General features: G+C 53.3%; 89 protein-coding genes and 3 pseudogenes (1 of these 92 only partly in view). 52 read left to right on the forward strand and 40 right to left on the reverse strand.

What is annotated here, in order from left to right; translation table 11 throughout:
- The 4 genes from AC6T8Q_RS14185 to AC6T8Q_RS14200 form a co-directional block, all read right to left on the reverse strand.
- Positions 1–633 carry the 5' end (the start) of a carboxy terminal-processing peptidase gene (locus tag AC6T8Q_RS14185; RefSeq protein WP_500679699.1) on the reverse strand. It extends 1,575 nt beyond the left edge of the window, so only the first 633 of its 2,208 coding nucleotides appear in the window; it begins with the start codon at positions 631–633; the stop codon falls past the left edge of the window.
- 201 nt (positions 634–834) lie between these two features.
- Entirely contained in the window at positions 835–1,836 is a 1,002-nt protein-coding gene (locus AC6T8Q_RS14190) for a hypothetical protein (RefSeq protein WP_500679700.1), read from the reverse strand.
- 56 nt (positions 1,837–1,892) lie between these two features.
- Positions 1,893–2,981 carry a hypothetical protein gene (locus tag AC6T8Q_RS14195; protein ID WP_500679701.1) on the reverse strand — a complete coding sequence of 363 codons (1,089 nt, stop codon included), beginning with the start codon at positions 2,979–2,981 and terminating at the stop codon, positions 1,893–1,895.
- A 381-nt stretch (positions 2,982–3,362) separates the two neighbouring features.
- Entirely contained in the window at positions 3,363–3,830 is a 468-nt protein-coding gene (locus AC6T8Q_RS14200) for a hypothetical protein (RefSeq protein WP_500679702.1), read from the reverse strand.
- 209 nt (positions 3,831–4,039) lie between these two features.
- Between AC6T8Q_RS14200 and proC the strand changes: the two genes are divergently transcribed.
- From proC to AC6T8Q_RS14225, 5 genes are all read left to right on the forward strand, one after another.
- Complete coding sequence (gene proC / locus AC6T8Q_RS14205) at positions 4,040–4,861, forward strand: pyrroline-5-carboxylate reductase (RefSeq protein ID WP_500679703.1); 822 nt, start codon at positions 4,040–4,042, stop codon at positions 4,859–4,861.
- A gap of 11 nt (positions 4,862–4,872) precedes the next feature.
- Complete coding sequence (locus AC6T8Q_RS14210) at positions 4,873–5,121, forward strand: hypothetical protein (protein WP_496922591.1); 249 nt, start codon at positions 4,873–4,875, stop codon at positions 5,119–5,121.
- Positions 5,122–5,166: 45 nt separating this feature from the next.
- Positions 5,167–5,331, forward strand: coding sequence for a hypothetical protein (locus tag AC6T8Q_RS14215; protein ID WP_500679704.1), 165 nt, complete (start codon positions 5,167–5,169; stop codon positions 5,329–5,331).
- A 63-nt stretch (positions 5,332–5,394) separates the two neighbouring features.
- Positions 5,395–5,910, forward strand: coding sequence for a hypothetical protein (locus AC6T8Q_RS14220; protein WP_500679705.1), 516 nt, complete (start codon positions 5,395–5,397; stop codon positions 5,908–5,910).
- Positions 5,911–6,024: 114 nt separating this feature from the next.
- Positions 6,025–6,588, forward strand: coding sequence for an elongation factor P (locus tag AC6T8Q_RS14225; protein WP_500679706.1), 564 nt, complete (start codon positions 6,025–6,027; stop codon positions 6,586–6,588).
- Between the two features lie 45 nt (positions 6,589–6,633).
- Here the strand turns inward: AC6T8Q_RS14225 and AC6T8Q_RS14230 are convergent, their stop codons facing one another.
- The 3 genes from AC6T8Q_RS14230 to guaA form a co-directional block, all read right to left on the reverse strand.
- A complete protein-coding gene (locus AC6T8Q_RS14230) occupies positions 6,634–6,834 on the reverse strand; it encodes a hypothetical protein (RefSeq protein ID WP_500679707.1) in 201 nt (66 codons plus the stop codon).
- A gap of 239 nt (positions 6,835–7,073) precedes the next feature.
- On the reverse strand, positions 7,074–8,753 hold the full coding sequence (gene ettA, locus AC6T8Q_RS14235) for an energy-dependent translational throttle protein EttA (RefSeq protein ID WP_500679708.1): 1,680 nt from the start codon (positions 8,751–8,753) through the stop codon (positions 7,074–7,076).
- 121 nt (positions 8,754–8,874) lie between these two features.
- Positions 8,875–10,479, reverse strand: a complete 1,605-nt coding sequence (guaA, locus tag AC6T8Q_RS14240; RefSeq protein ID WP_500679709.1) for a glutamine-hydrolyzing GMP synthase — start codon at positions 10,477–10,479, stop codon at positions 8,875–8,877.
- Between the two features lie 239 nt (positions 10,480–10,718).
- On the opposite strand from guaA, the gene surE reads away from it, so the two are divergent.
- From surE to AC6T8Q_RS14255, 3 genes are all read left to right on the forward strand, one after another.
- A complete protein-coding gene (surE, locus tag AC6T8Q_RS14245) occupies positions 10,719–11,489 on the forward strand; it encodes a 5'/3'-nucleotidase SurE (RefSeq protein ID WP_500679710.1) in 771 nt (256 codons plus the stop codon).
- 121 nt (positions 11,490–11,610) lie between these two features.
- Positions 11,611–12,672, forward strand: a complete 1,062-nt coding sequence (locus tag AC6T8Q_RS14250; RefSeq protein ID WP_500679711.1) for a hypothetical protein — start codon at positions 11,611–11,613, stop codon at positions 12,670–12,672.
- Positions 12,673–12,957: 285 nt separating this feature from the next.
- Positions 12,958–13,707: a hypothetical protein gene (locus AC6T8Q_RS14255; RefSeq protein ID WP_500679712.1), complete on the forward strand. Its 750-nt coding sequence runs from the start codon at positions 12,958–12,960 to the stop codon at positions 13,705–13,707.
- Here AC6T8Q_RS14255 and AC6T8Q_RS14260 read toward each other — a convergent pair.
- From AC6T8Q_RS14260 to AC6T8Q_RS14275, 4 genes are all read right to left on the reverse strand, one after another.
- Positions 13,704–14,264 (reverse strand): hypothetical protein, encoded by a 561-nt coding sequence (locus AC6T8Q_RS14260; RefSeq protein ID WP_500679713.1) that lies wholly within the window; start codon positions 14,262–14,264, stop codon positions 13,704–13,706. The genes AC6T8Q_RS14255 and AC6T8Q_RS14260 overlap by 4 nt on opposite strands.
- 61 nt (positions 14,265–14,325) lie before the next feature.
- Complete coding sequence (locus AC6T8Q_RS14265) at positions 14,326–14,679, reverse strand: hypothetical protein (RefSeq protein WP_500679714.1); 354 nt, start codon at positions 14,677–14,679, stop codon at positions 14,326–14,328.
- Positions 14,680–14,876: 197 nt separating this feature from the next.
- On the reverse strand, positions 14,877–16,154 hold the full coding sequence (gene eno, locus AC6T8Q_RS14270; RefSeq protein ID WP_500679715.1) for a phosphopyruvate hydratase: 1,278 nt from the start codon (positions 16,152–16,154) through the stop codon (positions 14,877–14,879).
- Positions 16,155–16,331: 177 nt separating this feature from the next.
- On the reverse strand, positions 16,332–17,447 hold the full coding sequence (locus AC6T8Q_RS14275) for an NHL repeat-containing protein (RefSeq protein ID WP_500679716.1): 1,116 nt from the start codon (positions 17,445–17,447) through the stop codon (positions 16,332–16,334).
- 254 nt (positions 17,448–17,701) lie between these two features.
- On the opposite strand from AC6T8Q_RS14275, the gene AC6T8Q_RS14280 reads away from it, so the two are divergent.
- The gene (locus AC6T8Q_RS14280) at positions 17,702–18,391 is read left to right on the forward strand and encodes a hypothetical protein (protein WP_500679717.1); all 690 of its coding nucleotides are present in this window, start codon (positions 17,702–17,704) and stop codon (positions 18,389–18,391) included.
- Between the two features lie 76 nt (positions 18,392–18,467).
- Here the strand turns inward: AC6T8Q_RS14280 and AC6T8Q_RS14285 are convergent.
- From AC6T8Q_RS14285 to AC6T8Q_RS14310, 6 genes and pseudogenes are all read right to left on the reverse strand, one after another.
- Positions 18,468–18,560 (reverse strand): annotated as a pseudogene (locus tag AC6T8Q_RS14285) (transposase); the annotation flags it as partial.
- A 38-nt stretch (positions 18,561–18,598) separates the two neighbouring features.
- Positions 18,599–22,513 (reverse strand): FtsK/SpoIIIE domain-containing protein, encoded by a 3,915-nt coding sequence (locus AC6T8Q_RS14290; RefSeq protein WP_500679718.1) that lies wholly within the window; start codon positions 22,511–22,513, stop codon positions 18,599–18,601.
- A gap of 28 nt (positions 22,514–22,541) precedes the next feature.
- Positions 22,542–22,766 (reverse strand): hypothetical protein, encoded by a 225-nt coding sequence (locus tag AC6T8Q_RS14295; RefSeq protein ID WP_496922605.1) that lies wholly within the window; start codon positions 22,764–22,766, stop codon positions 22,542–22,544.
- Between the two features lie 5 nt (positions 22,767–22,771).
- The gene (locus tag AC6T8Q_RS14300; protein ID WP_500679719.1) at positions 22,772–23,308 is read right to left on the reverse strand and encodes a hypothetical protein; all 537 of its coding nucleotides are present in this window, start codon (positions 23,306–23,308) and stop codon (positions 22,772–22,774) included.
- A 37-nt stretch (positions 23,309–23,345) separates the two neighbouring features.
- Positions 23,346–23,618 (reverse strand): WXG100 family type VII secretion target, encoded by a 273-nt coding sequence (locus AC6T8Q_RS14305; protein WP_496922607.1) that lies wholly within the window; start codon positions 23,616–23,618, stop codon positions 23,346–23,348.
- Between the two features lie 261 nt (positions 23,619–23,879).
- A complete protein-coding gene (locus AC6T8Q_RS14310) occupies positions 23,880–27,350 on the reverse strand; it encodes an aminotransferase class I/II-fold pyridoxal phosphate-dependent enzyme (protein ID WP_500679720.1) in 3,471 nt (1,156 codons plus the stop codon).
- A gap of 723 nt (positions 27,351–28,073) precedes the next feature.
- On the opposite strand from AC6T8Q_RS14310, the gene AC6T8Q_RS14315 reads away from it, so the two are divergent.
- On the forward strand, positions 28,074–28,259 hold the full coding sequence (locus AC6T8Q_RS14315) for a hypothetical protein (protein ID WP_500679721.1): 186 nt from the start codon (positions 28,074–28,076) through the stop codon (positions 28,257–28,259).
- Between the two features lie 146 nt (positions 28,260–28,405).
- Here the strand turns inward: AC6T8Q_RS14315 and AC6T8Q_RS14320 are convergent, their stop codons facing one another.
- Positions 28,406–29,845, reverse strand: a complete 1,440-nt coding sequence (locus tag AC6T8Q_RS14320) for a BBP7 family outer membrane beta-barrel protein (protein WP_500679722.1) — start codon at positions 29,843–29,845, stop codon at positions 28,406–28,408.
- A 336-nt stretch (positions 29,846–30,181) separates the two neighbouring features.
- On the opposite strand from AC6T8Q_RS14320, the gene AC6T8Q_RS14325 reads away from it, so the two are divergent.
- From AC6T8Q_RS14325 to trmB, 4 genes are all read left to right on the forward strand, one after another.
- Entirely contained in the window at positions 30,182–31,057 is an 876-nt protein-coding gene (locus AC6T8Q_RS14325; protein ID WP_500679723.1) for a hypothetical protein, read from the forward strand.
- Positions 31,058–31,152: 95 nt separating this feature from the next.
- Positions 31,153–31,251 (forward strand): 50S ribosomal protein bL37, encoded by a 99-nt coding sequence (locus AC6T8Q_RS14330; protein ID WP_390622054.1) that lies wholly within the window; start codon positions 31,153–31,155, stop codon positions 31,249–31,251.
- Between the two features lie 48 nt (positions 31,252–31,299).
- Entirely contained in the window at positions 31,300–31,821 is a 522-nt protein-coding gene (locus AC6T8Q_RS14335; RefSeq protein WP_500679724.1) for a 3-hydroxyacyl-ACP dehydratase FabZ family protein, read from the forward strand.
- Between the two features lie 2 nt (positions 31,822–31,823).
- A complete protein-coding gene (gene trmB, locus AC6T8Q_RS14340) occupies positions 31,824–32,462 on the forward strand; it encodes a tRNA (guanosine(46)-N7)-methyltransferase TrmB (protein ID WP_500679725.1) in 639 nt (212 codons plus the stop codon).
- Between the two features lie 14 nt (positions 32,463–32,476).
- On the opposite strand, the gene AC6T8Q_RS14345 is transcribed toward trmB, so the two are convergent.
- The 5 genes from AC6T8Q_RS14345 to AC6T8Q_RS14365 form a co-directional block, all read right to left on the reverse strand.
- A complete protein-coding gene (locus AC6T8Q_RS14345) occupies positions 32,477–34,054 on the reverse strand; it encodes an amidophosphoribosyltransferase (protein ID WP_500679726.1) in 1,578 nt (525 codons plus the stop codon).
- Between the two features lie 138 nt (positions 34,055–34,192).
- Positions 34,193–36,481: a PVC-type heme-binding CxxCH protein gene (locus tag AC6T8Q_RS14350; RefSeq protein WP_500679727.1), complete on the reverse strand. Its 2,289-nt coding sequence runs from the start codon at positions 36,479–36,481 to the stop codon at positions 34,193–34,195.
- Complete coding sequence (locus tag AC6T8Q_RS14355) at positions 36,478–37,344, reverse strand: serine hydrolase (protein WP_500679728.1); 867 nt, start codon at positions 37,342–37,344, stop codon at positions 36,478–36,480. The genes AC6T8Q_RS14350 and AC6T8Q_RS14355 overlap by 4 nt, the downstream gene beginning before the upstream one ends.
- Entirely contained in the window at positions 37,331–38,086 is a 756-nt protein-coding gene (locus AC6T8Q_RS14360; RefSeq protein ID WP_500679729.1) for a M14 family zinc carboxypeptidase, read from the reverse strand. Before AC6T8Q_RS14360 ends, AC6T8Q_RS14355 begins: the two co-directional genes overlap by 14 nt.
- A 32-nt stretch (positions 38,087–38,118) precedes the next feature.
- Positions 38,119–38,493 carry a DUF2237 family protein gene (locus tag AC6T8Q_RS14365; protein WP_500679730.1) on the reverse strand — a complete coding sequence of 125 codons (375 nt, stop codon included), beginning with the start codon at positions 38,491–38,493 and terminating at the stop codon, positions 38,119–38,121.
- 162 nt (positions 38,494–38,655) lie between these two features.
- On the opposite strand from AC6T8Q_RS14365, the gene AC6T8Q_RS14370 reads away from it, so the two are divergent.
- The 4 genes from AC6T8Q_RS14370 (at position 38,656) to ppnP (ending at position 42,145) form a co-directional block, all read left to right on the forward strand.
- On the forward strand, positions 38,656–39,678 hold the full coding sequence (locus tag AC6T8Q_RS14370) for a class I SAM-dependent methyltransferase (RefSeq protein ID WP_500679731.1): 1,023 nt from the start codon (positions 38,656–38,658) through the stop codon (positions 39,676–39,678).
- 90 nt (positions 39,679–39,768) lie between these two features.
- Positions 39,769–41,007, forward strand: coding sequence for a hypothetical protein (locus AC6T8Q_RS14375; protein ID WP_500679732.1), 1,239 nt, complete (start codon positions 39,769–39,771; stop codon positions 41,005–41,007).
- Between the two features lie 23 nt (positions 41,008–41,030).
- Positions 41,031–41,777, forward strand: a complete 747-nt coding sequence (locus AC6T8Q_RS14380) for a hypothetical protein (RefSeq protein WP_500679733.1) — start codon at positions 41,031–41,033, stop codon at positions 41,775–41,777.
- A gap of 86 nt (positions 41,778–41,863) precedes the next feature.
- Positions 41,864–42,145 carry a pyrimidine/purine nucleoside phosphorylase gene (ppnP, locus tag AC6T8Q_RS14385; RefSeq protein ID WP_500679734.1) on the forward strand — a complete coding sequence of 94 codons (282 nt, stop codon included), beginning with the start codon at positions 41,864–41,866 and terminating at the stop codon, positions 42,143–42,145.
- Here the strand turns inward: ppnP and AC6T8Q_RS14390 are convergent.
- Positions 42,136–42,864 carry a YqjF family protein gene (locus AC6T8Q_RS14390; RefSeq protein WP_500679735.1) on the reverse strand — a complete coding sequence of 243 codons (729 nt, stop codon included), beginning with the start codon at positions 42,862–42,864 and terminating at the stop codon, positions 42,136–42,138. The genes ppnP and AC6T8Q_RS14390 overlap by 10 nt on opposite strands.
- A gap of 86 nt (positions 42,865–42,950) precedes the next feature.
- Between AC6T8Q_RS14390 and AC6T8Q_RS14395 the strand changes: the two genes are divergently transcribed.
- Entirely contained in the window at positions 42,951–43,229 is a 279-nt protein-coding gene (locus AC6T8Q_RS14395; RefSeq protein ID WP_500679736.1) for an Rdx family protein, read from the forward strand.
- Positions 43,230–43,691: 462 nt separating this feature from the next.
- Positions 43,692–44,060, forward strand: a complete 369-nt coding sequence (locus AC6T8Q_RS14400) for a hypothetical protein (protein ID WP_500679737.1) — start codon at positions 43,692–43,694, stop codon at positions 44,058–44,060.
- Positions 44,061–44,111: 51 nt separating this feature from the next.
- Here the strand turns inward: AC6T8Q_RS14400 and AC6T8Q_RS14405 are convergent, their stop codons facing one another.
- Complete coding sequence (locus AC6T8Q_RS14405; RefSeq protein ID WP_500679738.1) at positions 44,112–46,010, reverse strand: sigma 54-interacting transcriptional regulator; 1,899 nt, start codon at positions 46,008–46,010, stop codon at positions 44,112–44,114.
- Positions 46,011–46,310: 300 nt separating this feature from the next.
- On the opposite strand from AC6T8Q_RS14405, the gene AC6T8Q_RS14410 reads away from it, so the two are divergent.
- Both AC6T8Q_RS14410 and AC6T8Q_RS14415 read left to right on the forward strand, forming a co-directional pair.
- Complete coding sequence (locus AC6T8Q_RS14410) at positions 46,311–47,141, forward strand: enoyl-ACP reductase FabI (RefSeq protein ID WP_500679739.1); 831 nt, start codon at positions 46,311–46,313, stop codon at positions 47,139–47,141.
- Positions 47,142–47,435: 294 nt separating this feature from the next.
- A complete protein-coding gene (locus tag AC6T8Q_RS14415; RefSeq protein WP_500679740.1) occupies positions 47,436–48,452 on the forward strand; it encodes a hypothetical protein in 1,017 nt (338 codons plus the stop codon).
- Here AC6T8Q_RS14415 and AC6T8Q_RS14420 read toward each other — a convergent pair whose 3' ends face one another.
- Positions 48,453–50,204, reverse strand: a complete 1,752-nt coding sequence (locus tag AC6T8Q_RS14420; protein ID WP_500679741.1) for an AAA family ATPase — start codon at positions 50,202–50,204, stop codon at positions 48,453–48,455.
- A 50-nt stretch (positions 50,205–50,254) separates the two neighbouring features.
- Positions 50,255–50,887, reverse strand: a complete 633-nt coding sequence (locus AC6T8Q_RS14425) for a response regulator (RefSeq protein WP_500679742.1) — start codon at positions 50,885–50,887, stop codon at positions 50,255–50,257.
- A 645-nt stretch (positions 50,888–51,532) separates the two neighbouring features.
- Here AC6T8Q_RS14425 and AC6T8Q_RS14430 point away from each other — a divergent pair.
- From AC6T8Q_RS14430 to AC6T8Q_RS14450, 5 genes are all read left to right on the forward strand, one after another.
- Positions 51,533–52,381: a sugar phosphate isomerase/epimerase family protein gene (locus AC6T8Q_RS14430; protein ID WP_500679743.1), complete on the forward strand. Its 849-nt coding sequence runs from the start codon at positions 51,533–51,535 to the stop codon at positions 52,379–52,381.
- 33 nt (positions 52,382–52,414) lie between these two features.
- Positions 52,415–52,849: an alternative ribosome rescue aminoacyl-tRNA hydrolase ArfB gene (gene arfB / locus AC6T8Q_RS14435; RefSeq protein WP_500679744.1), complete on the forward strand. Its 435-nt coding sequence runs from the start codon at positions 52,415–52,417 to the stop codon at positions 52,847–52,849.
- Between the two features lie 340 nt (positions 52,850–53,189).
- Positions 53,190–53,654 carry a hemerythrin domain-containing protein gene (locus AC6T8Q_RS14440; RefSeq protein WP_500679745.1) on the forward strand — a complete coding sequence of 155 codons (465 nt, stop codon included), beginning with the start codon at positions 53,190–53,192 and terminating at the stop codon, positions 53,652–53,654.
- 124 nt (positions 53,655–53,778) lie between these two features.
- Complete coding sequence (locus tag AC6T8Q_RS14445; protein ID WP_500679746.1) at positions 53,779–54,519, forward strand: UvrB/UvrC motif-containing protein; 741 nt, start codon at positions 53,779–53,781, stop codon at positions 54,517–54,519.
- Positions 54,520–54,791: 272 nt separating this feature from the next.
- Positions 54,792–55,109: a carbon storage regulator gene (locus tag AC6T8Q_RS14450; RefSeq protein ID WP_500679747.1), complete on the forward strand. Its 318-nt coding sequence runs from the start codon at positions 54,792–54,794 to the stop codon at positions 55,107–55,109.
- A 5-nt stretch (positions 55,110–55,114) separates the two neighbouring features.
- Here AC6T8Q_RS14450 and AC6T8Q_RS14455 read toward each other — a convergent pair whose 3' ends face one another.
- Entirely contained in the window at positions 55,115–57,223 is a 2,109-nt protein-coding gene (locus AC6T8Q_RS14455; protein ID WP_500679748.1) for an esterase/lipase family protein, read from the reverse strand.
- Between the two features lie 376 nt (positions 57,224–57,599).
- Positions 57,600–57,905: a carbon storage regulator gene (locus AC6T8Q_RS14460; protein ID WP_500679749.1), complete on the reverse strand. Its 306-nt coding sequence runs from the start codon at positions 57,903–57,905 to the stop codon at positions 57,600–57,602.
- Between the two features lie 723 nt (positions 57,906–58,628).
- Between AC6T8Q_RS14460 and AC6T8Q_RS14465 the strand changes: the two genes are divergently transcribed.
- The 7 genes and pseudogenes from AC6T8Q_RS14465 (at position 58,629) to AC6T8Q_RS14495 (ending at position 64,343) form a co-directional block, all read left to right on the forward strand.
- The gene (locus AC6T8Q_RS14465; protein WP_500679750.1) at positions 58,629–59,309 is read left to right on the forward strand and encodes a hypothetical protein; all 681 of its coding nucleotides are present in this window, start codon (positions 58,629–58,631) and stop codon (positions 59,307–59,309) included.
- Positions 59,310–59,342: 33 nt separating this feature from the next.
- A pseudogene (locus tag AC6T8Q_RS14470) lies at positions 59,343–59,417 on the forward strand (hypothetical protein); the annotation flags it as partial.
- 555 nt (positions 59,418–59,972) lie between these two features.
- Complete coding sequence (locus tag AC6T8Q_RS14475; protein ID WP_500679751.1) at positions 59,973–61,082, forward strand: M24 family metallopeptidase; 1,110 nt, start codon at positions 59,973–59,975, stop codon at positions 61,080–61,082.
- 89 nt (positions 61,083–61,171) lie between these two features.
- Entirely contained in the window at positions 61,172–61,966 is a 795-nt protein-coding gene (locus AC6T8Q_RS14480) for a tyrosine-protein phosphatase (protein WP_500679752.1), read from the forward strand.
- The gene (locus AC6T8Q_RS14485) at positions 61,966–62,763 is read left to right on the forward strand and encodes a hypothetical protein (protein WP_500679753.1); all 798 of its coding nucleotides are present in this window, start codon (positions 61,966–61,968) and stop codon (positions 62,761–62,763) included. The genes AC6T8Q_RS14480 and AC6T8Q_RS14485 overlap by 1 nt, the downstream gene beginning before the upstream one ends.
- Before the next feature lie 288 nt (positions 62,764–63,051).
- A complete protein-coding gene (locus tag AC6T8Q_RS14490) occupies positions 63,052–63,600 on the forward strand; it encodes a hypothetical protein (RefSeq protein ID WP_500679754.1) in 549 nt (182 codons plus the stop codon).
- Positions 63,601–63,770: 170 nt separating this feature from the next.
- Entirely contained in the window at positions 63,771–64,343 is a 573-nt protein-coding gene (locus tag AC6T8Q_RS14495) for a carboxypeptidase-like regulatory domain-containing protein (RefSeq protein WP_500679755.1), read from the forward strand.
- 722 nt (positions 64,344–65,065) lie between these two features.
- Here the strand turns inward: AC6T8Q_RS14495 and AC6T8Q_RS14500 are convergent.
- Positions 65,066–65,665, reverse strand: a complete 600-nt coding sequence (locus AC6T8Q_RS14500) for a hypothetical protein (protein WP_500679756.1) — start codon at positions 65,663–65,665, stop codon at positions 65,066–65,068.
- A gap of 196 nt (positions 65,666–65,861) precedes the next feature.
- Here AC6T8Q_RS14500 and AC6T8Q_RS14505 point away from each other — a divergent pair, with 196 nt between their 5' ends.
- On the forward strand, positions 65,862–66,911 hold the full coding sequence (locus tag AC6T8Q_RS14505) for a FemAB family XrtA/PEP-CTERM system-associated protein (RefSeq protein WP_500679757.1): 1,050 nt from the start codon (positions 65,862–65,864) through the stop codon (positions 66,909–66,911).
- 165 nt (positions 66,912–67,076) lie between these two features.
- A complete protein-coding gene (locus tag AC6T8Q_RS14510; RefSeq protein ID WP_500679758.1) occupies positions 67,077–68,735 on the forward strand; it encodes a phosphodiester glycosidase family protein in 1,659 nt (552 codons plus the stop codon).
- Here the strand turns inward: AC6T8Q_RS14510 and AC6T8Q_RS14515 are convergent.
- Positions 68,685–69,932, reverse strand: a complete 1,248-nt coding sequence (locus AC6T8Q_RS14515) for an alpha/beta hydrolase fold domain-containing protein (RefSeq protein ID WP_500679759.1) — start codon at positions 69,930–69,932, stop codon at positions 68,685–68,687. The genes AC6T8Q_RS14510 and AC6T8Q_RS14515 overlap by 51 nt on opposite strands.
- Positions 69,933–70,079: 147 nt before the next feature.
- On the opposite strand from AC6T8Q_RS14515, the gene AC6T8Q_RS14520 reads away from it, so the two are divergent.
- The gene (locus AC6T8Q_RS14520) at positions 70,080–70,280 is read left to right on the forward strand and encodes a hypothetical protein (RefSeq protein ID WP_500679760.1); all 201 of its coding nucleotides are present in this window, start codon (positions 70,080–70,082) and stop codon (positions 70,278–70,280) included.
- A gap of 12 nt (positions 70,281–70,292) precedes the next feature.
- Here AC6T8Q_RS14520 and AC6T8Q_RS14525 read toward each other — a convergent pair whose 3' ends face one another.
- The 6 genes from AC6T8Q_RS14525 to AC6T8Q_RS14550 all read right to left on the reverse strand — a co-directional run bounded on the left by AC6T8Q_RS14525 (position 70,293) and on the right by AC6T8Q_RS14550 (position 79,886).
- Positions 70,293–71,063 carry a 3-keto-disaccharide hydrolase gene (locus AC6T8Q_RS14525; RefSeq protein ID WP_500679761.1) on the reverse strand — a complete coding sequence of 257 codons (771 nt, stop codon included), beginning with the start codon at positions 71,061–71,063 and terminating at the stop codon, positions 70,293–70,295.
- Positions 71,064–71,213: 150 nt separating this feature from the next.
- Positions 71,214–71,696: a PA2169 family four-helix-bundle protein gene (locus tag AC6T8Q_RS14530; protein ID WP_500679762.1), complete on the reverse strand. Its 483-nt coding sequence runs from the start codon at positions 71,694–71,696 to the stop codon at positions 71,214–71,216.
- A 236-nt stretch (positions 71,697–71,932) separates the two neighbouring features.
- Positions 71,933–73,798 carry a polysaccharide biosynthesis protein gene (locus AC6T8Q_RS14535; RefSeq protein WP_500679763.1) on the reverse strand — a complete coding sequence of 622 codons (1,866 nt, stop codon included), beginning with the start codon at positions 73,796–73,798 and terminating at the stop codon, positions 71,933–71,935.
- 6 nt (positions 73,799–73,804) lie between these two features.
- On the reverse strand, positions 73,805–76,066 hold the full coding sequence (locus AC6T8Q_RS14540; protein WP_500679764.1) for an O-antigen ligase family protein: 2,262 nt from the start codon (positions 76,064–76,066) through the stop codon (positions 73,805–73,807).
- A 478-nt stretch (positions 76,067–76,544) separates the two neighbouring features.
- The gene (locus tag AC6T8Q_RS14545; RefSeq protein ID WP_500679765.1) at positions 76,545–78,884 is read right to left on the reverse strand and encodes a GumC family protein; all 2,340 of its coding nucleotides are present in this window, start codon (positions 78,882–78,884) and stop codon (positions 76,545–76,547) included.
- Between the two features lie 6 nt (positions 78,885–78,890).
- Positions 78,891–79,886, reverse strand: a complete 996-nt coding sequence (locus tag AC6T8Q_RS14550) for a polysaccharide biosynthesis/export family protein (RefSeq protein ID WP_500679766.1) — start codon at positions 79,884–79,886, stop codon at positions 78,891–78,893.
- Between the two features lie 618 nt (positions 79,887–80,504).
- On the opposite strand from AC6T8Q_RS14550, the gene AC6T8Q_RS14555 reads away from it, so the two are divergent.
- Genes AC6T8Q_RS14555 through AC6T8Q_RS14580 form a run of 6 tightly spaced genes read left to right on the forward strand, consistent with a single transcriptional unit; the run spans position 80,505 to position 87,569 of the window.
- Positions 80,505–81,551 (forward strand): polysaccharide biosynthesis protein, encoded by a 1,047-nt coding sequence (locus AC6T8Q_RS14555; protein ID WP_500679767.1) that lies wholly within the window; start codon positions 80,505–80,507, stop codon positions 81,549–81,551.
- On the forward strand, positions 81,548–82,684 hold the full coding sequence (locus AC6T8Q_RS14560) for a polysaccharide biosynthesis C-terminal domain-containing protein (RefSeq protein ID WP_500679768.1): 1,137 nt from the start codon (positions 81,548–81,550) through the stop codon (positions 82,682–82,684). The genes AC6T8Q_RS14555 and AC6T8Q_RS14560 overlap by 4 nt, the downstream gene beginning before the upstream one ends.
- Before the next feature lie 2 nt (positions 82,685–82,686).
- Positions 82,687–83,820 (forward strand): non-hydrolyzing UDP-N-acetylglucosamine 2-epimerase, encoded by a 1,134-nt coding sequence (gene wecB, locus AC6T8Q_RS14565; protein WP_500679769.1) that lies wholly within the window; start codon positions 82,687–82,689, stop codon positions 83,818–83,820.
- Positions 83,821–83,850: 30 nt separating this feature from the next.
- Positions 83,851–85,194: a NeuD/PglB/VioB family sugar acetyltransferase gene (locus AC6T8Q_RS14570; RefSeq protein ID WP_500679770.1), complete on the forward strand. Its 1,344-nt coding sequence runs from the start codon at positions 83,851–83,853 to the stop codon at positions 85,192–85,194.
- 24 nt (positions 85,195–85,218) lie between these two features.
- Positions 85,219–86,505, forward strand: a complete 1,287-nt coding sequence (locus tag AC6T8Q_RS14575) for a glycosyltransferase family 4 protein (protein ID WP_500679771.1) — start codon at positions 85,219–85,221, stop codon at positions 86,503–86,505.
- 17 nt (positions 86,506–86,522) lie between these two features.
- Positions 86,523–87,569 (forward strand): GNAT family N-acetyltransferase, encoded by a 1,047-nt coding sequence (locus AC6T8Q_RS14580; RefSeq protein ID WP_500679772.1) that lies wholly within the window; start codon positions 86,523–86,525, stop codon positions 87,567–87,569.
- 26 nt (positions 87,570–87,595) lie between these two features.
- Here AC6T8Q_RS14580 and AC6T8Q_RS14585 read toward each other — a convergent pair whose 3' ends face one another.
- Together AC6T8Q_RS14585 and AC6T8Q_RS14590 are read right to left on the reverse strand one after the other, a co-directional pair.
- Complete coding sequence (locus AC6T8Q_RS14585) at positions 87,596–88,576, reverse strand: sulfotransferase (RefSeq protein ID WP_500679773.1); 981 nt, start codon at positions 88,574–88,576, stop codon at positions 87,596–87,598.
- A 4-nt stretch (positions 88,577–88,580) separates the two neighbouring features.
- Positions 88,581–89,222 carry a sugar transferase gene (locus AC6T8Q_RS14590; protein WP_500679774.1) on the reverse strand — a complete coding sequence of 214 codons (642 nt, stop codon included), beginning with the start codon at positions 89,220–89,222 and terminating at the stop codon, positions 88,581–88,583.
- Positions 89,223–89,411: 189 nt separating this feature from the next.
- On the opposite strand from AC6T8Q_RS14590, the gene AC6T8Q_RS14595 reads away from it, so the two are divergent.
- The 4 genes from AC6T8Q_RS14595 (at position 89,412) to AC6T8Q_RS14610 (ending at position 95,061) form a co-directional block, all read left to right on the forward strand.
- Positions 89,412–90,617 carry a DegT/DnrJ/EryC1/StrS family aminotransferase gene (locus tag AC6T8Q_RS14595; protein WP_500679775.1) on the forward strand — a complete coding sequence of 402 codons (1,206 nt, stop codon included), beginning with the start codon at positions 89,412–89,414 and terminating at the stop codon, positions 90,615–90,617.
- A gap of 87 nt (positions 90,618–90,704) precedes the next feature.
- Complete coding sequence (locus tag AC6T8Q_RS14600; RefSeq protein WP_500679776.1) at positions 90,705–92,258, forward strand: lipopolysaccharide biosynthesis protein; 1,554 nt, start codon at positions 90,705–90,707, stop codon at positions 92,256–92,258.
- Positions 92,255–93,712: a hypothetical protein gene (locus AC6T8Q_RS14605; protein WP_500679777.1), complete on the forward strand. Its 1,458-nt coding sequence runs from the start codon at positions 92,255–92,257 to the stop codon at positions 93,710–93,712. The genes AC6T8Q_RS14600 and AC6T8Q_RS14605 overlap by 4 nt, the downstream gene beginning before the upstream one ends.
- Positions 93,713–93,786: 74 nt before the next feature.
- On the forward strand, positions 93,787–95,061 hold the full coding sequence (locus tag AC6T8Q_RS14610; RefSeq protein ID WP_500679778.1) for a glycosyltransferase: 1,275 nt from the start codon (positions 93,787–93,789) through the stop codon (positions 95,059–95,061).
- Here AC6T8Q_RS14610 and AC6T8Q_RS14615 read toward each other — a convergent pair whose 3' ends face one another.
- On the reverse strand, positions 95,062–97,986 hold the full coding sequence (locus AC6T8Q_RS14615; protein WP_500679779.1) for a S8 family serine peptidase: 2,925 nt from the start codon (positions 97,984–97,986) through the stop codon (positions 95,062–95,064).
- A 951-nt stretch (positions 97,987–98,937) separates the two neighbouring features.
- Between AC6T8Q_RS14615 and AC6T8Q_RS14620 the strand changes: the two genes are divergently transcribed.
- The 5 genes and pseudogenes from AC6T8Q_RS14620 (at position 98,938) to AC6T8Q_RS14640 (ending at position 104,238) form a co-directional block, all read left to right on the forward strand.
- Entirely contained in the window at positions 98,938–100,647 is a 1,710-nt protein-coding gene (locus AC6T8Q_RS14620) for a serine/threonine protein kinase (RefSeq protein ID WP_500679780.1), read from the forward strand.
- 181 nt (positions 100,648–100,828) lie between these two features.
- Positions 100,829–102,226: pseudogene (gene leuC / locus AC6T8Q_RS14625) on the forward strand (3-isopropylmalate dehydratase large subunit).
- Positions 102,227–102,232: 6 nt separating this feature from the next.
- Positions 102,233–102,820 carry a 3-isopropylmalate dehydratase small subunit gene (gene leuD / locus AC6T8Q_RS14630; RefSeq protein ID WP_500679781.1) on the forward strand — a complete coding sequence of 196 codons (588 nt, stop codon included), beginning with the start codon at positions 102,233–102,235 and terminating at the stop codon, positions 102,818–102,820.
- A gap of 24 nt (positions 102,821–102,844) precedes the next feature.
- A complete protein-coding gene (locus AC6T8Q_RS14635) occupies positions 102,845–103,909 on the forward strand; it encodes a hypothetical protein (RefSeq protein WP_500679782.1) in 1,065 nt (354 codons plus the stop codon).
- Between the two features lie 5 nt (positions 103,910–103,914).
- The gene (locus tag AC6T8Q_RS14640) at positions 103,915–104,238 is read left to right on the forward strand and encodes a hypothetical protein (protein WP_500679783.1); all 324 of its coding nucleotides are present in this window, start codon (positions 103,915–103,917) and stop codon (positions 104,236–104,238) included.
- The last annotated feature ends 53 nt before the right edge of the window (positions 104,239–104,291 follow it).

Genomic DNA, 104,291 nt, shown 5'->3' on the forward strand with positions numbered 1-104,291 from the left:
CTGCTCCCAGTTGCGTTCAATGCCGCGATAGCGTTTGTGCAGCTTATCGATCACATCTTTTTCATCGGCGTCTTCTTCGACCAATTCCAACAACAAGTCGTATTTCACGCGCTTACGCCAGCGCTCGTCGAGTTCTTCGCTGGTTTTGGCATATTCCATCTTTTTGGGATCGCGAACCATGTCCTCGTCGACGGTGAAGTCATGCTTGGTGTCGATCAACTTTTGCGCGACGGCAACACGCTCAGAAACTCGCTGCAAAAAGCGGTCGAACACGCGCTTGGCAAAACGAACGTCTCCTTCTTTGACGTAATCGTCGATCTTGTCCTGATCGGCCATGAATTCATCGACGTCGCTTTGCAGGAAGAACAGCTTCATGCGATCGAGATTTTCCAGAAACGCCTTGATCGTGCGCTGCGAAATCTCGTCGTTGACCTGCATCTCCGAGAGATGCTTGCGGTCCATGAGAGCCGAAACCATCAATGCGATGTTGCGATCTTCGCGCGTGGGATCGGTAGGTTTGGCTTGGGCCAAGGGAGCAAGAAAAGTGGTTCCCAAACAGGCGGCCGTCAACAGAGCAACCATCACCGATCGGCGGCTCCGCGAACGTAAATACCTCTCTCCGTCGAGACTCATAACATTCCCTCTCTGATGAAAATTCGGGCAAGAGCAGCGGCGATGCGCTGTCGTGGTTGGCTCAGAAAAAGCTGCTGTCATAGTACAGAGCAGCCATTCTGCGGACAAGATCGAACGGTGTTCCGGTAGATTGCTTACGCTGGCACTTCCGCGATGGTTCGTAGCCGGCGAGAATCGCGGCAAATACCGAAGAAAATACCGTTATTGGGGCACACTTGGTGTCGATGTTTGCGACGCCTCTTGGGTCGTGGCGACAGTTGGCGTGTCGCTTGATTGACCATGATTCAGAAGCTTCTGGACGCTCCAGCGTATGCGCCGGCCAGAGGAATCGAAATCGGTCGATTGGGCATCAATCTCCGCTCCAGGGACTTCGCTGGAGAGCAGCACCATCGTTTGCGAATTCCCTTTTTCGCGGCGTTTCACCGTTTGTTGACTCACGCAGTCGAGAATCTTTCCTTCAAGAGAATAAGGAACTGAGCGCGCAACGGTCGTAACGGAATCAAGTGGCGCCGCTTCGACCGGTGAGGCTTCGGTTTGCTCGATCACGTTGCGAGCCAACACATGAGGAAAGATTTCGGAAGAGTAATAAATCCGGTCGACGAGCGTTCGATTCTCGTCGTTATATTCGACTTCCCAGACCTGACAACTCACGGTGCCAATTGACAACGCCATCGAGTGATCGGCCTGGCGGGTGGTGGAGAAAATCGCACCAGCCCGATCCGTCGACAATCGCAAGACTCGCGTATTCCAGGGGCCTTCAATTCTTTTGCCCGAAACGTCGACCGTGGCTTGTACGTCGATAACGTAATTGTCCTCGGTCACGGCTTTGAGGATTTCTTTTTGCGTGGTGACGCTGCGACCGAAGAGCTTTCCGCTCTCGTCAAACGTTTCGGTGGTGATTTCAATTTCACGCCAGGCACCGATGGGGAATCGAGCCCAGGGATGATTCTCCGCGGGGAGATTCCAGTCCACCTTGGGAGCCGTTGACTGGGGGCTGGCCGAGGCTGTTTGAACCTGGGCAGTTGTGGGCTTCTTCGCAACGGAATCGGCCTGGGCGTGGAGGGACGAAAACTGCGAACCTCCAGCCAACAGCACGATCATCATGCCGAAGCGAATAGCAGCAAAATGAAAATTCTTCACGTAACGTGGCCCGCTGGTGAGAATCGTCAAAAAATCGAGAGGTAGGTTGGCTGAATCGGACAAGCTAGCATTTTACCGCATTACGGCGCGGCGATACTAGGGCGAATTGCGGCCATTGCCTACTCAAAAGCCGCCACAAGCTGCTGGTCCCAGCGGGGAAAAACGCCGCGTAAATCGAGCCAAATTTCCTCTTGTTGCATTTGGGCGAGGATTTGTGGGCTAGATTCTTGCAAAGCATTGACCACGGCATCAAACGCCGCAGGTTGGGGCTTCACGACAATTGCCCAGCTGGGAGCTGTGAGTTTGGCATCGGTGGCGTCGCACCACAGGCCATCATAGTGCGTGGGTGTGGCTGTGATGATCTGTTCGTTAGCACCGATCAACATCGCCAAGCGATTGGCCCGCTGTTCAAGATTCTCCAGCGGTGCGGTCAGCAATTGCCAAACGGGAATTTGATACACAGCCTGCGCCTTGTTTTGATAAAGCGACAGCGTGGCCATGAGCGCGGCAAACGTCAGGTCATGCGGCGTGGCGAGTTGAGCCAGCGTGCTGTACGAGAGTTGGTCCACTAAATATTGCTTGCCGACGATAATTCCACACGGCGGTCCTCCCAACAGCCCTGCCCCATCGAGCACGATCAATTCCGTTCCCCATTCCAGACGTTCGTTGATCGTCGCGTAACCCCCTAGTCCATACTGTTGAGGGTTGATCAAACCCGCCAGGCGGGATTGGTCGAACACCAGATTAGCCGCTCGTGCGAGTTCACAGGCCGTATGAAAACTATTGACGACAAACACGGCTTCGGCGCCGGTGAGTTCTTTGAGCGTGATCGACACACGATCTCTTAAGGCTGTCCCGCCCGAGTGATATTCGGTGGCCAGACGCACAACTTCATCAACCGCGGGTTCGGCCAGCGGCAACGCGGGCCAGCGATCACCAATCACCGTGCCCGAGGCGTTCACCGCGGGGAGCGAAGTTTGTGCAGGCCCTAGCAACCGTCGCGCGAGGCGCTCGGCCAATTGCCCTAAGGAAGGAACATTGCCTTGATCGATCCGCTGCCGCAGATTGGTCTGCAATTCTTCCAGAAATCCGGTCGCCCGTTGGGCAATCGTGGTTTGATTCACTCGCTTCACAACTTGGGCGACCGTGGGATGGCCGAGCAATTCCGAAAGCGAGGGTAACTTCGAGAATGGGGATTCGGGTTTCATACACCCGATTATCCCGCTTTATTGCGAAGCGTCTACTAGAGCGAGCTGGAAATCAACGCAAAGAACCGGACGCTAGCGCGTGACGGCTGATTGAATTAGCCGCAGGGCGCCAGCCCACGGTTTCTTAAACTACTATTTTAAGCCCACTTGTTGCGGAGTGGGGAACGGATCGTTCTTCACTTTTTTCAAAATGTTCCGTTCTTCGTTCCAGGTGCTCAATCCCGGCAGACTTCCCGAAGATTGCCACGTTGTACAGCCCACGCTGATCACAAGCAGAGCACTGCAAACCACACACTGCCAGCGTCGACAACTTTTCAGCAAACTTTGCATCGATATTCTGCTGGTTGAGTGAGGGCGACAAACGAAACGAGGGGCAGCGACTTACGGATCGAGCCGCGGTTGCGACATCCATTCGCCCACAGTTTGGGGCCCATCATTTTTCGGTGGGTCCGGTGCGGTGAGTCGTTCCCACAAGCCTGGCTTGGGTTGTGAATTGTTGGCTTGCTGGGCATTGGATCCCCCGCCAAACGAAAACATTTCTTTCGTCCCTTCCCAGGCGCTCTTCGTGCCGGCGGAGACTTTGTTGTAACCCGATTTGAACGGCGCGGTGACTGACGACATGTCGGGCATCGTGAGTTTCGGCATTGTGAGCTTGGGCATGGGAATGCCTGCAAAGCCCGTTTGCTTCACGTCGGAATCTTCACGCATTTGAGGGGTGCCGCCCACAGTCTTGTGAGATTCTGTTTTCTCTTCCTGGCCGCCGAACAGCTGGGCCGAGCAAGGTACCGCAGCAATGAACATGTAAGTAAGGATCAGTGACGAAAGAAAGGTTTGGCGTGCAATCGTCATACAAATGGCCTCCTGAAGATGGCCTGATAGGTTAAGACAGGGGTGTGCAGCCGCAAATTGCGGATTCAACTGGGGCGGAGTGTTTCAAATCCCCCGTTTTTCGTCCAGAGAACTTTGCCGAGGCAACGTGCCGCGATTGTCGAACCGTACAGCTTGGCGTACTATAGCCGCCAGTCATTCGCACACTAGCAACGCTGGCGGACATTTTCGTGGCTGAATTCGCTCCAACAATCGGTTTTATTGGCTCGGGCCGGATGGCCACCGCACTCGCGCGGGGCTGCCTGCAAAGTGGCTTGGTCTCGGCCAAGCAAGTGCTAGCAGCCGATCCCCATGCCGACGCGCGCAAAGGATTCAGCGAACAAGTCCCCGGCGTCGAAGTCTTCGATGCCAACGGGCCAATTCTTGCCCGCGCCGATTTGATCGTGTTGGCTGTGAAGCCGCAGGTGATGTCGACCGTACTCGCGGAAATCAAACCGCAAGTCACCACGCATCAATTGTTCGTGTCGATTGCGGCGGGGATCACAATCGCGCGATTGGCCGAGGGTTTGCCCGCAGGTACGCGATTAATTCGAGTGATGCCGAATACCCCCTGCCTTGTCGGCTTGGGGGCGTCGTGTTTCAGTCGCGGCCCAACCGCCACGGCTGCTGATGCCGATCACGTGCGTCAGATACTCGCCAGTGTTGGCCATGCCTTTGAAGTGCCCGAAGAATCGCTCGACGCCGTGACGGGGCTCTCGGGTTCGGGTCCCGCGTTTATCTATCGCGTGATAGAATCGCTCGCGGCTGGGGGAACGGCCATGGGCTTGCCGGAAGAGTTGGCACTGCAACTTGCCGCGCAAACCGCCAAAGGAGCCGCCGAAATGGTGCTCACCACGGGACGTTCACCCGCGGAACTGCGCGAGCAGGTTACGAGCCCTGGTGGCACGACACTCGCGGGGTTGAATAAACTGGGAGAACTCAAAGGGGCCGAAGCGTTTGGCGAAGCCGTGATCGCGGCGACCAAGCGCTCGCAAGAATTGGGTCGTGCTTAGGAATTCGAATCGTGTCAATTTTATGTCGTGTTGATGACAAGTATGTGCCGCTCTACCGCGTGATGTGGGTCGCGGCGACGCCTCACTTTTGTGGTGAGGAAGATTGCACGCGCGAGGGCTTTTACGAGATTCGCCTCGAACAAGGAGAATCCGTGTGGGCCAACGTCAAGGAATGCGAAGAAATGAATAAGCGGCTCGATCAATGGCAAGGGGGCCTCGGGCCACCCGACGATGAGCCAGGGGAAAGTCCGCAGTGGTAAGTAATTTAATCTACTTTTCTTGCGATGATTTTGTGGGAGTATTCCATGGTCGATATGCTCATAGTTGCTAGTGTGCAGGGTGGGCTAGGCGGAGCAGCTTTTGCCATAGCGATTGGTGCGTTCTCAATGGCAGTCCGCAATCATTATCGGATTGAAAAATTGCAAAAAGCTCTATCTGGTTTGGACCATATTGCAAAGGGTCATGATTGAGCCTATTGATGTTCCAATCACTGTGTGGGTTCTCGCTATAACAGAAATACGGAGATTACGAACATGGCCGATAGCGATGAACTCTACTGGCGGGAAACGTACTTTATTTTGTTCCCGCAGAAACGCCGGCCGACGCTCAAGGAAGTTTCGGCCGCGCTCGCCAATGCCAATAAACGCTTTCAATTGGAAAATCCCGCCGCTGACGACAAGGGATTGATCGAATCGCTCTTTGTGGAATCGCCCGAGGATCACGCCGCGGTCGAGATCAGCTACGAAGTGGGCGACGCCATCATCGAGCAAAACCTGGCCTGGGCCAAGGAACTGCAAAAACAATTGTCGGCCGCGCAGTTGCAGGAACTGATCAAATCTGATGCCCGCTTGGACGTGGCGCATTTCGAGCGCATGCCCTCCGGCGGCGGAGCGGAATACGCCACCGACAATTTCGCCGATGAATTCGACGACGAGGAAGCGGGCCTCGAAATGCTAGATCCAACCTGCTTGCTAACCGTCGTGGAAACCTTGGCCGATTTGACGGGCGGCTTGACGTTCGACCCCGCGGCTGGTGAAATTTTGAGCTAAAGGGGAAAGTCGAATTCGGAAAGGGGAATCCTGGGTTGCTCTTTTCTTGGGATTGAGCGACATTCTCCGCTTCGACATTTCCCCTTTCCACTTTCGTATTTCGACTTTGATACTATGCTCGCTAAAGACGCCAAACCGGGTGCCATCGTTTTGTACAACGAATCTCCGCACATCATCGAAACGGTTCACGTACAATCTCCCTCAGCCCGCGGTGGAACGACGCTCTATAAGTTCCGCGCCCGAGATATTGTGTCGCAGCAAAAGACCGATTTTGCTTGCAAGGGAACCGACATGCTCCCCGAGGCCGATTTTCAGCGGCGTGAAGTGACACTCATGTATTCCGACGGCGATCAGGTTCACTTTCTCGATTCGGCCGATTACAACCAGTACACGCTTCCCGCGGCCGACATTGCCGAGCAAATGCAATACATTAGCGAGAGCCTCACGGGCATCCTCGCGATGGTCTACAACGATGAATGCGTCGGCCTTCAATTGCCGCCATCGGTCGAGTTGAAGATCGTGCAGTGCGACCCCGGCGTGAAAGGCAACTCGGCCACGTCGCGAACCAAGCCCGCGGTGACGGAAACTGGCGCGATCATTCAGGTACCCGAATACATGAAAGAGGGCGAGGTTATCAAAGTCGACACCCGCACGGGTGATTTCACGGGCCGGGCGTAGTGCTCCGTGCCAAACACGGCAGTGGGACACTGCCGGCTAACGGCATTAGAAGAGTTCTTTCTGCAGCAGGACGGGCCCGGATTTCTTTTTGGCCCGGGCCGAAGTCTTTTTCTTGGGCGATTTTTTCTTAACCGCCGCCTTCTTCACCGCTTGCGGTTTCGCAGCTTTGGCGGCTTTCTTTTTAGGCGCAGTCTTTTTCGGCGCAACCTTGGCCTTCGCTGCTTTTTTCACAGCAGCTTTCTTCACCGACTTTTTCTTCGCCGATTTCTTGGTCGGCTTGGCTTTCGGACCTCCGCCGAAGATACCATCCCAACCATCCGAAAACTTCTTTGTCGATCCAACCCGCACGACGCTCATCGATAACTCTCACCTAAATATTGGAATAGAACGCGGATGAACACAGATCGAACGGATTGACGCAGATTTTAGAAATAGAAATCCGTGGTAATCTGCCCGATCCGCGTTCCTCTGTGGCCACTCTGGAATTAGTTCTGCTGCAATTTTTTATACCGGAATCGATGCGGCGCGTCAGCCTCTTCGCCGAGCCGTTCTTTCCGTTCGCGCTCGTAGGCGTCGAAATTTCCATCGCACCAATGCACGTAGCCATCCCCTTCAAACGCCAGAATATGCGTTGCCAAGCGGTCGAGGAACCAACGATCATGGCTCACCACTACCGCGCAACCGGCAAAGTTCGCCACCGCTTCTTCGAGTGCTCGGAGCGTATCGACGTCGAGGTCGTTGGTCGGTTCGTCCAACAGCAACACATTGGAACCACGCCGTAGCAGCTTGGCCAAGTGAACGCGGTTACGTTCACCACCCGACAAAACGCCGACCTTCTTCTGCTGGTCGGTCCCCGTGAAATTGAACCGTGCCACATACGCGCGGCTGTTCATCACACGTTTGCCCATTTCGAGGTTGTCGAGTCCGCCGGAGATTTCTTGATACACCGTGTTATCGGCGCCGAGGGCATCACGGGACTGATCCACATAACCCAGATTGACCGTGGGACCCATCTTCAGACTTCCGACATCAGGTTCTTCCATGCCCATCAGCATCTTAAGCAGAGTTGTCTTGCCCGCACCGTTCGGGCCAATGATGCCCACGATACCCCCCGGCGGCAGACGGAAATTAACGTTCTCGAAAATGACGCGATCGCCATACGATTTGCCGAGATTCGTGGCTTCGATCACCATGTCGCCCAAGCGGGGGCCGGGCGGTATTTGGATTTCCAGTTCGTCAGGCTTGTCGTTGTACTCTTCAGAAGCCATTTGCTCGTAAGCCTTGACGCGAGCTTTGTTCTTAGCCTGCCGAGCCCGCGGAGCCATGCGAATCCAGTCGAGCTCCTTGGCCAGCGCCCGCTGACGAGCAGATTCCTTCTTCTCTTCGGTGGCCAACCGCTTGCCCTTTTGTTCCAACCACGATGTGTAGTTGCCCTCGAAGGGCCAGCCTTTGCCGTATTCGAGTTCCAAGATCCAACTCGCCACGTTGTCGAGAAAGTAACGATCGTGGGTAACCGCCACGATAGTCCCGGTGTATTCCGCCAGATGGCGTTCGAGCCAGGCAATACTTTCCGCATCCAAATGGTTGGTCGGTTCGTCGAGTAGCAGCATGTCGGGCCGTTCGAGCAACAACTTGCACAGAGCAACGCGGCGTTTTTCACCACCGGAAAGTATCGACACGTCGGCATCACTCGGCGGCAAATTCATCGCGTCCATCGCGATCTCGATTTGCCGATCGAGTTCCCAAGCATTCGCCGCGTCGATCTTGTCTTGCAGAACCGACTGGCGATTCATCAGCTTTTCCATGGCATCGGGATCGTCGGCCACCTCGCCATATTTTTCACCGATCTCCTCAAATTCCTTGAGGAGCGCCCGTGTTTCCGCGACTGCTTCTTCGATGTTGCCGCGCACGTCCTTGTCAGGATTCAGATGCGGCTCTTGCTCCAACAGACCAACCGTGTAGCCCTCGGCGATCTTGGCCTCACCGTCGAACTCCTTATCACGGCCCGCCATGATTTTCAGGAGTGTGCTCTTTCCCGAGCCATTGCGCCCCAGGACGCCAATCTTCGCGCCAGGATAGAAGGCCAAGTTGATGTCCTTCAAGACCTCGCGCTGCCCGATCTTCTTGGTGAGGTTGTCGATTTGGTAGATGTATTTTAATGCCATAGGTCTGTTCTAATGTGAAATGTTGAATTGCTATCTCAGATGCTTATCACGCAGAGGCGCTGAGAGCGCCGAGTTATTAATTGATTGTTCTCAGCGTCCTCTGCGCCTCTGCGTGAATATTTTATTCCCATTCAATCGTCGCCGGCGGTTTGGAACTGATATCGTACACCACCCGGTTGACCCCTTTGACTTCGTTAATGATTCGCGTCGAAATCCGGGCGAGCAAATCGTAGGGCAAGTGGCTCCAATCGGCGGTCATGAAATCGTCGGTGTTCACGCATCGTACGGCTAGCGCATTATCATACGTGCGGCTATCGCCCATCACGCCGACACTTTGCACCGGCAGCAACACGGCGAAAGCTTGCGAAGTCTCGCGATACAGCCCTGCGGCTTTGATTTCACCCACCACAATCGCATCCGCAGCCCGTAACACGTCGAGCCGTTCGCGGGTCACTTCGCCCAAGCATCGCACGGCCAGACCCGGTCCCGGGAACGGATGCCGCCACACGATTTCTTCCGGCAGGCCCAATTGCAGCCCTAGCCGGCGAACTTCATCTTTAAACAAATCACGCAGCGGTTCGATTAACTCGAATCCCAGTTCCTCGGGGAGCCCCCCCACGTTGTGATGCAATTTAATCGTATCGGCAGGGCCATCCACGGCCGCGCCGCTTTCAATCACGTCGGGATAAAGCGTCCCTTGGGCGAGATACTTCGCTCCCGAAATTTTCTGCGCTTCTTCGGCAAAGCAATCAATAAATGTGTGCCCAATCCGGCGACGTTTTTCCTGCGGATCGACAATCCCAGCTAGTTCGCTCAAAAATCGATCTTCGGCCTTCACCACGTGCAGATCGGTTTTGAAGTGCTTGGTGAACTCCTCGATCACGGCCTTTTCTTCATCAAGCCGCAGCAGGCCGTTGTCGACCAGAATACACGAAAGCTGTGGGCCAATGGCTTCGGCCAATAACGCCGCGACGACCGAAGAATCCACGCCCCCCGACAGTCCACAGATCACACGATCGGAACCAACGCGCTCACGAATTTGGGAAATCGTTTGGTCGGCAAAGTCACCCAGCTTCCAAGTTCCCGTCGTCTTACACGCATGGTGCAAGAAGTTGGCAAGCATCTTGCCACCTTCGGGGGTGTGCGTCACCTCGGGATGAAACTGCAATCCATAAATTGGTAAGCTGCGATGCTTCACCGCGGCATAGGGGCAGGTATGCGTGTGGGCGAGCGGTTCGAAGATTTCAGCGATGTTCGAAACCTGATCGCCGTGGCTCATCCAAACTTGCGTCTGCCGCGCCACGCCATCGAATAAATTGTCTTGCGCCGTGATCTCGCATTCGGCGCGACCATATTCCCGCGCGGGAAAGCTTTCGACCTTGCCCCCCAAGGCCTGACACGCGAGCTGCATTCCGTAGCAAATTCCTAGAATTGGAATGCCCAGCTCAAACAGCTTGGGATCGCACTTGGGGGCGCCGTCGGCATACACGCTGGCCGGCCCGCCCGACAGGATCAGACCCATCGGCGCGAGCTCTTTCACGCGCTCGGCCGTGATGCTGTGCCGCACGATTTCGCAATACACGTGCTGCTCGCGGACGCGGCGGGCGATCAGTTGGGCAAACTGCGAACCGAAGTCCAGCACCAACACTCGCTCGGCGGCGGTACTGCGTTCAGCTACTGGCGGGGTGACCGTCATGGTTCTTTCAGCGGGAGCGAGTCGGGTCATCCTCGACCCTGACAATTCACTGTCCTCGTTCCCAATCGGGTGGGAAACTCGCCATTATAAGGGTGGGGTGGGGAGTTGCTAGTGGCGTGTGACGCCCGTGAAAGCCGCGATTCGACGAATCGCCGGGGCCGACCGATGTTGCATTTTCACACCATCGCGTTGAATTTCAGCACAAAGACCCGCTATGATGTGGAATTCTAAGTATCGACGGAACTCCTAGCCACACGGATATTTACGGCATGCGAATCTTGCTCACCAACGATGACGGCATCTATGCACCGGGCCTGGCGGCCATGGAACGTGAGGTGCGGAAACTGGGTGACGTGACCGTAGCTGCCCCCCTCACCGAACAAAGCGGCGTGGGGCACGCGATCACGTACCTGACCCCCCTGATGGCCCGGGAAGTGTTCGCCGAGGACGGCAAGCGGCGTGGCTGGGCCGTCGAGGGAAGTCCCGCCGACTGCGTGAAGCTGGCCGTTTGTGCGTTGCTGCCGGAACGGCCCGATTTGGTCGTCAGTGGGATCAACAGTGGCATGAACGCCGGCATCAACGTGCTGTACTCCGGCACGGTGGCGGCGGCCATTGAAGGAGCTTTTTTTGGAATCACCAGCATCGCGGTGTCGCTCGAATATCACGACGCCCCGCGTTACGACATAGCCGCGGAAAAGGCGGCGGGCATCATTAAGCAAATGCTCGCCCAAAAAGATGCGGCCGGACATTTGTATAATTTGAACATCCCCATGCGGGCGTTGACCAATCCGGCGGAAGTGAAATTCGTGCCGATGGCGACCGCACCCTGGGGCGAAGATTTTCAGGCACGAATGGACCCCCGCGGGCGGCCCTACTTTTGGGCCAACGGTTTGCAACCCGACCCACCGCCGGGGGCAGACACCGATTTGTTGGAACTGCGTTCAGGCAACATTACGGTGACGCCGTTGAAGTTCGACATGACGCATACTGCGATGCTCAGCGAAATGCGTGACTGGAAGTTTGAAAAAGTGAAAGCTTAAGACAACGGGCGGAACACTAATCATCACTAATAACCACTGATCTCATTTGCGAAGATCAGGGATTTATGAGTGTTCAAAAAGATCAAACTTGGAAAACATAAAACAGAACGGAATTCTTATCATGAAGGCCATTCCCTATTTCCTATGCGTGATCACAATGATTTCCGGCTGTGAAGTTCCGGAACTGGAACCTCCCCAAGCCGCTGCGCCGGCTCAGCCGGCAAACACGGCCGCAACTCCTGGGGATACGGCTGCTGCTCCGGCAGACACAACCGCTGCTACGACCACTCCCGCAGCCGAGCCTTCGGCTTACGACCGAGCGGCCCATGTCGACCCCGAAGCGTTCCTGCCCGATGGCCGCGTTGATATGTCGGGCGTCGAAGGCGAACCGCCGATGACCAGTGGCGTCCCCCGCGAGATTCACCCCAAGGATCCCAAGCAAGGCAAACTCTCCCGCCGCGCGGGTGGCACCTTAGGCAGCACGATGCAATCGATGCCGTGGGTTAAGAATGAAACCACTTTTAATCTCGTGATCAAGCCGGCCCTGCTACAGTACGAAATCATTCATTCCCATTACCCGAAGGACCACAAAGAATTCATGGAGAAGTTCATTCCGGAAATGTGCCCGCAAGTGCTGCCGCTTCCGGAACTCGAACCCGGCGACGAATACCTTTACGATCCCGACGATCACTTGCTGAAGATTTGGCGCCCTGCCGAGGCGACGCCTGAACTTCGTGCCAAGTATCTCGGCGAAGAAGCGGCAGCAACGTCAACCGATCCAGCGGCAGCTACGTCGGCCAACCCGGGTTCCCCCAATCCCAACGAACCACCGGCCGTCACGGACGAGCCGCGCGAAGTCTCGGATCTCGACCCCGCGAAGGGGAAGAAGTCCCGAGCCGCGGGTGGCTACTTGGGTGCGGTGGCGGGGGCTCGGTTTTATGCCGAGCACTCGATGATTTTCAACAACATGAAGCACTCGCTCGACTTATTTAACGCCTCCGAAGGGCGTTATCCTAATTCCCACGAAGAGTTCATGACCGCGATCATCCAGGCCAACCAAATCGCCCTCCCCGAGCTCGATCCGGGAGTGGAATACATCTACGACCCCGAAGATCACAAACTGAAGATTTGGCAACCCGAAGACACAGAAACCGCCCCCGTTGCGATTGAAGAAGAGTCATAACAAGTATCGAAACTGTCATCCTGAGGGAGGCTCGCCGACCGAAGGATCTGGTTTGCATACGATGACGTTTTCCGGCTCCGAAAAGGATGGAACGTAGATTCTTCCGGTCGTAGGACTCCCCTCAGAATGACTTTTTTCGCGTAAATACATAGATTTTCAATTTTGTAATTACAATGAAATAAGACCCTGCGATTCGTTGAATCGCGGCTAATAAACCCCCTTTTCAAAATTCCCCTCCTCCTCGCTTCTCTCCCCTGCCCTCTCCTCCCTCCTCCGATGATCAACATGAATACTCGCATCCCCTCGCTCATTTGGCGGTTGGTGTTTGCCGCCGCTTTGGTTGCCATCTTCTTCGCCACGCGCTCCCGCGCTAGTGAATGTTGTGGTGCCTACCCGCTCGCCACGGCCGCGCCTTATGTTTCGAGGCCCGATAGCTGGGTCTTCGCGCGGAGTCGTTACACGCACGATCCCGAAACCAATGCGCGAGTCGCGCAGTACGATCGGATTGAACCTGTCGAGCCTTTGGACGATCCACGTTTGGTCACCAGTGGTTACAGCCGCAATCGCACGGTGCTGCGTGGTGCCGATGGTTCGGCCAGCACCAACTACCAAGTCACCAGCTACGGCAATGGCCGCGGCGGTCTCGATGCCGAGTGGGAACGATTCCACGACGCCTGGCGCGGTTCGACCGTATCGGGTGGTTCCTTTGGCGGCGGCTTCGGTGGTGGTTTTGGCTTGCCCGGTTACGGCGGAGGTTATGGTGGCGGCTACGCCGGTGGCGGTGGTGGGGGCGGTTACGGTCCTGGTTGGGGTGGCGGTGGCCATCACGGCAATGGTCCTGGTTATCCGCCGCCCTGGGATGTGACCTCGCCCAGCTACGGCTACGGTTCCGCAGGCCCCGATCCTCGTCGCCTCGATCCCGATGCCGCCGACGGCTACCGCGATGGCGTGCAGCGGCGAGAGTCGACCCGCGAGTTCTTCCAACCGATTCCGCCCCCACGCGAAGATCTGTGGAATAACCAGCCGAATGATTAGCGAATTCCGCGCAGTCCCTCGGAGGCCTTCACCGGCTTGCCGCGGAAGCTGGCACGGTAGTCGGTGATCAGCCACTTGTCAGACGGTTTGTGCCAATCGAGTTCGACCTGATCGAAGTAGAACAGACGCACGCCGTTGCGAGTATTCGTACCGTCGATGCGTCCGCGAAAGAATGTCGTTGCTTTGACTGGGGCCGCGTTGCCGTCGATCTCTACCCGCACGGCCGTGGCCCCTGTTTCTTTGACTTTCACCTGCGGCATCAGCGTTTCCGCGTCGTGGCGGACATGCGCAGCTTGCGGATCGATCTGCGCCAGCACGCCGTTGAGGTCATTCGCCTCGATGGCGGCCATCACGGTTGCGACCGCTTGTTCGAGTTCTTCCGTGGGCGTAACGACCGCACTTTCAATGAACAACAGCAGCACAGTGATTCCAATCACTGCCGCCACGCCGAGCATCGAACCAAGCGACCTCTTAGCAAGAAACACAATGACACTGATCGTAAGTGCAACGGCGCCGAGGGCCCAAATCGGCAGCGGATTTTCAAGAAAGAGATTCACGATTCAATTTTCACCACAAAGGCACGAAGGACACAAAGTATTGAATTAACCGATTCATTGATCAAGTCTCTTTCTTCGTGTCCTTTGTCTCTTCGTGGTTAGTCAATCTTTCTCTCGCTAACATCGCCAGCGAACCAGCGCAAATCAGCCCCAACACCGTCGCCAACGGCACGAGTCGAATCTGTGTCTCCCCCGGCGCGGAATACTTGGGAACGCCCGTCGCCAATTTCTTGCCGCTCGCGTCTTGTTTCACGTCGAGCCCTTCCGCCACCGCCGCGCGGGCTTGAGCCTTGCGTTCAATGTTCGCTTGCCGGGCCCCGAACTTCCCCCCCGTGGCCACGAGCGCGGTCAGCCCCACCGCAGTGAACAACGCGAACCAAAGCCAGGGCGAATCGGTGATCGGAGGTTTAGGCATACATCCATTCTAGCGGATACAGAATTTTGTCCCAAGGTTCCAACCAAGTTATTCTGTACGTTAGCCGCGAAGCAACGCGGAGCGCGGAATACGCGAGCGCACCCCAAACAAAACGCCCAGGGAATGCAATCCCTGGGCGTCGAAAGTTTTTCACCATTTCTGACCGAAGCCGGAAGCTGACGCATCCGGCTCGCCAGTTATTTGTATTTGAAAAGTGGTCCCGCGTATTGAGCCGCGTCACCCAATTGCTCTTCGATGCGGAGCAACTGGTTGTATTTGGCCATGCGGTCGCTGCGTGAAGCCGAGCCGGTTTTGATTTGGCCGGTGGAGCAAGCCACCGCGAGATCGGCAATCGTCGCGTCTTCGGTTTCGGCGCTGCGATGGCTCGAAATGCTCGTGTAGCCATTCCGATGGGCCAGATTGATCGCGTCGATGGTCTCGGTGAGGGTACCGATTTGATTGACTTTAATCAGAATGCTGTTGCCGATCCCTTGGTCGATGCCCCGTTGTAGACGTTCGACGTTGGTGACGAACAAGTCGTCCCCCACGAGCTGGCACTTGCTGCCCATCCGGTCGGTGAGCAGCTTCCAACCTTCCCAGTCGTCTTCGCTGCAGCCGTCTTCAATCGAGCAGATCGGATACTTATCGACCCACGAGGCCAACAGGTCGACCATCGCGCCGCTGTCGAGTTCCTTGCCGTCGATCGTGTAAACCTTCTTTTTGGAATCGAAGAACTCGGTGCTGGCCACGTCCATGGCGAACCAGACCTGCTCTCCCGGCTTGTAACCAGCCTTTTCGATGGCGGTGAGGATCACGTCGAACGCCTCGGCGTTGGCCTTCAGGTCGGGAGCAAAACCCCCTTCATCGCCGACGGCCGTGTTGAGCTTTTTGTCGTGCAAGACCTTCTTGAGGTTGTGGAAGATTTCGCAACCGCAACGCAAGGCGTCGCTGAACGAGTCAAACCCCAGCGGCATGACCATGAATTCCTGCACGTCAACATTGTTGTCGGCATGCTGACCGCCGTTGAGGATGTTCATCATCGGGGCGGGCAACAATCGGGCATTGGAACCGCCGAGATAGCGATAGAGCGGCAATTCGCAATACCGAGCGGCCGCGTGGGCTGTGGCCAGCGATATGCCCAGGATCGCGTTGGCACCCAGGCTCTTTTTGTTAGGCGTGCCATCCAGGTCGAGCATCAGGCCATCGACGGCCATTTGATCGAGCGCGTCCATGCCGATGAGCTCGTCGGCGAGCTTGGTGTTGATGTTCTCAACGGCCTGCTTGACCCCTTTGCCCATGTAAACGGCTTTGTCGCCATCGCGGAGTTCCCAAGCTTCGTGGGCGCCGGTGCTCGCTCCGCTAGGAACCGCGGCCGTGCCCACGGTACCATCAGCGAGCGTGACATCGACTTCGACGGTGGGATTACCGCGGCTATCGAGAATTTGGCGGCCATGGATATCGACGATCGTGCTCATGCGGAGGGTTCCTTCTAATCTTAAACAGATGCAATGCGGAATATAGAAATGCGATAGTTGTCAGTTGAGAAACCACCCATTTTAAGGCGATAAGAAGGAATGTCGAGGCGTACAAAAAGCCCGAATTTAGCGGCGGAACTTGTTCCGCGTTGAGAATCGCCATATAAGTTCGCGCGACTAGACCCGCCGCAGCTTCGTAACCCGCCCCGTGGCAACCCACTCCGCCACAAAGATATTGCCATCGGCATCGAAACAGGCGTCGTGCGGATGGACAAACTTGCCATCCTGCCACTGTGATTCATCGGTGCGGATATTGAATCCACCGGTGTCTGCTTTGTTCTTTTGAATCCGCTCGGAATCGGTCCCCAAGTGGGCAATGACTTTGTTGTTCTTATCCAGCAAAGTCGTGCGAGCCACAAGCTCGGGAACGACCATCACATCGCCATGGATGTCGACATTCGCCGGCCAGAGAAAACCATCGAGCGTTTCGCGATGCTTGCCGTCGAGCGAGAACCATTGCAGCCGATCAAATTCCCGATCGGCCACGACGATCAATGGTTCCTCACCGCGACTATCGATCCAAATCCCGTGCGGCAACTTGAATGTGCCGTCTTTGCGTTCGGCGAGTTGGCCCACCGAGCCAAACGTGCTTTGCCATTTCGCGTCGGCATCGTAGCGGTGAACACAGTAAGCCCCGTAGCCATCAATCACGAAGAAGCCACCATCGGGGAGAAACGCGATATTCGTGGGGATGAACCGATTCCGCTCCCAGGGATTGTCATCTTTCGCTCGCGGAAATTTGTCTTCGCCCTCGGCATACAAGCCGCTTTCCATCGGCGCTCCTTTCCGCCACACTTGCTCGCCTTTAGTGTCGAGCTTGGCGAAGGAACGCTGCTGCTGATAGGCACAGACGTAGAGAAAGTCTTGCCCTCCTTCGTTACGAATTTCCAGACCGTGCCCGCCGCCGTTGAATTGCTCGCCGAAAGCACGAATGAATTTGCCGGATGGATCAAACACAAAGATCGTCGGATGGTCCGTGAGATCGATCTTGCCTTCGTGAATGACGTAGAGGTTGCCTTCGCTATCGAATGCGACATTGTGCGTCGTCATCCAGAGGTATTTGTCGGGAAGTTGAGGGAAGCGGTGGAGCACTTCGTATTGATGCTCGCCCGACCCGATGATCATGTTTTTATCCGTCTTGGCTGCCGTCAGGATTGCCGGCGCGGCGAGTGTTGCGGCCGTGGTGGTGAGAGCCGCTTTAACAAACTGCCGCCGCGAATGATGTGTGTCCATGAAAAGGCTCCGAAGAAAAGAGAGTTTATCCGCTCTGTTAGGATGACACGAAAAGCGGAACATTGCCAGCGGTGTATCAATGTTCTTACCGCGCACACAGCACGTTAGCCGGCATAGTCCCGATGCCGAGCAGACCCCGGAGCGGCATTTTCCCTATGGCCAAAAGTGAATATGTACAAATGTTCACATCGTATGCTTGACACAGGTGTGTATATTGCGGACTTTTGGGCACCTTACCCCAGGAGTGCGCTGCGATGGATTGGAGTTTGGTTACTGCTTGGAAAGTTTTTGCATCTTTAATCGCAATTATCCTTGCCGTCATTGGGCTGTCTGGCGTCCCCGGGGACATAAAGCAATGGCAGGATTGGATAAGTTTGGGGGTTGGTAAGTTGGACCAAAACAACATGAGATGGCTGCTTGTGTTAGCTGCTGTTATGTTATTGTTATTAGCGTGGCTTCCGTGGGGGCGATGGTTCGGACTTGGGGAACGCCAAGTCGCAGAGTCGTACCAAGGACTTGCTCCGATACCTGGAGCAAGTCGGCCACGCGCAACACCAGAGGAGCTTAAGGAAAAGAAAATTGAGGGGCGGTCGTTTTATGCTTACGAATTATCCCGCGACGAGACAGTATCCGGGATGGTTCGTGGGAGAGAAATCGTAAGTTGCGAAATTTACGGTCCAGCCGTCCTGGCACCAATCCTGCCAACAGAGTTCCTTTCATGCCAGTTCAATTTCCAATACACGCACAGTCTAGGTGATGACAAAGAGAAAATGGCGTTGTACTGGCCAAAAGGCGTCAATGAATGGCAACTTGGAGCGATACAATTGCAGCACTGTACGTTTAGTAAATGCGATTTTTGGGGAATTGGGTTAGCCGCTGCACCTTCTGAAATAGAGGCAATGAAAAAACAGATCGAATACAGGGATATGGGGCAAGCTAGGTAGCCACTAAATCCTTGTATTCCAAATTCCTACAAGTAACTAACTCACGCATGGCATCCCTGAAAATGTAAGGATTATTGCGATTATTGAAACGAAACTCGAATTCGTCCAAATAGCGGTCTAAATGCTTTTTACTGATATGGTGGAAGGAACCAATAAGGGAACGCTTCGCTGGCCGCTTCGAGAAAATCCGCAGTATAGCGCGTTTTTTCAGCCCAAGTCGACGTTGATACGCGTGTTCTCGCCCAAATGCTCGGTGAGCAACGCGAGCCACTGGGGAGAAGGCCGGCCATAGGGGCGAAACTTGGTTTGCGAACCGGTGTCGTCGCGATAGAAGATGGCACGATGCTCGCCAAGCCGACCTGCGGCGGGGGAATCGATGAGGCTCGTGGAATCCACGGGACTCATTTGCAGGGCCACGCGGAAATCGATTTCACGCATGGTGAGGCGATCGACAAATCGCATCAGGCTGTTGTGCGAGTCACACCAGATGAGTACATGCACGCCAGTCGCGGGGCCTTCGCGCAAGATTTCGCGGAAGCGTTTGTCGGCGGAGGTGGCATTGCCGTTGGTCGTTCGGGAGAAACTGAAATCTTCTTCGGTGAGTCGTAAGTCACGAATTTGCGCGAGATCGTGAATCACCAAAATACGAGGTTCAAAACTTGTATCCGGACTTTCCTGGCGGCGTTTCACTTCCTGGGCGAGCTCCGTAATGATTCGTGAAGCATCGCGCGGGGCATGGACGGAAACCTTGGCTGGTAAATTGGCGGCGAATTTTTGCCAAGCGCCATGATTGGGAGATTCGGGCCGTGTGCCGTCGAGAATTTCGATGTGGGAGGCGTCACCACTAAGTTGCGCAGCCAATGCTGCCACGGCAGTGGTCAATATGCCGAGTGCCAATGGTTCGTCTTGGCCAACGATCAAGAGGTTGTTACCTCCTTGTCGGCGAAACGTCATCTGTGTTGGTGGTTCGATCCGCACTGCCGAGCCGAGCCAAATCTTTGGCTCGCTGACGGTTTGTTCGCCGTCGGCAGTAAGTAGAGTAATGAGTTGGTCATTCTGCAACGGATCGGCGGGAACATTTCCCTCAAACACGATGGCCGTTTGCGCAGGCAATTCCTCAGCTTGCTGTTTTGCACGGATCTCCGCCAGATATTCTTGGCGCTGCTGATCGGACAGCCAAACCACTTGAAACAGATGATTGCCTTCGACCGTGCCATTCTGATCGTTGTAAATCGCTTCGCCTGGTCGTGAAAGCAATCGAGCCGCCGGGTTGTCATCACTTAAGATCAGATGGGCATCGGCTTCACTGCATTCCAACGCGATCCGCACCGCCATTTGTCCCAAGGTGCTACGAGCAAGCGAATACGCGCCTGACAAGGTTTGTGAACCTAACAGCACGTGCACACCGAAAGCACGGCCTTGCCGCACCAGACGGTCTAATAAGAGCGCCGCATCCTGGGCCAGCTTGTCGTCGGCGACAAAGAGTTCCTGAAACTCATCGATAATCAACAAGACGCGTGGCAAGATTTGTTTTGTCTTCTGTCGAAAGCTCGCCAAATCTTGTACGCCGAGTTCGCGGAACATTTCGCCCCGCTTTTGCAGCTCCGCATCAAGCCGTTCCAACACGCTCACGCCAAATTCACGTTCGCTTTCGATGGCAATCACGCGGGCGTGTGGCAATTCGTGGGTGGCGTAGGTTTTGAATTCCACGCCTTTCTTGAAGTCGACCAGATAAAACTCGACTTCCTGGGGCCTATAGCGGAGCGCAAGATTCGTGACGAGCGCATGGAGCAACGTACTCTTGCCGGAACCCGTTTTGCCCGAAATTAACGCATGCTGGGCCGTGCCGCGTCCGAGTCGCAAGGATTGCAATTCGTTCGCGCCGGCGCGACCAACGGGGACGATCAATTCATTATCACAAGTTTCCGACCAAATTTTGTCGACCGGAGGTGCGACCACGGCAAACGGCACCTCCACGCGACTGGCGGCTCGTGATTCTTGGCCAGCATGGCGTAGCAATTCGTTAAGCTTGTCTTTCGCGGGCAATGATTCAAGCTGCAGCGGAAGTTTCTCAAACAGCGGATACTTCCACTTCAACCGATCCTCGGACCAATCTAAGTGGACCGAACCATTCAAGATGTCCGCGATGCTGAAATCCATCGGCAATTTGACGGAAGTGTCGATATGCATCAATGTGAACACGCCGCACTTCGGGCCAGTCGTGGCAATGGTCTTGAGTTTGCGAATCGCGGCGTCGCTCAATCCGCCGGGGAAGTTCGCAACCACGAGGACATGATAAGGCTCGGACACTTCGCCAGCTTGGGCATTGTATTCATCGATCGTGGCGAATTCGTTGCGCAGATATTTTTGGACGACCCGTTCCATGTGATCGGACAACAATGCGAGCCGCTCTTCGATTTGTCGCGGGTCGGTCCAAATCCGTTTGCCGACAAGTTGTTCATCGTGATCGGCCAGATGCATAAAGCCTGCGAAATTTTGCCCTAAGGCCATGGGGTCGATGATGGTGAAACGCAATTTCCCCGCAGGGACGGCCGTTAAGAAGCGAAACATCATGAGCTTCAACAACTCGGCGGCTACGGCGCGTCCTGGTCCATCGGCCGTGATCACCATGCGCGGATGCTCATGGAGCGACATCCACGTGGGAAGGGCGAGCTGAGTTTGTGCGGGAACGAGTTGCGGATCTTGGGAAACGCCATTTTTGACGGCTTGCAGAGGCAACTGGCAGCGACCGAATTGAATCACGGGAGGAATCGATTTTGGTCGTGGCCATTCTTGCCAGTCGGCATCGTTCCAATCAGGGAAAAATCGATCGCAGGCCGTTTGCATGGCAGCAAGCTCACCGGCAACCTCTTGAAAGCCAGCATGCCAGCGATTTGCCATCTGCTCCCATTCGGTAGCATGCTGTGCTTTGGCTGTGGTCGTGCGGTTTGAATATCGAGTTTCATTCGCTTGCCAGGCTGCTTGCCGATCGGTGGCGAGTTGATCTAACAATGGTGGATACTTTTCATCGACAGCCGTCAAAACGGATAGATGCCGAGCTTGGGCTTCGGCCAGCCGCGCGTCGAAACGCTGTTGTGTTTGAGCGAGCAGTTCAGCTTTTTTAACGTCGGCTTCGGCGAGGGTTTTGTCTCGCTCGTCCTGTGCGGCTACCAGATCGTGTTGCTTGCGCTGATGAATTGCTTCGGCTTCAAGTCGACTGCGATTTTGTGCTCCCTGCCAGGCTGAGGTCTCCAAACGCCTGGCAATCGCCAAGTTCTGTTTGATCCGAGAAAATTGATCGAGAGACTGCTTAACCGCCCGCGGCTTGAGCAACAAATAACCGCCGCCAGCGAGTAGTGTTCCCGCCACGATGGCTCCCAAGGACGTACTAACTAGTGAAAGCCCTGAGAAGAATACCATTGGCAAAAATATCGCGATGATTGCCAGAGCCAACCAGATAAAGACACGATTCCCTTCGAGCAGCAATGCAGGCAATGTCTGCGCTTGAAGATCGATGACCGAGCGTTGTAACTCGCTGACCGACGCCTGAAGTTGTTCCTCGGCGTTCTCTACCTTGGTGGATTCTTGAGTGGGAATCTCACTTGAAACTGCGTCAGCAAATTTGCTGAGATTGCGCATCGCAAGCAATGTGAGAGCGTCGCGTTCGAGTGCGTCGACTTGCAGCTTGCGTGTGTGGATCCGCTTACCGGCTTGATCCAACGCTTGTTGTGGCGCGTCTTTGGAGGCGTCGAAGACGGCCATCGCTTCCCACTGTTTTTCCTTGTGTTTGCGTTCCTGCATCAACGCATGCTGGCTGTGGTCGGCCGCGATTTGATTTTGCTCGGCCTCGAGCTTGGCCGTGTATTCCGTCTTGGCATCACGCAGCTCCTGTCCCGCCGCGAGCTTGGCATTTGCGAAGTCGTTCTCCAAACTGCGACGTTTTTCCGTAAAGTCCTTGGTTAGCTTGTTGAGTGTGGTTTGATGTTCTTTTTCCGCCGCGACTAGTTCTGTAGTCAGGGTCGTTGCCAAACGTGATTCTTCTGCGGCGCGCGCATCAGCCAACTGCTGCAAGTATTGCATCAGCTCCAATTCGCGGCGGGTGGAAAGTTGCACGTCAGTCACGCTGGTTGGTAGTCCTTCAATAGTTCTTCTATTCGTTACATTCACGTTCAATGCGGCCCAGCAGGTCGCGCATCCGATTGACCGCGTCGATGGTCATGCGGCCTGACGGAATCAGTGGATCGAGATGTTGCTCGGCAAACTGGCGGCTCACGCCGTCGTTCCACGATTCGCAAGTGACGTGCCAGGCAAGCTGCAAATCCTTCAGAGCGCTGTGCAATTGAGCGGCACTGGTATCAAGATCGATGCGTCGCATGATATTTACTCGGGTTGGTTCGGTATCGGTAGGATTGGGCTCGGCTCATACGATTCGGGGGGGCGTTCGATCGTGTAACCTTCAATTCTCCTGATAATCAAACTTAACTTAGCTCGGGCGGCTGGTAGATCAGTCTCCAGTAGCCTGCGTAAATGGCCAAGGCGGCCTTCATACTCATATTGCTCATGTTGCAACACGCCTCGCCAGTGACGGACTAAGTCGCGTTTTTCACGGCAATATTCCCAACGTTGCTGGGCGGTTTTCAAGACGGCTCTCTCTTCTCGGCAGGATGGTTTTTCCCCCGCGATGGGGAAAATCAAACAGCGCTCCAAATCAAGCTTGGCTTGATGCACGGCATCGGCTGCGTCTTTTTCTTGTTGTTGCCAATAGCGAGGGCAAGCGTGATCAAGCCAATCGGTCGCACGATTGAGTTCGCTTGATAGCGTGTCGAGGGCGCTACGCACGCGCTGCTCAAATTCGGCGAGCGACGCGCGAAAGCGTTCAATCGCTGCCACCGAACGGACTTGAGCGGGTCCCGACATGCTTGTTCTCAATTGGGGAATGATAACTGGAGGAGGCTTATTTTTGCTGCAAATATTCTTCGATGCGTTCGGCCTTTCGGAGCAGAAACGGCGCATATTCGCGCGAGGCTTCAATCGACCGCGCGATGAGCTTAAGGTGGTGCTCAAACTCTTCGGCGAATTTGTGGTGTTCTTGATCCCGCCAACTGCTGTTGAGTCCGTGCAATTGGCTGGCGAGCGTGTTCACGCGATCTTCGAGTTCGTTGCTGAACTGGGAGAGCTGATGAGCAAACCGCCGCAACTCGGCGGGATCGACAATGGCTTGGGACATGGGGAGCCCTCCAGCGGTTAAGACAGTTGACAAGGATTTTCAAACACCAAGCCGATGCGACAAGTTTCGACAGCACAAGCTGTCGGCGACCGTGGTTGGAATCCTTGAGCGTGGTTTCCTGATCGCTGTGCGCGCACGACGACCAACATTCTCCCCATCACTATTCAGTTTAGTCGGCTGGGTAGGAGCGGTAAAGCAAACGCAAATCAGGAGTTAGGATGGGCGTGAGCAGACGGTATAGTCGGCACAGGACGAATAATCCTAATGAAAAACGGCCGAATCCCCCGCCGTGACTGCCGAGTTTTCGAGCCGTCGTTTGTAATTGGGATCGATCTTCGCCAATTCCTCGGAGGTAGCCCCCACGGTTGCGTGAATCTGTTCGTCGGTGTGGAGGCTTGTAATGAAGAAACGCAATCGGGCTGCGCTCTCTTCGACGGCCGGATACATAATTGGCTGCACGTTGATACCGCGCTCGAAGAGCGCGTGCGCCAGCCGGAGCGCATTCTGCGAGTTGCCAGTAATCACAGGTACGACGGGCGTATTGTTACCAAGGCCGGTGTCGAGCCGCGCATCCTTAGCAAGCTGCAGGAACAGGCGCGAGTTGTGCCCGAGTTTGTGAACGCGCTCGGGCTCTTTTTGCAGCAGTCGTAGCGACGCGAGTGCTGCCGCGGTGCTTGGCGGCGGAAGTCCCACGCTATACACAAAGCCCGGCGCCGTGTATTTGAGATATTGAACAAGTTCCTTGGATGCGGCGATATACCCGCCCGCACTACCGAAGGATTTGCTCAAAGTGCCCATCCACATATCGACATCGCGGGGATTGATGTCGAAGTATTCGGACATACCCTTACCGTGCAGACCCATTGTTCCCATCGAGTGGGCTTCGTCGACCATCAAGAAAGTTTTATGACGCTTCTTAAGTTCAACGAACTTGGGGAGGTCGGGGTAATCGCCGTCCATGCTGTACACGCCTTCGAGGACGATCAGCACTTTGCGATATTCGTGGCGAAGCTCGGTGAGTATCTCGTCGCAAGCTTGCCAATCATTATGCGGGAAGGGCCGACGACGTGCACCGGAGCTCATGGCACCATGCAAGATACTGTTGTGTGACAGTGCGTCATGCAAAATCATGTCACCGGGGCCAAACAAGTGACTAATCGTCGTTTCGTTGGTCGAATAGCCGCCGATGTAGACAATTGAGTCGTCCGTGCCAATAAATTCGGCCAGTGCCCGCTCAAGCTCAACATGGATTGTCTTCTGACCCGAGACCAATCTGCTCGCCGAGACGCTCGTGCCGAACTTGGCGGTGGCTTCCTGAACAGCGTTGATAACCACGGGGTCGCCAGACATGCCGATGTAGTTATAGCTGCTGAAGTTGATGTACTCTTTGCCACCAATTTGCGCTCGGTCGTTGGTGATGCCCTGATGCACGTTGAAAAAGGGAATGGGCAGACCGGTGCTTTGGGCCATGCGGAAGTTTTCCTGAAGTCGCATATATTCAGGCGACTTAGGAAAGTCATAATCCTCATCGGGAACGACGTAGTCAGAGGGTTTTGGTGCCCGCCGTTTCGTCCCGCCCCCCATATATTGCTGGATCGCTTCGACGACCTCCCCGCAGGTTTCCATTGAGGGGAGCACCGATTCGGGGAAACGTCCTCCGAAGGCCTCTTCGAGCGAAGCGACGATTTCCATCCGTTCGAGTGAATCGAGACCCAACTCAAGAATGTTGGAATCCCAATCCAAACCGCCGACTCGCTCGCGACCAATTTGGCGGACCTTGGCATAAACGATTTCTGCGATTTCGGCCGTTTGTCCGACGGGAATCTTCCCCGCAGGTTTAGACGGTGTGGGTTTCTCGGTAACAGCCGAGCCATTAAGTGCAGCGGGCTTCTCGTGTTCGAGTCGCTTTTCACGAACATCGCCCTCTTCAACCCAATCCGATTCTTCCCCGCGTTCACGGCGCACTGAAGGAGCGACCACCACGTCTCCCGACTCCACTGACCAAGTAGCTACCGCGGCGAGGGTGCCGGCGAGATAGCCATCGCGGCAGGCGTGACGTTGAATTTTGCCGCTGGAAGTCTTGGGAATGCTGCTTACCTTAATTAGCACAACGGCCGAGACGGGAATATCGTGTGTGAGTGAGACTCGCTTGCGAATCGCCTGGGTGATTTCAGCAAAATCGAGATCGCGGCGGCGCACCGTTTCTTGGACGATCACCAGTTGTTCGTTGCCTTCATCACCCACGACAATCGCAGCGCCTCCGCTGGGAACCACGTCGGGATGAGCCGCCTGAACAGTGTCTTCAATATCTTGGGGATAGTGATTCACGCCGCGGATGATGATCAAGTCTTTCAAACGGCCCGTGACGAATAGCTCGCCATCGAGCAGAAAGCCCAAGTCACCCGTTCGTAAGAACGGCCCACGACCATCGTCGAGACGTGCCTGGAAGACTTGCTTGGTGAGATCATCGCGTTTCCAATATCCTTGCGCGACGCTGGGGCCAGAAACCCAGATCTCTCCCACGCGGCCATTGCCCAGATTGGCAAAGGTTTCGGGATCGGCAATCACGATCTGTTGATCGAGCAGATTGCCGCCGCTGCCAACCAGCATGCGCGAACCTTCGGCACCAGGCTTGGTTTCGACAACCAAATTCTTTTCGAGGTTGGCGACATCAAACGAGTGAATTTCCGGCGGCGATTGCTTGTAGCCACCCGTGACGATCAGCGTTGCTTCGGCCAAACCATAGCACGGATAAAACGCTTCGCGACGGAAACCGCATTCCGCGAAGGCGGCGCTGAAGCGTTCGATGGTTTCCGCACGAACAGGTTCGGCTCCATTGAAAGCCAGCGTCCAGCGGCTTAAATCGAGCGTTTTCTTTTGTTCGGCTGTGACTTTCTCTGCACAGAGGTCATACGCGAAATTTGGCCCGCCGGAGATAGTGGCGCCCGTTTGCGAGAGGATTTGTAGCCATCTCACTGGTTTCTGCAAGAAGTGGGTCGGCGAGAACAGAGTGTTGGCTTTGCCCATGTAGAGTGGCTGGAGAATACCACCGATGAGCCCCATGTCGTGATAAAGCGGCAACCAGAAGCAGCCGTTACCCGAGCGTGTGTGCTCGAAGGCATAGGCAATCATTGCCGAATTGTGCATCAGGTTGGCATGCGACAGCATGACCCCCTTGGGCGTGCCAGTCGAACCCGACGTGTATTGCAGGAAGGCGAGTGTCTCGCCATGCACATCGGGGCGTCGCCAATTATTGGCCAAGTCTTCGTTCCATTGGTCCGTCGCCCGCCAACGAAGTTGCTGAAGCGCGGGCGTATCGCCAATCATCGTTTGTACGCGTTCAAGCACGTCGACCGTTGTCAGTGCGATCTTGGCTTCGGCGTCGTTGGCAATCGAATCGATTCGCGCCATGTTGCGATTGCGACGCGGGGGATAGGCGGGGACCGCCGTCACGCCAGCGTAGAGGCAACCAAAAAACGCGGCGACAAAATCCAGCCCAGAAGGATACAGCAGCAGTGCGCGTTCACCTTCCAGATCAAGCGATTGCAACGAGGCAGCGATGGCTCGTGCTTTGCGGTCGAGGTCGGCATAAGTCCATTCAACGGTTTCCCGCTCACCGTCGACGACAAATCGGAAACCGACGTCATCCCCTTGATGGAGTGCGCGGTGCTGGAGGAGCTCCAGCAGATTCGCGGGACCAAAAAACGAACCGGGAAGATGATCGAGGTGCACGGTTGCTACCAATTTCTTGAACTTACCAGACAGCGTGTCAGCAGGCCATTAAGCTTGTTACCAGCATAGTGGCCACCCACAATGTGCTGAGCGGAACTTGAACCGAGTTGTTACCGATGCCTGTTGTCTCCAGACCTCGCCAAAGCGGTTGATGCGGGCTGCGGGGAGTAAGGCGGGTGCCATACGCAGTGCATGGCGGCAATCCGTAAACTGCAACCACGCCAATAACCGCTGTACCGGCGAGAAAACCAAACCACTATTGTAAAGGGCCTGCATGGTCTACGCACCCCCTGCCGGGGGTAAATCCGAAGTGCCGTATTTACAAGGTTTTTTGGACAATCATGACCTTTCAATCGGCACTGTTCGCCTGTAGTAGCAAGCCAATCCTAGCTATGTTGTCGGATTGCCATGATCCCCACCGGATATTCCATAAGGCCAGCTCGCCATGGATATCGTGATCCGGTTGCCTCACATGTCGAGCTTACGGGAATGACAAAATCGTCAGGTTCGCCAGAGGTTAACACCGCCGTCCCCCAATGCAAGTTGATCGGTAACCGGTAACTTTGACAAGCCTTAACGTATTTACAGCCAAGTTCTGCGATTTTTCCGCACGACTTTTTCGCGGGAAATAGCAGAAGACTTGCTGGTTATCGCAGCAGCAATGATAATGAAGAAGAAGTTAATGATCTTGATCTCACGCTTGATCGTATAAGGAACACAATTTTGCTTACTGAAAACGAAGTCTCCCGAAGCTGGGGCCGGCTCTTCAAGAATGGCCTTTCACCAGAGGTCTTTGAGAATGCCGAAGTCTTGCTCAACGAATTACGGCCCGAAAGTCCTTTGCGCCATCGTTTGGAAGGCGAGCTTGGCGAGCTGCGTAAATTGCATACTGCGCAGATCAAGGCCTAGATTTTTGTAGGGCGATTAAACGCTTAATGCTGGCGATTTCGCGAGTCGAAATCTACCAGCATTTTTATTGCGCGTAATCTTTGGTGCGCAATAAAAAACCCCGGGCTTGCGCCCGGGGCTATTGTATTTGCAAATCAAATATTTGGTTAGTAAACCACGTCGAAGCCAAAGTTCACGCCGTTGATGAAGATTTCTTGCGTATCAGCACCCTCTCGAAATCCCATGTTTGGCAGTTCGTATTTCACCTGTTGGGCAGCACGGCGAATGTTGTCGACAAATATCGCCGTGTACCCCAAGTTGAGTGAAAGGGCACGGCTAATTTGATAGCTGCCAGTGACACGCATTTCAGCGGTTGGCGAAAAGTCATTATCTTGTTGTCCGTGCGAGGCAACCGTAGGCCCATAATAAAGAGCGCGATTGTATTGACCAGGAACCAAGTCTTGGCCCAAGGCAGCGTCTTGCTCCATGTTCATGATATTATAAGCAAACATGAAACGTCCGCTCCAATCGAGTTGGAAGCGATTTTTCTGATGCATCCATTTCAGAGAAAGTTGGGGTCCTACCAGATTATTGTCGATTTGTGTGTCCCAGAAACTTTGGCCCATTGTTCCGCCGAAGCCGGTCACGTCATACTTGTCGCGAAGCCTTAAGTATCTCACGCCATAACCGAACTCAACAACGTTGTTTTGGTTCTTGACCATGCGGTGGCGATTGTCCAAACGGTGAGATTTCATCAATTCAATACCGTCAGACTTTGTGCTATTTCTAACGTTTAAGAATTGGAAGCTCGTTGGCAAAGTAACGATGTCATCGAAGTCACCGCGTAGGTCACCTAGGAAAAAAGTGTCTGGTTCACGGCCTGGATCATCTAGGTCGTAACCGTCCGGACCAAATTGCCCGTCGGCGTCAATATCATCAGCAAGGCCATCAGGAGCAAATGGCCCTCCGATAGGTCCCACAACATCGATAAAGCCTCGAAACAAGTTTTGAGGATCATCAAACACAACTAGCACGGATCCATAGATTTCATCCTGTGTTTCAAGCCCATAGGACTGTCCTGCGTTGGCCTCAGGGCCATCAAGAATACCTACTGACCATGTGGTTTCATCTTGATAAACACCGAACTCATAACGCTCGCCCCAGGCAAATTCAGCGCGAGGAGGGCCGCTATTGATACCACTACTAAACAGTGGAACAGGAATGCTTACGGGCGTTAGAACCGATGTTGGCGGCAAAGCACCTCCCCAAAATCCCGTCAAGAAATTACGGAACGGAGCTAACGATCCCCCACCAGTAGTTCCAGGGCCTGTATTTTCGCTGCCGACGGTGACCCGTTCGCCAGTCGTGGCCCAGCTCAACTTATCAAAGTTGAAGAAGTACCCATTGGGTTGCTGAATGGGCAGATTCTCGAAATCGAAATCCACCGGCGAGAAGAACTGCAAGTCGTGGTCTGTATTATCCACGTACACGCTTGTGTCCTTCATGTCATAGTATTCGTCGGCGAGCAGCCGGTCGGTTCCCGCAGCCATCAGCAAGCCGGCGGCCAAACACTTCGAGAACCATTTCGAGATTGATGGAGCGGTCATACTTCCCACTACCCTTGTCGCAGGCACCCTGTTAGAGGTGCAGTTTCGTTGGTCCTGGTCCTACCTCGAGGACCCAAACGGACGATCTGTGCTGGTAGTATCGGAAACGCGGGTCGTGAGGGTTGAGTAAGTTCGGTAAAGTCTGACGAAAATAACGATTCTTCTGCTGCTTTCTGCTAGCGGTATTTGTTTGCCCGTGGCGTGGCGGATATACTTCCTCGATACTCGGCGCCCGGTTTCGGCAGCTTATTAACTAAGGATGTTGCGTTGATAAAGCCATTCATCTGCTTAAAACTTGTTGGTTTTCTCTTGCTAGCGACTCTTATGAACAGGTCGGTGGCAAAAGAGCCAATTTCAGAAACAAAGTCTGATCTTGGTACTGAGTGGGTCCGGTTTACCAAAGATAAAGACGGCAACCCGCAGGCTTTGGAAATCGCTATCGTCCGCTACGTGCCAGCACGGGTCGCAGCACAATTCGCAGGTAAGACCAAAGAAGGGACTTTGCCCAACGCACGGCAGTATGTTGACTTAATCGGAGCCGTCCATGTGGGAGACAAAGACTACTACGAAGGGCTAAACCGCCATTTCCGCCAGTATCAGGCCCTACTTTACGAGTTGGTCGCACCCGAAGGAACCCGGGTTGAACGAGGGCGAGGCACTTCAAATCTCCATCCCGTGGGAGCCATGCAAAACGGCATTAAGTCAATGCTTGAGCTTGAGCATCAACTAGAAATGGTGGATTACACGCGACCCAACTTCGTTCATGCCGACATGTCACCCGAGGAATTTGGCGAATCGATGACTGCCCGCGACGAAAGTTTCATGCAGATGTACATGCGGATGGCGGGGCAAGCGATTGCCGAACAGTCGGGCGATCCGAGCCAAGGCTTCATGATGAATTTAGATTTGCTCTCCGCGATGGCTTCCGAGAACAAAGCTTTGAAGCTCAAAACCACCATTGCCAAACAGTTTGCCTCGATGGAATCGATGCTGTCAGGAATGTCCGGCCCTGAGGGGTCCACGTTGATCACCGAGCGTAATAAAACAGCCCTCGACGTCCTACGCAAGCAGCAAAAGGCTGGCAAACGTAAGATCGGCATCTTCTATGGAGCAGGACATCTCAACGACATGCACGAGCGTTTGATTAAAGATTTTGGCATGCAGCCCGTGGGGATCACCTGGGTCGAGGCGTGGGATTTGCGGGAAAAGTAAGACTTTTGTAACCCCACCCGCACTTTCGGGCCCCCCCGTTCTTTGCTAAACTCAGGGGCTATTTCGCATGCAATCACGCCAAAAGGGAGATCACAATGGCCAAACCTGGTCGTAAAGTCAAAAAAGCCAATCACGGCAAGCGCCCCGCCTGCAGCCGGCCACGCAAGAGCCGTCGTCAAAAGGTCCGCACCTAAGCCACTGCTGGTAGCCTCTGAGTCTCTGCAGCTAAGGAACGATCAATCGTGGCTGGCAAAGAGTGGATCGTTGACCCCGACGTGCTCGATTATTCCCACATCGTGGCGGATATCGATGCCATTCGGCAGATCAATTCGCAGCGCGGCGATATGGAGCATTTGACCGCTATCGTCTACGACGATGGTGAGAATAACGTCTGCGCCGGCTACTTAGACGTCTCGGACAAGGAATTCTGGATTCCAGGCCACATGCCGGGCGCTCCGTTGATGCCAGGCGTCATTATCTGTGAGGCCGCTGCCCAGGTTTGCTCCTATCACGCGCTGAAGCACGATTTGTTGGGGTGCGACATCATGGGATTCGGTGGCCTCAGCGACGTAAAATTTCGCGGGGCAGTTCTCCCCGGGGATCGTCTGACCGTTTCCTGCATGCTCACCAAGATGCGGCGCGGCAGCATCGTGGTCAGCCGCTTTCAAGCGTTTGTCGGCAAGTCGGTCGTGTGCGACGGTGAGATTCGTGGCATCCCGCTTTGGAAAGAAGACATTCGCAAACTCGCCCAGCGTGAAGTTTAGACATGGGCCGGCGCGCATTACCCAAAGTTGATCCGCAGCTAGACTACTCGCGTAATTTCCGCACGCTCGAAGAGTTGCCGCAGCCGTGGAATCCCGTGGAACTTTTTGGCCGTGAGGCCCCACTTGAAGTGGAAGTCGGCAGCGGGAAAGGTCTGTTTCTACAAACAGCGGCGGCCCATTGTCCCGAGCACAACTTTTTGGGGATTGAAGTCGCCCATAAGTATGCTCGCTTCATCGCGGCTCGATTGGCCAAGCGAGATCTACATAACGCCATCGCCGTGCAAGGGGATGGGTTGCGTTTGTTTCGCGAAATGATTCCCAGCGATTCCCTCGCCGCGGTGCATGTTTATTTCCCCGATCCTTGGTGGAAGAAGCGCCATCACAAACGCCGCGTTCTTAATGAAGAATTTTTGCGCGATGTTCATCGAACATTAAAACCCGGTGGCCGATTTCATTTTTGGACCGACGTGAAAGATTATTTCGATGCCACGCTGGAACTGATGACTGAAATGGGGCAGTTCGGCGCTCCACTCGACGTGGCTGAAAAACCGCCTGAACATGCACTCGACTACCGCACGCATTTCGAGCGTCGCACGCGCTTGAAGGATGAACCCGTTTACCGCTCTGAATTTGTGAAGTAACAATCACAAATTATCTAACCAGTCGCGACTTCGTAGGTCCGCACGGGATCAGGACCACCTGCGGCGGAGCTTGCCAGCGCGATACTATAGAGCTTTTGTCCGCAAGGTGTGGGATAGTCTCCGGTAATGCACGCTCGACATAACTGGTTAGCGGGCTTGGCCACGGCGCGAGCGATGGATTCCACGGGCAGAAATCGCAGTGAGTTTGCTCCCAAATCGTTGGCCATGGCCGTGAACATTTCTTCGTCGCTGCGGCCTGTTTGCATAAATGCAGGTGCGAAGAGCTCGCCGATGGTCGACATATCGATGCCGTAGAAACAAGGGGCAATAATCGGTGGGCAGGCAACCCGGACATGAATCTCACGCGCACGTCCGACTTCACGAATTTTTGTGATAAGGACACGCATTGTTGTTGAGCGGACAATCGAATCTTCGACTAAGATCACCCGTTTTCCCGCCAGAACTTCAGGAAGCGGCGTGTATTTGACCGAAGCCTTGGCCACGCGGTCGCCGCTGCCTTCGATAAATGTGCGGCCCGAATAGCGATTCCGAATCAAGCCTTCGATACTCGGCACACCCAACTGAAATGCCATCGAATCCGCGGCTGCCTTGCTGGTGTCGGGGACTGGCACGACGATCGTGTCTTCATCAATCGTCAAATCTTCCATACGGGCGAGCTCTTCACCCAAGGCTTTGCGAGCTAAATAGACACTGCGGTCGTCAAGTGTACTCGCGACATTCGAGAAATAAATCCATTCAAAGAAACAGTGGGCGCGCTGAGTTTCATCCGAAAAGCGTTCGATTTCGATGCCGCGTTCGCTGACGGTGATCGCTTCGCCAGGTTCCAGAGGGCGGACCGACTTGGATTGAAAACCCAGATTCACAAGGGCTACGCTTTCGCTGGCCGCGGCGAATAGCGGACCCTCGATGGCATAGCACATTGGCTTCACGCCCAAGGGATCGCGGGCAATAAGCATTTCACCTTGAGCATTCAGAATCGCCAAGCTGTAGGCCCCGTCGAAACGGGTGGCGATGTTCCGCATCACTTCAATGAGAGGCAAGCGACTGTCACCCGACAGTTCGCGACTGATCTCGTGCATGATAATTTCGGTGTCGGTCGTTCGCGCGAGATGATGATCATCTTCGGCGAGCAATTTGTCGCGAAGTTGGGCGTAGTTGGCAAGCTGACCGTTAAAAGCAAAGGCAAACCATTTATGCTTTTGGAGGTGATGCCGTTCAAACGGTTGGGCATAGCTGCAATCTTCGCCGCCACAGGTGGCATAGCGCACATGTCCAATGGCCGCGCGCCCCGCATATTCCCGCATCAAGCTCTCAGCCTTGCCGCGATGGTTCAGCCGAAACGCTTCGTTGACCGTTCCCAGCTTGCGGTACGTGTCGATTAACTGATTGCGATGCGGAGAGAATGTCGTCATTCCTGCCGAAAGCTGACCGCGATTTTGAATGTCGAGTAGCATTCGTGGCATAAGCCGAGAAGCTTCCTCGGGCCCTTGGGAAGGGCATAACGGGCTCACTTCACGACCGGGGAGGTGATAAATGGCCGCGACGCCGCACTCGTGGTGTAATTCGCTCATGAAGAAGGCCTGGGGCCGATTGGGTGAGGGAGAATCCGTTCGTAGCCCTAAATTTTACGTTGCGGCGGGCAAACACTCAACGGCCCAGTGCTTTGCCACTTTACCGCCCGTTTAGCGTTCTTCACATCATGCGCAAATCTATTGCATAAGAAAAGTGAGCAAGTTGCGCAGATCCTCAACCGTTAAGCTCTTCTCTAATCCCGCGGGCATAATCGACGATTTTGAAGGTTCGCGATGGGTGATCGCTTCGCTTTCTAACTCGAATTCCTTGCCAGCCGTATCGGCGTAAGGTTCTACGCCATCGTCGCCCCCCTTGGGCAATCTTTGCCCAACATGAGTTTTGCCGTCGTCGGTGACGAGAATCCAAGTCTCATAATGCGGTGCAACTTCGCGACTCGGATCGAGAATCGATGTGATAACCCGCTCCCGCGAATTGGAAGCGGCGAGATTTGTTAGATCCGGGCCAATGTTGCCCCCCCGACCACTGTGACGATGGCACGCACTGCATCTTGGTCCTACGTCACTAAAAAAGAGTCGGCGGCCTGAATCGACATTACCTGGGGCAGCGAGGAGCTTGACCCATGCGTCAACGTCCCCAGCGTCGGGCTGCTCATCGAATTTGGCTGGACTAAGACCGCTCAGCCGCAGAATTCGCTGGGCTTCTTTGGCACGGCTGTTAGTCCCTGCGGCATACGTTTCCAACAGCTTTCGATGCTCTTCAGCCACCGAAGCCAAGCCTGCCAAGGCTTCGACTCTCACGGCATCACTCAAATTGGGATCTTCGGCGATCTTGACGAGCGAAGGAAATCGTTCCGAATTGGTCTGTTGGGCCAGCGTGCGAGCTGCGGCGATTTGCAATGGTTCGTAAGTGTTCTGCACCAACTCTGCTAGCGTATCTAGCGTCAGATCTTTGTAATCTGGTGACATAAGATTCAAAGCTAAGGTTTTAACTTCAGAACTCCGCTTGGAGTTACGTAACTCACGAGCCAGCAATCCGTCGGAAATTCCGGTATGACGCTGCTCCTGTTCGCGGCTGAGCCAATCAATCGTTGCCAACACGGCGAGGAAATAACGCTCGCTCGGCTGAGGCGTGTCCAGAAGCTTTTCCACATCAGGCAACAACTCGGTGAGATGTTCCTCGGCGACCCAACGAAGCGCAAAGAGCCGCACATTGGGGTCAGGGTTATTCAGTTGCTTGCGAAGAAGTTCAACCAACTCAGCATGGGGAGTCACTTTGTTCCAGCGAGTCTCGTGCAATTCCGCCAGCGCGGCTATTCGGGCCGCCGGAGGTTTAGCTGTAAGCGGTTTGAAGTCAGTCTTCATGGCTGGCGGCAATTCTAAACGCCAAATTCGCCCTTTCCCGTGAACCGGGTAACTGCGATCGACCCAATCTGCAAACCACAATGAACCATCCGGTGCGACTGCCATACCCGTGGGACGAAAGTCAGCATCGCCTTGTACGACGATTGTCCGCTCGGCTGAATAAGTGCCATTCAATTGCGGCGTTAATTTGTAGCGCTCGATGCGATAGTCGCCCCAACTTGTGACCCATAGGTAACCACGATGAAAAACAACCGCCGTGGGTGCTTCTCCAGTTCCGCAAATCATGGGGAACGTGCCAGGCAGTTCTCCATTCCAAGCTTGCAGAGGATGCACCCCTGCCCTGCCATATTCAAAACGGAAACCATAATCCCCTTGGGCTACCACGTCGATCAACCGGCATGGTGGACTCGCGTCGGGGTCGTTATCGACGCAAAATAGTTCTCCTTTGGCGAGGCACAATGAAAAAGGATTCCAGAATCCTTCGGCATATCGTTGGAGATTCGAACCGTCCAGCTGGCAAGTGTAGATCGTGCCGACACCGCCCACGTTTTTGATCGATTTCCCATCACTGCCGACAAGGTCATATTCGACGCCAAAGTTTTCACCCACGCCGAGAAAGAGCTTGTCGCCGGCAACACTGATTCCGCTCAGCGCGTTATGAGGATAGTCGACAGTTGTTTCTAATTGAACGATTTTCTCATTGACATCAGCAACACCATCATCATTTGTATCCCGCAGCAAATGCACGTCGCTGCGTGTTACCAAATAAACATCACCGTTGGGCAGTACGGAGACGTTCATCGCATGGCGAAATCCTTCGGCGAATGTTGTCCAGTGGTCGAGTTGGCCATCGCCATTGGAATCGCTGAACATTCGCAGCCGGTCACCGCTGGGGCCTTCGTAGCTCTCCGTCCGCTGATGCGTGTGTGATTCGACGACTAAAAGTCGCCCCTTCGCATCAAAGGCCATCCCCACCGGCGTGACAATTTCCGGTTCGCGGGCGATTTGCTCAAGCTGACAACCCTCAATAAGAACACGAGGTGGTGCAGCCACAGAAGCCAATGCTGAGAAACCAAACAGAAACGTCAAAACGTAGCGAATCATGGCTTCGAGGCCACCGCTTGATGCACGCACTTAGCGATCTCGGTAAAGGTTTCCAAGAATCGGGCTTCTTCGCCATCTTTACCCATCAGAGTGATGATGTACGGTCTGTCCGCATATTCGACGAGTGCCCATTCGGTGGCCACGCCTGGGATGCCACCCGGTTTGTTGGCGATGGGAATTTCGGCGGGTATCGCTTTGCGAACGGCCGTCGACTTGGGCTTACGCAGGATTGCCAGGACTTCATCGCTCGCGTTAGGGCTGAGAAATTTTCGCTGTGCCAAAGTCTGCATGATCTTGGCGGCCTCGGCGGGCGTGGAAACATTCTCTTCACCCCGCTCGGCAGCAGCCGTGTCCATCATGACGCGGCGCAATCGTGTTCGCGGGCAGCCTAGGGAATCTAGACGTTGATTCACGTTTTCCATGCCGACCAAATCGATAAGCAGATTCGTGGCCGTATTATCACTCAGCACAATCATCATGATGGCCAAATCGCCCGTGCTGATTTGGGAGCCACCGTCGGAGAGTTGCGAAAGGATGCCACTACCACTCACCTGATTACTCTTTGTGATTGGATAGTGCTTGGACCAATCGATCTTGCCGGCTTCCCGTTGGGCGATTGCTTCGAGCAGAATAGGGATTTTGATCGCGCTGGCCTGGGTGAATAGCCGGTCTTCGTTGCGGCTGAACAGCGTCTCGCCATCGACGGTCATAACGTAATATCCGACAAGCCCAGGCACGCCGTCGGCAATTTGTTCTAATTTCTTAGCCGCATCACTCATGCGTGCATTCTCCGCAGTGTGGGCCGGCTTTGTCGAGAGCAAGAAGAACGCCGCGAATATCATCCAGACTTTACGGCTTGGCATTTTCTTTGGCCTTCTCGTCCTGTTTAAAACGCAAGGCCGCCACGAGCGATTCGCCGTAAACTTCCCAGAGTTCTTGCGGATCGCGGCTCGTCTTGCGAGGAAGTTCGAGCGTGATAATCGGCTTCTGCAAAGTTTCGCCGACAAATGATCCCAGCGAACCCGGTAGGCCACCAAGTTTCTTGACCGGAAGTGGACTGACTTTCCCCATCGCCTCGGCCAACGCTTTGGCCGGACCATCGTAATCAATGCACTCCAGCGGTTGGTGGATGCTCACAAGGCGATTCGGAAAGTAACGCATGATCGCTTGTAAGATGGCCCGCGATTCGGGCTCGGACAGCGGCGTGTCGCCGTGCAACTTCACATCGCCTTCTTTCCAGTTGCCGGCGGGAAAGTTGCGGTTGAGATCGATTCCACGAGGATTGAATCGCACGTCTGCCGCCATGCCATCGGGATTGGCCACGGGTATGATCACGACCTGTTTGCCGTCTAATTCTTCAGGGTGAGCTGATAGCCATTCACCAAATGCTGCGACCAATGGCGTACCGGCTGATTCATTGCCGTGGATCGTGGCAATCACCATCAGAATGTCAGAACCCGTTCCATAGACTTGGCACTCGATGTCGCGCCCTTCGGCCGAACGTCCGATGATCGATTTTTCGACTTTAAGTTCCACGGCTTCGCAGCAGACCAAGAAACTCGAATTGACGAACGCAGAAAAAAAGAGGAGTCGGGTCAACGCCATCAAGAAAAGTCCCTTCCAAGTTATTGGGGAAGCTAAGCCGAGGCTTCCACCGCGTGCTCCTGCAAGTCTTCAAGGTCGACGAATTCCAAAGTCGACATGTGCGTCGATTCGAGAACCACGGGCGGGGCCATTCCCGCCTCAAGGGCTTCTTTCCAGCGTGGGGCGCATAAACACCAGCGATCACCTGGTAGCAAGCCGGGGAACTCATACATTGCGTTGGGGGTGCTGAGATCGTTCCCTACTGCTTTGGAAAAGGCCAGAAATTCTTCATTCACTTGGACGCACACGGTGTGCAGTCCCAAATCGTCGCGGCCCGTGCGGCAGCAGCCGTCGCGATAAAAACCCGTAAGTGGGTCAAGGGAACAAGATTGGAGCTCGGTGCCGAGAACGTTCTTGGGCTGATGCATAGTGAAACCTTGGCTGCGAAAAATCGCGATTGATAACTAGTTACTTCCGCCAATTTAATCACCGGTTACAAGCAAAGCCAGTCGCCCCATTCCTTTTAGGGCTCAGATGATTATTATGAGGCTCCTGGCGGCGTTTTATCGTGATCTTCTGAGAGCGTGATTATGGCACTCCGTAAATTGAAAACCGTCGCCGAAGCCATTCCCTACGGGGTTTCCTACGCTTGGTTAAAATACCAGATCCGCTCGCCCGAGCCGCTCCATGAGGAGGCCATCTGGCAAGAAATTACCCGGCCCCTGCCCCCTGCGATTCAATTTGTCCGAGATCATTGGCCCTTGCGGCCACTCCGTTGGGCCCTGCTGCATGCCAAAATGAAGCAGGATCACGTGCTTGGCATCTCCGAGCATTACGACGTTTCGAATGAGTTTTACAAACTCTTCTTGGATAAAAAGTACATGTTCTACACATGTGCCGATTTTCTGCGCGGCGGAGATGAGACCATCGAAGAGGCCCAACAGAATAAAGCCGACTACATTTTAAGATTAATCGATCCCAAGCCGGGCGAGAAAATTCTGGAACTCGGTTGCGGTTGGGGGGCTATGCTCAAACGCATCTACGAGCATACCGGCGACAAGCAGAATCTTTATGGGTTGACGCTATCGAAGGAACAAGTGGCCTATAACATCGATAATAATGGCTTTAATGTGAAGTTCGACGACTTTATCACTTGCGATTATGAGCCGAATTCCTACGACGCGATTTACTCGATTGGTTCTTTTGAGCACGTAAGGCCAAATGAACTAGCACCACTCTCAAAGAAAATTTACGCTGCCCTAAAACCCGGCGGCCGCGCGGTCCACCATTTTTTCTGCCGCGTTCCGCCCCATTTGTTCGCGACGGCGATTTGCTCTCAGATCTATTTCCCTGGATCAATCGGCAGCACCTATAAGGAGCATCTAGACGCATTTGAAGGTGCGGGCTTCAGGGTCGCGCATCGTTCGATTCACGACTATCGCCCGACCCTGCGGGCTTGGTTCGACAATCTGGTTGCCAACCGCGAGCGAGCCCTGCAACTGGTCGATGTCGAAACTTATAATCGCTATGTGACGTTCTTCCCGTCGTCGTGGCGGTATTTTAACGACGGTTATGGAATGCTCGTCCGCTGGGTTTTAAGAAAACCCGCGTGACAGCATCCGCAAATTTCGGCCTAGATGGATAATCTTCAATTTAAGCGGTAAACTGCTTCTCCTAGGGCTAAAATTCAGGGGTTAAACCCGATGCCGAAAGTAATCTGCGCAATTCTATTCGCTATAGGTTCGCTCGCAATCTCAACCGGTCGTGCGACCGATTTCAGTTTGACGGCAACGATTGGCGGGGCCTTCGATCTCGATTTTAACCCTATATCGATCGAGACGGCACTTTCGACCGGTGTTCCGGTCATTTGGCAAGTTGACTTCGCAGTCGCCACGCAGAACCTTTCCTCCGGCGAAGCCGGTTTCGGCAATTTAGGTTTCAGCGTCAGTTTTCAGAATGCTTCCGACGCCTTTGATTTAGGCTGGCAACCAAGAGATGCGAGCAATTCCCTAGATCCGTGGGGCAGCAATGGCTCGCTCTTTGCCTTCAATCTCGATGCAGGGCCTTCCAGTGCCGACGAACATGGGATTTTGGTATCCATCGCGCCGGGCGTTACCAATCCCAGCGATCCACGCTACCAGATTGGGCAGACACTTGGCAGCCCCGATCGTGTCGGCTCATTATTTGTTCGCGACGACTTTTTGGAAAATGCTTCGTTATCCATCGACTTAGCAATGTTCGCCTCGAATACCGTCGAAGGTAAGTTTGCCAACGTGCAAACAGCCTACGGCCAAAACACATTTGTGCTGCCTCGCTTGAATGCGCAGCCATCGCAGTTAGATTTTTCTACGGCGAATGCTCCTCCTGCTCCCGAACTGCCGCCAACACCTGTCTTCGAGCCGCCGGTTGAAGTTCCCACATCTCCAGAACCAATTACACCAACGACTCCTGAAATCGTCGATCCCTTCGTGCCCGACGTTCCGCTGGATCAACCTACAGAAGAACCTGCTCAAGATCCAGAAACCACAAATCCTCCCGAGCAGGGTGCGAATGAAGAAGTTGAATCGGTTCCCGATATCACCTTACCCATTGATGAGACAGAACAAATTATTGACGAGATCGTTATGAGGCCATTCCCAATGCCGATCTTAACGTGGCCTTGGCTGGATTACCCTCTTACAGACTGCTGTACGCTTAGTTTGATCGACTACGTCAATGACTACAGCCCAATCGACATCGCGGAAATTGCTCTTTTCGATGATTTGTCAGAGCTGTCTTTCTTCAACAACGACATTAGTATCGGCGATTTGGCGTATACGTTTAGTTCGACTGCTTATGATCGTTTGCATACAAATTTGCAGATCAATGTTCCTGAGCCAGCATCAATTGTCTTTGTCTTTGCTTTTTTGCTTGGTGCGGGTAGACTGCCTAAGAGATCCTAGCAATCTCTGTGGGAGTTGATGCTATGCGAAACTTGGTTGTGCTAAGCTTGGCAATACTGATATGCCAAGCAACGCTTGTGGATGCTACCGACTTTTCGCTTTTCGCCGAGACAACCTCGGCCTACATCTTACCGGAATATGAGCCAATTTCGCTTGACGATGCCGTGCACTCGTCTGAGTCAATCCTTTGGCAAATTGATTTCAGCATCATGGTGGAAGATGTTTCGCCAAGTGAGATGGGATTTGGAACACTTACATTTGACATTAACCTAGTTAATGCCCTTGATTCCCAAAGTATTGGTTGGGTTGGAGAATATTATCATACGGAAGTCGGTTTTACTCGATACCAAGGATTTGCGTATAATGTTGATTCAGGCGTCGACGTGATGGATTTACGCGACATTTATCTTGAAATTGGCTATGTCTATCCTCCGGTAGGTGGCCGTAATCGGTTAGGCCTAAATGAAAATTATGGTAAGCTACTGATAGGTTCGATTTACATTCAAGATATTGCCGGTGCGGTGTCATCGATATCGGTAGACAATGTCTTGTTCTCGGCGATTCGATATGATGAAACTTTTGTCACACCGCCTCAATCTGCCCAGGGTCAAAGTGTCTTATACCTTCCCAGTACACTGGGCGGATCGAGATTGATACACGTTTCAACCGCTATCCCTGAGCCGCACTCGCTCACACTATTTCTCCTGGCCGCAATCACTCGGCTTCTTGGGCGACGTACTCCAATTTGCTTGCCTGCTAGACGCATGTGATTTACTGCGTACAATCGTGACTTTAACGATCCATCGACCGCAGGCGGGAGCCAGCGGATCCACTTGCATTGAATCCAGGCTAGACCATGTTCAAAGTCAACGAATACTTCGACGGTAAAGTTAAATCCATTGCGTTTCAAACTAAGACCTTGCCCGCGACCGTGGGAGTGATGGCCGTTGGAGAATACGAATTTGGCACGAGTCAAAAGGAAGTCATGACAGTTGTCAGCGGCCAACTGACCGTTAAACTGCCTGGCAGCGATCAGTGGCAAGATTTCCCCGCGGGAAAGTCATTCATCGTGGCCGCGAATGAAAAATTTCAGCTCAAGGTTGCCGAGGAAACGGCCTACCTCTGTACCTACGAGTGAGCGATCGTACTGCCCGGATACACGGCAACGGCCGATCCTTCGGCGAGAAAGACTGATTTTGGTGGTGGAGTTAAGCATTCGTTGAATACCGAGCCATAAACACTTCCAACATCACAGCAAAACTCCGCGTTTGCAGCCAACGAAACCCGCCACGGCGGATGCTCCACGCGATATTCACTTGTTCGTCCATCGCGACGCGCAGTGTAGCCCCAATAGTGTTCGGTGATGAATTCTTCCAAACTACCTACCGCTAGAATTGTTGGAGGCGAGAGTTTGCTAACCTCCAACCGATGCAAACCGCGAGCATCGTTCCAGGCATATTCAACACGTTTAGGGAGTGAGGTAGATTCGTCCAACTCAATCGTGGATCGCATGGGATGCGCCACGAAATTTTCGTCGTAGAGTTTGCGTGCAACCAGTGCGATAGCACGACGGGGGACAATTTCTTTGATAAACGCCACGCCTCTTCGCCAACCCTCGGCTGCACGATGACGGATATAATAACGCAGGTTCACTTCGGGGAAGTTGCGATGCCAAGGAATTGCCAACCCTCGCACGCGTGTATTGCGGTATAAAAACCCAACGATGCTCACAAAGTGCTTGCCGTTGAAATTGTCTAACTCGGTTCCACGGGGCACGAAAGGCGCTAAGATCTTCGGATCGATCTCGTAATTGAGCATCGCCAGATGGAGCCATTCGGTAGTTAAAAAAGGTTTCATGGCGTCGTTGTCAAAGACTACTTGTTCTCCAGCTCTAACCGCACGGATGCTGGTGCTGTAACATAGAGAGAAACAGGAATCCGATCATGCCCAATCGAGTTGAGATACGCTACTGCCGCCAATGCCGTTGGATGCTCCGTTCGGCGTGGATGGCTCAAGAACTGCTCACCACATTTGAGGAAGAACTTGGCGAGGTCGCGCTCTGCCCCGGTATCGGCGGAGTTTTTGAAATTCGCGTCAATGACGAACTCGTTTGGTCGCGCGCGGAGTCAGGGCGTTTCCCAGATATCAAGGAACTGAAGCAGCTCGTGCGGGACAGAGTTTCACCCGAGAAAAACCTAGGTCACAGCGAAAAGAAGGTTTGAGAGTGCCGAATATCGCTTAATATTAAAACGCTTTATTGGCGGACGAATGGTACAAATTCGTCAGCACGCGAGATTCCTTCCGGTAAGACAATCGGATGGAGGATTTCCCGACCATCGATGGATACAATCAGCGTTGCGCGACCCGGGGACAAACGAGGACAGTCACCAGTGATCATTAGTCCTGAGTTGCCGACGTGAGAGACGTTTAGTTGGGCACCGTCTTCATAAATAAGTGTTAGCGAAACATCAGTGGAATAACCGGTCGTTGCCATGATGTACGATAATAAGTTGCTTTTTGAGAACGTGCTTAACTAATGCAAGCGTAAGGGTGCAGAGGTTGAGCGTCAAGACAGCCTGGGCCATGGCTCCGACGGCGCTGTTTGGAAGACTTCGATCCCCTCCGCAGTTAAAGCATTCTACAAACAAGCGAATTACGAAATCGAGTTAGAATGTTATCAAAGGTTGAAACAAGCAGGAGTAAACAAAATCCATGGTTTCAACATCCCCATGCTTGAAGGTTTCGATGACACATTACGAGTGATTGAAATTACCTTTGTAAGATCGCCTTATTTTCTTGACTTTGGAAAAGCAACCACTGACGATCGGCGTAAAGAATATCGCGATCCTCAATTTCTCGCCAAAGCCATTCATTCATGGCAACAAGATTTCGGGGCTAAATGGAAAGAGGTTGCGGCGGTTATTCATTACCTCAAAGACAAACACGAGATACTGTATTTAGATCCGCGACGTGGAAACGTCAATTTCGGTGATGCTGACGATGATGATGATTGGCTAGCCGAGCCTGGGATTGATTATTCAGAATACGAATAACTCTCTAGCCCCGCGTGGCGAGCTAAAAGTAGTGAACAGAGATTGTACCTGCTAATCGTTTTCTTCTTCCTCTTCCACAACACCCATTTCCAATTGCCGCATCTTGCGATAGAGATTCGAGCGGTGCAGCCCGAGTCGTTTGGCGGCCTTACTCATATTGCCGTTTGCTTTCTCGATGGTTTGCTTGATGAATTTCTGCTGAAAATCGTGCGTTGCCGCGGCGAGAGTAGCATTGAAGTCAAATTGCAATGTGTCGCTGACCGCGCCAGCATTGATAAAGGCCAACTCCTCGGCTTCGATGCGATCGCCCGACGTCAGATATGCCAAGCGTTCCATAAGGTTGCGCAGTTCGCGAATATTGCCAGGCCAGGCGTGCTCCAAAAGTCGTTTCTTGGCTGCGATTGTGAACTGAGGGCGATTGCGGCCCATGTTGCGACAAAAGGAATCAAGAAAATAATCGGCTAGCAGAAAGACATCTTCTCCACGTTCACGCAGCGGTGGTAATTCGAGACTTACCACATTAAGACGGAAGAACAAATCCTCGCGGAACCGCTTTTCGCGGACCATCTTGCCCAAATCTTGATTGGTCGCTGCCAGGATTCGCACCTCGGTGTAAATCGGTTGCGAGCCACCCACACGGACGACAGTTTTGTCTTCCAGCACGCGGAGTAATTTTGCTTGGCCGCTCAAGCTCATGTCGCCGATTTCATCAAGAAATAATGTTCCTCCTGAAGCCAGCTCGAACTTCCCTTGGCGAGTTTCTCGGGCATCGGTGAACGCACCTTTTTCATGACCAAAGAGTTCACTTTCAAGCAACGTTTCAGTAAGAGCCGCACAATTGACGGCTATAAACGGCTGCTCTCGGCGACGGCTCAAATAGTGAATCGATCTCGCGACCACCTCCTTACCCGTGCCATTTTCGCCCAGTATAAGAATTGCCAAGTCGGTATCGGCGATCCGACGAATCGTGGAACGGAGTGCCCCGATGGCTGGACTTTCGCCGATGAGTTGCAATCCCCCCGCGGCTTCCTCAACCATTTGTTGATGTTTGGTGAGCAAATCCTCCCATTGCTGAGTGCTCTCAAGCGCAACGGCCGCGTGAGTTGCTAGTTCTGTCAGCGCCTGCTCATCATCGTCTGTGAACAAGCCATTTTTCTTGTTAAGGACTTCAAACGCCCCTAAGCATTGGCCAGGAGGTGATATCAGAGGTACACAAAGTAAGGTTTTGGTTGTGTAGCCGGTTTCTTTGTCGATCACGCGGGCAATTTTGTCGTCATCGACACCGCCACCCACGCGGCGCGGTTCACGCGATTCGACAACTTGGCCAACGATCCCCGTGTTCTCGGGGATGCGTAGTTCCCCACCCTTTTTGATGCCAAGAGCGGGCCTTCCCACGAGCATTTTGTTCGGCTTATCCCAAAGAAAGATGCTGGCCCGATCGGCTCCTAACAATTCCGTCGCCGCTTGAGCCATCGCTTTGAGCAATGACTCCATGCAATCGGATTGCCCCCAGGTATGGGTGATCTCCAAAATTTTCTGGAGTCGAAGGATGCGTTGGGTACGCTGCTGTTGTTCGTCGACAATTTTTAGGGCCGCGGAAAAGTTTCCAAGCAAATCTTTGAAATCGTTGTTCGCAAGATTGCCGCGTATCAGCATGACTTGCTTTTCATCGAGCGGCACGGCGGCAAATTCTTCACTTCGTACCACTCTGAGTTTGTCGAGCGCATCGGCTGCGAGATCAGTGGGTAGCGATCGCGGCATGTCGCCAGCGCTGCCTAGGACATTCCATTCGGGTGGAATTGATTCGACAACCGCCAACCCATGACTGCCGGTCAATTTGACGAGCCAGGGAAGTGCTTCTTTGACAAACTTTTCAACCGAGGAGGCAATGGCAGCTTGCTCTAAGAGAAAGGTCGTAAGCTCTTTATTATTCTTGACTTCTGTTTCCATCTCAAAGCCCTGATGACACCTCGAATGCGGCGTTTGTAATCAATAAAATAGATACTTAGTCAAAGTGACTAAGTAAACATATCCAGTATGTGTCAAAAAAGCAACGATTGTGCGTCAGTATTTTTGGTTGTGTGTATCAAAATGATAAACCCGTGGCGAATGTCGTAGGAAATTGCCCAAATTTCCTGGTTTTAGCCCCCTGTTGGCACTCATGGCTAAGGTGTTATCCTGCGATGCTGGCTCTTTTGAGCCGCAAATCGAGGCACACACCGGCTAATTCAGTAGGACGAGGACGACGTCATGGGCTTATTTACTGGCAAAAAAGGACTTATCACCGGGGTTTTCAACAAGCAGTCCATCGCTTGGGCGATCGCCGACAAGATCATGAGCGAAGGGGGCGAATGTGGCTTTTCCTACATGCCTGACAAGCCTGATGACGAGCGGAAAAAGAACCTCAACCGCATCGATAAGCTCACCGAAGGCAATTCGCAGGTGAAATTTTTGCAGCCGATGGATGTGACCAACGACGAACATCTCTCGGCACTTCGTGATGTTTGCAGTTCCAAGTTGGGCAAAATCGATTTTCTGCTGCACTCGATTGCGTTCGCTCTGCCTGATGATTTGAAGCACGACACGATTCTGACCAGCCGAGCTGGTTTCAAGTTGGCGATGGAAATCAGCGCCTACAGCTTGATCGCCTTGTCGAATGCCATGCAGCCTGTGCTCAACGATGGGGCCAGCATCCTGACCCTCACCTACTATGGTGGCGAAAAAACCGTTCCGGGTTACAACGTTATGGGTGTTTGCAAGGCAGCCCTTGATTCGATCGTCAAATACTTGGCCTACGACCTGGGCCCCCGTGGCATTCGCGTCAATGCTCTCAGTGCTGGTCCATTGCAGACCATCTCTGGTCGTGGTGCGGGCGTCGAAGAAATGCTTGGTTTATACGAGGCCATGGCTCCCTTGGGACGCAACATCACGCACGAAGAAGCGGGCAACTGCGGCGCGTTCTTGCTCTCCGACATGTCTGCCGGGGTGACGTCGGAAATCCTGCATCTCGATGGCGGTTACAACGCCATGGGCTCACCCGGTCGATTGATTGATCGTATCAAGGCGGCGCAAGCCACTTGATCGTTTTCGGGCCTGATCGCTAGCGAATCATAGCTAGCATGCCAGGAATTCTGCGGAATTTACTCTAGGTGTTTCCGCGCGCGGTCTGTAAATTTTGCAAAGTCATCGCGACGAATTACTCGTGCGATGACGACCCCGCAGAATTGATTCGCCCCCAAGATCCCAGTTCCTTGCTGATTCGGCGAATAAGCGTTTGAGTTGTGCAGAGTTGGTCCGCCGTTTGCATGCTCACGTTTCGCCTGAGTATTTTGCTCTAGGACATGGATCGTCCTTCAACCCCGCACAGGTTTGAGCATGGAAGCTCCCCTTTTTGGGACTAATGGTCGTTGCGCCATTAAGTTCTTGTTATCACTCGTACTTCTCGCCATCGTTCATTGCGCTGCGCAGGCCGGCGCAGGGTATCGAACCCAAAACTTCACGGTGGATGCGCCCACGCCACAATTGGCGAAAGAGATAGGCGACTTCGCCGAAAAGTATCGCAAAGAATTGGCAATCGAATGGTTAGGGAAGGAACTTCCCGGCTGGTCGAAGCCATGTCCGATCAAGGCGCGTGTTGAACAAAACTTGGGGGCCGGCGGCGCGACAAGTTTTGTGTTCGATCGCGGCGAGGTGTTCGGCTGGCGCATGGATATCCAAGGCTCGCGTGAACGGATTCTCGATTCCGTGTTGCCTCATGAGATCACACACACCATTTTTGCCTGCCATTTCCGTCAACCGCTACCTCGATGGGCGGACGAGGGAGCTTGCACCACAGTCGAGCATCACAGCGAGATTTCCAAGCAGGAAAACATGCTGATTGAATTTCTGCAAACTCGTCGCGGAATTCCGTTCAGCCACATGTTTGCGATGAAGGAATATCCGCAGGACGTGTTGCCGCTTTATGCTCAAGGACACTCCCTCGCACAGTTTTTGATTTCCCAATACGGCAAACAGGCGTTCTTGGAATTTGTCGCCGATGGCTTAACTGACGAAAATTGGCCTCGCGCGATCAGGGAAAATTACGGTTACAGCGACTTGCTCACCTTGCAGAATTCATGGCTCGGGTGGGTCAAAGAGGGTCGGCCACAATTGCAGTTGGCAAGCAATGCCAAGGCACGCGGAACCGTTGCTCAGCCAGTCTCTGCTCCTGCTACCACGGTTGTACGTGGCCAGGATCCCGATTCTGGAGCGAAGTCAGGCGGATGGGTGTCCGTGGGAGCTGCGGCATCACGGCCCACACCCAATCGGCCAGCTGAGCAACGCGAAGTCGCTGCTGCTCCTGCAGGGCCCAGCGTCTATGAAGCTTTGAGCAGCGGCCAAATCCGGCGGTAACTACTGAGACGGGCTGCCATTGGCTTGATTACCGTTGCTGTTGGTACTGGCCACCAACGTTCCCCAGTCGGCTGAGAAATTATGCTCGCACTTTGGACAGCGTACTTTTTGCCCTAAGAATTTCGTCGGCGCATCTTTGCCATGCTTACAAGCGGGGCATTCGATATGAAATCTTAAATCGCTCTCCTCAGTGACGTTAACAAAGACTTCCAGCGGTACATCCTTAAATTCGACATCTTGCGGTTCGAGCATCGATAGCTGTTCGACTGATAACTCCGCGATTTCCGCAATGCGGTTAGCCATCAAGCGAATCGCATGTTCGAACAAATTACGAGCCGCACGGCCATTACCAAAATAGCGGTCGCGACGTTGCCAGAGATAATCGAAGCCGACGATCACTTTCGCACGGGTTAGCGGTTTGAGCGTGTATTGGTTTTTGTCGCACATCAAACCAAAGATTTGAGTCAGCTCCAGCGGCGAATAGTCCAAAAACTCAAGGTTGCGGCTAAAACGGGACGACAGTCCGGGATTCGAGCGCAGCAGGATTTCCATTTCAAGCGGATAACCAGCCAAGATCACCACGAGTTGATCGCGGTTGTCTTCCATTCTTTTTAGCAGCGTTTGCACCGCTTCATGCCCAAACGGATCTTCCCCTTCGCTAGAAATGAGTGTGTAGGCCTCGTCGATAAACAAAACGCCGTCCAGCGCTTCGTCGATTTTCTTATTCGTCTTAGGGCCAGTTTGGCCGGCATATTCAGCCACTAATCCGGAGCGATCGGTTTCGACCAGATGCCCTTTCTTGAGTACGCCCATCGCACCAAAAATCGTCCCGACAATGCGGGCGACGGTTGTTTTGCCTGTCCCCGGATTGCCGTTGAAGACCATGTGTAAGCTAAGATTTGTCGTGGGCAAGCCCGCTTGTTCGCGTTGTTTCTGCACTTTTAGGAAATTGGTAAGCGTCCTCACTTCCTGCTTGATGTTGCCCAAGCCAATGAGGCGGTCAAGCTCGGCGAGCGCATCTTTCAGAACCTGTTCAGGAGTTTTTTGAGGCTCTTTCTCGCCTTCTATCTCTTCAGCAATTTTGATCCTTGGCTGGCCGAGTAATTGGGGATCTTTCTGCACGGCGGTTGAACCGTGCCGTGTTTCGGGAAGCTCATTGCGGTCGAGCAGAATTTTGTCGATCGCTTCAATACGAGCTTGCGATTCCTCTTCGTGCTGAGTCGGCTCGTCGATGGGAATTTGCCGCAGGTGGCGATGCAATTCGTCCTGTACCAATTTCACGCGGAGTGCTTCACGTTCCTTGAGTGGGCCATCCGCACGGGCAACGACATTCGCTAGCCGCATCGCTATGGTTTCCAGTTCTCCGACTCTCTCACGCAACGGGGCAATTTGATCGAACGGCCGCACGAGCGCGTACCATTTGAGCGACGACGCTTTGCCCGACATGTCGTGAATGGCCGTTTTGAGGTCTTCTTCGTTGAGCCACTGGCTCCACAGGTGAAATAGCAGCACTTCGGCAAGAAATTTCTCGTTGGTGCTCCAGCGGCGATCCGCTTCGCAAATCGTGATGAAGATTTTCACCACCAAGGCGCGATGCAGATCGTCCATGAGTTGGACGAATCCGCTCCCCGACTGAGGAAGTTGATCGGGAAAATCTCGCACGCATTGCTCGCCAGCCGACAAATAAAGTTCGCGGCACTGGCCCAGAAGTTGGCGAAATTGGCTCGGCAGATCAGAAAACTCGAATGTCATGTGCCCCATTATCCGCTCGCCGAGCGTGCGGACAAGGCGGCAAATGTGCCCTAAACCAAGCCCTTCCGCACGGCCCAGACCGCCGCCTGCGTGCGGTCCGAAACTCCAAGCTTACGCAACACGTGTTGAACGTGCTCTTTCACTGTTTCGTAACTAATCGACAAAGCTTGGGCGATTTCTTTGTTACTTAGCCCCAAAGCGAGTTGTTTGAGGACCTCGCTCTCACGTTTCGTGAGCGGCACTTCGAGATCGTTGGTCGGACGTGAATTCGTAAGAGGCCCTGAAACGCGGCGGAGGTTCTCCCGATTCCAGAGTGTAACGCCGGTGGCCACTTGTTGAACCGCGGAAATTAATTCCGCTTGCGAGGCACTCTTAACCAAGTAGCCCGCCGCCCCGAGTGCGACCGCGCGGGCAATGTACGTCGGATTATCGTGGGCCGTGAAAATCACGACCGGAATATCAGGCATTTCGGCTTTGAGTTTTGAAAGGCACGCCATGCCGTCGGATTCGGGCATGCGCACGTCGAGGAGTACTACGTCGGGCCGATATTGTTGTGCCATCTGGAGCGCTTGTGCTCCATCACATGCTTCGGCGACCACAGTGATGTCGCTTTCGCGAACCATCGACGCAACACCTGCCCGAACGACCGCGTGGTCGTCGGCAACTAGCAGGCGAATCGGCATTGCACACTCCTGGCTGTCAGTCCGATGAATACATCGGGGCTTAGGTAATTCGATAACAGATACCAAGGGCTCTTCAACACGTGCGGAGGATTTCTAAGTAATCAATTGCGCGTAGCTGCGCATAATTCTCTTAACCCCATCACCATCACGTTAAATTACCCTGGCAACTGTGAGCATCGAGCAAACGATGCTGCAACAATCGATTCCCTGCCAAGAACGATCTTCGATAGCTGATGGCAAGACGCAAATCTTGTCTCTAAAACTTATCGATGATCAGTTAATCAACCCGAAGTCAACGCAAACGACTCATTCGTCAGCTGACTCCAAGGCTTCAACTTGCTGTTTTAACTTACCAACAGAAAACCACAAACAACAGCCTTATTTCAATTTCTGACTCTACGAGAAAAAGTTGATAATAGCAAAGAAAATCCCTTGGAATTCGCAATAGCTGGATAAGTTCGCGCGCTAATATGATGGCACTGCTGCCGGGCAAAAATTGCTCCAGTTCAAGCTTTACACCAAATCGACAATCCACCATACTCAGCCCCCTACCCGCTGAGAAACGCAATTTTTAGGGCCTCTCGCAAGGTCTGCCGGTTAAGGCTGGTCGTTTTTCGATTCGCTTCTCGGAGCACACGGTGTTTTATGGATTTGAGCAGTGTTGCCGCTTGTCCCAAGTTGTCGATGAGCGAGGTGACCACTTTCCGTTGGTCTTTCGAGCAGGATGTTTTCAACTATGCAGCAGCGGGCTATGAAGCGATCGGCATTTGGCGGCAAAAGTTAGCCGATTTTGGCGAGGAAGCAGGTGTTGATCTGCTTGCCGACAGCGGCCTGCGTGTCTCGCATTTGCTGTGGGCAGGGGGATTCACAGGGAGCGATGGCCGCACCTGGGACGAATCCATCGACGACGCCTGCCAAGCCATCCGGCTTGCCGGGGCGATGAATGCGGGTTGTTTGGTTGTTTATCCAGGTGGCCGCAATAATCACATTTACCGCCATGCCGAACGATTGTTTCGCGTGGCGCTTGATACGCTGCTCTCATTAGCTGAGGCTGCGGATGTGACTTTGGCAATCGAGCCGATGCACCCCGCGTGTGCCCGGGACTGGACGTTCTTGACCGACATTGAGTCGACTCTGGCCCTGATCGAAAATATCAATTCTCCGAATCTCAAACTGGTTTTTGATACTTATCACTTCGGCCATGATCGGGCCATTTTGTCGAATCTTCGAGAACTCGTGCCCTACTTGGCTCTTGTCCAGCTAGGCGATCGTCGTGTTCCCCACGGAGTCGATCAGCAGCGTTGCCCGCTCGGCGAAGGCAAAATTCCCTTGCGAAAAACTATCCTCGGTTTGCGCGAAGCTGGTTATAATGGCGATTTCGACGTTGAGCTTTCCGGCGTTGGTTTCGAAATGGGAAGCTACCATCGGCTACTTGCCGATTGCCGCCAGCAATTTGAAGCGATGATGCCCGCCCTGAGCAAGTCGATTTCATAAGCACGGCGGCATTGCCGTCCCAACGGTACTGCCATGTCGCGCTCACTGGTCATCAATTCGCAGATTGTCATTCCCAGTTCGGAATTGATAGCGTCGTTTGCCCGTAGCTCGGGGCCCGGCGGGCAAAACGTCAACAAGGTCAACAGCAAGGCTCAAGTGCGCTGGAACCTGCGTGCTTCGGACGCATTGCCAGCGGAAGTGAAGCTCCGTTTCGAGTCCTGTTTCCCCACGCGGATTAATCAAGCCGGGGAAGTGATGCTCAGCAGCGACAAATATCGCGACCAAGGACGAAACCTCTCGGATTGTTACGAGAAGTTGCGGCAACTGATTCAAGCTGCCCTGATCGTGCCACGCAAGCGCAAAAAATCACGTCCCACGCGAAGTTCGATCGAAGACCGGTTGACTGAGAAGCGACAAAAGTCCGTTCAAAAGACTCAACGCAAATTTCGTCCTACTGACGAGAATTGAACACAATCGCCGCAAGTGCTTATCTGGCTGGCAGTTCGGGACTGGCTTTGCAAAAAGCTAAACTTGAGTAGCACCAGGTAATTGCTTGTTCCGAAACTCGCGCGGTAAAATACAAGGCCTTCTCAACGAGGCCACAGCGAATCTACACATCGCTGGTTGCGACTCCAGCCAACTGGAAAACAAGTTTCCTCATTCACAAAGGAGCATGGTAACAGTGACTGCATGCCGCCAGACGACTCTTCGTCTCGTCACTGCTTCAGAGATCACGACGATATTTGAAAGATCGATGTTACAGCGATGAGAAAGACTTCTCATCACGCAATGAATGGAGGATGTTCACATGCAAACCTTCGATATAAAATCCCAAGCCAACGCGGCGTGTCTCGAACACGAAATTCTTAACCATGTCAAACAAGCCCTGCGGGTAACGTTGGGCTGGAAAGTCCCTCCCGAGGGCATTTCTCGAAAGCTGTCCAGCGTACAGTTCACACTCAAGTCGTTTCAGCGCCATCTTGAGCGCTTGATGAACATCGAAGAGCAAGACGGCTACATGGTGTACGTGGAAGAAATCAAGCCCAACATGCACTTTCGTGTCGATCGCTTGGAACACGACCACAACCGCTTCCGCCGTGTGATGGATAATTTGCTTCCTAAAGTCGATTCTTTAAGCGAATACGATGAAGACGAAATCCAAACTGTTTGCGAAGAAATCTATGCGTTGTTAGAACGCGTCGATCATCACGACAAAGAGGAAATCGCGCTGCTCCAAGACTCGATGTGGTTAGATGAAGGGGGCGAAGGCTGAAGGTGTCCACAATCTGCACCTTGCTGGCTCCGTTTTTCCACGAGATTATTCGCCACGAGTGGCAGCTTTAGGGTAAAATTCAATGGGACTTGATTCTCATTGAACGCCACTTAACAATCCACTCATGGCTCGACGCACTCAACACCTCGACAATTACTTTGCCGATTGGCCCTTTGTGCCCGGCCAAGTCTTGGTGCGTGAAGTCAAAGGTTCCGATGGCCGGCCCGTATTACAGATGCGGGTCGACATGGGCATTGTCCAGTTGGAGGAGACGGGTCGACCCGATGGTGTTAGGCCCGAGGGGTTTGAAACTTTTTACGACTACATGCTGTCGCTGTCTTTCGCCGAGGGCCCGGCCTTTCAGCTTGATGGCCAGCGGTGCAACGAAATTGACCGCGAGTTTTACCAGTTCTATCACCGCCGCGTTTGCTGGTTGACTCTCAACCGCTACGCCGAGGCGATCAGCGATGCCGACCACACGCTTTCGTTGATGGATTTCAGTGCCGCCTATGCCCCTGATCCCCAGTGGGCCATGATGCACGAACAGTATCGGCCTTTCGTGATGTTTCACCGCATTCAGGCCTTGGCGCTCGTGGAATTGGAAAAATCCAATCCCCGTGGTGCAGTGGAAGCTGTCGATGCTGGGCTGACCTCGTTGCGAAACTTGTTTGAATCGCAAGAAGCTTTAGAACAATACGAAGAAGATACCTTCGTCGAAAAATTGCGCGAGATGCGCGACTCGATTGCAAAGCACTACGAGATCGGTCCCTCGCTTGCCGAGCAATTAGCTCAAGCTATTGCTGCTGAGCAGTATGAATTGGCCGCCAAACTCCGTGACCGCATGGATCACGACCCACAAAAATAGGCCTTCTGGTTTTCGCCGCGTCACTGCGAATCTTGGTCGTCCGACGGCGAACATTACTTTTTACAATGCTGTCAGTCTAAAGCTTCAATATCGCCACTGTTCGCCGATAGCTAGCAGTCGATGAATTGCCGAGAAATCTGCTTTTTCCTCGGCTCAACGAAAACTCGCCGCACCATTGGCATGAGCTGTGCGTAGTATCGATGCGTGTCTTAAGCGACACCAACTTTTCAAAACGGAACGGAAGCTCATCTTACAAACGCAGGGAGTGTGTCATGTTAGTTCTCACCAGAAAGCAAAGCGAAACCATTCAAATCGGCGACTCGATCACCATCACCGTCTTGCGGATGAAGGGCAAGGCTGTGCGGATCGGCATTCAAGCCCCGCACGATTACAACGTCATTCGTGGTGAACTGGCGTTCGATTTGGCGAATGAAGCAGTCGGCGATGATAATACTGCTAAAGAAGATGGTGTGCCAACTTTGAAGCACAAGTCTCGCATTCGTGAAAATCGGAATGACTCGTGGTCAACAGAGGCCAAGACCACTTTGGAATCGGTGGTCGGTTCCGCGGCTGGGGCTTGGAGTATCTAGAGCAACTAGCGTGCGATGGTTTCTGATGGTTCTCGAGCCACATCAACTTGATCATGTGGCACAAATTCATGTTGAGTGGGCAAAGGTGCTTCGGAATCGGTGAAGTAATCGGGTTCGACTTCCATGTGATGTGGAGGAATCCCAACTTGGAGAACTTCGCCGTTTCCGTAACCACGGAGCTCGGCGACTTGTTGCAACAACACGCGGCGGACTTCGAGAATGCTTTGAGGATGGCGGTGCACCATACTATGATCCGCGGCCACCACGATCTGTGACTCGGCATCGTCGAGCTTGGCACTTTCGAGTGTGACCACCCCATCTCCCTTGCCACTGGAGAAGAGATTAATAATTCCTTTGTCGGGAACCTCGCCAATGATGTTGTTATATTTTACCCAAGGACCGTGATGGGCGGTTAGCAGCACGGGGAGAAAAGGGGAGTTCGGTGCTAACGAATCGATGCTCGTGCTAATGTCGAGTGGCGCATCAGGCCGGAAAAAGTCGGGATTGCGGGCGATCAATTGATGCCGGCCTTGAATCATCTTGGCTGGTACTTGAATAAGCTTACGACCTAACCACCGCGTCGTGTCGTTGGCAAATTCGCTGCCCCGATGGGGCGTGCCAATTGTGATCACCCTTCTTACCGACGGATTCGGATCAAAGAAGTACGTTTGCGCAAGACCATCGCGCAGATCATCATCGGCGGAGAGTTCCGAAAAGGGCTTGTCGCTGAGCGTCGCCCAGAATTCATTGCCGCTGTCAACCGTCTGCAGTTTGGAAACCAGGCCACCCATGCTATGTCCCACTAGCACGGTCTGATCCAGTGCGGGACAAGTTCCCGCGGGGTCAAGTTTTTGCCTGACTTTGGCTAAGTCGGTCCGCATTTGCGCGGCGCTGATCCAAAAGGGCTGGCCGCTCGGGTAGAGGTAAAACCAGAACTGATAGTGATCACGGATTTGCGGATCGCTGCGTAAGTCATTAAACATTTCCATCCAAGTCACGGGGCTCGACCACAAGCCGTGGACCATCACCACCGGCACTTTCCCCGGTTGGAAAGGCTCGAGCATATACAGCCCCTGCTCTTTGGCAACTTTCTCGGGCTTGAGTAAGCCCAATGTTGAGAGGCGCGTGTCGTCGAGCGCTGGCTGACTTAAAGTGTGTGCCAGTGGGGTACTGAGATCGGTTTCGAGCGGCACGACTCGATTGGCGACGGTGACCCTAGGTTGGTCGAGTGGATCATGTAGCTCCAAGACGGCCGTTTCTACGTTACTATTTCCACCAGCTTCGAGGTTAACTCTCATAAAAGCCGTGACAGGAAACGACAAATCACGCGGATAGAATTCCTCGCGCGGGTCCTCACCCTCATGACACTTGCGAACGGCGATCAAGGGTACGCCCAATCCGAAGTTGTGATAATGGTTCCTAAGACCATGAACTTCGTAATCAGAGACGAACTCAAAGTGATCGATGTCTTCGTCATGCCAGCCTTCGCTATTGAGTACGACTTCAATTTGACAATCGCTGTTGGCTGTTTTAATCGTTCGCATGGTCCCCGGGCTCAGAGCGTCGCGGTTCTGCACGATCCGTAAACATCCTTCAAGTGCCGCGTTGTAGAGGTCACAGGCTCGCCTAAACTCGGGGTCGTAGGGATTACAGGCTGCGCCATATTTGGTGTCAAACAAATAGCGGTAGGAGTGAAGCACTGCTGAGCTATAGAGTTCCACCGCCTGCCCTTGCCGCATGGCACGTTCCGCCTGCTTCGCGCCGACGTAGGCCAGTTCCGCTTGCGCGTAGGCGTGCTCGCGGTTCGGGCTTTGTTCGTCAATCTTGCTGAGTTCGGCCAGCAGCTCGTTGCGATCTTCCTTAAGCGCACTTTCAAGGTTGTAGCGCCGCAGCAACTGGATGGTGCGCTCGGTCGGTTTGGCACCTTGTTTAGTCAGTAAACCAAGCGATTGGGTGAGCGGATTCTTCGGCGTGGAACGCAGCGCCACCCATTTGTTTGTGGAACTAGCGCAGCCGGTCAGCAATGTTCCACAGATCAGCGCAATGAATAACGTGCGCGCAAGGTTAGCGCGTACGCCGAGCTTCAAGGACCGATGGGGAAAAGATTGCCGCAACGCACTATCCCTGCGTGGTTGGCTGGTGACCAAGAAAAACAGTGGCGAAGAGTAGAAAACGCACCTTGAGCTGGCAAGCTCAGGCGATTCTGCTAGCACGCTGCTGGCCTGTTGTCGGTCGGAGCGAAAACTTTAGCGCTGCAAAGAACTTAAGCTTAGCAAAGCTTCAACGGGCGCATAGAAAAAGCCGCCCGCGGATCAGCACGAGACTGTCATAACCGACCAGTCTCGGCGTCCAGCACACCAAGTTAGCCTCTTGTGAATGGGGATCTTAAGGCAACAGCAACTTGGTTGGGCGGCTTCGTGGGTTTCAATTGTGCGTCTGGCCCCCTGACGTTCCCCTGTCCAAAACCGGATCTCTGATCTCTCACTCAACTCACACGGTTTCCGCGTGATCGAGTTGGAGTTCATGTTGTTTGACGGCTTCAGCGAGGAGACTTTCCACGACGGCAGCTTGAGATTCGCTCATAATGACGGTGTCCGTCGTCGATTGATTCAAGACACCTTCATCGAGCACGTCACCGGCATCACCGGCCTCAAACAATTCACCGCGGAGAATCCGCACGTTTTTGGGAGCACAAACGGCTAGTGTCACTCTATTTCCGGCGACCCGACGCACCTCAACGAAGATATCCTCGCCAATGTGAATACGTTCGCCCATCTTACGGCTTAAAACGAGCATCCTTACTTCCTCCTACGAAAAGCTGATGTGTTATCGGCGTGACTCTCTTTTGAGAGGTGCCCTCGCGTGTTGCGATGACTGTAATACGGCAACGCCTATGCCAAGGATGAGATATTGTTTTTCCAAAGCCGCTGGCGAGTTGTAAGTCTCTATAAATTAACGGCTTATGTCGCGCGGTATATCAAGAGGGAAACTGCTAGCGGACATCAAGGATCAGAAAATCCATCCCACTTTGAGACGTCAGTCCGGAATCGGGACGATTTGACCCGTAAAATCTCTCCACTCGCCCTAGACGGAGGACCACGTCCTCCGGGCCGCTCTGCGTAGGCGATACCATGGTCCGTGACGCCGGCCGATTATCGCGGCGCGACACTGAGCCGCAACGCGCTAGCGTCGGGTGATCGTGGGTAACGGCACGAACTCCAATAACTGGAGGCCGTCCGAAAATTCAATTGTAGGGAACGGGCTCTGTCCCGTTCCACTGACATTGGGCAAGCGTTGACACAAGGTTCACGGAACGCCACGGAGGGCGTTCTCTACAGTTTTCCTCGTATTTCAATTCCAGGGCGGCCTCAGCTTTCTCGAAGAAAATCTCTATTCGGCTAAAATGCCCGCTATCGCTCTAGTGCTAAAACACTTTGGCACAAAATCAAAACTTGTAATTGGCCGCGCCAAAGAAGAAAATGGCGGGACGAGGCAACTTACTTTTGAGGAACAAATTCGATGAGCGGTCGTGTCGCTATTCTGTTGGTCTTGCTATTCTGCCCACACAGCTTTGCTGAGGAGACGGTCGAGATACCACTGAGTGAGATTTGGGCTTATAACATGCCCGGCACTAGGGACGTTCGAGAACTAGAACCCGAGGCTTATGGTCGCGAAGCTACGTCTCTTCCTGGAGAGGAACAGTTTGAAAGAATTAAGAAGTCTCTTATTCATCAGATACGCCACTCCTTGCAGCTTCAGCGCGATTCCGATGCACAAGGACCAAAGAAACCCGGTAAGTCGTTTGCCGTTGTTGGAACGGGGAAGGAAGCCTTAATTGAAGCTGGGAAAATTCTGTCTGGACACAAAGAACCGCGGAGCACTTTTCCAGCTAGCAGCAAACTTTCAATCGTATTCCATTCCTTGGAAGCCGGTAGCTACGTTCACCTTACATCGGTGAAGAAACAGGATAATAAGATCGCCATTCATTTTCAATTCGTCCCACGTTTTACAGCCGATATGAGTTCGCATTTTGCCCTGATACCCGTCTCGGGTCTTGAAGCAGGCGAGATCGAAGTGCAAATCGTCCAAGAACCCATGAAAGATAAGTATGGAATCGGTAAAGGGCTAGAAGCAAATCCTGATTGGCAAGAGCAAGTGATCTCTAAACCATTTAGCTTCACTATCGAACAAGAGAAGTAGGAGTCGGAAACATGAAATTCACCGGGCGTCCCTGAACCAAACGCATTCCTGCTTTTGCTCACTGCCATGATGTTCGTCCGTTCAACTCGATTCATCAGCGTTCATTAGCGTCCATCAGCGGTTACTCATTCTTCTCCGGTCACTGACGTTCACGGCTCGCCAAGTCGAACAACCCCACGCTAGCGCGTTTGGACTCAGAATGAATTCAGCTGAATTTTTCTGACCCCTGACCTCCGGCCTCTGACCCCTCTTCCTGATTCGTGCGATTCGTTTCATTTGTGGTCAGTCTCTGCGATCACTGTGCCTCCGTGTGAAACCTCTCCGTTTTTGGCCACTCAGTCAGGTATAATAACTACACCCTGGCCAGGAATGTCATGCTGTCAAGCAGCGTCGCGCTGTCAACCACAGATTTGGCCAGCCCTGTTTGAAAAAAAAAACGATTCGCGGAAACGCGAATAGGGGTGGAAAAGTTGGACAAGTTGACCAAGTTGGAAGTCTTGAAATGAGAAAATCAAAGGTTCGAGAAGTGATACTTATGGTAGTGGCATCGCGTTCATAAATCGCGATAATGGCGAATCTGCGAAGTGGCTGAGTCCCGAGGGGATTTTTGGGCCAGCTTCGCCCTGACTTGCTCTCCCCCTATGGAATCACGGAACAGAATTGATGGCTAGCGATCCTTATGAAGTCGATGTGGCTGGGTGCCGCTCCCGCCAAAAACGGTTGTTGGCCGAAATGGAACTGCAAGGTTGGGAGTGGGTGTTGCTCACCCGCTCCGAGACCGTGCAGTGGCTGACGGGGGCATATGTCGGGCCGCTGTTCTCACCAGCAGCTGCGATGGATCGCAACGGCAAAGTGATTTTGGTCCTTCCGGCACGCAAGAAAGAGATCCTCGTGGCCGCGGATGAAGTGCTAGCCTATGAGGAAAAATGGCATTCCACGCTGCGCGACGAACAACGTGTTGCTAGCAACGCGGTGTTGCTTCAAGCACTGCCGCAAACTCTCAAGCACGTCGGAGGGGAATGGACGAGTCTTGGCCCCGATATCCTGGCGGCTTGCGATGGCGAAATCGCGAATATCGAAACCACGATCTTTCGCCTTCGTCGTAAAAAGGAGCCCGATGAATTGCGGATGCTCAAACGGGCCAACGACGCGAATCGCGTAATGTACGCGTTGTCCCGCGAGATTGTTAAGCCGGGCGTCAACGAGATCGATGTTTATAACGCCCTGCATGCAGCGGCCGTCACTGAACTGGGTGAGCCGCTGACTTACTTCGGCCAGGATTTTCGCAGCAATGCCCGTGGCGGTGCGCCACGGAATCGGCGGGTTGAAGCTGGCGAGCTCTACATCTTCGATCTCGGTGTTGGCTTTCGAGGTTTCTACAGCGACAACGCCAGGACGATTGCCGTGGGAGGATCTCCGACAGAGAAGCAGCAGCAAGCCTGGCAAGCTGTGATCGAAGTGCTAGAGCTTGTGAAGTCCTTTGTAAAACCGGGAGCCAGTTGTCTGCAACTCTTTCAGCAAGTGCAAGCAATGCTAGATGAACGGCTGCCGTGGATATTCAACCATCATCTGGGACATGGCGTGGGTCTCGCACCGCAGGAAGGTCCCCATCTGAACCCTTACTGGGACGACACTTTTGAAGAGGGGGACTATTTTACGGCCGAGCCAGGGCTTTATCACGAAGAATTGCACAATGGAGTACGGCTGGAAGAGAATTATGTCGTAACAGCCACGGGCGTCGAAAAAGTGACTGATTACCCGCTTAAACTCTGATTTTGACCTGCCTTGACCGCTTGGGTCGCGATTTCTATTCTCCAGCCGCTCTTATCCGACCCCTTCTTCTGCTTGCAGCGGAGCTCGCTATGCAAGGTAGCTTTGCCGATATCCATTGTCATCTTCTCCCGGGAATTGATGATGGTTCGCCCGATCTGGAAACGTCGCTCGCCATGGCGCGGATGGCCGTTGACGACGGAATCCACACGATGATTATGACGCCCCATCAATTGGGCAACTTCGCGCACAATCGCGGCGATGAAATCCGGGCTCGCACTTTAGAGTTTCAGCAATTTCTCGATGCCCACCAGATTCCGCTGGAAGTTCTCCCCGGTGGTGACGTGCGGATCGAAGACGGCATGGTCGAAAAGCTAGTTAGCGGCGAAGTCATGACGCTCGGCGATCACGGGCTGCATGTTCTGCTCGAATTGCCCCACGAACTCTATTTTCCTATTGAAGGCGTGCTCGCTGCACTCGAACGTCACGGCATGACGGGCATTCTCTCGCACCCTGAACGGAATCAGGGCATCATGCGCGATGTGAGCATGCTGGAACCGCTAGTCGAAAGCGGCTGCCTGATGCAGGTGACCGCCGGCAGTTTGATGGGCACATTTGGTTCACGCAGCCAAGAGCTTGCCGAGTGGATGCTTGAGCACGGTTTGGTCCATTTCCTCGCCACCGATGCCCATGGCATAAAATCTCGTCGTCCGCTGATTCACCGGGCTTACGATCGCGTGGCTGAATTGGTGGGTGAAGATACCGCGGCTGACCTTTGTTCGATCAATCCCGAACTGGTCGCGCTTGGCAAATCGGTCGCTGGTGGTCTTCGCGTGCGGCAACGTCGTGGCTGGTCAGGCTTCTTCTCATCAAAGAAAGTGGGCTGATGAGCCTGTTGTCACGCCGGACATTTCTGGCCGCCGGGGGTACTGCGCTCTTTGCGCATTGGCTCGGCCAAAATTCCTGCCGCGCCGCAACGGTTTGGCAGGACTCGCGTTCGCACGGGCCTTTTCAGCTTCAAGCGAGCTTCCCACTGGGCGATTTGACGCCGTTGTTTGAAGAACTCTCCGCCCTGGAGTTGGAACTCCAACGGACTCTGGCCGTTCCTACCGCACAACAGCAGATCGATGTGTATCTGGTCAACGACCAACGAATGCACAAGGAGCTCCTGAGGCAGCTCTATCCGAACGTGCCCTATCGCCGGGCCTTGTATGTCCAGCGTGGTAAACAGGCCGCCGTGTATGCTTATCGGCACCCCGAACTTCCCATCGACCTGCGCCATGAATGCACTCACTCGTTGCTGCATGCGAGCCTTCCCATGGTTCCGTTGTGGTTGGACGAGGGACTGGCTGAGTACTTCGAAGTTCCAGCGCCGCAACGAGCATTTGAGAATCCTCACCACGCCAAGATTCGTTGGCACGAACGGTTTGGCATGATTCGCAGCATCGAGTCTTTGGAAGAATGCGGTGATCTTTCGCAAATGGGTTCCGTCGAATACCGCTTCTCCTGGGCCTGGGTTCATTTCATGCTGCATGGCCCGTTGCCAGCACATCGCGAATTGGTTCATTTCCTGGCTGACATCCAACGGGGCAATCCTCCCGGTGTGCTTTCGCAGCGGCTGCGTGGCGCATTGCCCCAACTCGAAAATCAATTCGCGGCGCACTTTAAATCCTGGTCTCGCTAGCTGTTCTATGGGTCTGCCGTTCGCACTGCTTAAATCTCTCTCAAATCATCATTTACGAAATCTGCAGAAACTTTGCGGGCATTTCTGCTGTTACTGGTAGCAATGATGGTGGCCGCAACGTTTATCCAGTTTTTGCGAATTGTAACTTGAGCGAATTTGTTGCTTTGACCGATACCCCCCGTATCCGTGTCATTTCCGGCTCGACATTCGTCCGTTGAGCCGCTGAGGTGATCCGCTTTGTTGGTGCAATTCAGGGGCCAACGAGCGCTTGTCTGAGAGGGTGGATATATGAAGACGAATTCGATCAAAATATTGGTCGTTGTCCTGTGGTGTATGGGAATACCTAGTGCATCGCTGCTCAACGCCGAGACCATACTGCCGCGATCGGTCGATGTTGCTCTACAAGGCAATGGCGTGTTGATTGGGCAGGTCGTGAATGCCGAAGGCCAAGCCATGACGGGCGTTCCCGTAGTTTTGACCTCACGTGGCAAGGAAGTTGCTCGCTGCCAGACAGGCAAAGAGGGCGTTTTCCAGGTTGCGGGGTTGAAGGGAGGCACGTTCGAGGTGGCCGCCGTTGGGATTGAAGGTTCGTGTCGGGTTTGGGCACCGGGCACGGCACCTCCTGCTGCCCAGCAAGGATTGCTGGTCGTGGCTGCAGGTGACGTTGTGCGGGGCCAGCACATGGGCGGTCCGGTGCGAAGCGGACGAGTTCAGGGGCATGGAGGTGGTTTGCTAGCGTTGATGATTGACCATCCGCTTGTGACTGGTGCAGCCGTTGGTGCGGCCATTGCCATCCCCATTGCTTTGTCGAATTCTGGTTCGCCATCGTCGCCCTAATAAAACACTGAAGTCGCCAGACTGCTTGCTGAGTTTGTTGCATGGTTGCCCTTTGCGTGGGGGGGAAGAATCGCTACGATTCGCCGCTCTGCAAAAAGGGAGGTATAGGAATTATTGAATTGATGGACCTTCCTCATCCAAACGGTTGGGGGCAGAAATGGAGTTCTTTCATGTCGAATTATTTTTCTAAGTCCTTGCAGCGAGGCGTGACGTGGGTCGCCGCCGCTGCCATTGTGACTCAGCCTCAGTTAATTTTGGCGGCTGAAGTGAATCAACCAGTTGTCGCTCGATCAGCCTCCGTTGCAATCGCTCCACAGGACGTCGCTTTGGCCGATGGTGGTGTGTTGATCGGCCAAGTCGTTGATACCGCCGGCAAGCCTCAAGCGATGACTCCTGTTTCGTTGTCGACCGGTGGCAAGGAAATTGCTCGTGTCACGACCGATGCGAAAGGCGAATTCCGTGTTGCCAGCCTCAAGGGTGGCGTTTATCAAGTTTCGACCAAGGGCAACTCGAGCGTCTATCGCTTTTGGGCCCCACAAACGGCTCCTCCTTCATCGCTAAGTGGTTTGAACATGGTGTCTGGTGACTCCGTAGTTCGCGGCCAAATGGGTGGTGGACCCCTGGCTTCGGCCGGCCAATGGATTGCCGAGCATCCGATCATCACCGCCGGTGCGATTGCGACCGCGATTGCTGTTCCTCTGGCATTGGATGATGACGACGATAATCCCCCAGCGAGCCCCTAATTCGCTCGGATCAATCGAATAACATTACGACCACGCGACAGAACTTGTCGCGTGGTTTTTTTGTTTGTGACGCGCCAGAGGTCAGGGCAGAAATGTTACTGACCTCCGGCCTCGCGCCTCGTCTTGCTCAAATTGGCAAACCTTGCCAAGTTGATTTCTGTTGGCGACCCTCGTTTTTCTCGGGAAAAAACGCCAACTCTTCCAACTTGTCCAACTTGGCAGACTTTTCTGCGCACTTCGAAAGAAGTTCGTGTTTTTTTCATCGTGTTTGTCGTGTGTCTAGACCTCCGGCGTTGCCAGGACTGAGGGTGTAAAGCCTCCGTCCCTCGGAATGGGTGTGAATTAGGTAGGCCGGAACGAGTTTTACGAAGGTCCGGCATGGTAGCGGTGCTGGTCGTACATTGCCGGAACTGCGCACCGCTTGTTCCGGCCTACAAAGTACTAGGTCGTACTCACTCCGCGTTGCTTCGCGTCACGTCGCGGCTAACGATAAGACCCCATTATCGTGATTTGCGCGTGCGTTGCCACCACGATTTTTGGCCATAAGAATTTTCACGCTGAGACGCGGAGGGAAACCACGAATCTAACGAATAGCACGAATTGAAAAGGCGAGCCGTGAACGTCAGTGACCGGAGAAGATTGAGAAACCGCTGATGGACGCTGATTAACGCTGATGAAGGATTTGTACAGCGACGACGCTCTGTTTGTAAAAATTTGTCCCGTTATTTGACTTCAAACTGAAAGGATTTACAGACACGCTTGGCTTCGGGGATTACTACGCTGTAATCGCCCGCTCGTAGCTTTCCAAGAGGTATCAATGCGAAGTGAGGAATCGTTAGCATTGTATGAAATGGTCCTTTGGGCACCTCGAATTGCACATTGATGCGATTACCTGCGATGGTGACGGGTTTCAAATTGAAGACGTCGTAGCTGCCAGTAAAAAGTTCGATGGTCAGATCGTGCTTAGTCGAGAACGAATTTTTTGCTTCGAGCCCATCGCACAAAATCATCTTGGCAGTCAGCAGGGCGGCCTTGTCGGCGCCGCCAACCACGAATCCGGGCGGCATTGGCATTCTCTTTGTGCGACTTAGATTCAGGTGGATCGCTTCGACGGGCTGTTCTTCGACCCATTTTCTAACGGCCCATTGCACTTGCTTGTCGTTCGTATCATTCGACAGTCGCAATATTTCCCTGGTGGGGTATAACTCACCCACGCCTTTTGTTCCTTCGATGTGGTGCCCCCACATATCGGAGAGGGGTATCTCGACAAGTTCTTCTCCGAAGCCGATCGAGCAACAGCAAACCAGCGCCACCACACCCATCAATCGAATAAACATTACAAACCTCCTTCTATCCCGCCCCGTATTCTCCTGCTAGAGGGAGCCAAATGCAAGAAAAAAAGGTTTGAGCGCGACCAGCGGCCGAGGCTTTGCACGAATTTTTTTGGGGGCATTCTCTTCCGCAATCACTTATAATGTGGCCATGCTCAGCGCTCCTGTTTTCGACAAGCAATTCGCCATGAGACCTGAAGTTAGAGTCGTCATGGCGACCGATATTCACGCGCGGCTCTCTGCTTGGCAAACGTTCGTGGCACGCCAAAGCGAGTTTCCGCTGCATGCTGATCCCATGTGGCTGTTGGTCCTAGCCGAAGGTCGCGGTCATGTGCCGTATTGTGTGGAAGCGGTTAGTGGTGGTGAAATTGTCGGAGTATTGCCGTTGGCCTTAGTGACGAGTCCCTTCTTCGGGCGATTTTTGGTGAGCCTGCCACACCTGAGCGGTGGCGGTGTCTGTTGCGATGACCTAGCCACCTCTTTATTGCTGGTCGACAAAGCGATTGAACTCGCAAATGCGCTCGACGTCGACTTTTTGGAATTGCGAAACGAGCGCTTGCTACCGCACACACAACTTCAGCATGTGGTGACCGATAAAGCCCACATGCGGCTAGCGTTGCCGTCGGATGAGGGGCAGTTGTGGGATCAGTTACGGGGCAAGGTGCGCAATCAGGTGCGCAAGGCCGAACAGTTTCATTTTCATGCCAGCTGGGGGGGACGGGAATTGCTCGGCAAATTCTATGCGCTCTACACGCGGCGGATGCGCGACCTGGGTTCACCGACCGACGGCAAGATTTTGTTCGATCAGATTTTGAAGGGTTTTCCGTGCCAAGCGGAATTGCTAGTGGTACGCCAACAGAATCGCTCGGTCGCGACGGCGATGTTGTTGCACGGTCAGGGAACCACTGAAATTCATCGTAGTGCCACAATCGTGGATCTGCGCTCGACGGCTCTGAACACGTGGATGCATTGGCAATGTTTGATGCGTACTCTGGAGCGAGGGAATCACCAGTTCGATTTCGGTCGTCCGACGGTGGGGACGAGCGTTTACACTTTTAAGAAGCGATTCGGCGCGACGGCTCATCCCGCGGCAGTCCAACATTATATCCGCCGTGGTTCACCGGGCGATCTCCGCCGTAATGACGGCAAGTTCAAACTTTCCATCAAGCTGTGGAGTTGCTTGCCACTCGGTGTCACTCGTTGGTTGGGCCCGCTGATTGCTAACGGGTTGCCCTAGGTTGGTCGCGCAGCGAGCAGCTTTCTCGGCGCTCATCACGCCAATGCGCACACTTTTGGCGCGCCTCCGCAGGGCTTGTTGCATATCGATATTCATCGTTTAAGGTGAGACAAACGCTGCAAGTAAGCGGCGTACCGACTTTTCCACCTGGAGTCTTAAGGAACGATGATTAGTCGCTCGCGTTGGTTGCACGCTCTCGCCATTTCCTGTTTCTCGTCACTTCTTCTGTCGGCTCACTTGCTCTCTGCGGCGGCGATTCCCGCTTACTTGCAAGGGATCACGCAGACGTCTTCGCCATTTATCGGAATCACTCACTATCAGATTGTGCAGTCGTGGAACGACCCGCTGCCGAATCCGTTCACGAGGGAACTGGCTATTCACATCGTGGAAATTGATCCCGCGGCGCCGGGGATCGCCTTTTTGGGAACCCCCGGCAATGGTGCGGAGTCGAATGAATACACACGAATGACGACCGGCGCGTTCGTGAACAACAACGATCTGGCCGTCGGAATCAACGGCGATTTTTATGACACAAGCACCGGCATCACGACCAATGTGAATGGCCTCGGCATGAGCAACGGCGAAGTTATTTCGGAACCGGGCACGGGCGGTTCGCGGAATTCGCTCGTCGTTGATCAATTCAATCTGGCAAGGATTGTGACGCGCGGGACAATACGCGCTGATTCATGGAATGCTGTCAGTGGAAATCAGCGGATGTTGGAAAACGGTGTCATCGTGACGCCCAACGATAGTTACACAACGACGTTGAATCCGCACACGGCGGTCGGGGTCGACGCAGATAACGGACACGTTTTCTTTATGGTGGTCGATGGTCGGCAGACAGATTTTTCGGAGGGAATGCGGACCGACGAGATGGCGCAATTGTTTCTCGACTTTGGAGTCGACAATGCGATCAACCTGGACGGTGGTGGAAGCAGCACGCTGGTGTTTGCCGACGGAGTGGGCGGATCAGCACGCACGGTCAATAGTCCCAGCGACGGCGCGTCGACCTATTCCCCCGGTTCGCAGCGTGCGGTGGGGAATCACTTCGGCGTGTATGGCATCCCGAATCCTGATTACGTGAGACTTGCCAATCCGCCCCGCCCTTCCGCTCCAGGTAGCGAGCCATTCGTCCCGGAATTGACGATCTTGGATGGCTTCGACGGCAATGAAGGTCGGTTCACGTCCCCGCCATCTGGTGGCAGCGGCTCGACGACCGGCATCACCGCCGCAAGCACGGCCGTTTACACCACGGAAGAAGCTCACATGGGCGAAGGGAGCCAGAAAATTACTTTGGTTCGCAATACAACCACTGCTGTTTCGCGTTTGCGGCATTTGTCGGGGGGTGGCAGTCCTGTGAACAATCGAATCAATGTCGATGGCACGCCGTCGGCGTTGGCACCGTATGGATTTATTGGTTTCTTCATGAAGACGACGCAGGACGACCTGAGCGTTTATATGGGCTTGGATGACGGCACGGCCACTACGATTGCCCTGGAACGCAGCACCGCCACCCCGGTGATTGCCGACGGTGAATGGCATCTTTATGAGTGGGATCTTTCTGACCCCGACGTGTGGAGCAACTTTGCTAATGGGAATGGCACGATGGGCGGTCCCAATGCCTTCTTGGATTCAATCTTTTTCGAATCGGGCAGTTCGACGTTGGGCGACACCTTTACGTTTTACATTGATACCGTGGCTTACAACCCCAACGGCAGTTTGGCCTCGTTGATCACTGTGCCCGAGCCGATGACGCTGGTGATGTTGTTGCCATTAGTTGGTGTGATGATCAGACGGCGTAGCTCTAACACTTCGCAGCGCTAAGCCGCAAGCGGCGAAGAGGAGTAGCACTGTGGCCGAGGGTTCGGGGAGTTGCAACGCCGAAATGATATCAGAACCCTCGCCATAGTGCTCGTGCCAGAGGGCGAGATCGGCTTCGTTGACGAGCCCATCGTGGTTGCCATCGGCTCCCGAGCCCTGAGGGTTGGCGGACGAACCAAACTGCCGCTGCCAGAGCAGGAAATCGCGACCGTTGACCGCCCCATTGCGATCAAAGTCTCCGGCTGGCTGAAAGAGTTGCTCGGAAAGAAAAGCAATGGCTTCGGCATTGACCGTTGCTGTTTGGGTACCAAAGCCGTGCCCTGCCCCGACGACGACACGCATCACGTGTTTGATGTTTTGTTCGTTCAAAGCCGTTTCCAGGCGAAAGCTTTGCTTGAGAGGCACCGTGGTATCTTGATCGCCGTGGGCGATAAAAATCGGCGGGTCCGCGGCATCGATGTGCGTGATCGGATTGACCAAAGTGGCGAGCGCAGCCTTTTCCGGAAATGGTGCACTTGGGTTGGTGAGATTGGCGCGCAGTACGCCAATGCCTTCTCCAGGATCAGCGAAGCCAATAAGCTTGGACTCCGCCGAGTTGGGCGTGTCATGACTTGCTCCACCCGGTGGTGTTGTGATGTCGAGCGTCATGTTGACGATGTCGGTTGGCCCAAAATAGTCGACAGCCGTTTGGAGTGCGCTCGATTGCTCCAGATTTCCGCCGGTTGTCCCTTCCAACTCTGCAACGCCCCCACTCGTGGCGAGCAGCGTCGTCAAATGGCCACCGGCCGAGCTACCCCACGCCGCGAAGCGCGAAGCATCGAGGCTGTAGTCGTCGGCATGGGCGCGCAGATAGCGTACGGCCCCTTTGACGTCGTGAATCTGAGCGGGGAAGATAGCGGCGCCGCTGAGGCGATACTGGATCGATGCCACGGCGAATCCGGCGTCGAGCATGGCCTGCAAACCGGGAGGCGGATTGTTGTAGGTGCCGCTTTGCCAGCCGCCGCCGTGAATCCAAATGACAAGGGGTGCACGTTCGGCTTCGCCCGTTGCCAGCCAGAGGTCCATGCTCAAGGTCTGCGTGCCGCCGGCATCGAGGGGGACCGTGGCGTACTCGATGTTATTGAAATTGGGCGTTTGAGCGTGAGTGAAAGCCGAGGCCAGGATAAAGAAGCACAGGAAGTAGGCCGAAATTTTAGGCATGCTGTTTTAACACGGTAGAATGTTAAAAGTTTCGCGTGGAATTTTACCCTCACAATTTTCACTGCCCGCTGCTGAAATGATTGATGTTGGGGGGCTCGCCAGGCTGTTATAATGGCACAAAGACTCCGGTGGCCACGAGGTTTTTCTATGTCCGATACGCAGCATGCTCAATTGATTGCCTGGCTTGAAGATCAGGGGCATACGCCTGGCGAGATTGAGAAAATTTTGGCGAAGGTGGCGGAGTACGATGCCCAAACGCTGCATGAATCGATCTTCGATTCGATCAGTTCGGGGACCATTGATATCGAGCAGCTTGTCCGCGAAGCGTTGGAGAAAGGAGATTCTTAAATTTCATTTCGCTTACAATTTCTTCAAGCGAATGTTGCGAAACTCCACTGGGTGGCCTTCCGATTGGAGCGAAATCGTTCCTCCTGTGAGTTTATTCTCCGCTCCTGCTTCGAGCAGCTTCTTGGCGTTGGGATCCTTTTCGTCGAGTTGAGGCTCGCTGTATTCCATGACCGTTTCGCCGTTGATCTTGTGCCGGATCACGCCGCCACCGTGTACTTCGATCTCGGCTTTGACCCATTGATCGCCGTAAAAAGTTTTGCTCGTGCTGTTGGTGCAATGAGGCGTGTGGAGCTTGCCGTTCATCACGACGTGCGTGCCCGGCGTGCAGAGGTTGGCGGTCGAACGTGGCTGCTTTCCGTCGCCCGCTAAGTATTGTACTTCAATCGACACGGGAAAATCCTGGTCAAGGTCCATCGACTCGGGCGTTTGGCCGTGGATCATCACACCACTGTTGCGTAACGCCCACTCCGGCGCATTGGGAGCTTGCTCGCCGACGATGCGATATTCAAACTGCAAGAGATAATCGGAAAACGGTTCTTTGTAGAACAGATGCCCAAAGCGGTCGTTGAAATCGCCGTCGTATTTGTCATAGGAGACGACGATAGCGCCGTCTTTGACGCGGAAGGTATCGGCAAAGTTGTCGCCCGCTTTGTGGCCAGCAATTTTGGGCGTCCAGCCGGTGAGATCTTGCCCGTTGAAAAGCTCGACCCATTCGTCATCAGCACGAGCAGATGAACCACAAACCAAGAGCATACACGCGAAGAAAGCGGTGCGAACGAGCATATGGACCTCGACTGAAGGTTTAGAAAAGTCAGGTCCAGTATAGAAATTGGATGGCTCCACTGTAAAAGGCAAAAAAAAGAGCCCTCCTCCGACCTGTGATCGGAGGAGGGCCAGGGCACTACGTCGCCAGACGTACTTTCCTTACCCAAACTACGAGGCGGCATTCTCCGCATCACGGAGATCGCGAACCACATCGTGAGCCGCTTTAATCTTCACGTATTGATGTTGAAGAACATCGTGGACCGCCGATCCGGCCGACTCGGTGAGAACATCCTCATACATATGCTTAATATGGTCTTCGCCACGTTCGGCTTCGTTCAAAACAGCTTTCGCGTCGTTGGAGCTTAAAGCGGTTTTGAGATCCATCCACGTGCGATGCAACACTGCCATCACGCTGCCGTCTTCAACGGGGGCTTCGCCGTTGAGCTGCACGAATTGTTTTAGTTCAGCAGCGTTATTTAGCCGTTCGTCCGCGAACTGCCGGAAGATACGTCGCAGGGCAACGTCTTCCACTTGTTCAGCGGCATCACGAAAGCCATTTTCACTATCGATATTGACCCGCAAGAGGTCCTGCAATTTGTCGATCGTTTCCGAGGGCAAATTGCGTGTCGATTCTGGAGTTAGGATAGACATCATTGTTCCTTTCAGACGAGTGCGTCCCTTTGATACCGTACTGAAGAAATGCAAGATGCGTGCCAACAGTGAGCTGACAATCCAATAGTGCCGAAAAATGGCTATTTCCAGCGACTAACGCGAATTTCCGCGATTGGCAGGTCAAGAAGATAGCAGTGCGATGGCAAATCGCCTGCCATGTTGTTTGCCAGCGAACCAAGAGCAATGGCGGTTCAAAAGACAGTGCGCGGCTTAAACTAAGCAGCGAGCTTAAGCTTGGCGGTTTGTTCGGCGACCGCGGGACGCATCACTGGAATGATTTCCGCGAGCGCTGCCCGCACGACATCGTTGGGTTCTTCGAGCAGATCGCTCAACTCGTTGATGTCGTGCAAGACTTCGAGTAGACGGCGCGGCTGCCCCACCGCCGTCATGATCTTGTCGTGATTCGTGGGGAGATGTTGCTCGTGATCGCTGTAGAGCTCTTCGTACAGCTTTTCGCCAGGACGCAAACCGGTGATGGCGATCTCGATATCCTCATCGACGCGCAAACCAGAAAGTTGAATCATGTCGCGGGCAAGATCCATGATTTTCACGGGCTCGCCCATATCGAGCACAAAGATCTCGCTGCCGCGGCCCATCGCGCCGGCTTGGATCACCAACTGAGCGGCCTCGGGGATCAGCATAAAGTAGCGGACCATTTCGGGATGGGTAATCGTGACAGGACCGCCGCGGGCGATCTGTTCCCGGAAGATCGGTACGACGCTCCCTGCGGAATCGAGCACATTGCCAAACCGGACCGTCACAAGCCGACATGGCGACGTGCTGGACTTGGCTTCGACGTATTGCTCGGCGAGGCGCTTGCAGGAACCCATCACGCTGGTGGGATTCACGGCCTTGTCGGTCGAGATCATCACAAAACTTTCGGCGTAAAATTCCTCTGCCAAGTCGACGACGTTCTTGGTGGCGAGCACGATATTCTTGATCGCTTCCCCGGGATGAGCTTCCATCAACGGCACGTGCTTGTAAGCGGCAGCGTGAAAAATGATCTGGGGTTGATGATGCTTGAAGACCGTGTGCAGGCGCTCGCGGTCAGTAAGATCGGCCATCGCGACTTCGACTTCGATATGCGGTGCGAGTTGGCGCAATTCGCGTTCGAGAAAGAACTGCCCGGTTTCCGAGCGGTCGACCAGCACGATCTTCTCGGGAGCGAGTTCCAAGAGTTGCCGGCAAATTTCCGAACCAATACTTCCCGCACTGCCGGTGACGAGCACGACCTTGCCGGAAAGCCAATCGTGAATGCGGTCAATGTCGAGTTGCACAGTAGGACGGCGCAATAAGTCGGTGATTGCGACCGAGCGTGGGTTCACGTCGACACGCTCGCGAACCAATTGCTCATAACTGGGGAGAACCTTTACGCGGAACCCACTTACAGCAGCGAGGTCCAAAAGATTTCGCACTGCTTTGCCCGACAGCGTACCACTGGTGATAAAAACTTCGTCGATGGAGTTTCTAGTCACGAGTTCCGAAATTTCGCTTTGATTTCCCAGGACGGGGACGCCCGCGATCCGGCGGCCCTGGAATTGTGGGCGATCGTCGACAAATCCGATGACTTGGTACTGAAGCGTGGCACTCATGCGCACGGAACGCAACAGGGCCTCACCGGCATCGTTGGCGCCAACGATCAGGACTTTGGCACCACGTGGCATTTGGAACGGTTTCCACTGAAAGTCACGAATTAAGCGGGGAGTCATTCGCACCCCGGCCAGCAGCATCAATGTCACACCCCAGTCCAGCAGGATGACGCTACGGGGTATGACCACAGATGTAAAAAGCATCGTGTCGACTAAGGTGACTCCTATCGTGGCGAGCGTGACCGTGCGCAAGAGTAGGAGCATGTCGCTGAAGCTGACGTAGCGCGCGCAGTCCTGGTGGAGGCGGGCGTGAAGGATTGCTCCCATTTTTATGGCCACGACCCAGAAAAGAGTCGAGATAAATACCGTTCCTGCGTTAGCGGTCGGATGACCGTCGAAGCGTAAGAGGAAGGCTATGTAATAAGCGGCTAAACACGGTAATGCCAGCAGGAGCAAAACAGTAATTAGCCTTTGAATATGTTGAGGTCCCATGTCATTTTACTTTGGTGGGGTTTGTAGCGTTTTGGCAAGTCTTTGCATTTTTCCACGTGTAGCTTGCTGCAATTCAAGTTGGACTGGATGATGGTTCGGCAATTGCTGAGTACACCAGTACAGATGGTGTTCTGCAGCATCAAATTGGCCGAAAGCAATCAGACATTTGCCTAGTTTGCGTCTGACATCAATGGAATTAGGGTAAGCTTTGTAGGCCTGTTGCAAGCTTTGATAAGCTGCGTGCAGATCGTTGAGCTTGAGTTGCATGTCTGCTAGAGTGTTCCAAGCTTTACAGGCGAACTCTGGTACTAGAGAGGGTGTAACTCGCATGGTTTCTTGCGCGGCATAGCGCATGATGGCTTGTTGATCTTGCAACGAGCCATTCGCTTCATATGCCTGCCATAACATTTCCATAGCCGACAAATCCGGCTTAAATTCGTGTAAGAAACCTTGTGCGGTAAGTTCCTGAACCAAGATCAAGGCAATGTACTGCTGATGTATTCCATTCGCCGCGAACGCTGTGCGCCAGAGCTTCATGGCTTGCTCACGATCGTCGGCAATGAAATAATTTTTGCCAATGCCAAATAAATGCATAGGATTGAGCGGGTTAACGCGCAGGCCTTGTTCAGCGTAGGCATAGTAGGTATTCATTCCGTGGCCTTCGAGAAAACACAACTCAGCGAGACAGATGTAGGCCTCGGCTTGAAGTGGGCAAAGCTTGATGGCACTGTGAGCATGGACGTACGCTTGATAGAGCAACTGACTGCTCTCGCCGAAAGCGACTTTAAGCCAACTCCGCAGTTCGTGTTTTGATCGAAAGTTGCTGGCTTGAGCAGCCTCGCGAACTTGGCTGAGCGCCATCGCATTGCCGTTTTCGTGGCAAGCCGTTTCGAACTGTTTGAGAAGGGCACAAGCGAGTTGGGCATGTGCCGTTGCCGAAGAGGGACACTCGCGAACAATTTTTTGTAGACTTTGCAGCTCAATGGCTGCATTCATACGCTCTGCTTCTTCCAGTTCGTCACGCAAATGTTGCCAACCCGCAGTTTTCTGTCGTGCGATGGACTCATTTCCCAGTCGAGCGCGGGTGTATGTGTCCCAAGTCAATGACGACTTCGCAGAAGGGAATAGAGTCATCACAATCCAAAGTGCCGCGACTCCTGTTCCCAGGGTCATATTAAAGTTCGAAAGTTGCGAAAAGGATCGTTGGTGACTCCGGTAGGCAGTTTGCTCATTGGAGAGCTGCCACAGGCGCGACATGCAACCGACAAGCAAGATCGTGACGGTCGCGCAGGCGGGAATAAACCACACAAAATCGACAATAGAATGAACGACGCTGGCGATGAGGGCAGCAAACACCCCTCCCGTGAGGATTTGTATTTGGGTGTTTCTCGTGTGGGTGAAAACGGTTCGTATGCCCCATGAAAATACGATAAGCAGCGCGGTGACTAAAAGTAGCACTCCAGGGAGACCATTTTCAGATGCGACCTGCAGGTACCCATTTTCAGCGTGTGTGAATAACGTGGGGAAGTAGCGATCGATATAGATAGGGTAAATATATTGTTGCGTACCAGCTCCGGACCCCGTGAGCCAACTGGCGCGAAACGCGGCCAAGTTCGCCTGCCAAATACTGCGGCGGCCACCGCCGCTATCAACTACCTCCAGAGACGTGCTTGAGAGCGAGTCAACGCGCTGCGCCAGCTTGTCATAGGTGCCGGTGATCGAAAGTGCCACGACAACAACTATGATAAGTAGTCCCGCTGACAAGGCATGACCAGAGTTCAGGAGACCGGCTTTTGCATAAATCAAAGTTAGGACCACGCCCGAGGCGGTCAGAGCGAGTAAGCCGCCACGCGACAGTGACGCGAGAATGGCGAATGTGACGATCACTGCGGCTACGGTTAAAACCAAGCAGGATGAGTGGTGTCCTTCGGAAGTCCCTAAAGAATTACGCCGTTGCCGGCTGACCGTGTGGACTTCACGAACTGGGTTCCTCAGCAACACGGTGGATGCCACGAGAGCTGATAGTCCTAGTACCAAGAAATGTGCAAAATGATTGCGCGACGTGAATCCAGCTTTAAAAGAATCTTTTGTGTCCACGAAGGGATAATCGTAAAACCAAAAAAACTTTCCATTGGCCGTGAAATACAGCACGATCCCGAAGCAAGCGACAATGGTTGCCGAAATGCCGATCCAGCGAACAATCCGTTTAATGTCTTCAACAGTTTCAAGGCGCTGGACCGTGGTGATGAACAACAAACCATAAGCCATCAAAGTGGCAAGCGACGAGCGCGTTTCTGCGGGGCATAATGAGACAGTTTGCCACGTTCCCAACGACGGTACCGACGCATTCGGACCGTTCCAAAGAGGCAGGATTTCGTAGATTCGTGGTGCAAGTTGACTCAGCCATTCGTGAGGCAGGGGTACCAACTGAAAGGCGACCCATGCGGTTGCGACTGCGAATAGCCAGACGGCCGGTGTGCTGAAGCCCGGAGACTTTTTTATCCAAAGTTGCCGGGCAAACCATGTGAAAGCCGTGAGAACGCAAATGCTAAGAATGGCAAAATGCCCAAGAGGGTGCCTGCCACCAAACAGATGTGGCCCGATGAAGACAATCGACCACAGCCCAAGATCGACGATTTGCAACAGCGTCGTAGCAAGACGTTCATCGCCGCCAACGTTGTGAGCGCGGCGGGAACTTGTTCGAGTTGCTTGCCAAGTCGCCATACCCTGTCTCAAATTTGGTTATCTAGGCAGCTCGCCGAGGTCGAACAGGGGAAGTTTCAGAGCGTTTACGAGGCATCTGGCGGTCTGAGGAGGGTAATCGAACACTGGAACGTGGTGCGCGGAGCTCTTCGGAAGTCTCTTCTTCGTGACCGTAGGTGTATCCATAGCCATAACCGTAGCCATAGCCGCCGTAACCGTAACTTTGTGAATCGGGTGACAGTGCATTGGCCACAACACCCAGCACACGGCAACCCGACGCATGGAAACTTTCCACGGCTCGAATCACTGCACGGCGATGATTCTTCTCTGGCCGTACGACCAAGATCGCTCCATCGACAAGCTGTCCGACAATTTGAGCATCGCTGACGGCGAGAATAGGAGGACAATCGACAATAACGCGATCGTAAACGGAATCGGCCCAAGCAAGTAGTTCGACGAACGCTTGACTGCTCAAGAGCTCGGCTGGATTTGGACGGCGTAAACCGACGGGCAGGACATGCAATCCTTCAACATCAGTTTTATAAATCAATGGCGGTGCGGATTCAGAAGGTGACAGGTTGGATGTGATGACTTCGGCAACGCCCGGGATTCCCTTGAGATTGAGCAACGTGGTGAAGCCAGGTCGACGCAGATCGGCATCAATCACCAGGGTTGTTTTGCCCGCTTGCGCAAAAGCGGTCGAAAGGTTGGCGGTAATTGTCGTTTTGCCGTCGCCCGGTTCAGAGCTGCAAATCAATAGCCGTTCGCATGCCGAGCCCGTCATCGATAAAGCGGTACGAAGCGTGCGGAACGCCTCGGTTTCGACGGCATTAGGCATGGCATGGGTATGAACTGTTTCCATGCCTGTGCCTGGCAAGGGGTCCAATTTTCGCACCATAGCTAAGACGGGAACACCTAGTTGAGCGGTCATTTCCTCAGGCGAGTTGAATCGGTCATCAAGTACGTCTTGGATGTAAACGATGATCGTCCCGAGCACCATCCCGCCCCCCAGGCAAGCGACGATTAAGAAGCGAAGCTGAGGTGACACGGGAACGAGATTAGGAATTGGCGCCCGCACAACGGTTGCTTGGATAGGTGCTTGTTCCTGACGCATATCGACAGTTGAAATCTTCTCGAACAGCAAATCGTATTGGGCCTCCAAGCGTGTGACTTCTCGTTCGAGCATTCTTAATTGGACGACGTCGCCACTGTGCCGCGCAGCTTCTTGGCGGGCCTCTTCAAACGAAGCCGTGATCTGCTGCTCTTTCTGCTGAGTTTGACGAACGGCTTGTTCGAGCATTCTTTGGACAATTGGTCCCAGCTGTTGATTCCCGCCCGCCCCGAATCGTTGACCGATATTCTGGCGATAGGAGTCGAGAAATTGCTGAGTGTTGGTAATTTGTGTCTGTAACTGAGCAATATGCGGATGATTGGGTCCATAAAAGTTGAGCAGGGAATTCAGTTCCTGTTTGGTCGCCAATAGTTGCTTCTGTTGATCTTCCAGGACCGCTAGATCTTCGGTGCTCATTCCGAGTGACGAGAGGAGCATTTGGCGACCGACGGTTTCTTCCATACCCACGAGATGTTGGTTGATATCTTCGCCGCGCTCAAGCGCACCCTTGACCGAAGCTAAAGTCGCCTGCAGTTCAAGTCGTCGTTCTTGTGTGTCCAGCAGTGCATCGTTGAGGCGTAAAGCGCGTTGAATGATGGGTTCGGTGACTTTGTCATCAGCATTCGCAGCTAGGTAACCGACTTGTTGGCTAAAGGATTGCAGCTGATTCTGTTTCTCGGCGAGCTTTGCTTCCAACTCGCCCCCCTTTTCCAGCAAACTTTGTAGTGTTTCACCAGCCGTGCCCCGATGTTTCTCTTCAACGAACTGGAGATACGAGGCAATGACGGCGCGCACGACGGCAGCCGCGGCTTCAGGGTGCTTCGAGCGATAGCTGACGTTGATGAAGTTTGTTTTGCGCGTGACACTCGCGGTGAGGTTGTCCGTAATTGTGTCGACCCATTCGTGAACGGGCACTCCGATGAGATCGACGCGAAATTGTGGCGGCAGTTGCTTGATTGCATTTTGAACCACAATGGGACTCGAGATTAACTTCTGGTGAGTCGCCATCGTATCTTCAGAAGTCTCGTGATCGCCGACCGTTGAAAGATGATCTTGCTTCTGTTGAATAATGAGCAACTCGGAATTCGAGGAATATTTGCGAGTTGCCAAGGTATAAAAAACTGTTCCCAATAAACTGCAGCAGAGAATCGAAGCGACCAGGACCTGCTTACGGCGACGAACAATCTGTAGAAAACGTGCTATCGTTGCCACGATATCAACCGAGGGGATGACATCGGGGTCAGACGACAATTGGGGAGGCATACTTGTCATGGCTGTTTAGAAAAAGTTGTTTCCGGAAACACCGACCGTGAGATGGAAAAGCTTGGAAAGTGTTTCGAAGACGGCCGTTGCCGGTGTTTGTTCGATGCTAATCATGTCGCCCTCAGCGAGAATGAGATTTTCCTGGCCATCGTGTTTAGCACGTTGCATGCTCGCCTGGATCACGATCGGCTGGGGGCGTGTCGAAGTGGGGCGAATGATATACACCTTGTCGGCGATGATCGAAGAGCTGCCCCCCGCGAGGGCAATGGCATCTAACAGGCGGACATCTTCCGTGTGTGAGAGCTCGAATTGACCAGGGTTCTTCACAAGACCACCCACGTGGATCGTTCGCTTGGGTTTGCTCTGGACCATGACGACGTCACGATCTTGTAACCGATAATCCTGGTACACATTGCGGGCAGCCACGTCGGCGAGATTGATGCGTTGGGTCACCGCTTGACCGTTAGCGACTGCAATCGGGGCACTAGCCGCATTGTTAAGAGTGCTATAGGCCGCGAGTTCGATTTCACCTTCTTTCGTGTCTTGCGAAGATTCCTGGGCAAAGCGGGTGTAGTCACCACCAGTTGCCATGTGCTGCCGAATAATCTCCACTTCCGAGCCTGCCTCTTTGGAAACACCGCCCGCCATAGCGATGGCGCTCACGACATCACAAGAATTCCGAGGAACTTCAATAAGTCCTGGTTTTTCAACGGCACCCAAAACCGTAATATGATTGACCGCTTTTTTCTTGAATTCCACGGTGACGTTGGGTTGGACGTATATGCCCCGTTCAATAGCGGTAGAAGCGATCAGCTGCCCCGCATCGACGGGATCGAGACCTCCAACCTGAACCGGCCCAATCGGTGAGACCTCTACAGTGCCTTCTTTGCCAACACGAACGGCAACTGGCCTGGCCTCTTCATTGTCGCGACCCGTGACCACGGTTACGTCTAACAAGTCGTCAGGGCCGATTAGTGAGTTGTCATATCCATTGCCAGTCATGCGTGCCATGTTGAACGATACATCGCCTACGGAGGGTCGCGCGCGCAGGTCCAAGGGAAGATTGTGCGCTTGAAACATAGCGTTGCGACAACCGGTCGCAGAAAGAGCCGACAACAGCAAAACACACAGACAAACAAACTGTTGCGAGCAAGTTGCCCCCAAGTTCACCGCGCTGCTGTGATGACGCAGTCGTTTTCGATGAGGATTGTGATGCAACAGACGCATAATTTTGGGTCTCGACGATGTGCGTACGCATCATCCAAGGGATATGAAGGGGATAGATTAAGCCACGGGATTGCTTGACACCCTCTTCCGGGAGGGTTGAAATACTAACTCGCCTGCAATGCGGCAAGTCCTTTTTTGCGGGACCACGAATCTCGCCTCGATGCTAGCTGGGGATTGGCTTTTGAGAGGAAGTGCTGTCAGAATGCGGCATTTCCATCTGGCCTTGCCTTGTTTTACGAGGTCCTTCTAAACTTACGCCCTAACCGAATGTCAGTTACCCCCGCAAATCGAACTGGCATTTTGTCTGACACAAGCAGCGACTGACCTCTCTGCTGCTCGCACGGTAAGGATGCCGTGCGGAGAGACATTCCGAATCATTACTCGCAGAAGGATGCTCGAGCAATGTTCAACGGGCAAACACTATTTGTTACTGGTGGCACGGGCTCTTTTGGGCACGATTTTATTCGGCTTGTGCTAAGTCGACATAACCCCGAGCGGGTCATAGTTTACAGTCGTGATGAAAAGAAGCAGCACGATATGCGCCTGGAATTCAACGACCCACGGCTTGGGTTTGTCATTGGTGACGTTCGTGACCGCAATCAGCTGTTCATGGCGATGCGTGGCGTCGACTATGTGTTTCACGCGGCCGCGCTCAAGCAAGTGCCATCTTGCGAATTTTTTCCGATGGAAGCGGTGCTCACAAACGTAATGGGCACACACAACGTGCTCGATGCCGCGGAAATCAACGGCGTCAAAAAAATGGTGGTTCTGAGCACAGATAAAGCGGTTTATCCCATTAATGCGATGGGGCAAACCAAGGCCTTGATGGAAAAGCTCACGCTTGCACGAGCAAAGCAGGAAAATACCAAGACGATTTTCTGTGGCGTACGTTACGGCAACGTCATGTATTCCCGAGGCTCGGTCATTCCTCTTTTTGTAAAACAGATCACCAGCGGCATGCCGCTCACGATCACCGATCCGCATATGACGCGGTTGCTTTTGCCGCTCGCCGAAGCCGTGCGCCTCGTGACGTTTGCCATGGAGAACGGTGAGCAAGGCGATATTTTTGTTCGCAAAGCCACGGCCACGTCGGTTCATACGTTGGCCAAAGCGATGCTGAAATTATTTCAAGCCAACAATCCCATTGAAATTGTAGGCGTTCGTGCCGGCGAGAAATTACATGAAATCTTGGTGAGCGCAGAAGAGTTAACACGTGCCGAGGATTGTGGCGACTATTATCGCGTGCATTGTCAGCGCGAACAAAATTACGACGAATATTTTGTGCGTGGGCTGGTTTCGGAGACGATCGCTCGGGAAGGCTACACATCCGAAAACGCGCCTCAATTGTCAGTTCGCGAAACCGAAGAATTGCTTTTGGAATTGCCGGAAATTCATCGCGATCTCGAGCAGTGGTTGCCGCAAGGGTTTGCCCAGCGGAGGGCCGCATGAGCGAGCTAACAAATTGCGCGCAAGTGATTGGAGTTACGGGCCCGCACGGATTTGTCGCAGGACATTTGATTCGCACACTTCGGGCAAAATCAAACATTACAGTACTCCCCTGCCCTCGTGCGGCCTTTGATTGTCCTGAGGAATTGGCAGGCTTTGTATCCCGTTGCGACGTGATCGTCCATCTGGCCGGAAAGAATCGTGGCGAGGAAGGCGAAGTTTATGCAGTGAACGTAGCATTGGCTGAAAAATTAGTAGCTGCTGCTGATTCCGCGAATAAGCCTTTAAGAATACTTTTTGCCTCTTCCACTCAGCGCGATCGAGAGAATTACTACGGTAAGTCGAAAAAACAGGCTGAGAAGATTTTCGATGAGTGGGCTAAAGCAGGTCCTCAGCGATGTGCCACGAATCTAATTATACCGAATGTTTATGGGCCAGGGTGTAAGCCGTTTTACAATTCCGTCGTGGCAACATTTTGTCACCAATTAGCACATGGAATCGGTCCGTGCATCGACGTTGATAGCGAAATTGAATTCATATGGATTAACGAGTTGGTGAAACGGATCTGCCAAGAGATCGACCACGGCCAAAATGTTCAAGAACTGCGGCTTGATGGAACGGCGAAATTGAGAGTCACCGAATTGTTGGCCAAGTTGCAATCATTCCAGTCAAGCCACACCGTGCATAACATGGTGCCAGATATCAGCGATCCCCTGGATGCCAGCTTATACGCGACCTACCTATCTTATTTGGAGCTTGACCAGCACGTCCATCGACCACAAATACATCGTGATGAACGGGGATCGTTGTATGAAGTCATTCGTATGGCAAGTGGCGGACAAGTATTTTTTTCCACGACCAAACCGGGCGTGATCCGCGGCAATCACTTTCATACCCGTAAGATTGAATGGTTCTGCGTTCTTAAGGGTGAAGCTGCAATACGCTTACGAAAAGTTGACGAGACCGAGGTGCATGAATTCCTTGTGTCGGGTGATTCTCCTCAGTTCGTCTCGATTCCCGTCCTCTACACGCACCAAATCGAAAACGTGGGACGAGAAGATTTGCTCACGATGTTTTGGTGTAACGAGATTTATGTTCCCGAAGACGCGGATACCTACTTCGAAAAGGTCGCTTAGAAATGACGAAACAGCTCAAAGTGATGACCATCCTGGGGACTCGGCCCGAAATTATTCGCTTGGCACGCGTCATGGAGCTGTTGGATCAGCATACAGAGCACGTCCTCGTACACACCGGCCAGAATTCCGATTACGAACTCAATGAAGTGTTCTTCAAGGATCTGCGAGTCAAGCAGCCGAAGCATTTTTTGAACGTCAACCGGGAATCTTTAGGCAGAATATTAGGCGACGTGCTGATTAAGTCAGAAGAAGTTTTGCGACAGGAAAGGCCCGATGCGGTATTAATCTTGGGCGATACGAATAGCGCATTCGCGGGGATTATCGCCCGCCGCATGAAAATTCCGTTGTATCACATGGAAGCTGGTAACCGTTGTTTTGATTTTAACGTGCCTGAAGAATTGAACCGGCGTATTATCGATCATATTAGCGATTTTAATTTGGTTTATACCGAGCACGCGCGTCGAAATTTGCTTGCCGAAGGCATTCACCCGCGGCGGATTTATCTTACGGGATCGCCGATGAGAGAGGTGCTCGATGACAACAAGCCGGGAATTGACTCCAGCGACATTCTGGCGAAACTGCAGCTCGAGTCTCAAAAATATTTTCTCTTGAGCATGCATCGCGCGGAAAATGTTGACATTGAGGAACATCTTACCGAGCTTCTCGAGGCTATGAACTTGTTGAGCGATAAATATCAGCTCCCCGTCATCGTAACGACTCATCCGCGAACTAAAAGCCGGCTGGATGCGCTTAAATTTCGTTCGCGTGACAATATTCGTTTTCTTCCGCCTTTTGGATACCACGATTATGTGCGACTTCAATTGGAAGCGTATTGCACGCTGTCTGATAGCGGCACGATTAGCGAGGAAAGTTCAATACTTGGTTTTCCAGCCATCACAATGCGAACCGCGATGGAACGTCCCGAGGCCATGGATTCTGGGCACATTGTGCTTACGGGACGTGACCCCGAGACAATTTTGCGGAGCGTGGAGTTGGTGGTGCAAAGCGCGGCCCATGATCGTCGGCAACCCATTGCAAAAGAATATGATGTTACCAACACGTCTTACCGCGTACTTAAGCTCATTTTAGGCACTGCCAAGTTAGGGCATTTGTGGGATGGCATTGTCGCGGCGTAAGGACGGTTAACCTTTTGTGGCGCAAAGACCATGAAAAACCTACCTGAGTCAGCCCAGATGCGAGCGGATCATGCTCCTGGCCAATCCAACGGCCGACCCTTCGTTGCGAGCTTTTATCGACAGCATGGCAAGCGGCTATTTGATCTCGTTCTTGCCGCATTAACCTTGGTCGCTCTTTCGCCGGTACTTCTTCTTGTAGCTCTTAGTGTTCGCTTCAAAATTGGTAGCCCCGTTCTCTTTTGTCATGCTCGAACCGGTTTGCAGGGAAAGTTATTCAATCTCACTAAATTTCGGTCCATGAATGAAGCCGTGGACGATCGCGGCGAACTTTTGCCCGACGAACAGCGGCTTACTGCATTCGGGAAATTATTGCGAGCTTGGAGTTTGGACGAGCTTCCGGAGCTATGGAACATTTTACGAGGTGAAATGAGCTTCGTAGGCCCGCGACCGTTGTTGGTCGAGTATTTGGAACTCTATTCGCCTGATCAAATGCGCCGCCATGAACTGCTCCCCGGGCTGACGGGCTGGTCCCAGATCCATGGACGCAATGCTTTGAGCTGGGAAGAGAAGTTCAGCCATGATGTATGGTATGTCGATCACTGCAGTTTTGCGTTAGATCTTCAGATTCTTTTTAAAACAATTGGCAAAGTTCTCACGCGACAGGGCGTAAGTCAAAATGGTCACGCAACGATGGAAAAATTTAAAGGCACCAAGGAGCAAGCCGTCAAAGAGCATCTTGATAAGGGTGTCATCGTGCTTGGCGCGGGAGGACATGCCAAGGTGGTCGTCAGTACTTTGCTTGCCGCTGGGTACGAGATATCAGGCATCTACGACGACGCACCCGAGTTGCTTGGCAAGAATATACAAGGAATCGAAGTGCGTGGCAGCATTTCTGGCCTTCCTACCCATTCCACGACGCGTGCTATTGTCGCTATTGGTGATTCATTAACACGACAGGCAATCGTTGAACAATTTTCATTTACTTGGATTACCTTGGTTCATCCGACGGCTTACGTAGACGCAGCCGCGAGCATAGGGGCCGGTAGTGTGATCATGGCTGGAGCTATCATTCAACCAGATAGCCATATTGGTCGTCATGCCATTGTCAACACGGCTGCTTCCATCGATCACGATTGCCTGGTCGGTGATTTTGTCCATATTGGTCCAGGTTGTCATTTGGCGGGTGCTATTCATATTGGTCAGCGAACACTCTTGGGAACCGGCAGCATTGTCGTGCCGCGCATCCAAATCGGTGCCGACGTCGTGGTTGGTGCGGGCACGGTGATCATCAAGGACGTGCCTGAAAATGTCACAGCCGTGGGTCACCCGGCGCGAATCATCAAACAAGGCGCCCAGCATACGCAGGCGGCATGAAACAAATAGGCTTCTGATTTATTTATGCGTGTACTTATACTAACTCAGTATTACTCGCCCGAGCCGACGTTCAAATTCGCGGACTTGGCGCGGGGCCTGCGCGAACGTGGGCATGACGTTCAGGTTATTACAGGATTCCCTTGCTATCCTTTGGGCCGTATCTACTCTGGATACCGCCAATCGCTCTATCAGCAAGAAACGGTCGACGGCATTGACGTCACGCGACTACCGCAATGGCCTGACCACAGCCGGTCGATCCTACGGCGAGTGCTCTATTATTTTTCTTTCGCATTGTCGGCCGCGACAATCGGATTATGGCGGGCTCGACAAGCCGATGTCATTCTCGTTTATCAATCGGCGTTTCCCGTGGGTTTAGCGGCTTGGGTGATTAGCCGAGTCAAGCGTATACCGTATGTTTGCGACGTGGTGGATTTGTGGCCAGAGAGCGTGGCTGCCACGGGGTTTATGCGGAATCGATTTGCTCTGGGCATCATTCGGGCGATTGTGAAATTCGTTTATCGAGGCGCTGAGCGTATTAATGTGATCACGGAAGGATATTGGGGCAATTTAGTAGATCTAGGAGTTCCGGCTGAGAAACTCTCTTTAATTCACTGTTGGCCTAGTGCTGGTCAATTTGATCCGGTACCAAGAGATGCTGCATTCGCGCAAGCAGAGAAGCTGGCAGGCCGATTCAACGTTATGTATGCCGGTACGATGGGCCCAGTGCAGGATCTTCGCACAGTGATTGATGCTGCCTTACTATTGCTGGATACTCCTGCAGTGCAGTTCATCATGGTTGGTGATGGCATGGAAAGTGAAGAACTCGCTGCCTATGCCAATCAGCGGGGATTAAACAACGTGCGATTTCTGGGACGTAAGTCGCCAACCGAGGTGCAAAAGCTGTTTCCGTTGGCTGATGCACTATTGGTTCATCTAAAAAGTGACCCTATGTCGAAGATATCTATTCCTTCGAAAACTTTTGCCTATATGGCGGCTGGTCGGCCAATCTTGATGGCTGTTGAGGGAGAGGCTGGTGCGCTTATTGAGAAACATGGTTGTGGAATTGCCGTGCAACCATCCCACCCAGAAGCACTAGCCAAGGCGATTAGAACTCTCTATAACCTGCCCTCAACTGAGCGACAAAGCATGGCTCGATGTGCGTTGTCGGCGTACAACAATCATTATCATCCGGATCGACAGATTCAAAAATTCGAGACGTTGTTGCTCGATACACAAGGTAAAAACAAGTTCAAAAAAACAGTCGATCATCAACCGAGTCTGGAACTTGGCCCATCTTATCCCCATTCCTGAGAGACTTGATTTTTCTCATGCAAGTTGAACTGATAAATACGGATGATGCTCGCTGGTCTGCCATGCTTGGGCGAGTGGAACATGATGTTTATCATTTGCCAAAATATGCGTCTTTGGAATCTCAACAGGGAACCCATGAGCCTGCCGCACTGTATGGAGTGGACGATAAGGGCGATGAATTTCTCGTTCCTCTACTGTTACGATCTCTTCCTGCAAGACTTGGACTACCCGACTCCTGGCGCGATGCGACGGTTCCGTACGGATATCCGGCACCTATCGGCTCATGCCGCGACGCTGCATCGATGAACGATTTTTTGCACCAGGCCGCAAAAGTTGCCCAAGACAATGACGTGATTTCACTCTTTTTGCGCTGGCACCCCGTATGGCCAAGACTTTCACGCCGCGCTATTGCTAATGAGAAGATCGTCGATCATGGTCAGACCGTGTTTGTCGACCTCACGGAGTCGATCGAGGAGTGGCACGCGCAAACGCGAAACGAACTTCGGTACAGTGTTCGGCGTTTAGGCAAACTCGATTATGAAGTGGCTATCGACGATTGGTCGATGTTACCGGAATTTCATCGAGTGTATCAAGCGACCATGGGACGCGTAGGTGCCAACAGCAGATATTGTTATTGCTTGGATTATATATATGGTCTTCGTGAAGCATGGGGCGAATGTCTTCATCTTGCCAGTGTCGTTTCCCCTGAAGGAGAAATAGCTGCTGCTGCACTCTTTAGTGAGTGTCACGGAATTCTGCAGTACCATCTCAGCGGTTCGGATGAGAAGTACCTGCGTTTGGCACCAACCAAATTTTTGCTCGATCATATGCGATATTGGGGCAAAGAGCGCGGCGATAAGGTTTTTCATTTAGGTGGTGGAGTTGATGGACAAGAAGATTCTTTGTTCGCATTTAAGGCAGCCTTCTCGAAGCATCGAAGTTCATTCCAGACTTCGCGGATCATTACTGATAGAAATCGTTATGAGCAAGCGATGATAGCTAGCTGCGGCAAGCCATCTCATTCTCAGGAGATGTTTTTTCCAACCTATCGCAAAGCAGCTTAGGTCGAGAGAACAGTCAGCATTGAACCCTAGCCTGTCTGTGCCTGAAGATTCTCGTAAGCGGCGCGTAATTGATCGCGGAGGTAATGTTCAGTAGGACTTGCAGAAAAGGGAAACTGTGCGGGCGGTGAGCTGATTTGCTTTACCGTCTGACCATTATTCTTAAGTAGCTCGAGCAGTTGTTCGAGAACGCCTTGAGGATTGGTGCATAGGTCGCGATATTCAATTATTAGTGTGTTGTTGCTGCCGATCTGCCCAACTTGCTCAGCAATCGCACGCTCAGTAAAAAAGATTTGACCGGCAATCTGCGAAGGCACTGGTTGATGCTGTAGCCAAACATATTCCTTAGGTTTAAGTGAAATCCACTTATCTATCGAACCCAGTTGTGCTTCTCTGGCCTTGAGGATCGACAGCCCGTTGTCGATGGGATCACGGCGTATCCAAAGAAATATACTTTTCGGCAGAACCTGCTGCATTCTCTTCAAATGCCAAATCAATAAGAACGACTTAAACACGAGGGGCTTGTCGAACGCATGTGTCATGTTGATGAGCACTTTGCGCAAGCGAACCCAATCAATGTGCTGTTCAAAGCCTGCCGGTTGTTCAGCCATTTCTGGATAATCTAAAAGGTATCTCCAAAAATAGCCAAATTCATGGGGTTCTTGAATACTTGCCGTTCGTCCCAGATCGGAGCTATAGCTGTACGGCCTGGCTCCCGCGAGCAGTTTTTCGGAAAGTCTAATGCCGTAGCAAGGCGCTCGCCAGAAACTTGCGATGAGGTTATTGATATAACCGACATCCAAATTGGCACTAATCAGCTGAGATAAGAGCGTCGTGCCAGATCGTGGTGCGCCAACGATGTGGATTGTGGAGTAGTCTTCAGGCAGTTCAAGGAGATTTTGATCGTGACTGCTTGCCAGCGACTGGTTGAGTGCCAAAAGCATCTGCTCATAACTCTCATCCTTCTTGTAGTGTCCGATCAAAGTGGGTTCGATTCGCTCACAGGACATGCGATTATCTGCTATCTAGAACGACCTTCTTAGGAATATCATCGACATGCTCTGGGTTCCTATCGAGCACTATGCCGTCGCCGGTAAGTATAACTCGTATGGTTTTCAATGCGATGCTCAGATCTAACAACCAGGAATAGTTGTTCACATATTGAAGATCGAACTCGATGCGTTGCGACCAAGGAAGTGTGTTCCTGCCGGAAACTTGAGCTAGTCCTGTAATGCCGGGCTTCATGTCACAACGGCCTTTCTGTCGAGCAGTGTAACGCTCATGGCGTTCTAAGATTCCAGGACGGGGCCCGATGAAAGACATTTGCCCTAAAAGAATATTGATAATTTGAGGTAACTCATCGATGCTTGTCCGGCGAAGGATACGACCGATGCGAGTAATGCGATTTTCTAGGGGAGAACCATCCTCATTTAAAAGCTTGTCGGCGTCTTGTACCATCGTGCGGAATTTGAACACATCAAATGGCCTGCCCTTGTAACCCGCGCGAGTGTGGCAAAAAAAGATTGGCCCACGGCTGTCGAGCTTAATCAAAAATGCCACGACGAGGCCAACCGGTAGTAGCAACATCAGAAGCAGTGCTGCGCTAACACGATCAAGCGAGTATTTAATGTGGACTTGAAGAGCTTGGAAGGGCATCAGATCTTTTGTCGACCGTGTTCAAAAATTGGACAGGATTGCGGCGATTCTAGTAATGACACTTGCTATCTACAAGATCAGACTCGCCTTGACGGGGCACAATTGCTGCCGCTATACGTCACCCGCTGTACGACTCAAAGTGACGATGTTGCTAGCATGCGAGCGCCCTTCCTAATCGGCTAAATCAAGATGAAGTTCTCGGATTTCCCTGCATGGCCCGTATGTGGCGACGATGAAATTGCCGCCGTCGAACGCGTGTTACGTTCTGGACGTCTCAATTACTGGACGGGAACGGAAGGTCTTGCCTTTGAGAAAGAATTTGCCGCCTACGTCGGCTCGCGCTATGCGATAGCGTTAGCGAATGGGACCGTGGGCTTGGAGCTAGCGCTTGCTGTGCTAAATATTGGGCCCGGCGATGAAGTCATCGTTCCGAGTCGAACATTCATTGCCACGGCGAGCAGTGTTGTCGCACGTGGCGCGCGGCCCATATGCGTTGATATCGATCGCGACAGTCAAACGATGACTGCCGAGACGATTCGCCCCCATCTCTCGTCGCGTACCAAGGCGATTATTCCCGTGCACTTGGCCGGTTGGCCCTGTGATATGCAACCGATCTTGGAGCTGGCAAAGCGTTTGGATTTATGGGTCATTGAAGACTGTGCGCAGGCTCACGGTGCCAAATATCGTGGCAAGCCCGTGGGAACAATAGGTGACATTGGCGTCTACTCCTTTTGCCAAGACAAGATTATGACCACCGGAGGTGAGGGTGGTATGCTCGTGACCGATCGCGAGGAAATTTGGAAACAGGCATGGAGCTACAAAGATCATGGAAAGTGTTACGACGCGGTTCATAACCAACAGCATGCCCCCGGCTTTCGCTGGCTGCATAAGTCATTTGGAACCAATTGGCGGATGACGGAAATGCAGTCGGCCATTGGTCGCATTGTCTTAAGAAAGCTTGATGCCTGGGTCAAGGTTCGCCGCCAGAATGCGGAATTCTATCGTAAAGTGCTCAGCGATTGTGACGCAATTCGCGTGCCCCAGCCAGCAGTCGAAGATTACCACTCATTTTATAAATTCTATGCTTTTGTTAGGCCTGAGAAATTACTGCCCGGTTGGAATCGAGATCGTCTCGTCGCGGAAATCAATGCTCTAGGTGTGCCATGTTTCACGGGTTCCTGCAGTGAGATCTATCTGGAAGAAGCCTTCCCACGGGAATGGCGACCCGCGGAACGGTATTCCGTGGCAAAAGAGCTTGGCGAAACGAGCTTGATGTTTTTAGTGCATCCTGGAATTGATAGCACTTCTATTAATCAAATACGCTGTGTGTTGAAAAACATTAGTGAGTCGACTTCAACTCAGCTATCTTCGGCAGCTATCCGCAAGAGTGCATGATTCTCTTGACGGTGTTAACTGAATCCGGGACTATGCAATCGCTATTAATTGTGCTGTCGCATACACCAGTCTGTTAAGCCACAAGTGATGCCTGCAAATCAGTTATTACGTCCGTTGCTGAAGAATAGCGCGCTCATGGCTTTGTCGGGCGTGGCAGGCGCACTCGTTGTCGTTCTTTCGGTCCCGATCATCATCGCCCGACTTGGGCCCGATGGGTATGGCGTGTGGGAGTGTCTGCTTGCTGTATCGAGCACCGCGATGATTTTCCAAACAGCGATTAACGGAACCTTGCTATGGGGAATGTCTGTCAGTTGCGGCGCGGATGATAAGCACGAAAGCCGCAGATTGGTACGTCTTGGCACGGGAGTGACACTTCTCTTGGTTGTATTGTGTGTGCCATCGCTTTGGGTTTTTCGAAATTCGATAGTCGCCGGATTAAGTGTGCCTGAGCAGTGGATTGGCGAGGCACGGTGGCTCTTACCCCAGATCGTAATGGTGATGCTCTTGGGAGGAGTCAATCAGGCTCTCTTAGCTTTAATTGCTGGTTACCAAAGAGCGGGTTTGGCTGCACTAATTCAAGCACTCGGCTTAATTGTGACAAATGGCACGATCATCGGCATACTTTTATCAGGGGGAGGGTTGAATGCCTTGTTAAGCGGCATGCTTGCGGGGTTTGGAGTAACCCTGTTGGCCAGCTATGCGGTTGCCACTTCAATCTGTGGTCGAATTGCACTATGGCCTGCTTGGCCTTCGCCTCATGAATTCACTGTCCTAATGCCATTTGCTGGATTGTTGTTGCTCAGCAATCTCACGTTGCTACTGCGCGATCATGCCGACAAACTTATTCTCGCTTCAATGGGGACAGTGACTGAGGCGGGTTATTTCGCCATCGCACAACGGTTCTCTTTACTAATCATGCAAGTGGGTGGGACCGTTTGCCTGCCATTGACTGCCGCGGTCGGCTCTCTCTACGCGGTGCAAAACTGGGCTTCTATCCGAGAACTCTATACACAAGTGAGCACATGGTTGGCAGCGGGAGTCGGCCTGCTGGCTTTCTTCGTCTGTACGATGCGCGAGCCGCTCTTTGTCTTGTGGTTAGGCGAAGATCATCCTCAATCGCATGTCTATTTGGTGTTGTTGCTATTAGGGGTCACTTCCGGGCTCGTGTTTACTGGTGCCGGGGTAGCATTAGCCAAAGGCATTGGCCGGCCTGGGCTGGAAACAGCTTATGCAGTGATCACTTTAATCTTCATTCTGATTACAAAGCCAACTCTGGTTGCGATATGTGGCGTAGAAGGTTGTGTCCTTTCGTCGGCACTAAGTTGGTGCCTGGGTGCAATCTGTTTCGTTCTGATATTACATTCTCGCATCAATCTGCCGCGCGAAATACTTGCTCGCAGCAGCGGCATTTTTCTCGTGACAATAGTGCTAACCACGATTGCTTGGAAAGTCACCAGTAATTTCTCGTTCTCCACAACGGGTCGACTTGAAGCTGCTCTGCAACTGCTCATTGTTGGGTTGCCACTCGCTATTACCTATGTAGCACTGCTGAGTTTATTCCGTTTAATCCCTTCACCAACCAGCATGTTGGCAAGCCTTCGGGGGGGATCAGAGATTGTGGTGAAGGAGGCAACCGCATGAGATCGTCAGCACCAACTTTTCCCAGGGCGCTTCCCTCGCCAGCACCTTTATCCGGTCACGTTCCACGTGCTTTTCCTCAGGTGCATCGTCGCGGGGTTACCTATCCAGCGCTGCTCTCGTCGCGGCTCGTCCGCTTAGCTCCGATACTGTTTTTTGAGCTGTATTTAACCGGTTCCGTGCTCGTGTTTGCATTCGGGCCAGTTCAATTCACGGTCTTCAATCAAACGACTCTTTATACCTACCTTGCACTTGGGCAACTGGCAATTGCCATGGGGTTCAAGCTTGGGATGGCCAACCCTCCGCGACGTTATGCGGGTTATATTTCGGTGCGTAGATTGTTGCCCCTAACGATTTTGCTCACGCTAGTATTGTTGCCAATTACCTTACACTACCGCAATTATGGCAACTTAAGTCTGTCGGAAGCCCTTGCAGATCCTAATGCCGCTTATATGGCGCGGCTCAAGAGCTTTGAAGAAGAATCTTTCGTTGGGTTGATATTGGCACGTGGACTCTCTGCTCCCCTGCTGGCGCTTTTTATGCCCTTAGGAATTGTCTACGGAAGAAGTATGGGGCTATTCTGGAAAGTCCTATGGGGCATAGGCATGGTGGGGATCTTGGCACTTGCAATTTTCTCGGGCGCTGCCATGGGGCTTTTCGACATGGTGTTGGTAATTCCCTGGATGCTTTGGCTCGCAGTGCATCACCGCTCTGTGCAAGAATCATCTGATACCCAGAATTTCTGCAAGCGAAAGAAAAGCAACCCTTGGATGAAACGGTTGACGTTGGTCGCCGTAACGCTTGTGGTAATGTTTGCTGGCATTAAGTATTTCGGTCATTCACGACAGGCCCGCTATCAGCTTTCGGGTAATCAATATCCCCATTGGACGATTGGCTGGTCGGAGGAATTGTATGGCTTTCCGTTGCCTGACTCTTTGGAGTATACCTCCTATATGATCTGCAACTATTGGAGTCACGGCTATGAGGGGCTTTCTTTATGCTTAGAATTGCCTTTCGAGTGGAGCTATGGCTGTGGTCACTCGCGTCTTTTGACGCACTGTGCAGCCATGCTAGGTGCCGATGCGTCACTCATCACGGAAACGACATACCCTTTGCGGTTGCAGGCCGACTCAGGTTACGACGCATTTGGCGTATGGCATACGGCCTATCCTTGGCTAGCTTCTGATTTGACCTTTTTTGGTGCCATCGTGTTTATGGGCTGGATGGGCTATCTGTTAGCTCTCGTCTGGAAGGATGCTGTCTGCAAGACGAATCCGTTCGCGGTAGGATTTCTGGTGCAGATATTGATGTTTTTTTATTATATCCCTGCAAATAATGGCCGTATCTCGTTCCCGGAAGAAGCGATTGCCTTTTGGGGAACGCTAATGCTTTGGCTACTAACCCGTGAACGCCGCACTCAGGTGCGACATGTCCTAACGCCAAGAATTATTACATGAGCCAGCCTTCATACCCACGAGTTGCCATTGTATCGATGAACCCCATGTGCGGTGATCAGTGCAATGGCATCCTTATGAAATCTCTCTTTCAAGGCTGGCCACGCGAACGATTGAGCCAAATTTATTTTCCCACGGTTGAAACCTGGCAACCTGATCATTCACTCTGTGCTGATTACCGCTCGATAAGTTCCTGGGGACGAGTGCGATTATTAAAGAGAAGCTCATCGCAGGAAAGAATTACACCGAAACCACCACCGACAAGGCTAGAAGAATTTAGTGGATCAATCCGTCGCAAGGTGACATCGTTAGTTAGGCAGCCGCAATGGATGAATTGGCTTCGTCCATGTGCTGAACTCTGGAACGCTACGTTTCCGCTTAGCCGATTACTCGAATGTCAGTTGAGGGAGCTACAACCCGATTGTGTCTATGCACTTTTGGGAAATTACCATCTCACCAAGAATACTTATCTGGCCTGCTCCCGATTGAATCTGCCCCTTTATACTCACGTGACAGATGACTTTGTTACGGCCCAGTATCAGGACGTACCCTTCAGTGGAAAATTGCAGTCGCTTTCCGACAAGTGGTTTCGACGAGCTGTTGACTACTCACAAGGCTTAGCTGCGATTAGCCCTCTTATGGCTCAAGAATATAGTTCGCGCTATGGCAAAGAATGGTCGTGGTTTACGACAGGTATCGATCCGGATGTTTATGATCCCTTGCCACGTCGACCCGATGGAATTATAAGACTTGTCTACTCGGGCAATTTAGGTCTCGAACGTTGGCGAACACTACGCACCTTGGCCTTAGCACTTCAATCACTGAATAGCGATGAATTACCTATTCGTTTAGCAATCTACGGGCCTGAGAACCAACTTCGAGAGCATGGTACGGCGCTTAACATTTCGCCGGTCGTTGAATTGCGCGGATGGGCGCAGCCCGACAAACTACCGCAGATATTCCATGATTCGGATATTCTTGTTCATGTGGAAAGTTGCGATACGAAAAAGGGAGATTACACGCGTCTCTCTTTTTCGACGAAATTGAGCCAGTATATGATGGCAAACCGTGGGATTCTCATGGTGGGCTCAGCGGAGGCTGGTTCGCTTCGTATGGTCTCACGCGTGGGAGCCGGTTTTACAACGAATGAGGTTGATCCGCTCGCACTGGCCAAGGCCATTGCGTCACTGTTGCGCGATAGGGCTCGACAGGAATCTTATGGAACCCAAGGACGCAATTGGGCGCTTCAATGGTGTGATCAATCAACCGCACACGAAAGATTTCGGCGAGAGATCCAAGCAGTCGTCGACTCACGGAAGGTGGAGAAGTGGTTTTCTCGCGCTGCCGGATAATCACGCATTCCCAATGGTTTCGAATAAATAATCGATGCTGCTAACGTCTACATCGTTAGCGTCCGTAAAATCTTGATAGAGATTGACTTTTGCAAATCCACTGCTGAGATTGCCGTAATTAGCGCCTGAAAATATAAGATAGTCATCTCGTCCAAAAACTCTGTCGTTGGCATTCGAGTCATAGAAATACGCGATATCACTGCCACCGCTTCTTGAATAGGCGTAGACACCGTCGAAGCCGCTGGCATAGTTATAATACGTGCCTGCCACATCCTCCATAACGCTGTGCGTCGCGCGGCTCGTAAAGCGATCATTGCCCGCCGAATCGTGGAACGTTGCGTAATCGGTTCCGCCAGCTGTTGCGTAAGCATAGACACGATCAAAGCCTGCGGTATAGTTATAAAACTCACCGGTTAGGCTGAAGAGCAAGGCATAACTTGGGCCAGCCACGAGACGATCATTAGTCGATCCATCATACAAATACGCCGTGTCACTGCCACCTTTGCTGGAAAATGCATTGACTCGTTCAAAGCCTGAGACGTGGTTAAGAAATGAGCCATTGTTGGCTTGCAGAACTCCATAGTTGTGCCGACCAGTGAATGTGTCGTCACCCACGCTGTCGTAGAGGTTGGCTGAATCAACTCCTCCGCGAGTTGCATAGGCGTAAATTTCGTCGAATCCTTGAGCCACGTTTGTAAAGGATGCGCCCTGACCCATCAATGACGAGTAGTTTGAATGGCCTATGAAAAGATCGTTGCCGACACTGTCATAAAGAGAAGCGACGTCGTTTCCACCCGATGTCGCATAAGCCGAGAGATAGTCGAAACCATTCGCTTGGACATTGAACTCGTTGTTAGCTCCACGCAGGTTGCCGTATTCTGGTGTGGCCGTGAAGATGTCGTTTCCCGAACTATCGTACAAAAATGCCCGGTCGTCACCACCATTTGTTGCGAATGCCTGTAGGGAATCAAATCCTCCTGCATAGTTGTAGAAGTTGTTGTTAGATCCGTACAGAATTCCATATTGAGGTTGGGAATAAAAGTAGTCGTTCGTCGTCCCGTCATAGAGCAGAGCGGCATCTGTGCCAGCCGTTGAATGTGCGAATGTCTTAGAGAACATAGAGACGATGTTTTGGAAGCCCGTTCCTGACATTGTTCCCGATGTTGCTGTGGCAGTGTACGTGTCGTTGCCGACCGAATCGTACAAAATCGCCAGATCGCTACCGCCACCGCCATTAACTGTCGCGTATTCTGTATTCACGGTCGCGACGTAGTATCCAGTACCAACTACGATTGCGTTGCCGACTCGCAACGTGGCGCTTTCGTTTCCACTGGTCCCGGTGATTGTGATCGAATCCGTGCCGTTGGCTCCGTTAATACTAAACCCACTCACGGCGATCGAGCTAAAGTCGTGGGTAATGCCGTTTACCGTGAGTCTGTGCGTGCTGCCGGCTGTGAATTCAAACGTGTCGTTGCCACTGGTGCCGGTGACGTTCACAGTGGTTCCCGAAACTGAAACCAAATTGCTCAGCCGCAACCCCGCGTCGGCGTTATTGCCGATCACACAGACATAGAACTCCTGGCCCGCAGTGGCATAGGTGTCCACGCGCGAACTACCATTGGCCGCATTGCCCGAAACGATAACCTCGCGGTTGGCGTTGTAGAGCTGAACATTAAGTTGTCCGTTCGAGCCGTACAAACCTTCAATAGTGAGATAACCATTTTGGCTGGCTTGAACGCGATACCAAGTTTCGCCGTTCATCGACAGGCCGCTCAACTGCGAATAGCTGATAGCACCTAGATCAGTAAAGGTGAAACTGCTGCCCGCCGTGGCGATTTCCAAATCGTAATAACCCAAACCGCCGGTCGAAGAAACTCCAACCGTGTAGGTTTGGCCGGCGACAACGTTGAATGTGAATGTATCCCCGCTGTTGCTGAGCGAGCCCGAGCCGTTCGACAAACTCCAAGCAACGTCCATCTCGTGGGTCATGTTCGCGGCGGAGAACGAAACGGTTCCGGTGCTCGTAGCCGTGAACTTCATGTAGTCGACATCGGAGAGCGTGCTAATCACTCCGCTCACTTCTCGTGAGCTATTGAGCGAACCCAGATTGTGGGCCGTGGCGACCGTCGAACCGTAATCGTCGGTCGGCATGAGGGCATTGATCGCCGCACTCACGTTCAGACGCTTAAATGTCAGCCCCGTCGACGAATCGACGAATGACGTGGCGGTCGCCATCATGTGGTCGTAGATCATATCTTGCGTGATATTCACACGACCAGCGAATTCCATCGCCTGGCGAATGAGTACGCTGGCACCAGCCACATACGGCGACGCCATGCTCGTGCCGGAGAAAATCGCGTAGTCGTCGGCAACTCCATTTTTGTTGCCTTTGTAATCGGGCACAGTACTACGAATCGACGATCCTGGTGCGGCGATCGCACGAACGTCGCGTTGGCTGTAGTTGGCCAGCACACCTGCGTCAGTGACCGACATTACTGGTACGACGTACTGACTCGCGGCCGGATAGCTCAATCCGGGCGTGTTGTAACTTGCGTAAGCATTGCCGGCAGATACAGCGATGAAAATTCCGGCCGCCTCGAGGTCACGAAACTCGTCTTCGAGAGTTGACCATGACGGCGCGGAATTGGCGTTCCAAGTGGCCACGCCCAACGAAAGATTAATTGCCGTTATAGGGTTTTCAAAACTGTTGCGATTATTGATGACCCAGCGAAGTGCATTCTCAACCCAACTGAAGTAACCAGCTCCCGAATCGTCGAAGACGCGCAAGGCGACAAGATCGACGCCAGGAGCAACGCCTTTGTCATTGCCTTCGCTGCCACCAATGATGCCGGCGACTGTGTGCCGTGCGAACCCGAAGGGCCATCGTCGTAGGGATTGGCGTCGTTCTCGCCCGTGAAGTCCCAACCACCGACGACGCGATAATTCGATCCGAATCCCCCACCGAGCGCGAAGTGGTCGTAGGCAATGCCGCTGTCGATGACGGCGACCGTTTGGCCTATGCCCGTGAAGCCGTAATTGGCAACGACTGAATTCAGCCCCGTTGTATTGTGTGCGCTATAAAGCGTTTGCTCGATGCTGTCGAGCTGGTCATCCAGATCAAGCAGAGCATTCGTATCGAGCCAGAAGTCAGGATCGGAAACGACTTCATGATCGATCTGAATTTCTTCTTCGATGTAGTGATGTTCAATAGCACCACCAAACAACGGATCGGCCGTCATCATGCGGCGATCTTCGAGAGTTTCGATGCATCCCTTCCAGGCGAATTGATTCGTCTTTGTTTTGGCAGCCTTGCGCATTCCATTTCCCCTCTGGGCAACTCGCTTCGCAACACAGCAAACGGAATCGCGCAGGGCGAAACTGTCTGCCGGCGAGCCAATTTCCATACAAGTGATAAGAGCCTTGGTGGCAGCCGCAGAGGGGTGACGGCAGCATCGTGAAAAGTGATAGGATAAGTGAGTATCAACACAGCGCGATCCAAGCGCAGCGTTTGACACACTAGAAGCCTAGTTCACAAAGCCGGGGCAATGAGAGAAACTTTTCGCGACGGGGCGGATCAGCGATCCATCTGTGTCCTACTCCGAGGCTCCTTCAGCCGAGCGTGTTGCTGGCCATCCACTATGCCGCCGACGCGCTGATTAAGGGCAACCTTCTGTTGCCCATTTGCAACACCTGTATAGAACTACGTTGGAGAACCTCAACGGTTCGTCAACGCAGTTTGCCCGCTGTTTTTGCCCGAACCAGAGGATCCATACCCCTGCCCTATCGGGCGAACGCGAGTTACCATAAAGCAATATCACTTGCGGCGGCGACTGTGTCTACACGAGAAAAGTGTCTTGCTGAGAAGTTGGACCATCCATGGCAAAAAATAAATTTCAGGCCAGGCAACATTCAGATTCTGGCTCGGCCGAGACGATCGAGTCGCCGCTGCGGTTACTCGGCAAGGCGGCTTCGCCATCGTCGGTGGATAATCGCGTTGCTGCAAGACGAGGCATCGCCATCGTTGAAGGCAGCGCACCACACTTAAGCCAAGAAACGCTCAATGTTTTGCGCAATCGGTTGCGTATTGTGGCGATCTTACTATGTGCCGGATTTGGCGTGTTTCTGTTGAGGTCGTTTTCGACTTTCGACGAATACACAGCCAAAGGCAGCGGTGAATTGCTCGTAGGCCATATTGCAGTGACTCTGTTGCTAGCATTCATGGCTTGGCGGCTTTGCGTGAAATGCAACATGGTTTGGAAGCATCTGCGGATCGCCGAGTTTTTGATCTTCGGCGCGCCGGCCGCTTACATGATGACGGTGAACGTTTATAACCTGATTGATTGTGCGCAGCTCCCCGATGGCCATGCCCATGTGCCGCATATTTCTTCGTTCTGGGTGCTGCTGATCTTCTGTTATTCGATATTCATACCCAACACTTGGCGTCGAGCCCTGGTGGTGCTCAGCATTTTTGGAGCAGTTCCATTACTCGCGATCATCATTGCTGATTTTCGCTCTCCTGAATTTGCGGCCTTGTTGGACCATGATGATTTTGATGGAACATTCATCGAACACTTTTTGATCATGGCCATCGCCGTGGCGACGGGAACAGTCGGCGTGCGGGCGATTGGCACGTTGCGGCAAGAGGCGTTCGTTGCCAAGCAACTTGGCCAATACCGCTTGCGGCAAATGCTCGGCAGTGGCGGCATGGGCGAGGTCTATCTGGCCGAACACCAAATGATGAAGCGCCCCTGCGCAATCAAAGTCATTCGCCCTGAAAAGGCCGGCGATCCCCAAGTGTTAGCCCGCTTTGAACGCGAAGTGCAAGCCACGGCCAAGCTCTCGCATTGGAATTCCGTCGACATCTATGATTACGGCCGGACGGCGGATGGGACCTTTTATTATGTGATGGAATTTTTGCCGGGGCACAACATCGGCGAAATTGTTGCGGATTACGGCCCGATGACGGCTGGTCGAACAGTTTATCTGATGCGGCAAGTCTGCGATGCCCTGTCCGAAGCCCACGGGCATGGATTGGTACACCGGGATATCAAGCCCGCAAACATCTTCTGTGCCTACCGTGGCGGGATGTATGACGTTGCCAAGATATTGGACTTCGGTCTGGCCAAGCCCCTGAGCGATGCCAACGATGCGGGTCTGACGCAAGAAGGAACAATCACGGGTTCGCCGCTCTTCATGGCTCCCGAGCAAGCTGGCGGGACGGAAGTCGATGCCCGGAGCGATATCTATTCCTTGGGTGCGGTCATGTATTTGATGGTCACGGGTAAACCGCCGTTCGATTATCAACAGCCGATCAAAGTGCTCGTCGCTCACGCGAGCGAGACGCCCGTTTCACCACGGGAACTCAACCCCTCGATTCCCGTGGAACTCGACGAGATCATCATGCGCTGCTTGGAGAAAGCCCCCGAGGATCGTTTTCAAGACGTCGCCTCGCTGGCCGAGCAGTTGGAGCAAGTGCCAATTAGCGACCTCTGGTCGAGCAAGTTAGCCTCGGAGTGGTGGAACTGCAACGGCTGCCCCGAACGCAAAGCGATGGCGGCGGAAGCGGTGGAACTGGCGGCGGTGTGAAAACCACATCCGCGATATTCTTGACTCCACTCGCAGACTCTTTTCCCGAACCTCCTGGGAAAATCCCCTGTCTTTCACTCCCGGGGATCGCCGAATAGAATGAACTGTTTGTTTCCCAGGCTCCAGCGACCGCAGGGCCTGTCTTTCCACTCAGCTTGCCCATTTGCACACCTCACCGACCATGAAGCCACGTACGCTCTTTCAAAAGATTTGGGATAATCACGTTGTACTTGAAGAACCAGGGCGGCAAACGATTCTGTACATCGACTTGCAATTGGTGCACGAAGTGACAAGCGCGCAGGCCTTTGATGGTTTGCGGATGACGGGGCGAAAAGTGCGACGCCCCGAGCGGACCATCGCCACGGCCGACCACAATGTGCCGACCTCCGACCGCAGCTTGCCGATTCTTGATCCGATCTCCAAAAAGCAGATCGACACCTTGCGAAACAACTGCCAAGAATTTGGCATTAAGCACTACGACCTCAATGATCCCAATCAGGGGATCGTGCACGTAATCGGCCCCGAGCTGGGTTACACGCAACCGGGCATGACAATCGTTTGCGGCGATAGCCACACGTCAACTCACGGCGCGTTTGGCGCCTTGGCCTTTGGCATCGGCACGAGCGAAGTCGAACACGTGCTTGCCACGCAAACTTTGTTGCAGGATAAGCCCAAGACGTTGGAACTTCGCGTCGATGGCCAGCTGCGTAGTGGCGTGACGGCCAAGGATTTGATTCTGTATTTGATTGGTCAGATCACGACCGATGGTGGCACCGGATATTGCGTCGAATACACGGGCGAAGCGATTCGCTCGCTCACGATGGAAAATCGCATGACCGTGTGCAATATGTCGATTGAGGGGGGAGCTCGCGCGGGAATGATAGCCCCTGACGATACGACTTACGAATATTTGCGTGGTCGTAAGTTCGTACCCAAAGATTTCGACGCCGCGGTGGCGGAATGGCGGATGCTGCCGACTGACCCTGGCGCGACCTACGACAAGTCGCTCGTTTTTCAAGCCGCCGATATTGCTCCGCAAGTCACTTGGGGTACGAACCCAGGTTTAGTGGTCTCTGTGAATTCCAATGTTCCCAAGCCGAGCGACTTCTCGGATGCCACGGAACAAAAGACAGCCGCGAGCGCGCTCGATTACATGGGGCTCAAAGGTGGCGAAGCAATCACCGATCTTAAGTTGGATCGCGTGTTTATTGGGTCCTGCACGAACGCACGCATCGAGGACTTGCGTGCCGCCGCCGCCGTGGCCAAGGGACACAAGGTGTCTGGCCATGTCAGCGCGATGGTGGTCCCCGGGAGCGGCCAGGTCAAAATTCAAGCCGAACAAGAAGGTCTCGACAAGATTTTCTAAGAGGCCGGCTTCGAGTGGCGTGAGGCAGGTTGCAGCATGTGCTTGGCGATGAACCCCGACAAACTCTCGCCGGGTGAGCGCTGTGCTTCGACTTCGAACCGAAATTTTGAGGGTCGCCAAGGCAAAGGGGGCCGTACACACTTGGTTTCACCAGCCATGGCGGCCGCCGCGGCGATCGCCGGTCATTTTGTCGATATTCGCGACTGGGAGTAATTCAACATGAAAGCATTCACTGTACACACCGGCAAAGTCGTGGCCATGGACCGCGCGAACGTCGATACCGATCAAATCATCCCCAAGCAATTCTTAAAGCGGATCGAACGAACCGGCTTTGGCGAATTCTTGTTCTGGGATTGGGCCAAGCTCGACGACGGTTCGCAGAATCCAGAATTTGAACTCAACAAGCCCGAGGCGGCAGGGGCCACAATTTTGCTCGCTCGGCGAAATTTCGGTTGTGGCTCGAGCCGCGAGCATGCCCCTTGGTCGCTCGAGGATTATGGCTTCCGCGTGATCATTGCCCCCAGCTTCGCTGATATTTTCTACAACAACTGCTTCAAGAACGGCATACTTCCCATTCGTTTGAGCGAAGAACAGGTTGAAGATTTGTTCCAGCGGGCCGCGGAGCATCATTCCTATGCCCTCACGGCCGATCTTGAAGAAGAAAAGCTCAGCGATTCTCACGGCTTCTTCGCCAAGATCGAAGTGGACTCGTTCCGTCGGCATTGTCTATTCAATGGGCTGGACGACATTGGGCTCACGCTCGAACACGAAGAAAAGATTTCTGCCTACGAAGCGGCCCACGCGTAATTCCGCGGTTTTCGAGGAGCGGTTATGAAACGCAGGATGCTGTGCTTGCTGCTGATTCTTGTGGCCATTCCGTTGCCGGTTCGGGCCGCGGAAGAATCCGCTTTGCCCCATGGCGACGAGTCAAACCGCTTTCAGGTCGAAGTGATTGCCGAGGGGCTCGATAATCCTGCTGGGCTTGTAATCCAACCCGCGATTGCCAAAGACGAGCCGCAGCAAATTTACTTGGCCGAAAGCGGCGCGGGACGGGTTTTACGCTTCGCTGCCAATAACTCTGCTGAGAGAGCGGAAGTCGTTGCCGGATTTGCTCCGCACGCATTGACTGACCAGATTGACCTCAAAGTCGGTCCTTGGGCGTTGGGATTTGTCACGCCGACAAAGCTGGCTGTATGGGGTGGCACGGTTCAGAACGGGGCCGAAAAAGTCGCCGTGTACGCGCTGCCTGAGGATGACAAGCCACTGGCTGCGGACAAGCCGGAGCACATTGCCGATCTGCCCCAAGACGATACGGCGATCGGTGTTGGTTTTCAGGGAATGATCGTCGGCGAGACGTCGGCCTTTCTCTCACAAGGTTCGGCCGATGATGCAGGTACGATTTTCAAAGCGGCGCTGATCGCCAATCGCTTGGATGCGCCGCGCACTTTGACCCCGAGCAAACGCGATGGCGAATCGCGCTGGCCCGCGGGGTTATGCCTGAGCCCCTCCGCGCAACGGCAATACCTTGTCGCCGGATATTTGGGTGAACTCTCGGACAAACTTGATAGCCGCGTGGCGTTTATCATTCCTTCCAATGGTGATGTTGCGTTGGAACTTGCCCCGGGTTTGTTTGATGTGGTTGGTTTGGCTTACAGCCCGTTGGGACAGTTGTATGCCTTGGATTTAGCGTGGGACAATGACAAGGCGGGCGGCGTGTATCGGTTGGATGATGCTCGCGAAAATGGTCGGCCAGCCTGCCGGGCCGTGAAAATTGCCTCTGTTGTGCGACCCACGAGTCTGGTGTTCGATCAGAGCGGCATCCTCTATGTCACGGCGCTTGGCAGCGGCACGAACATGAAGCGTGGGCAGATTCTCAAAATCACCGGGGAGTTTTGATAACGATGAGCACACGGCGTGAAAAAATCGAGGCGATGCTGGCCGACGATCCCACGGATACGTTCTTGCGGTACAGCTTGGCGATGGAACTTGACAAGGCAGGTGAGAACGATGCGAGCCTGGCCAAACTCGGCGAGCTTACGAATGACAAGCCACCCTACGTGCCTGCCTTTTTCATGGCGGGGCAACAACTCGTGCGGCTCGAACGCGTGAATGAAGCGCGGACCGTGCTGCGTGATGGAATTGAAGCCGCCCGCGTTCAAGGCGATGCGCATGCCGCCGGGGAGATGAGCGAGTTTCTGGCATCGCTGGGCAGTTTGGGCGAGTAAGATTTTCACGCAGAGGCGCTGAGGTCGCGGAGTGCAAGAAAGAACCTCCGCGA

The organism is Bythopirellula sp. (assembly GCF_041737835.1).
Lineage (GTDB): Bacteria > Planctomycetota > Planctomycetia > Pirellulales > Lacipirellulaceae > Bythopirellula.

Coding starts and splice junctions, on each gene's coding strand:
- AC6T8Q_RS14530 (WP_500679762.1), bottom strand. CDS start 71,696: ATGTCTATCCTAACTCCAGAATCGACACGCAATTTGCCCTCGGAAACG.
- AC6T8Q_RS14640 (WP_500679783.1), top strand. CDS start 103,915: ATGAGCACACGGCGTGAAAAAATCGAGGCGATGCTGGCCGACGATCCC.
- AC6T8Q_RS14520 (WP_500679760.1), top strand. CDS start 70,080: ATGTCCGATACGCAGCATGCTCAATTGATTGCCTGGCTTGAAGATCAG.
- AC6T8Q_RS14370 (WP_500679731.1), top strand. CDS start 38,656: ATGGCACTCCGTAAATTGAAAACCGTCGCCGAAGCCATTCCCTACGGG.
- AC6T8Q_RS14555 (WP_500679767.1), top strand. CDS start 80,505: ATGTTCAACGGGCAAACACTATTTGTTACTGGTGGCACGGGCTCTTTT.
- AC6T8Q_RS14430 (WP_500679743.1), top strand. CDS start 51,533: ATGGATTTGAGCAGTGTTGCCGCTTGTCCCAAGTTGTCGATGAGCGAG.
- AC6T8Q_RS14635 (WP_500679782.1), top strand. CDS start 102,845: ATGAAACGCAGGATGCTGTGCTTGCTGCTGATTCTTGTGGCCATTCCG.
- AC6T8Q_RS14415 (WP_500679740.1), top strand. CDS start 47,436: ATGGAAGCTCCCCTTTTTGGGACTAATGGTCGTTGCGCCATTAAGTTC.
- AC6T8Q_RS14365 (WP_500679730.1), bottom strand. CDS start 38,493: ATGCATCAGCCCAAGAACGTTCTCGGCACCGAGCTCCAATCTTGTTCC.
- AC6T8Q_RS14590 (WP_500679774.1), bottom strand. CDS start 89,222: ATGCCCTTCCAAGCTCTTCAAGTCCACATTAAATACTCGCTTGATCGT.
- AC6T8Q_RS14350 (WP_500679727.1), bottom strand. CDS start 36,481: ATGATTCGCTACGTTTTGACGTTTCTGTTTGGTTTCTCAGCATTGGCT.
- AC6T8Q_RS14510 (WP_500679758.1), top strand. CDS start 67,077: ATGATTAGTCGCTCGCGTTGGTTGCACGCTCTCGCCATTTCCTGTTTC.
- AC6T8Q_RS14450 (WP_500679747.1), top strand. CDS start 54,792: ATGTTAGTTCTCACCAGAAAGCAAAGCGAAACCATTCAAATCGGCGAC.
- AC6T8Q_RS14295 (WP_496922605.1), bottom strand. CDS start 22,766: ATGCGACGCATCGATCTTGATACCAGTGCCGCTCAATTGCACAGCGCT.
- AC6T8Q_RS14410 (WP_500679739.1), top strand. CDS start 46,311: ATGGGCTTATTTACTGGCAAAAAAGGACTTATCACCGGGGTTTTCAAC.
- AC6T8Q_RS14420 (WP_500679741.1), bottom strand. CDS start 50,204: ATGACATTCGAGTTTTCTGATCTGCCGAGCCAATTTCGCCAACTTCTG.
- AC6T8Q_RS14560 (WP_500679768.1), top strand. CDS start 81,548: ATGAGCGAGCTAACAAATTGCGCGCAAGTGATTGGAGTTACGGGCCCG.
- AC6T8Q_RS14465 (WP_500679750.1), top strand. CDS start 58,629: ATGAGCGGTCGTGTCGCTATTCTGTTGGTCTTGCTATTCTGCCCACAC.
- AC6T8Q_RS14550 (WP_500679766.1), bottom strand. CDS start 79,886: ATGGCACGCATGACTGGCAATGGATATGACAACTCACTAATCGGCCCT.
- AC6T8Q_RS14485 (WP_500679753.1), top strand. CDS start 61,966: ATGAGCCTGTTGTCACGCCGGACATTTCTGGCCGCCGGGGGTACTGCG.
- trmB (WP_500679725.1), top strand. CDS start 31,824: ATGGGCCGGCGCGCATTACCCAAAGTTGATCCGCAGCTAGACTACTCG.
- AC6T8Q_RS14280 (WP_500679717.1), top strand. CDS start 17,702: ATGGATTGGAGTTTGGTTACTGCTTGGAAAGTTTTTGCATCTTTAATC.
- guaA (WP_500679709.1), bottom strand. CDS start 10,479: ATGACCCGACTCGCTCCCGCTGAAAGAACCATGACGGTCACCCCGCCA.
- AC6T8Q_RS14445 (WP_500679746.1), top strand. CDS start 53,779: ATGGCTCGACGCACTCAACACCTCGACAATTACTTTGCCGATTGGCCC.
- AC6T8Q_RS14215 (WP_500679704.1), top strand. CDS start 5,167: ATGGTCGATATGCTCATAGTTGCTAGTGTGCAGGGTGGGCTAGGCGGA.
- AC6T8Q_RS14460 (WP_500679749.1), bottom strand. CDS start 57,905: ATGCTCGTTTTAAGCCGTAAGATGGGCGAACGTATTCACATTGGCGAG.
- AC6T8Q_RS14495 (WP_500679755.1), top strand. CDS start 63,771: ATGTCGAATTATTTTTCTAAGTCCTTGCAGCGAGGCGTGACGTGGGTC.
- AC6T8Q_RS14250 (WP_500679711.1), top strand. CDS start 11,611: ATGAAGGCCATTCCCTATTTCCTATGCGTGATCACAATGATTTCCGGC.
- AC6T8Q_RS14360 (WP_500679729.1), bottom strand. CDS start 38,086: ATGGCGTTGACCCGACTCCTCTTTTTTTCTGCGTTCGTCAATTCGAGT.
- leuD (WP_500679781.1), top strand. CDS start 102,233: ATGAAAGCATTCACTGTACACACCGGCAAAGTCGTGGCCATGGACCGC.
- AC6T8Q_RS14425 (WP_500679742.1), bottom strand. CDS start 50,887: ATGCCGATTCGCCTGCTAGTTGCCGACGACCACGCGGTCGTTCGGGCA.
- AC6T8Q_RS14355 (WP_500679728.1), bottom strand. CDS start 37,344: ATGCCAAGCCGTAAAGTCTGGATGATATTCGCGGCGTTCTTCTTGCTC.
- AC6T8Q_RS14395 (WP_500679736.1), top strand. CDS start 42,951: ATGCCCAATCGAGTTGAGATACGCTACTGCCGCCAATGCCGTTGGATG.
- AC6T8Q_RS14605 (WP_500679777.1), top strand. CDS start 92,255: ATGAGATCGTCAGCACCAACTTTTCCCAGGGCGCTTCCCTCGCCAGCA.
- AC6T8Q_RS14390 (WP_500679735.1), bottom strand. CDS start 42,864: ATGAAACCTTTTTTAACTACCGAATGGCTCCATCTGGCGATGCTCAAT.
- AC6T8Q_RS14505 (WP_500679757.1), top strand. CDS start 65,862: ATGAGACCTGAAGTTAGAGTCGTCATGGCGACCGATATTCACGCGCGG.
- AC6T8Q_RS14195 (WP_500679701.1), bottom strand. CDS start 2,981: ATGAAACCCGAATCCCCATTCTCGAAGTTACCCTCGCTTTCGGAATTG.
- AC6T8Q_RS14320 (WP_500679722.1), bottom strand. CDS start 29,845: ATGACCGCTCCATCAATCTCGAAATGGTTCTCGAAGTGTTTGGCCGCC.
- AC6T8Q_RS14595 (WP_500679775.1), top strand. CDS start 89,412: ATGAAGTTCTCGGATTTCCCTGCATGGCCCGTATGTGGCGACGATGAA.
- AC6T8Q_RS14600 (WP_500679776.1), top strand. CDS start 90,705: ATGCCTGCAAATCAGTTATTACGTCCGTTGCTGAAGAATAGCGCGCTC.
- AC6T8Q_RS14575 (WP_500679771.1), top strand. CDS start 85,219: ATGCGTGTACTTATACTAACTCAGTATTACTCGCCCGAGCCGACGTTC.
- AC6T8Q_RS14440 (WP_500679745.1), top strand. CDS start 53,190: ATGCAAACCTTCGATATAAAATCCCAAGCCAACGCGGCGTGTCTCGAA.
- AC6T8Q_RS14500 (WP_500679756.1), bottom strand. CDS start 65,665: ATGGGTGTGGTGGCGCTGGTTTGCTGTTGCTCGATCGGCTTCGGAGAA.
- AC6T8Q_RS14305 (WP_496922607.1), bottom strand. CDS start 23,618: ATGTCCCAAGCCATTGTCGATCCCGCCGAGTTGCGGCGGTTTGCTCAT.
- ppnP (WP_500679734.1), top strand. CDS start 41,864: ATGTTCAAAGTCAACGAATACTTCGACGGTAAAGTTAAATCCATTGCG.
- AC6T8Q_RS14515 (WP_500679759.1), bottom strand. CDS start 69,932: ATGCCTAAAATTTCGGCCTACTTCCTGTGCTTCTTTATCCTGGCCTCG.
- AC6T8Q_RS14345 (WP_500679726.1), bottom strand. CDS start 34,054: ATGAGCGAATTACACCACGAGTGCGGCGTCGCGGCCATTTATCACCTC.
- AC6T8Q_RS14255 (WP_500679712.1), top strand. CDS start 12,958: ATGAATACTCGCATCCCCTCGCTCATTTGGCGGTTGGTGTTTGCCGCC.
- AC6T8Q_RS14525 (WP_500679761.1), bottom strand. CDS start 71,063: ATGCTCGTTCGCACCGCTTTCTTCGCGTGTATGCTCTTGGTTTGTGGT.
- AC6T8Q_RS14545 (WP_500679765.1), bottom strand. CDS start 78,884: ATGACAAGTATGCCTCCCCAATTGTCGTCTGACCCCGATGTCATCCCC.
- AC6T8Q_RS14225 (WP_500679706.1), top strand. CDS start 6,025: ATGCTCGCTAAAGACGCCAAACCGGGTGCCATCGTTTTGTACAACGAA.
- AC6T8Q_RS14535 (WP_500679763.1), bottom strand. CDS start 73,798: ATGGGACCTCAACATATTCAAAGGCTAATTACTGTTTTGCTCCTGCTG.
- AC6T8Q_RS14405 (WP_500679738.1), bottom strand. CDS start 46,010: ATGGAAACAGAAGTCAAGAATAATAAAGAGCTTACGACCTTTCTCTTA.
- AC6T8Q_RS14585 (WP_500679773.1), bottom strand. CDS start 88,576: ATGTCCTGTGAGCGAATCGAACCCACTTTGATCGGACACTACAAGAAG.
- AC6T8Q_RS14620 (WP_500679780.1), top strand. CDS start 98,938: ATGGCAAAAAATAAATTTCAGGCCAGGCAACATTCAGATTCTGGCTCG.
- arfB (WP_500679744.1), top strand. CDS start 52,415: ATGTCGCGCTCACTGGTCATCAATTCGCAGATTGTCATTCCCAGTTCG.
- surE (WP_500679710.1), top strand. CDS start 10,719: ATGCGAATCTTGCTCACCAACGATGACGGCATCTATGCACCGGGCCTG.
- AC6T8Q_RS14490 (WP_500679754.1), top strand. CDS start 63,052: ATGAAGACGAATTCGATCAAAATATTGGTCGTTGTCCTGTGGTGTATG.
- AC6T8Q_RS14580 (WP_500679772.1), top strand. CDS start 86,523: ATGCAAGTTGAACTGATAAATACGGATGATGCTCGCTGGTCTGCCATG.
- eno (WP_500679715.1), bottom strand. CDS start 16,154: ATGAGCACGATCGTCGATATCCATGGCCGCCAAATTCTCGATAGCCGC.
- AC6T8Q_RS14475 (WP_500679751.1), top strand. CDS start 59,973: ATGGCTAGCGATCCTTATGAAGTCGATGTGGCTGGGTGCCGCTCCCGC.
- AC6T8Q_RS14275 (WP_500679716.1), bottom strand. CDS start 17,447: ATGGACACACATCATTCGCGGCGGCAGTTTGTTAAAGCGGCTCTCACC.
- AC6T8Q_RS14200 (WP_500679702.1), bottom strand. CDS start 3,830: ATGACGATTGCACGCCAAACCTTTCTTTCGTCACTGATCCTTACTTAC.
- AC6T8Q_RS14610 (WP_500679778.1), top strand. CDS start 93,787: ATGAAATCTCTCTTTCAAGGCTGGCCACGCGAACGATTGAGCCAAATT.
- AC6T8Q_RS14220 (WP_500679705.1), top strand. CDS start 5,395: ATGGCCGATAGCGATGAACTCTACTGGCGGGAAACGTACTTTATTTTG.
- AC6T8Q_RS14300 (WP_500679719.1), bottom strand. CDS start 23,308: ATGTCGGGACCCGCTCAAGTCCGTTCGGTGGCAGCGATTGAACGCTTT.
- wecB (WP_500679769.1), top strand. CDS start 82,687: ATGACGAAACAGCTCAAAGTGATGACCATCCTGGGGACTCGGCCCGAA.
- AC6T8Q_RS14375 (WP_500679732.1), top strand. CDS start 39,769: ATGCCGAAAGTAATCTGCGCAATTCTATTCGCTATAGGTTCGCTCGCA.
- AC6T8Q_RS14480 (WP_500679752.1), top strand. CDS start 61,172: ATGCAAGGTAGCTTTGCCGATATCCATTGTCATCTTCTCCCGGGAATT.
- AC6T8Q_RS14540 (WP_500679764.1), bottom strand. CDS start 76,066: ATGGCTTATGGTTTGTTGTTCATCACCACGGTCCAGCGCCTTGAAACT.
- ettA (WP_500679708.1), bottom strand. CDS start 8,753: ATGGCATTAAAATACATCTACCAAATCGACAACCTCACCAAGAAGATC.
- AC6T8Q_RS14330 (WP_390622054.1), top strand. CDS start 31,153: ATGGCCAAACCTGGTCGTAAAGTCAAAAAAGCCAATCACGGCAAGCGC.
- AC6T8Q_RS14570 (WP_500679770.1), top strand. CDS start 83,851: ATGAAAAACCTACCTGAGTCAGCCCAGATGCGAGCGGATCATGCTCCT.
- AC6T8Q_RS14265 (WP_500679714.1), bottom strand. CDS start 14,679: ATGCCTAAACCTCCGATCACCGATTCGCCCTGGCTTTGGTTCGCGTTG.
- AC6T8Q_RS14380 (WP_500679733.1), top strand. CDS start 41,031: ATGCGAAACTTGGTTGTGCTAAGCTTGGCAATACTGATATGCCAAGCA.